The sequence below is a fragment of the Xanthomonas arboricola pv. juglandis genome (assembly GCF_001013475.1).
Classification (GTDB): Bacteria; Pseudomonadota; Gammaproteobacteria; order Xanthomonadales; family Xanthomonadaceae; genus Xanthomonas; species Xanthomonas arboricola.
This window is the reverse complement of the sequence record NZ_JZEF01000006.1, coordinates 56,278-171,620: the sequence shown is the minus strand read 5'-3', so window position 1 is coordinate 171,620 and position 115,343 is coordinate 56,278. Positions and strand designations below refer to the sequence as shown.

The 115,343-nt window shown below is 66.6% G+C and carries 92 protein-coding genes, 2 pseudogenes and 1 riboswitch (2 of these 95 only partly in view); of the genes and pseudogenes, 55 read left to right on the top strand and 39 right to left on the bottom strand.

Annotated elements, in window-relative coordinates; genetic code table 11:
• Both XARJCFBP2528_RS19995 and XARJCFBP2528_RS24240 read right to left on the bottom strand, forming a co-directional pair.
• On the bottom strand, window positions 1–164 hold the 5' end (the start) of the coding sequence (locus XARJCFBP2528_RS19995; RefSeq protein WP_016903661.1) for an alpha-glucuronidase family glycosyl hydrolase. 2,047 nt of this gene lie to the left of the window's left edge; 164 of the gene's 2,211 nt are visible here — the first part of the coding sequence; the start codon lies at window positions 162–164; the stop codon falls past the left edge of the window.
• A gap of 103 nt (window positions 165–267) precedes the next feature.
• On the bottom strand, window positions 268–432 hold the full coding sequence (locus XARJCFBP2528_RS24240; protein ID WP_016903660.1) for a hypothetical protein: 165 nt from the start codon (window positions 430–432) through the stop codon (window positions 268–270).
• Here XARJCFBP2528_RS24240 and XARJCFBP2528_RS19990 point away from each other — a divergent pair.
• Window positions 383–1,399, top strand: coding sequence for a LacI family DNA-binding transcriptional regulator (locus tag XARJCFBP2528_RS19990; RefSeq protein ID WP_223571197.1), 1,017 nt, complete (start codon window positions 383–385; stop codon window positions 1,397–1,399). The two genes, XARJCFBP2528_RS24240 and XARJCFBP2528_RS19990, sit on opposite strands and share 50 nt — an antisense overlap.
• Before the next feature lie 69 nt (window positions 1,400–1,468).
• Here XARJCFBP2528_RS19990 and xylA read toward each other — a convergent pair whose 3' ends face one another.
• Window positions 1,469–2,806: a xylose isomerase gene (gene xylA, locus XARJCFBP2528_RS19985; RefSeq protein WP_047125032.1), complete on the bottom strand. Its 1,338-nt coding sequence runs from the start codon at window positions 2,804–2,806 to the stop codon at window positions 1,469–1,471.
• Between the two features lie 481 nt (window positions 2,807–3,287).
• Between xylA and ttcA the strand changes: the two genes are divergently transcribed.
• From ttcA to XARJCFBP2528_RS19970, 3 genes are all read left to right on the top strand, one after another.
• Window positions 3,288–4,214 carry a tRNA 2-thiocytidine(32) synthetase TtcA gene (gene ttcA / locus XARJCFBP2528_RS19980; protein ID WP_016905005.1) on the top strand — a complete coding sequence of 309 codons (927 nt, stop codon included), beginning with the start codon at window positions 3,288–3,290 and terminating at the stop codon, window positions 4,212–4,214.
• A 66-nt stretch (window positions 4,215–4,280) separates the two neighbouring features.
• Complete coding sequence (locus tag XARJCFBP2528_RS19975; protein ID WP_007974628.1) at window positions 4,281–5,186, top strand: recombination-associated protein RdgC; 906 nt, start codon at window positions 4,281–4,283, stop codon at window positions 5,184–5,186.
• Window positions 5,187–6,209: 1,023 nt separating this feature from the next.
• Window positions 6,210–6,995: a YgjP family zinc-dependent metalloprotease gene (locus tag XARJCFBP2528_RS19970; protein WP_047125031.1), complete on the top strand. Its 786-nt coding sequence runs from the start codon at window positions 6,210–6,212 to the stop codon at window positions 6,993–6,995.
• Window positions 6,996–7,137: 142 nt separating this feature from the next.
• Here XARJCFBP2528_RS19970 and XARJCFBP2528_RS19965 read toward each other — a convergent pair whose 3' ends face one another.
• Window positions 7,138–8,004: an alpha/beta fold hydrolase gene (locus XARJCFBP2528_RS19965; protein ID WP_047125030.1), complete on the bottom strand. Its 867-nt coding sequence runs from the start codon at window positions 8,002–8,004 to the stop codon at window positions 7,138–7,140.
• 2 nt (window positions 8,005–8,006) lie between these two features.
• Window positions 8,007–8,972 carry a ferrochelatase gene (gene hemH, locus XARJCFBP2528_RS19960; protein ID WP_047125056.1) on the bottom strand — a complete coding sequence of 322 codons (966 nt, stop codon included), beginning with the start codon at window positions 8,970–8,972 and terminating at the stop codon, window positions 8,007–8,009.
• 152 nt (window positions 8,973–9,124) lie between these two features.
• Between hemH and XARJCFBP2528_RS19955 the strand changes: the two genes are divergently transcribed.
• The 4 genes from XARJCFBP2528_RS19955 to tatC all read left to right on the top strand — a co-directional run bounded on the left by XARJCFBP2528_RS19955 (window position 9,125) and on the right by tatC (window position 11,716).
• On the top strand, window positions 9,125–10,027 hold the full coding sequence (locus XARJCFBP2528_RS19955; protein ID WP_016904257.1) for a lipid-binding SYLF domain-containing protein: 903 nt from the start codon (window positions 9,125–9,127) through the stop codon (window positions 10,025–10,027).
• Between the two features lie 73 nt (window positions 10,028–10,100).
• Complete coding sequence (gene tatA / locus XARJCFBP2528_RS19950) at window positions 10,101–10,328, top strand: Sec-independent protein translocase subunit TatA (RefSeq protein WP_016904256.1); 228 nt, start codon at window positions 10,101–10,103, stop codon at window positions 10,326–10,328.
• A gap of 15 nt (window positions 10,329–10,343) precedes the next feature.
• Window positions 10,344–10,982: a Sec-independent protein translocase protein TatB gene (gene tatB / locus XARJCFBP2528_RS19945; protein WP_026064758.1), complete on the top strand. Its 639-nt coding sequence runs from the start codon at window positions 10,344–10,346 to the stop codon at window positions 10,980–10,982.
• Window positions 10,979–11,716 (top strand): twin-arginine translocase subunit TatC, encoded by a 738-nt coding sequence (tatC, locus tag XARJCFBP2528_RS19940; protein ID WP_016904254.1) that lies wholly within the window; start codon window positions 10,979–10,981, stop codon window positions 11,714–11,716. Before tatB ends, tatC begins: the two co-directional genes overlap by 4 nt.
• 270 nt (window positions 11,717–11,986) lie before the next feature.
• Here the strand turns inward: tatC and XARJCFBP2528_RS19935 are convergent, their stop codons facing one another.
• From XARJCFBP2528_RS19935 to XARJCFBP2528_RS19925, 3 genes are all read right to left on the bottom strand, one after another.
• On the bottom strand, window positions 11,987–12,886 hold the full coding sequence (locus XARJCFBP2528_RS19935; RefSeq protein ID WP_016904253.1) for a BPSS1780 family membrane protein: 900 nt from the start codon (window positions 12,884–12,886) through the stop codon (window positions 11,987–11,989).
• 45 nt (window positions 12,887–12,931) lie between these two features.
• Window positions 12,932–13,696: a glutamine amidotransferase gene (locus tag XARJCFBP2528_RS19930; protein ID WP_016904252.1), complete on the bottom strand. Its 765-nt coding sequence runs from the start codon at window positions 13,694–13,696 to the stop codon at window positions 12,932–12,934.
• 540 nt (window positions 13,697–14,236) lie between these two features.
• Entirely contained in the window at window positions 14,237–16,051 is a 1,815-nt protein-coding gene (locus XARJCFBP2528_RS19925) for a GspE/PulE family protein (protein ID WP_016904251.1), read from the bottom strand.
• 90 nt (window positions 16,052–16,141) lie between these two features.
• On the opposite strand from XARJCFBP2528_RS19925, the gene glyQ reads away from it, so the two are divergent.
• The 3 genes from glyQ to XARJCFBP2528_RS19910 all read left to right on the top strand — a co-directional run bounded on the left by glyQ (window position 16,142) and on the right by XARJCFBP2528_RS19910 (window position 21,163).
• The gene (gene glyQ / locus XARJCFBP2528_RS19920; RefSeq protein ID WP_016904250.1) at window positions 16,142–17,050 is read left to right on the top strand and encodes a glycine--tRNA ligase subunit alpha; all 909 of its coding nucleotides are present in this window, start codon (window positions 16,142–16,144) and stop codon (window positions 17,048–17,050) included.
• A gap of 295 nt (window positions 17,051–17,345) precedes the next feature.
• Window positions 17,346–19,574 (top strand): glycine--tRNA ligase subunit beta, encoded by a 2,229-nt coding sequence (gene glyS, locus XARJCFBP2528_RS19915; protein ID WP_016903876.1) that lies wholly within the window; start codon window positions 17,346–17,348, stop codon window positions 19,572–19,574.
• Window positions 19,574–21,163 carry a tetratricopeptide repeat-containing sulfotransferase family protein gene (locus tag XARJCFBP2528_RS19910; protein ID WP_047125029.1) on the top strand — a complete coding sequence of 530 codons (1,590 nt, stop codon included), beginning with the start codon at window positions 19,574–19,576 and terminating at the stop codon, window positions 21,161–21,163. Before glyS ends, XARJCFBP2528_RS19910 begins: the two co-directional genes overlap by 1 nt.
• Before the next feature lie 224 nt (window positions 21,164–21,387).
• Here the strand turns inward: XARJCFBP2528_RS19910 and XARJCFBP2528_RS19905 are convergent, their stop codons facing one another.
• Window positions 21,388–24,078, bottom strand: coding sequence for a TonB-dependent receptor domain-containing protein (locus XARJCFBP2528_RS19905; protein ID WP_026064665.1), 2,691 nt, complete (start codon window positions 24,076–24,078; stop codon window positions 21,388–21,390).
• A 239-nt stretch (window positions 24,079–24,317) separates the two neighbouring features.
• Between XARJCFBP2528_RS19905 and XARJCFBP2528_RS19900 the strand changes: the two genes are divergently transcribed.
• From XARJCFBP2528_RS19900 to XARJCFBP2528_RS19880, 5 genes are all read left to right on the top strand, one after another.
• Entirely contained in the window at window positions 24,318–26,099 is a 1,782-nt protein-coding gene (locus XARJCFBP2528_RS19900; protein ID WP_016903873.1) for an autotransporter assembly complex protein TamA, read from the top strand.
• Window positions 26,096–29,956 carry a translocation/assembly module TamB domain-containing protein gene (locus tag XARJCFBP2528_RS19895; protein WP_026064664.1) on the top strand — a complete coding sequence of 1,287 codons (3,861 nt, stop codon included), beginning with the start codon at window positions 26,096–26,098 and terminating at the stop codon, window positions 29,954–29,956. Before XARJCFBP2528_RS19900 ends, XARJCFBP2528_RS19895 begins: the two co-directional genes overlap by 4 nt.
• Before the next feature lie 285 nt (window positions 29,957–30,241).
• Window positions 30,242–30,676 (top strand): hypothetical protein, encoded by a 435-nt coding sequence (locus XARJCFBP2528_RS19890; RefSeq protein WP_016903871.1) that lies wholly within the window; start codon window positions 30,242–30,244, stop codon window positions 30,674–30,676.
• Window positions 30,677–30,686: 10 nt separating this feature from the next.
• Window positions 30,687–31,136, top strand: coding sequence for a 3-dehydroquinate dehydratase (locus XARJCFBP2528_RS19885; RefSeq protein ID WP_016903870.1), 450 nt, complete (start codon window positions 30,687–30,689; stop codon window positions 31,134–31,136).
• Window positions 31,117–31,344 carry a hypothetical protein gene (locus XARJCFBP2528_RS19880; RefSeq protein ID WP_016903869.1) on the top strand — a complete coding sequence of 76 codons (228 nt, stop codon included), beginning with the start codon at window positions 31,117–31,119 and terminating at the stop codon, window positions 31,342–31,344. Before XARJCFBP2528_RS19885 ends, XARJCFBP2528_RS19880 begins: the two co-directional genes overlap by 20 nt.
• A gap of 90 nt (window positions 31,345–31,434) precedes the next feature.
• Here the strand turns inward: XARJCFBP2528_RS19880 and XARJCFBP2528_RS19875 are convergent, their stop codons facing one another.
• Window positions 31,435–33,165, bottom strand: coding sequence for an outer membrane protein assembly factor BamB family protein (locus XARJCFBP2528_RS19875; RefSeq protein WP_026064663.1), 1,731 nt, complete (start codon window positions 33,163–33,165; stop codon window positions 31,435–31,437).
• A gap of 52 nt (window positions 33,166–33,217) precedes the next feature.
• Between XARJCFBP2528_RS19875 and XARJCFBP2528_RS23605 the strand changes: the two genes are divergently transcribed.
• Window positions 33,218–33,448: a hypothetical protein gene (locus XARJCFBP2528_RS23605; RefSeq protein WP_144422097.1), complete on the top strand. Its 231-nt coding sequence runs from the start codon at window positions 33,218–33,220 to the stop codon at window positions 33,446–33,448.
• 960 nt (window positions 33,449–34,408) lie between these two features.
• On the opposite strand, the gene XARJCFBP2528_RS19870 is transcribed toward XARJCFBP2528_RS23605, so the two are convergent.
• On the bottom strand, window positions 34,409–34,993 hold the full coding sequence (locus XARJCFBP2528_RS19870) for a gluconokinase (RefSeq protein ID WP_026064159.1): 585 nt from the start codon (window positions 34,991–34,993) through the stop codon (window positions 34,409–34,411).
• Between the two features lie 158 nt (window positions 34,994–35,151).
• On the opposite strand from XARJCFBP2528_RS19870, the gene XARJCFBP2528_RS19865 reads away from it, so the two are divergent.
• The 3 genes from XARJCFBP2528_RS19865 (at window position 35,152) to XARJCFBP2528_RS19855 (ending at window position 42,607) form a co-directional block, all read left to right on the top strand.
• Entirely contained in the window at window positions 35,152–36,534 is a 1,383-nt protein-coding gene (locus XARJCFBP2528_RS19865) for an MFS transporter (RefSeq protein WP_047125027.1), read from the top strand.
• Window positions 36,535–36,536: 2 nt separating this feature from the next.
• Entirely contained in the window at window positions 36,537–38,951 is a 2,415-nt protein-coding gene (locus tag XARJCFBP2528_RS19860) for a GH36-type glycosyl hydrolase domain-containing protein (protein WP_047125026.1), read from the top strand.
• A gap of 206 nt (window positions 38,952–39,157) precedes the next feature.
• On the top strand, window positions 39,158–42,607 hold the full coding sequence (locus XARJCFBP2528_RS19855; RefSeq protein WP_016901776.1) for a hybrid sensor histidine kinase/response regulator: 3,450 nt from the start codon (window positions 39,158–39,160) through the stop codon (window positions 42,605–42,607).
• A 96-nt stretch (window positions 42,608–42,703) separates the two neighbouring features.
• Here the strand turns inward: XARJCFBP2528_RS19855 and XARJCFBP2528_RS19850 are convergent, their stop codons facing one another.
• Together XARJCFBP2528_RS19850 and XARJCFBP2528_RS19845 are read right to left on the bottom strand one after the other, a co-directional pair.
• Window positions 42,704–43,288: a manganese efflux pump MntP gene (locus XARJCFBP2528_RS19850; RefSeq protein ID WP_026064161.1), complete on the bottom strand. Its 585-nt coding sequence runs from the start codon at window positions 43,286–43,288 to the stop codon at window positions 42,704–42,706.
• Window positions 43,289–43,300: 12 nt separating this feature from the next.
• Window positions 43,301–43,463: riboswitch (yybP-ykoY riboswitch) on the bottom strand.
• 598 nt (window positions 43,464–44,061) lie between these two features.
• Entirely contained in the window at window positions 44,062–44,811 is a 750-nt protein-coding gene (locus XARJCFBP2528_RS19845) for an IclR family transcriptional regulator (RefSeq protein WP_016901778.1), read from the bottom strand.
• A 179-nt stretch (window positions 44,812–44,990) separates the two neighbouring features.
• Between XARJCFBP2528_RS19845 and fucP the strand changes: the two genes are divergently transcribed.
• Both fucP and XARJCFBP2528_RS19835 read left to right on the top strand, forming a co-directional pair.
• Entirely contained in the window at window positions 44,991–46,298 is a 1,308-nt protein-coding gene (gene fucP, locus XARJCFBP2528_RS19840; protein ID WP_016901779.1) for an L-fucose:H+ symporter permease, read from the top strand.
• Complete coding sequence (locus XARJCFBP2528_RS19835) at window positions 46,295–46,663, top strand: L-fucose mutarotase (RefSeq protein WP_016901780.1); 369 nt, start codon at window positions 46,295–46,297, stop codon at window positions 46,661–46,663. The genes fucP and XARJCFBP2528_RS19835 overlap by 4 nt, the downstream gene beginning before the upstream one ends.
• Window positions 46,664–47,116: 453 nt before the next feature.
• Here the strand turns inward: XARJCFBP2528_RS19835 and XARJCFBP2528_RS19830 are convergent, their stop codons facing one another.
• The 5 genes from XARJCFBP2528_RS19830 to XARJCFBP2528_RS19810 all read right to left on the bottom strand — a co-directional run bounded on the left by XARJCFBP2528_RS19830 (window position 47,117) and on the right by XARJCFBP2528_RS19810 (window position 52,660).
• Complete coding sequence (locus XARJCFBP2528_RS19830; RefSeq protein WP_016901781.1) at window positions 47,117–48,436, bottom strand: L-fuconate dehydratase; 1,320 nt, start codon at window positions 48,434–48,436, stop codon at window positions 47,117–47,119.
• Window positions 48,437–49,000: 564 nt separating this feature from the next.
• Complete coding sequence (locus XARJCFBP2528_RS19825; protein ID WP_016901782.1) at window positions 49,001–49,858, bottom strand: fumarylacetoacetate hydrolase family protein; 858 nt, start codon at window positions 49,856–49,858, stop codon at window positions 49,001–49,003.
• A gap of 158 nt (window positions 49,859–50,016) precedes the next feature.
• Entirely contained in the window at window positions 50,017–50,787 is a 771-nt protein-coding gene (locus XARJCFBP2528_RS19820; RefSeq protein WP_039521219.1) for an SDR family oxidoreductase, read from the bottom strand.
• Window positions 50,784–51,656: an amidohydrolase family protein gene (locus tag XARJCFBP2528_RS19815; protein ID WP_047125025.1), complete on the bottom strand. Its 873-nt coding sequence runs from the start codon at window positions 51,654–51,656 to the stop codon at window positions 50,784–50,786. Before XARJCFBP2528_RS19815 ends, XARJCFBP2528_RS19820 begins: the two co-directional genes overlap by 4 nt.
• Window positions 51,653–52,660 (bottom strand): aldo/keto reductase, encoded by a 1,008-nt coding sequence (locus tag XARJCFBP2528_RS19810; protein ID WP_047125055.1) that lies wholly within the window; start codon window positions 52,658–52,660, stop codon window positions 51,653–51,655. Before XARJCFBP2528_RS19810 ends, XARJCFBP2528_RS19815 begins: the two co-directional genes overlap by 4 nt.
• Window positions 52,661–53,016: 356 nt before the next feature.
• Here XARJCFBP2528_RS19810 and XARJCFBP2528_RS19805 point away from each other — a divergent pair, with 356 nt between their 5' ends.
• Window positions 53,017–54,645, top strand: coding sequence for a family 43 glycosylhydrolase (locus XARJCFBP2528_RS19805; RefSeq protein WP_016901787.1), 1,629 nt, complete (start codon window positions 53,017–53,019; stop codon window positions 54,643–54,645).
• A 100-nt stretch (window positions 54,646–54,745) separates the two neighbouring features.
• Here the strand turns inward: XARJCFBP2528_RS19805 and XARJCFBP2528_RS19800 are convergent, their stop codons facing one another.
• The 3 genes from XARJCFBP2528_RS19800 to XARJCFBP2528_RS19790 form a co-directional block, all read right to left on the bottom strand.
• The gene (locus XARJCFBP2528_RS19800) at window positions 54,746–54,949 is read right to left on the bottom strand and encodes a hypothetical protein (RefSeq protein ID WP_016901788.1); all 204 of its coding nucleotides are present in this window, start codon (window positions 54,947–54,949) and stop codon (window positions 54,746–54,748) included.
• A 3-nt stretch (window positions 54,950–54,952) separates the two neighbouring features.
• Window positions 54,953–55,516 carry a peroxiredoxin family protein gene (locus XARJCFBP2528_RS19795; RefSeq protein WP_180973956.1) on the bottom strand — a complete coding sequence of 188 codons (564 nt, stop codon included), beginning with the start codon at window positions 55,514–55,516 and terminating at the stop codon, window positions 54,953–54,955.
• Between the two features lie 496 nt (window positions 55,517–56,012).
• Complete coding sequence (locus XARJCFBP2528_RS19790) at window positions 56,013–56,933, bottom strand: DUF4424 family protein (RefSeq protein WP_047125054.1); 921 nt, start codon at window positions 56,931–56,933, stop codon at window positions 56,013–56,015.
• A gap of 63 nt (window positions 56,934–56,996) precedes the next feature.
• Here XARJCFBP2528_RS19790 and XARJCFBP2528_RS19785 point away from each other — a divergent pair, with 63 nt between their 5' ends.
• Window positions 56,997–57,575: a hypothetical protein gene (locus tag XARJCFBP2528_RS19785; RefSeq protein WP_235444132.1), complete on the top strand. Its 579-nt coding sequence runs from the start codon at window positions 56,997–56,999 to the stop codon at window positions 57,573–57,575.
• An 82-nt stretch (window positions 57,576–57,657) separates the two neighbouring features.
• Here the strand turns inward: XARJCFBP2528_RS19785 and XARJCFBP2528_RS19780 are convergent, their stop codons facing one another.
• Window positions 57,658–58,326: a response regulator transcription factor gene (locus tag XARJCFBP2528_RS19780; RefSeq protein ID WP_016901792.1), complete on the bottom strand. Its 669-nt coding sequence runs from the start codon at window positions 58,324–58,326 to the stop codon at window positions 57,658–57,660.
• Window positions 58,327–58,596: 270 nt separating this feature from the next.
• Window positions 58,597–60,540, bottom strand: coding sequence for an acetate--CoA ligase (acs, locus tag XARJCFBP2528_RS19775; protein ID WP_047125023.1), 1,944 nt, complete (start codon window positions 60,538–60,540; stop codon window positions 58,597–58,599).
• Between the two features lie 294 nt (window positions 60,541–60,834).
• On the opposite strand from acs, the gene XARJCFBP2528_RS19770 reads away from it, so the two are divergent.
• The 6 genes from XARJCFBP2528_RS19770 (at window position 60,835) to XARJCFBP2528_RS21715 (ending at window position 67,709) form a co-directional block, all read left to right on the top strand.
• Window positions 60,835–62,217 carry a DcaP family trimeric outer membrane transporter gene (locus XARJCFBP2528_RS19770; RefSeq protein ID WP_047125022.1) on the top strand — a complete coding sequence of 461 codons (1,383 nt, stop codon included), beginning with the start codon at window positions 60,835–60,837 and terminating at the stop codon, window positions 62,215–62,217.
• Window positions 62,218–62,301: 84 nt separating this feature from the next.
• Window positions 62,302–62,619 carry a DUF485 domain-containing protein gene (locus XARJCFBP2528_RS19765; protein ID WP_039521212.1) on the top strand — a complete coding sequence of 106 codons (318 nt, stop codon included), beginning with the start codon at window positions 62,302–62,304 and terminating at the stop codon, window positions 62,617–62,619.
• Window positions 62,616–64,343 carry a cation acetate symporter gene (locus XARJCFBP2528_RS19760; protein ID WP_024937572.1) on the top strand — a complete coding sequence of 576 codons (1,728 nt, stop codon included), beginning with the start codon at window positions 62,616–62,618 and terminating at the stop codon, window positions 64,341–64,343. The genes XARJCFBP2528_RS19765 and XARJCFBP2528_RS19760 overlap by 4 nt, the downstream gene beginning before the upstream one ends.
• A gap of 499 nt (window positions 64,344–64,842) precedes the next feature.
• Window positions 64,843–65,880: a glycerophosphodiester phosphodiesterase family protein gene (locus tag XARJCFBP2528_RS19755; protein WP_016901798.1), complete on the top strand. Its 1,038-nt coding sequence runs from the start codon at window positions 64,843–64,845 to the stop codon at window positions 65,878–65,880.
• Between the two features lie 124 nt (window positions 65,881–66,004).
• Window positions 66,005–66,871, top strand: coding sequence for a peptidylprolyl isomerase (locus tag XARJCFBP2528_RS19750; protein WP_230724062.1), 867 nt, complete (start codon window positions 66,005–66,007; stop codon window positions 66,869–66,871).
• Window positions 66,872–66,911: 40 nt separating this feature from the next.
• A complete protein-coding gene (locus tag XARJCFBP2528_RS21715) occupies window positions 66,912–67,709 on the top strand; it encodes a hypothetical protein (protein WP_053052093.1) in 798 nt (265 codons plus the stop codon).
• 149 nt (window positions 67,710–67,858) lie between these two features.
• On the opposite strand, the gene XARJCFBP2528_RS19740 is transcribed toward XARJCFBP2528_RS21715, so the two are convergent.
• Window positions 67,859–69,007, bottom strand: coding sequence for an ROK family protein (locus XARJCFBP2528_RS19740; protein WP_016901805.1), 1,149 nt, complete (start codon window positions 69,005–69,007; stop codon window positions 67,859–67,861).
• Window positions 69,008–69,499: 492 nt separating this feature from the next.
• Between XARJCFBP2528_RS19740 and xth the strand changes: the two genes are divergently transcribed.
• Window positions 69,500–70,279: an exodeoxyribonuclease III gene (gene xth, locus XARJCFBP2528_RS19735; protein ID WP_016901808.1), complete on the top strand. Its 780-nt coding sequence runs from the start codon at window positions 69,500–69,502 to the stop codon at window positions 70,277–70,279.
• Window positions 70,276–70,713 (top strand): GFA family protein, encoded by a 438-nt coding sequence (locus tag XARJCFBP2528_RS19730; RefSeq protein WP_016901809.1) that lies wholly within the window; start codon window positions 70,276–70,278, stop codon window positions 70,711–70,713. Before xth ends, XARJCFBP2528_RS19730 begins: the two co-directional genes overlap by 4 nt.
• A gap of 55 nt (window positions 70,714–70,768) precedes the next feature.
• On the opposite strand, the gene XARJCFBP2528_RS19725 is transcribed toward XARJCFBP2528_RS19730, so the two are convergent.
• On the bottom strand, window positions 70,769–71,020 hold the full coding sequence (locus XARJCFBP2528_RS19725; RefSeq protein ID WP_016901812.1) for a GlsB/YeaQ/YmgE family stress response membrane protein: 252 nt from the start codon (window positions 71,018–71,020) through the stop codon (window positions 70,769–70,771).
• Window positions 71,021–71,146: 126 nt separating this feature from the next.
• Here XARJCFBP2528_RS19725 and XARJCFBP2528_RS19720 point away from each other — a divergent pair, with 126 nt between their 5' ends.
• Entirely contained in the window at window positions 71,147–71,743 is a 597-nt protein-coding gene (locus XARJCFBP2528_RS19720) for a 4'-phosphopantetheinyl transferase family protein (protein WP_026064171.1), read from the top strand.
• A gap of 111 nt (window positions 71,744–71,854) precedes the next feature.
• On the opposite strand, the gene XARJCFBP2528_RS19715 is transcribed toward XARJCFBP2528_RS19720, so the two are convergent.
• Window positions 71,855–73,441, bottom strand: coding sequence for an alkaline phosphatase D family protein (locus XARJCFBP2528_RS19715; RefSeq protein WP_016901818.1), 1,587 nt, complete (start codon window positions 73,439–73,441; stop codon window positions 71,855–71,857).
• Window positions 73,442–73,703: 262 nt separating this feature from the next.
• The gene (locus XARJCFBP2528_RS19710; protein WP_016901821.1) at window positions 73,704–75,332 is read right to left on the bottom strand and encodes an alkaline phosphatase D family protein; all 1,629 of its coding nucleotides are present in this window, start codon (window positions 75,330–75,332) and stop codon (window positions 73,704–73,706) included.
• A 352-nt stretch (window positions 75,333–75,684) separates the two neighbouring features.
• On the opposite strand from XARJCFBP2528_RS19710, the gene rsmG reads away from it, so the two are divergent.
• The 5 genes from rsmG (at window position 75,685) to XARJCFBP2528_RS19685 (ending at window position 81,927) form a co-directional block, all read left to right on the top strand.
• On the top strand, window positions 75,685–76,326 hold the full coding sequence (rsmG, locus tag XARJCFBP2528_RS19705) for a 16S rRNA (guanine(527)-N(7))-methyltransferase RsmG (RefSeq protein ID WP_016901826.1): 642 nt from the start codon (window positions 75,685–75,687) through the stop codon (window positions 76,324–76,326).
• 138 nt (window positions 76,327–76,464) lie between these two features.
• Window positions 76,465–78,285 carry a DUF885 domain-containing protein gene (locus tag XARJCFBP2528_RS19700; RefSeq protein ID WP_047125020.1) on the top strand — a complete coding sequence of 607 codons (1,821 nt, stop codon included), beginning with the start codon at window positions 76,465–76,467 and terminating at the stop codon, window positions 78,283–78,285.
• 450 nt (window positions 78,286–78,735) lie between these two features.
• Window positions 78,736–79,119, top strand: coding sequence for a hypothetical protein (locus XARJCFBP2528_RS19695; protein ID WP_016902720.1), 384 nt, complete (start codon window positions 78,736–78,738; stop codon window positions 79,117–79,119).
• A gap of 55 nt (window positions 79,120–79,174) precedes the next feature.
• A complete protein-coding gene (locus XARJCFBP2528_RS19690) occupies window positions 79,175–80,446 on the top strand; it encodes a TolC family protein (RefSeq protein WP_016902721.1) in 1,272 nt (423 codons plus the stop codon).
• 209 nt (window positions 80,447–80,655) lie between these two features.
• Window positions 80,656–81,927 (top strand): permuted SH3 domain-containing protein, encoded by a 1,272-nt coding sequence (locus tag XARJCFBP2528_RS19685; protein WP_016902722.1) that lies wholly within the window; start codon window positions 80,656–80,658, stop codon window positions 81,925–81,927.
• Here XARJCFBP2528_RS19685 and XARJCFBP2528_RS23745 read toward each other — a convergent pair.
• On the bottom strand, window positions 81,921–82,367 hold the full coding sequence (locus tag XARJCFBP2528_RS23745; RefSeq protein WP_162200831.1) for a hypothetical protein: 447 nt from the start codon (window positions 82,365–82,367) through the stop codon (window positions 81,921–81,923). The two genes, XARJCFBP2528_RS19685 and XARJCFBP2528_RS23745, sit on opposite strands and share 7 nt — an antisense overlap.
• Here XARJCFBP2528_RS23745 and XARJCFBP2528_RS19680 point away from each other — a divergent pair.
• The 3 genes from XARJCFBP2528_RS19680 to rpmG all read left to right on the top strand — a co-directional run bounded on the left by XARJCFBP2528_RS19680 (window position 82,252) and on the right by rpmG (window position 86,051).
• Window positions 82,252–85,431 (top strand): efflux RND transporter permease subunit, encoded by a 3,180-nt coding sequence (locus XARJCFBP2528_RS19680; protein WP_016902724.1) that lies wholly within the window; start codon window positions 82,252–82,254, stop codon window positions 85,429–85,431. The two genes, XARJCFBP2528_RS23745 and XARJCFBP2528_RS19680, sit on opposite strands and share 116 nt — an antisense overlap.
• Before the next feature lie 202 nt (window positions 85,432–85,633).
• Window positions 85,634–85,870, top strand: coding sequence for a 50S ribosomal protein L28 (gene rpmB, locus XARJCFBP2528_RS19675; RefSeq protein WP_002809459.1), 237 nt, complete (start codon window positions 85,634–85,636; stop codon window positions 85,868–85,870).
• A gap of 13 nt (window positions 85,871–85,883) precedes the next feature.
• Window positions 85,884–86,051: a 50S ribosomal protein L33 gene (gene rpmG / locus XARJCFBP2528_RS19670; RefSeq protein WP_002809462.1), complete on the top strand. Its 168-nt coding sequence runs from the start codon at window positions 85,884–85,886 to the stop codon at window positions 86,049–86,051.
• Window positions 86,052–86,392: 341 nt separating this feature from the next.
• Here the strand turns inward: rpmG and XARJCFBP2528_RS19665 are convergent, their stop codons facing one another.
• The 3 genes from XARJCFBP2528_RS19665 to XARJCFBP2528_RS19655 form a co-directional block, all read right to left on the bottom strand.
• Complete coding sequence (locus XARJCFBP2528_RS19665; RefSeq protein ID WP_016902726.1) at window positions 86,393–87,415, bottom strand: amidohydrolase family protein; 1,023 nt, start codon at window positions 87,413–87,415, stop codon at window positions 86,393–86,395.
• A gap of 234 nt (window positions 87,416–87,649) precedes the next feature.
• Window positions 87,650–88,705: a 4-oxalomesaconate tautomerase gene (locus tag XARJCFBP2528_RS19660; RefSeq protein WP_016902727.1), complete on the bottom strand. Its 1,056-nt coding sequence runs from the start codon at window positions 88,703–88,705 to the stop codon at window positions 87,650–87,652.
• Window positions 88,698–89,369, bottom strand: coding sequence for a 4-carboxy-4-hydroxy-2-oxoadipate aldolase/oxaloacetate decarboxylase (locus tag XARJCFBP2528_RS19655; RefSeq protein WP_016902728.1), 672 nt, complete (start codon window positions 89,367–89,369; stop codon window positions 88,698–88,700). Before XARJCFBP2528_RS19655 ends, XARJCFBP2528_RS19660 begins: the two co-directional genes overlap by 8 nt.
• A gap of 101 nt (window positions 89,370–89,470) precedes the next feature.
• On the opposite strand from XARJCFBP2528_RS19655, the gene XARJCFBP2528_RS19650 reads away from it, so the two are divergent.
• The 6 genes from XARJCFBP2528_RS19650 to XARJCFBP2528_RS19625 all read left to right on the top strand — a co-directional run bounded on the left by XARJCFBP2528_RS19650 (window position 89,471) and on the right by XARJCFBP2528_RS19625 (window position 97,614).
• Window positions 89,471–90,781 (top strand): LysR family transcriptional regulator, encoded by a 1,311-nt coding sequence (locus tag XARJCFBP2528_RS19650; protein ID WP_026064376.1) that lies wholly within the window; start codon window positions 89,471–89,473, stop codon window positions 90,779–90,781.
• A gap of 13 nt (window positions 90,782–90,794) precedes the next feature.
• Window positions 90,795–92,213 (top strand): cardiolipin synthase, encoded by a 1,419-nt coding sequence (gene cls, locus XARJCFBP2528_RS19645; RefSeq protein WP_016902730.1) that lies wholly within the window; start codon window positions 90,795–90,797, stop codon window positions 92,211–92,213.
• 262 nt (window positions 92,214–92,475) lie between these two features.
• Window positions 92,476–93,870: an FAD/NAD(P)-binding protein gene (locus tag XARJCFBP2528_RS19640; RefSeq protein ID WP_016902731.1), complete on the top strand. Its 1,395-nt coding sequence runs from the start codon at window positions 92,476–92,478 to the stop codon at window positions 93,868–93,870.
• 236 nt (window positions 93,871–94,106) lie between these two features.
• A complete protein-coding gene (uvrD, locus tag XARJCFBP2528_RS19635; protein WP_026064377.1) occupies window positions 94,107–96,293 on the top strand; it encodes a DNA helicase II in 2,187 nt (728 codons plus the stop codon).
• A 204-nt stretch (window positions 96,294–96,497) separates the two neighbouring features.
• Window positions 96,498–97,058 (top strand): sugar O-acetyltransferase, encoded by a 561-nt coding sequence (locus XARJCFBP2528_RS19630; protein WP_016902733.1) that lies wholly within the window; start codon window positions 96,498–96,500, stop codon window positions 97,056–97,058.
• Window positions 97,059–97,167: 109 nt separating this feature from the next.
• Window positions 97,168–97,614: a universal stress protein gene (locus XARJCFBP2528_RS19625; protein WP_016902734.1), complete on the top strand. Its 447-nt coding sequence runs from the start codon at window positions 97,168–97,170 to the stop codon at window positions 97,612–97,614.
• Window positions 97,615–97,775: 161 nt separating this feature from the next.
• Here the strand turns inward: XARJCFBP2528_RS19625 and tagK are convergent.
• Window positions 97,776–98,404: pseudogene (gene tagK, locus XARJCFBP2528_RS19620) on the bottom strand (transcriptional regulator TagK).
• 288 nt (window positions 98,405–98,692) lie between these two features.
• Between tagK and XARJCFBP2528_RS22960 the strand changes: the two are divergent.
• A pseudogene (locus XARJCFBP2528_RS22960) lies at window positions 98,693–98,871 on the top strand (type VI secretion system contractile sheath small subunit); the annotation flags it as partial.
• Window positions 98,872–99,247: 376 nt separating this feature from the next.
• Here the strand turns inward: XARJCFBP2528_RS22960 and XARJCFBP2528_RS19615 are convergent.
• Both XARJCFBP2528_RS19615 and XARJCFBP2528_RS19610 read right to left on the bottom strand, forming a co-directional pair.
• Entirely contained in the window at window positions 99,248–99,937 is a 690-nt protein-coding gene (locus XARJCFBP2528_RS19615; protein WP_016902737.1) for a hypothetical protein, read from the bottom strand.
• A 124-nt stretch (window positions 99,938–100,061) separates the two neighbouring features.
• Window positions 100,062–100,625 carry a TetR/AcrR family transcriptional regulator gene (locus XARJCFBP2528_RS19610; protein ID WP_026064378.1) on the bottom strand — a complete coding sequence of 188 codons (564 nt, stop codon included), beginning with the start codon at window positions 100,623–100,625 and terminating at the stop codon, window positions 100,062–100,064.
• A gap of 65 nt (window positions 100,626–100,690) precedes the next feature.
• On the opposite strand from XARJCFBP2528_RS19610, the gene XARJCFBP2528_RS19605 reads away from it, so the two are divergent.
• Complete coding sequence (locus XARJCFBP2528_RS19605) at window positions 100,691–101,725, top strand: NADP-dependent oxidoreductase (protein WP_016902739.1); 1,035 nt, start codon at window positions 100,691–100,693, stop codon at window positions 101,723–101,725.
• Complete coding sequence (locus XARJCFBP2528_RS19600; protein ID WP_016902740.1) at window positions 101,725–102,108, top strand: hypothetical protein; 384 nt, start codon at window positions 101,725–101,727, stop codon at window positions 102,106–102,108. The genes XARJCFBP2528_RS19605 and XARJCFBP2528_RS19600 overlap by 1 nt, the downstream gene beginning before the upstream one ends.
• Window positions 102,109–102,322: 214 nt before the next feature.
• On the opposite strand, the gene XARJCFBP2528_RS22955 is transcribed toward XARJCFBP2528_RS19600, so the two are convergent.
• Window positions 102,323–102,463 carry a hypothetical protein gene (locus tag XARJCFBP2528_RS22955; protein ID WP_016902741.1) on the bottom strand — a complete coding sequence of 47 codons (141 nt, stop codon included), beginning with the start codon at window positions 102,461–102,463 and terminating at the stop codon, window positions 102,323–102,325.
• Window positions 102,464–102,943: 480 nt separating this feature from the next.
• On the opposite strand from XARJCFBP2528_RS22955, the gene XARJCFBP2528_RS19595 reads away from it, so the two are divergent.
• From XARJCFBP2528_RS19595 to XARJCFBP2528_RS19585, 3 genes are all read left to right on the top strand, one after another.
• On the top strand, window positions 102,944–103,378 hold the full coding sequence (locus tag XARJCFBP2528_RS19595) for a DUF2147 domain-containing protein (RefSeq protein WP_248802057.1): 435 nt from the start codon (window positions 102,944–102,946) through the stop codon (window positions 103,376–103,378).
• Between the two features lie 131 nt (window positions 103,379–103,509).
• Window positions 103,510–104,049, top strand: a complete 540-nt coding sequence (gene ecfK, locus XARJCFBP2528_RS19590; protein ID WP_026064380.1) for an ECF-type sigma factor EcfK — start codon at window positions 103,510–103,512, stop codon at window positions 104,047–104,049.
• Window positions 104,028–106,556, top strand: coding sequence for a serine/threonine-protein kinase (locus tag XARJCFBP2528_RS19585; RefSeq protein WP_047125019.1), 2,529 nt, complete (start codon window positions 104,028–104,030; stop codon window positions 106,554–106,556). The genes ecfK and XARJCFBP2528_RS19585 overlap by 22 nt, the downstream gene beginning before the upstream one ends.
• A gap of 225 nt (window positions 106,557–106,781) precedes the next feature.
• Here XARJCFBP2528_RS19585 and XARJCFBP2528_RS19580 read toward each other — a convergent pair whose 3' ends face one another.
• Complete coding sequence (locus XARJCFBP2528_RS19580; protein ID WP_026064381.1) at window positions 106,782–107,072, bottom strand: DUF2782 domain-containing protein; 291 nt, start codon at window positions 107,070–107,072, stop codon at window positions 106,782–106,784.
• 77 nt (window positions 107,073–107,149) lie between these two features.
• Here XARJCFBP2528_RS19580 and polA point away from each other — a divergent pair, with 77 nt between their 5' ends.
• Window positions 107,150–109,951 (top strand): DNA polymerase I, encoded by a 2,802-nt coding sequence (gene polA / locus XARJCFBP2528_RS19575; protein ID WP_016902746.1) that lies wholly within the window; start codon window positions 107,150–107,152, stop codon window positions 109,949–109,951.
• Between the two features lie 429 nt (window positions 109,952–110,380).
• On the opposite strand, the gene hemF is transcribed toward polA, so the two are convergent.
• The 3 genes from hemF to XARJCFBP2528_RS19560 form a co-directional block, all read right to left on the bottom strand.
• Complete coding sequence (gene hemF, locus XARJCFBP2528_RS19570; protein ID WP_016902747.1) at window positions 110,381–111,280, bottom strand: oxygen-dependent coproporphyrinogen oxidase; 900 nt, start codon at window positions 111,278–111,280, stop codon at window positions 110,381–110,383.
• A 9-nt stretch (window positions 111,281–111,289) separates the two neighbouring features.
• Window positions 111,290–111,973 (bottom strand): hypothetical protein, encoded by a 684-nt coding sequence (locus XARJCFBP2528_RS24375; RefSeq protein WP_343122746.1) that lies wholly within the window; start codon window positions 111,971–111,973, stop codon window positions 111,290–111,292.
• A gap of 310 nt (window positions 111,974–112,283) precedes the next feature.
• Window positions 112,284–114,644, bottom strand: a complete 2,361-nt coding sequence (locus XARJCFBP2528_RS19560) for a S9 family peptidase (RefSeq protein ID WP_016902828.1) — start codon at window positions 114,642–114,644, stop codon at window positions 112,284–112,286.
• A gap of 367 nt (window positions 114,645–115,011) precedes the next feature.
• On the opposite strand from XARJCFBP2528_RS19560, the gene XARJCFBP2528_RS19555 reads away from it, so the two are divergent.
• Window positions 115,012–115,343, top strand: partial view of an AMP-binding protein gene (locus XARJCFBP2528_RS19555; protein ID WP_026064401.1) — the beginning only. The gene runs 1,012 nt beyond the window's last position; only the first 332 of its 1,344 coding nucleotides appear in the window; the start codon lies at window positions 115,012–115,014; its stop codon lies off the right edge, out of view.

The window sequence follows — 115,343 nt, the reverse complement described above, 5'->3', positions numbered from 1 at the left end:
GCGTCGGCCAGCGGGTGGTAGCGCAACCATAAGTCGTAGCCATCCTCGGCCCGCGCGCCGGCACTGGCCAGCATCAATCCGCACAGCAACGTCAGCGCCAGCCACCACGGCTGCGCCAATGCAGCGCAATACGCGCCGCAGCGCCGCGTTGCACGCGCGCTCATGCGGCATGCTCCAGCGACATCGCCGCACGCCGCGGCGTATCGCCGCTCTGCCTGCTTCCCGGTACCATGCGTCGCATCGTCATGCACGCAGTCGGCGCTTGCGTTACTGCAGCGGGTTGTGTGCATCGTGCAGGTTCGCCACCCACTTGAAGAGGCCACGCTTGGAGAAGGTCAGGAAATCGGTCCGCCGCACCAGCCGCGCGACCACCATCGACGAGGTGGCGGCGCTGGCGAAGGTCTCGCCGATGACGGTCTCGCGCGTGGTCAACAACAACGGCAGCGTGCGCGATGCCACCCGTGCACGCGTGCTGCGCGCGGTCGACAAGCTGGGCTACACGCCCAACCTGGCGGCCAGTGCCCTGGCCGCCGCGCAGAGCACGCGCATTGCGTTGATCTACAGCGATCCCAGCGGCGCCTACCTGCGTGAGTTGCTGCTGGGCGTGTTGCGGGTTGCCTCGCGCACGCCGATCCAGCTGGTGATCGATTGCTGGGACGACCTGGATGCCGACGCCGAACGCCGTGCCGCACGCAAGCTCGCCAAGGGCGTGGCCGGGGTGATCCTGCCGCCGCCGCTGTGCGAATCCAAGGCCGCGGTGCTGGAACTGGTACGCGCCAAGGTGCCGGTGGTGGCGATCGCCTCCAACCATTTCAGCCCGGATGTGGCCTGTGTGCGCATCGACGAATTCGCCGCCGCCAAGGAAATCACCGAGCATCTGATCGCGCAGGGCCACACGCGTATCGGTTACATCGCCGGGCATCCCAACCTGTCTGCCAGCACGCGTCGCTTCGAGGGGTTCCAGGCCGCGCTGGCCGATGCGGGCCTGCGGCTGGACCGGCACCTGGTGCAACCGGGCGACTACACCTACAAATCCGGCCTGGTCGCTGCGGAAAAACTGCTGGCGCGCAAACGCCGCCCCAGCGCCATCTTCGCCAGCAACGACGATATGGCCGCCGCCGCGATCTCGGTCGCGCATCGGCGCGGGCTGGATGTGCCGCGCGATCTGTCGGTGGTCGGCTTCGACGACACCTCCGCCGCCACTGCGGTATGGCCCGAACTCACCACCGTGCAGCAGCCCATCGCCGCCATGGCCGACGCCGCGCTGGACATCCTGTTGAAGACGATTCGCGCCAAGGAGCGCACGGCGAAGATGGTCGATCATGTGGTCGCGCACCTGCTGGTCAAGCGGGATTCGGTGGCCGCACCGGCGGCGCCGGATGTAACGGAACAGCCATGACGCTGCACGCGATTCTGCGCGCAGGCCGCCGATGGTCGCCTGCGCGTGCAGGCGACCATCGGCACAGCATCAACGCGTCAGATACTGGTTGATCAGGTTCTCGTAGGCTTCCTGACGGCCGCTGAGCTGCTTGGGTTCGTTGCCGGCGGCGTACTTGGCCAGATCCACCAGCGTGCTGCTGCCGTTGGCGAAGTCCGCACCCGCGCCGCTGTCGAAGCTGGCATACCGCTCGGCGCGCCATTGCTCCAGCGGCGAGGAGGTCAGCAGCGCATTGGCCACTTCCAGCCCGCGTGCAAATGCGTCCATGCCGCCGATATGCGCCAGGAACAGATCCTGCGGGTCGGACGACTCGCGGCGCACCTTGGCATCGAAGTTCAGCCCGCCCGGTGCCAGCCCGCCCTGGCGCAGCACCACCAGCATCGCGCCGACGGTGTCGTACAGGTCGGTCGGGAACTGGTCGGTATCCCAGCCGTTCTGCGGGTTGCCGCGGTTGGCATCGATGCTGCCGAGCAGGCCGGCATCGGATGCCACCTGCAGGTCGTGCTCGAAGCTGTGGCCCGACAGCGTGGCGTGGTTTGCTTCGATGTTCAGCTTGAAGTCCTGGTCCAGGCCGTGCTGACGCAGGAAGCCGATCACCGTGGCGCTGTCGAAGTCGTACTGGTGCTTCATCGGCTCCATCGGCTTGGGCTCGATCAGGAAGTTGCCGGTGAAGCCGATCGCGCGGCCGTAGTCGCGTGCCAGGGTCAAGAAGCGCGCAATGTTGTCCTGCTCGCGCTTCATCTGGGTGTTGTGCAGGCAGGCATAGCCTTCGCGGCCGCCCCAGAACACGTAGTTTTCGCCGCCCAATTCCACGGTGGCATCGATCGCGGCCTTGACCTGCACCGCCGCACGCGCGACGACGTTGAAGTCAGGATTGGTCGACGCACCATTCATGTAACGCGGGTGCGAGAACAGGTTGGCGGTGCCCCACAACAGCTTGACGCCGGTGTCGGCCTGGCGCTGCTTGGCGATGCCGACCATGTGCTTGAGGTTGCTCTGGTACTCGCCGATGTCGTCGGCATCGGGCGACAGGTCGATGTCGTGGAAGCAGTAGTACGGCACGCCGAGCTTGGTGAAGAACTCGAACGCGGCATCGGCCTTGGCTTCGGCGCGATTCAACGCGGTGTTGCCGATATCCCACGGATACGCGCGCGTGCCCGGGCCGAACGGATCGGCGCCGTTGCCGCAGAAGCTGTGCCAGTAGGCCACGGCAAATCGCAGATGCTCGGCCATGGTCTTGTCGCCGACCTGCTTGTTGGCGTCGTAGACCTTGAACGCCAGCGGGTTGTCCGAATCGCGGCCTTCGAAGCCGATCTTGCCGATACCGGGGAAATATTCCTTGGCGCCGATGTAGACGGTGTTGCTCATGGGGTGGAGCTCCTGCAGAGAGGCGAGGGGAGAAGGGAAAGGTGTCGCACGCGAGTGACCAGCCACGCAGCGCAGCGATCGCGCATGCAGGCCGTCACCGCCGCCACCGGCGCGCACTCTCAATCGGCGCCGGGGACGGACGCCGGCACGGGGCCTGACCCGTGCCGCGCAGAATGTTAGCGCTACCACAATCGCGACCGAAAAAAGCCGCGCGATGGAGCGAAGCTGAAGATGCCATGCCGATCCCGAGTGAAGCGGTCTGCCCGACTTTACCCAGCCCGGCGCCGAAAGGCTTGCTGCGCTGCGAGATGTGCGCTGCCCCAAGTACCTGCGGCACACCTCTAGCGGTGATCGGCTCGCTAGCGCCCCGGCACCGCCAAACCAGCGCCGGACACCCCGCCCGCAAGCGGCTGACCGCCCGTTCAGCCGCGCGTGCGCGGCGCCGGCCCGCCGCGCGCCGGACAGCTACAATGGCCGGCTTATGACCGCTGTCCTGCCGCTGCCGCAACCCCTGGCCGACCCCGCGCCGCGCGACCCGCGCCAGCGGCTGCAGCGTGAGCAGCTGCGTCTGGGCAAACGCCTGCAGCGCCAGGTGGGCCAGGCGATTGCCGACTTCGGCATGATCGCCCCCGGCGACAAGATCATGGTCTGCCTGTCCGGCGGCAAGGACAGCTACACCTTGCTGGACATGCTGCTGCAGTTGCAGCGCAAGGCACCGGTGCCGTTCACCCTGGTGGCGGTCAATCTGGACCAGAAGCAGCCCGACTTCCCCGCGCAGGTGCTGCCCACTTACCTGCGTGGGCTGGATGTACCGTTCGACATCGTCGAGCAGGACACGTATTCGGTGGTCAGCCGGGTGATTCCGGCCGGCAAGACCATGTGTTCGTTGTGCTCGCGGCTGCGGCGCGGCGCGCTGTATGCCTACGCGCAGGCGCATGGCGTGACCAAGATCGCGCTCGGCCACCATCGCGACGACATCGTGGCCACGTTCTTCATGAATCTGTTCCACCACGCCCGGCTCGCGGCGATGGCGCCCAAGCTGCGCAGCGACGACGGCGCGCATGTGGTGATCCGCCCGCTGGCCTACGTGCGCGAAGCCGATATCGCCGCCTACGCGCAGGCGCGCCAGTTCCCGATCATTCCGTGCAACCTGTGCGGCAGCCAGGAAAACCTGCAGCGCCAGCAGGTCGGGCGGATGCTGCAGCAGTGGGACCGCGAGCAGCCCGGGCGGGTCGAGCAGATCGCCCGCGCGCTGGGCGATGTGCGGCCCGAGCAACTGGCCGACCGCACCCTGTTCGATTTCCTGGCGCTGGGCCGCAATGGCGATGCAGCACCGCCCGATCCCGATCCCGATCCCGATTCCAGCGCCTGGCTCGCCGCCGGCGACAGCGCACACGACAGCGACTGACGCGGCCATCGCGGCACCGGCAGTCTTTCCACCCTCCCCGTTTCTTCCTTCTCTTCGGTCCGACGCATGTTCTTTCGTAATCTCACTCTGTTCCGTTTCCCGACCACGCTGGATTTCTCCGAGATCGACACGCTACTGCCGCAAGTGCAGCTCAAGCCGGTCGGCCCGCTGGAAATGAGCTCGCGCGGTTTCATCTCCCCGTTCGGCCGCGACGAGCAGGAAGTGCTCTCGCACCGTCTGGAAGATTTCCTCTGGCTCACCGTCGGTGGCGAGGACAAGATCCTGCCCGGCGCGGTGGTCAACGACCTGCTCGAGCGCAAGGTCGCCGAGATCGAAGAGAAGGAAGGCCGTCGCCCCGGCGGCAAGGCGCGCAAGCGCCTGAAGGACGACCTGATCCATGAGCTGCTGCCGCGCGCCTTCGTCAAGAGCTCGCGCACCGATGCCATCCTGGATCTGCAGCACGGCTACATCGCGGTCAACAGTTCCAGCCGCAAGAGCGGCGAGAACGTGATGAGCGAGATCCGCGGCGCACTCGGCAGCTTCCCGGCACTGCCGTTGAATGCCGAAGTCGCACCGCGCGCCATCCTCACCGGCTGGATCGCCGGTGAACCCTTGCCCGAAGGCCTGAGCCTGGGCGAAGAGTGCGAGATGAAGGACCCGATCGAAGGCGGCGCGGTGGTCAAGTGCCAGCACCAGGAACTGCGCGGCGACGAGATCGACAAGCACCTGGAAGCCGGCAAGCAGGTCACCAAGCTGGCGCTGGTGCTGGACGACAATCTGTCGTTCGTGCTCGGCGACGATCTGGTGATCCGCAAACTCAAGTTCCTCGATGGCGCACTGGACCAGCTCGAACACAGCGAAGACGACGGCGCACGCGCCGAACTCGACGCCCGCTTCGCGCTGATGAGCGCGGAAATCCGGCGCCTGTTCCTGCTGCTGGAAACCGCGTTGAAGCTGAGCAAGGCCGAGTAAGCGCAACGGTCGAGCGGTGGCGTCGTGGCGTCGCGATCGATGCTTGAGTCAAATGCCCGGTGAGTCGAGTGCGCGGTGCCCTCACCGCTCGCGGGACACGCCGTGCATCCGTTCGTGGAGTCTCCTTGGCGGCATTCATGCCGCCAAGGGTCCCGCAACCGGCAAGGACACCGCACCAGAAAGTTGGCCGCTTGATTTCTTGAAAGCGTCATTCCTGGCTTGCGCTGCGCCAGGCAATGAAAAGTTTGCAGCTTGCGTGCTGAAAGCCTGTCCACCGCTCTGCATGCAAAAGGGGAAAAGCTGGTCGACGCACAGTGATCCGACCAGCGCAGGTCATGCCCTGTTTGCAAACATGCACACCGACCATCTCGACAGGTCCTTGCCGGCCCACCGTCGCGGGACTACAAGGACGTACTTGCGGCGTGTCCCGCGATGGTGGGCGGGCAGGGGCCCTGCAACCAAGTCGCAGATCAACAATCAAAGCCAGGTGAGTCGAGTGCGCGGTGCCCTCACCGCTCGCGGGACACGCCGTGAACCCGTCCCTGGGGGCTCGGTGGCGGCATCCATGCCGCCACACGGTCCCGCAATCGGTGAGGGCACCGCACCAGACAGTTTGCTGGCTGTTTTGTTAAAAGCCATGCGCACCGAGCATCTCGATTGGTCCTTGTCCGCTCACCGTCGCGGGACCTTACGCGGCATGGATGCCGCGTAAGAGCCTACACGGACGTACTTGCGGCGTGTCCCGCGACGGTGGGCGGGCAAGGACCTTGCAGCCAAGTCGCCGATGCGTCGCTCTGCAGCTTTTCCATTCGCGCTATCCAGTACGACGCCCCAAGCACAGAGACTCGGCCGTGCTGGGCGGGCAAGGGCCCTGCAACCAGGCCGCAGATCTAGCGCCGTCGGCTGCGCCCACCTGGCGATGGGCAGCGTCGTTTGCCAGTCGCTCAAAGAAGTCGCGCCAACATCGAATGCATCAATCGCCCCGTCTCACCACCTGACACATCGCGGCGCTATCCTGTGCCCATGTTCAAGCCCGTCCGCCGCCTTATCGCGCCCGCCCCGCAGGTTGTCGAACGCGATTGCCTGCGCCTGCAGCTGGACGGGCGCGAGATCGCGGTGCTGCGCGTGCGCGACCCGCGTGCGCGGCGCATCAAGCTCAGTGTGGACGAACGCGGCGCGCGGCTGACCTTGCCACTGCGCGCAAGCCTGGTGGCCGGCGAACGCTTTCTGCAGGCGCATCTGGACTGGCTGAGCACGCAGTTGTCGCGTTATCAGCAGGTGGATGCGTTTCCGGCGTTGGAGCGTGGCGTGCCGGGGCTGCTGCCGTTACGCGGTGCCTTGTTGCCGCTGAGCTGGTACGACGGGCGCTACGCACGCATCGAGGTCACCGATGACGGCGCGCAGTTCCATGTGCCGACCCGGCTGGGCGATGCAGGCCTGCGCCGCACGCTGAAGGAATTCTACGAAGCGCAGGCGCGCGCCGATGTCGGCCGCTGGTTGCCGAGCTACCTGCCCGGCCTGCCGCGCGCCCCGGCGCGGGTGCGGCTGAAGGTGATGTCCTCGCAGTGGGGCTCGCTGGCACCGGATGGCTCGATGGCGCTGGATCTGGCGCTGGTGCTCGGCCGCCCGTCCGCGTTCGAATACGTGCTGGTGCACGAGCTCTGCCACCTGCTGCAGGCCAACCACTCGCCGGCGTTCTGGGCCGAGGTGGAACAGCGCTTTCCCGCCTGGCGCGACGAGCGCAGCTATTTCCACGAGCACGGCCGCCAGCTCAAGGCGCAACTGCGGCGGTTGTTGCAGGTGGAGTGAGGCCGGTCGTCGCGATGCAGTTGGCATCGCTGACGCTACCTGCCGGTGCTACCGGCACTGAGGTCTGCTGTCGCATGCAAGGCAACAAGCACGAGCGTCAGCGCCGTAGCATCGCGCAGGACGCATGCACGCATTCCACGCATCACGCGCGCGGCGGCGGCAACGACGCCAGAAATCCGTTGATCACCGCCGCCACCGCGTCCGGTGCTTCCATGTGCACATGGTGCGTGCCGGGCAACAGGTGCAGGCGTGCATCGCGCATCAGCGCCACGCGGTGATCGCGCAGGGCATCGGGGAAGTACACCTGCGCCGGCGTGGCGAAGATGGCCTGGGTCGGGCAGGCGATGGAGGCCAGCAGTACGTCGATCTGCGCTTCGGTCATGCGGATGGCGGTGGGCAAGGTCAGGCGCGGGTCGCTGCACCAGCTGTAGCCGCCTTCGACCGCGCAGACCCCGCGCTCCACCAGCAGCCGCGCGGCCGGTTCGGTGAGCTGGTTGGCCATCATGCGTGCGCGCACCGGCATCTCCATCGACGGAAACACCCGTAACGGCCGCTGCGCCAGCGTGCGTGCCGACGCCACCGCATCGCGCAGGCGGGTGGCGGTGCTCTCGACCGGCTCGGCCAGCGCGCCCAAGGCCTCGATCGCGATCAGTGCCTCGACGCGTTCCGGCGCCGCAGCGGCCAGCAGGCTGGCGACGCCGCCGCCCAGCGAGTGGCCGAGCACGCTGAAGCGCTCCCAGCCCAGCGCATCGGCCACCTGCAGCAGAATCGCGATCGCGCTGCTGAGCGTGTATTCGGCGCCGATGGGCAACCACGCGCTGTGGCCGTGGCCGGGCAGATCCAGCAACACCAGATCCAGGTCCTGCGCTTGCAGATGCGCGCTCAGCGGCAGGAAGCTGGCGGCATTGTCGAGCCAGCCATGCAGTGCCAGCACCCGGCGCGGGCCACGTTCGGGGTTGCGCAGCCCGGTGACCCGGCCGATCGCCAGGTCGCACGCAAACGGCTCCAACCTCACGCGCGTCGGGCCACTGCGGCCAGTGCCTGCGCATGCGCCGGGCTGGCGTTGAGGCAGGGGATGTAGCTGAGCGTGGCGCCGCGTTCGGCCAGCGTTTCGGCAAAGCCCAGCGCCACTTCCTCCAGGGTTTCCAGGCAGTCGGTGGCAAAACCCGGGCAGACCAGGTCGAAGCTGCGCACGCCGCCTTCGGCCAGTTTCCACAAGGTCGGCTCGGCATACGGCTGCAGCCAGCGTTCCGAACCGAAGCGCGACTGGTAGCCCATCTGCCATTCGTCCGCGCCCAGGCCGAGCGCGGTGACGATGGCCTGTGCGCTGCGCTCGCATTGCTGCGGATACGGGTCGCCGGCATTGGCCACGCGCTGCGGCAGGCCGTGGAAGGAGAACATCAGCTTCTCGCTGCGCCCGTGCGCCTGCCAGTGCGCGCGGATCGAATCGGCGATCGCCGCGACCCAGCCGGCGTCTTCGCAATAGTCCTGGATCACCTCGACCGCGATCTCCGGCGCGCTCGGGCGCCAGGCATCGATCACGTCCTGGATCGAGGCGGTGGTGGTGGTGGAATACTGCGGATACAGCGGCAGCACCACGATGCGCCTGATGCCGCGCGCGCGCAGGCCATCCAGCGTCTTGCGCAGCGCCGGGGTGCCATAGCGCATGGCCCACTCCACGTGCCAGTCCGGCATGACCTCTTTCAGGCCCTCGGCCAGGCGGCGCGTGTACACCGCCAGCGGTGAGCCATCCGGCAGCCAGACCTTGGCGTATTTCTCGGCCGACTTGGGCCCGCGGATCGGCAGGATCACCCCGTACAGCAGCGGCTTCCAGAACAGCGGCGGGATCGCGACCACGCGGCGGTCGCTGAGGAACTCGGCCAGGTAACGGCGCACGGCCGGGGCGGTGGGCGACTCGGGGGTGCCGAGATTGACGACCAGCAGGGCGGTATCGGGGGTGGTGTTCATGCGCACCATTCTGGCAGAGCGCAGCAGCGCTGCCGAGGACAGCGCATCGATCGCCGCCATTGACCGCCTCTGCCGCCTGGCTGCGCTCACCACCGATTCATTGCGCCACCACTAACGTCGCGCCATTGCTATCTTTGACGGATTGTCCTCTGGAGCTTGTCATGCCTCGTCTGTCGCGCCTGGCCCTGTTGTTGTCGCTGACCTTCGCCGCCGGCCATGCCGTCGCCGGCCCGGAAGAGGACCAGCGCGCGCGTAACGCGGTGCGCGTGCTCAACGAGATCATGAAGATCCCCGAGCAGGCGATCCCGGACAAGCTGCTCGACGAGGCGCGCGCCATCGTGGTCATCCCCGACACGCTCAAGGCCGGGCTGGTGATCGGCGGCCGGCGCGGGCATGGCCTGATGTCGATGAAGAATGCCGATGGCAGCTGGTCGCAGCCGGTGTTCGTCAAGCTCACCGGCGGCAGCATCGGCTTCCAGGCCGGCGTGCAATCCTCCGACGTGGTGCTGGTGTTCCGCAACGACCGCAGCCTGGACAACATCGTCAACGGCAAGTTCACCCTCGGTGCCGATGCCGGCGTGGCCGCCGGCCCGGTCGGCCGCAATGCCGCCGCCGCCACCGACGGTCAGCTCAAGGCCGAAATCTGGTCGTGGTCGCGCGCCCGTGGCCTGTTCGCCGGCGTGGCGCTGGACGGTGCGGTGCTGCAGATCGACGATGCCGCCGACCTCAACGCCTACGGTGGCGGCGCCACCCCGCGCATGATCTTCGAAGGCCGCACCAACGAGCGTGCCTCCACCGACGTGATCGCCTTCCGCGACCGCCTGGAAGAGGCGACCTACACCGCACGCGCCAATCGCGGTACCGATGGCAGCGCCGACGACGGCGCCAGCGCGCCGCGTCCGGCAACGCCGCCGCCGGCACAGGCGACCACCACGCCGCCGCCAGCGGTGAACGAGGCCAGCACCGTGCCGATGCAGCCCAGCACGACGCCACCGCCGCAGCAGGGCTTCCAGCCGGTGTCCGATGGCGAAATCCGTACCGAATCGCTGGACGGCAACCGCTGACAGGCTGTCATCCCCCTGCGCGGTGCGCTGGGGTATCCTGCGTCTTCCTTCTTCTTCAGCAAGCGAGCAGATCATGGGCGGTTTCAGCATTTGGCACTGGCTGATCGTGCTGGTGATCGTGTTGCTGGTGTTCGGTACCAAGCGGCTCACCAGCGGTGCCAAGGATCTCGGCAGCGCGGTCAAGGAATTCAAGAAAGGCATGCACGACGACGACAAGCCGGCCGGCAAGCTCGGTGACGACACCCGCACGGCGGAGCAGGCACGTGAAGCGCAGGCCGAGCGCGATCGCGACGCGCGTTGATCCGGAGCGGCGTCGGTGTTTGACATAGGTGTTGGCGAACTGACGCTGATTGCAATCGTCGCCCTGGTGGTGCTCGGTCCCGAGCGCCTGCCCAAGGCGGCCCGGTTTGCCGGACTGTGGGTGCGCCGCGCGCGCATGCAGTGGGATTCGGTCAAGCAGGAACTGGAGCGCGAGCTGGAAGCCGAAGAGCTCAAGCGCAGCCTGCAGGATGTGCAGGCCTCGCTGCGCGAAGCCGAAGACCAGCTGCGCAACAAGCAGCAGCATCTGGAGCAGGGCGCCCGCGCGCTGCACGACGAGGTGGGGCGCGATATCGATATCCGCAGCACGGCCACACCGGTGGCGACACCGCTGGAGCTGGCGCATGCGGATCTGTCGGCCGGGGCGACTGCCACGTCGGCAGCGGGCGCTGCGGATGCGGCCGACCATGAGGCCGCACCGGTCATTGCCCAGGCCCAGCCGATTGCGCCGGCGCCGTATCAAACCTTGATACCGGCCCCGCACGACACCGTGGTGCCGGCGCCGCATGCCGCGCATCTCAGCAGCACCAGCGCGCAGGCGCAGACGCCGGCCACCAACCCGCCGATGGAGCCGAGCACGCTGAAGGCGCCGACCGAGCCGGCTGCGCCGGGCAAGATCCAGGAGAAACAGCCGTGAGCCTGTTCGACGACGCACAGGCCGAAAGCAGTCTGATCGAGCATCTGGTCGAATTGCGCGCGCGCCTGGTGCGCGCCCTGATCGGCCTGGGCGTGGTGCTGCTGGCATTGCTGCCGTTCTCCCGCGCGATCTATTCGTGGCTGGCCGCACCGCTGATTTCGCAGCTGCCGCTGGGGCAGACGATGATCGCGATGAACCCGGCCGGCGCGTTCTTCGCACCGCTCAAGCTGACCTTCTTCGTGGCGGTGTTCGTCAGCGTGCCGTGGCTGCTGTACCAGGCCTGGGCCTTCGTGGCGCCGGGCCTGTACCAGCGCGAAAAGAAACTCGCATTCCCGCTGCTGGCCTCGGCAGTGGCGCTGTTCTACATCGGCTGCGCGTTCGCGTATTTTCTGGTGTTGCCGGCGGTGTTCCACTTTTTGACCACGTTCAAGCCGGACGTGATCGCCATTACTCCGGACGCCAATTCCTACCTGGATTTCGTGCTGGCGATCTTCTTCGCCTTCGGTGCGAGTTTCGAGTTGCCGGTGGCGTTGGTGATCCTGGTGCTGCTGGGCTGGGTCAGCCCCAAGCAGCTGAGCGAAGGCCGCGGCTATGCCATCGTCGGCATCTTCATCCTGGCCGCGGTGCTCACCCCGCCGGACGTGGTCTCGCAGCTAATGCTGGCCATCCCGATGTGCCTGCTCTACGAGCTGGGCATCATCGCCTCGCGCGCGGTGGGGCCGAAGCCCGCCTAGCGCACTCGCCGCGCTTAGGCGCGTGCCGACATGCAGCTGCGCAACCCGGCATCACCCGGACGCGATCACCCACGTAGGAGCGCACCTGGGCGCGACCGGGGCTCTCCTGAGGAAAGCTTCGTCGCGCCCAGGCGCGCTCCTACGGGTTTGGATGGTCAGGCGGCGAACACGTTCGCGCGAGCGAGGGCGTTCCCGGGGGACGCTTCGTCGCGCCCAGGTGCGCTCCTACGGATCAGGGCTTTGTTGTCGGCACATCCCGGATCAAGGCGATCAGGCGGCGAACACATCCGGGCGCGACGGCGCCGTGGGCTGCGCGGTTGCGCCTGCGTGGGTGAACATCTGCTTCCAGGCGGCGTACACCGAGCCGGCGAATACCGGCATCAGCACCGCCATCAGCAGCAGCTGGGCCAGCCACATCGCCACGGTCTGCCCGGCCACCAGGCCGACGATCAGCGCCACGATCATCACCGCGAAATAGATCGCGAAGATGGCGATGAAGGCCAGCACGAAGAACACCAGCATCGCCGGCAGGTTGTGCAGGCTGGCACGCAGGCTCTCGCGCAGCGCGTGGCCGCCGGTGCTGCGGTCGAACATCACCTGCGGCGGCATCACGAACAGCGCCAGCGTCATTGCCGCAAAGGTGGCGATGGTCAGCAGCAGCCACAGCAGGATGCGGCCGGCCGGCAGGCTGGCGGCCAGCTGCTCGATCTGCACCGGGTCCGGCTGCGCGCCGGACTGGCTGATCTGGTTGATCTTGATCATCACCTCGGACAACTGCTGCAGCCCGCTGGCGCCGATCATCACCAGCAGCAGCACGCCCAGCAGCAGGCCGGCGATCAGCTGCGGCAGCAGCGACACCAGCAGATGCGGCGCGCGGCCGTCCTGCAGGCCGTGCAGCAGATGCGACGGCTTGGCGATGCGGCCTTCGTCGACCTCGCGGATCGCCCACAGCAGGCCGCCCATGAACAGCGGGCCGGCCAGCACCAGCAGGAACTGCAGGGCCGGGCCCAGCAGCGGCACCAGCACCGACAGCGACACCACCAGGGTGGCCGCCACGCTCCAGATCACCCCCAGCGAGCCAAGCGCCAGCGGCGCCCGCTTCAACAGCGAGAAACCGGTCAACAGCCATTCTGCGCCGGCAGACGCCGGCACCTTGCGGATTTCGCTCATTCCCATTCCGGATCGATACGCACCGGACCATCCGGCGTGGCGCGATTATCGCTGCTTTTGCGTGTGTGCGGCGGGATGAGTGGTCACTGTTTGCAGGCCGCGTGCGTGATGCACGAACCGGCGCAGCAGCTTGCGGGCGATCGGCGCGGCGGTGACCTCGCGGGCGACCGTGCGGGCGCAGTGCCCGTGGCGGGCAATGCACTCGGCGCGCGCCTGCACATAGCCGCGCATGTGGTGGGTGGCGAACTCGGGGTGGAACTGCACGCCCCAGGTGGCCTGCCCCCAGCGGAAGGCATGGCAGCGGTCCTGTCGCGAATGCGCCAGCACGATGGCGCCGTCCGGGGCGCGCACCACGGTTTGCATGTGCGTGGCGTGCGCCGGGAAATGCGCCGGCAGGCCGGCAAACAACGGGTCCTGCTCGGCCGGCGGGTGCAATTCCAGCGCGATGGTGCCGGACTCGCGCCCGGCCGGGTTGTAATCGACTTCGCCGCCCAGCGCGTGCGCCAGCAGCTGGTGCCCGTAGCAGATACCGAGCAGCGGCATGCCCTGGTGGGCGGCATCGCGCAGCCAGGCGGCACTGCGTTCGCTCCAGTCGGCGCGGTCGGTGACGTAGGCGGCCGAGCCGCTGACGATGGTGCCGGCAAAGCCGTCACGGTCGGGCAGGCGGCCGCCGTTGGCGACATCGACGGCGACGGTCTCATGCTCGGCCAGCCCGGCCGCGACGCGGATCCAGTGCCGAAAACGGCCGTATCGCTTCATCTCCGGCACGGGATGCCCGGTTTCGATGATCAGGAACGGCAAGGCGGACATGCGGACGAAAATCCAGCAGCGACTGATGTGCCCGATTGTAGGCAGCTCCAGCCGGTTTTTTTCAAGTGGCGTGCCAACGCATGCAGCTAAGGTTATTCCGGATGGCTATGTGCTGATGGCTGGGGGGCGGGGAGCTGGCTACTTGCGCTGTGTGGATGTAAGAGCAGTGATGGCTGAGATGGTTTGTGCCATGTCGGTTGCCGACTCGGTTGCCGCGGTGATCGTGCGCCGCTGATCTGGTTGTACTCGGCCGTGCCGTGTACCTGGTCAATGGTGAGGCCGAGCCCCTGCCAATGGCGCAATGTGCGTGCCGACGTACCCTCATCCGCCCTTCGGGCAGCTCCTCCCCGTGGGAGAACGGAGCAAACGGTGGGAGAACGGAGCGAGCCCCTCTCCCGCCGAGCGAGAGGGCACGGCTTGCGCGCCACTGGCGCGCGTGCCTTGGAGCGCCCGCGTCGCAAACGCGGGCCGGGGCGCGGAGCGGGGGTTGGGGGTGAGGGTCGCCTGTGCCGATCACCGTGCAAGTCCCAGGCGATCCGCCTAGTCCCGCGGCGGCAACACCGACAACACCTCTTCCACCGTGGTCAGCCCGGCGGCCACCTTCTCCAGGCCGGTGCGCCGCAGCGTGCGCAAGCCCTCGCCACGTGCGGCATGGCTGAAGCTGGCCAGGTCGGTGTCGGCGCGGATCAGGCTGCGCAGGCGCGGGCTCACCGGCAGCAACTCGTACAGGCCGACACGGCCCAGATAGCCGGTGCGGCGGCATTCCAGGCAGCCGACCGGCGCGTGCACGTTCAGCACCTCCGGCAGCGCTTCGCCCGGCTCGCGGATCGCCGCCCACTCGTCGTCGCTGAGCGTATGCGGGCGCTTGCAGTGCACGCACAGGGTGCGCACCAGCCGCTGCGCCAGCACGCCGTTGAGCGTGGACGCCACCAGGTAATGCGGCACGCCCAGGTCCAGCAGGCGGGTGATCGCCGAGGCGGCGTCGTTGGTGTGCAGCGTCGATAGCACCAGATGCCCGGTGAGCGAGGCCTGCACCGCCATCTGCGCGGTCTCCAGGTCGCGGATTTCGCCGATCATGATGATGTCCGGGTCCTGGCGCAGCAGCGTGCGTACGCCGCTGGCGAAATCCAGGTCGATGTTCTGCTGCACCTGCATCTGGTTGAACTCGGGCGCGATCATTTCGATCGGGTCCTCCACGCTGCACACGTTCACGTCCGGCGTGGCCAGGCGCTTGAGCGTGGAATACAGCGTGGTGGTCTTGCCCGAGCCGGTCGGGCCGGTGACCAGCACGATGCCGTGCGGGCGCTCGACCAGCGCGCTCCAGCCGGCGGCCTCTTCCGGGCTGAAGCCGAGTTGCTCGATGCTCTTGAACGCCGAATCCGGGTCGAAGATACGCATCACGCACTTCTCGCCGAATGCGGTGGGCATCGTGGACAAGCGCATTTCCACCTCGCGCCCACCCGGCGACCGGGTCTTGATGCGGCCATCCTGCGGGCGGCGGCGTTCGGCCAGGTCCATGCGCCCGAGCACCTTGATGCGGCTGACCACCGCGGTCATCACCGACGGTGGTACTTCCAGCACCTTGTGCAGCACCCCGTCGATGCGGAAGCGCATGCGCCCTGCCTCGCGACGCGGCTCCAGATGGATGTCGCTGGCCCGCTGTTCGTAGGCGTACTGCAGCAGCCAGTCGACGATATGCACGATGTGGTGGTCGTCGGCATTGACGTCGCCGGCGCGGCCCAGTTCCACCAGCTGCTCGAAACTGGGCAGGCCGGCACCCGGTTCGGCGCTGCGCACATCGCCGCGCGCGCCGCGCACCGACTGGGTCACGCCGAAGAACTCCATCGTGTAGCGATGCAGGTCCAGCGGGTTGATCAGTGCCAGCTCGATGCGACGCCGGCTCAGATGCTGCACGTCGGCCAGCCATTCCAGCGCCAGCGGCTCGCTGGTGGCGATCAGCACGCGCTCGGCATCCAGCGCCAGCGGCAGGATGCGGTGGCGGCGCGCATACGCATGCGAGACCACACCGGTGACCGCGGCCACATCGATGCGGGTGGGATCGATGCGCAGATAGCGCAGGCCGGTGCGGGTGGCCAGCCATTCGGTCAGCCGTTCCAGCCCGAGTTCGCCGGCCGGCGGCTGCGCGGCATGCAGCTTGAGATTGGCCAGCAGCACCAGCGGATGCACCTCGCTGGCATTGCGCACGCCGGCGGCGGAGAACTGCACGCGCTCGTGTTCGTGCGGCACCACCATGCCATCGGCGAGCAACGCGGCAGCCACCGGGTCGAACATCAACCGGCCGCGCGGCAGGATCGCCGCTGCGCTGTCTGGATCGGCCGTACGCCGCTGTTCCATGTTCGATGTTCCCCTGCGGCGGTGCTCCGCGGCAAAGCGCTGCGGGTCGGCCGGTATACTAGCGCACCCCTTCCGCACGGCCTTTGCTGCATGTCCGATTCCCGGCGCGTTCCAATCACTTTCCAGGGCCTGATCCAGACCCTCAACCAGTACTGGGCCGAGCAAGGCTGTGTGCTGATCCAGCCGCTGGACCTGGAAGTGGGCGCAGGCACGTTCCATCCGGCCACCTTCCTGCGCGCGCTGGGATCGGAGCCGTGGAATGCGGCCTACGTGCAGCCCTCGCGCCGCCCCACGGACGGCCGCTACGGCGAAAACCCCAACCGTCTGCAGCGCTACTACCAGTACCAGGTGGCGATGAAGCCCAACCCGGACAACATCCAGGACCTGTACCTGGGGTCGCTCAAGGCCCTGGGCATCGATCCGCTGGTGCACGACCTGCGCTTTGTCGAGGACAACTGGGAATCGCCGACCCTCGGCGCCTGGGGCCTGGGCTGGGAGGTCTGGCTCAACGGCATGGAAGTCACCCAGTTCACCTACTTCCAGCAGGCCGGCGGACTGGAGTGCAAGCCGGTGCTCGGTGAGATCACCTACGGGCTGGAGCGGCTGTGCATGTACCTGCAGAGCTGCGACAACGTCTACGACCTGGTGTGGACCTACGGCCCGGACGGCACGCCGGTGAGCTACGGCGATGTCTATCACCAGAACGAGGTGGAGCAGAGCGCCTACAACTTCGAGCATGCCAACGTGGCCGAGCTGTTCCATCGCTTCGACGCCTGCGAAGCCGAAGCCAGGCACCTGGTCGAGGTCGGCCTGCCATTGCCGGCCTACGAACAGGTCACCAAGGCCAGCCATGCGTTCAACCTGCTGGATGCGCGCCGCGCGATCAGCGTGACCGAACGCCAGCGCTACATCCTGCGCGTGCGCGCGCTGGCGCAGGGCGTGGCACAGGCGTATTACGCACAACGCGAGAAGCTGGGCTTTCCCGGAGTGAAGAAGTAACCAAAGCCCCTCTCTCCCGTGAGAGGGGTTGGGGTGAGGGGACGGAGGCGCAGCCTTCCTGCACCCAGACTCCACAGAGCTTCGCTCGCACCCTCATCCGCCTCTTCGGGGCACCTTCTCCCGACGGGAGAAGGAACCCGCAAGCCCCTCTCCCCTCGGGAGAGGGGTCGGGGTGAGGGGGCGAGTAGCAGCCCTCCTGCACCCAAACTCCACAGAGCTTCGCCCGTACCCTCATCCGCCCCTTCGGGGCACCTTCTTCCGACCGGAGAAGGGAACACGTAAAGGTCCACGTCTTATGAGCGAACAACTTCCCCTGCTGATCGAACTGGGCACCGAAGAGCTGCCGGTCAAGGCGCTGCCGGGTCTGGCGCAGGCTTTCTTCGATGGCGTGCTGCACGGTCTGGAAAAACGCGGCGTCGCGGTCACCCGTGGCGATGCCAAGCCGCTGTCCACACCACGCCGCCTGGCGGTGCTGCTGCCGGGCGTGGCCACCGAGCAGCCCGAGCAGCGCTCCGAAGTGCTGGGCCCGTATCTCAACATCGCGCTGGATGCCGAGGGCAAGCCGACCAAGGCGCTGGCCGGTTTCGCCGCCAAGGCAGGGATCGACTGGACCGCGCTGGAGCGCACCAGCGACGCCAAGGGCGAGCGCTTCGTGCACCGCGCGGTGACGCCGGGCGCGCGCACTGCCGACCTGCTGCCCGACATCCTGCGCGAAGCCATCGCCGCGATGCCGATCCCCAAGCCGATGCGCTGGGGCGCGCACGAATACGCCTTCGCGCGACCGGTGCAATGGCTGGTGCTGCTGTTCGGCGATAGCGTGGTTCCGGCCCAGCTGCTGGGCGTGCGTGGCGATCGCCTCAGCCGCGGGCATCGTTTCATGCATCAGGGCGAGGTGTCGCTGGCGGCACCGGGCGATTACATCGAGGCCTTGCGCGCGGCGCATGTGCTGGTGGATGCGGACGCACGCCGTGCGCGCATCGTCGTAGAGGTCGAAGCCGCCGCCAGGCAGGCCGGCGGCAGTGCGCGCATCAGCGACGACAACCTGGAGCAGGTGGTCAACCTGGTCGAATGGCCGTCGGCGGTGCTGTGCAGTTTCGAGCGCGACTTCTTGGCGGTGCCGCAGGAAGCGCTGATCGAAACCATGGAGATCAACCAGAAATTCTTCCCGGTGCTGGACGACGGCGGCAAGTTGACCGAGCAGTTCATCGGCATCGCCAATATCGCCTCCAAGGACGTGGCCGAAGTCGCCAAGGGCTACGAGCGGGTGATCCGTCCGCGGTTTGCCGATGCCAAGTTCTTCTTCGACGAAGACCTCAAGCAGGGCCTGGAGGCGATGGGCGCGGGCCTGGCCAGCGTGACCTACCAGGCCAAGCTGGGTACGGTGGCCGACAAGGTGGCGCGTGTGGCGGCGCTGGCCGAGACGATCGCGCCGCAGGTGGGCGCGGATCCGGCGCAGGCGCGCCGCGCCGCGCAGCTGGCCAAGAACGATCTGCAATCGCGCATGGTCAACGAATTCCCGGAGCTGCAGGGCATTGCCGGGCGTCATTACGCCAAGGCCGCCGGTGAGCCGAGCGAGATTTCGCTGGCGATCGACGAGGCCTACCAGCCGCGCTTTGCCGGCGACGACATCGCACTGTCGCCGCTGGGCAAGGTGCTGGCGATTGCCGAACGGCTGGATACCTTGGCCGGTGGCTTTGCGGCCGGTTTGAAGCCGACCGGCAACAAGGACCCGTTCGCGCTGCGGCGCAATGCCCTGGGGTTGGCGCGTACGGTGATTGAGAGTGGGTTTGATCTGGACCTCAAGGATTTGCTCTATCACGCCTACAGCTCTGCAAAACAGTCGATGTCTGAGGTTGTGCTGCGGCAGAAAAAAGATGTTGCAGACAAAGCACGTGCGTCAGGTGTAGATGCCCCCACGTCACATGCGAATCAGCGATCGCTGCATTTGGAAGAATTGGCTGAGCTCTTCGACTTCATCCTCGACCGCCTACGCGGCTACTACGCAGACAAAGGCGTTCCTGCCACGCATTTCAACGCGGTCGCCGCACTGTTCTCGGTCGCGCCCGAGGGCGCTCCTACAGGGCTCGTAGGAGCGCACCTGGGCGCGACCCACGGTTCCCTCTACGACTTCGACCGCCGTATCGATGCGATCGGCATCTTCGCCACGCTGCCCGAAGCCGAGGCCCTGGCGGCAGCCAACAAGCGCATCCGCAACATCCTGCGCAAGGTTGAAGGCGAGATCCCCGGCGACATCGACACCAGCCTGCTGCGCGAACCGGCCGAAGAAGCCCTGGCCGAAGCGGTGGAAGCGGCCATCGGCGATACCGGCGATGCGCTGCACCGGCACGACTACGTCGCCGTGCTCGCACGCCTGGCGCGGTTGCGCCCACAGGTGGACGCGTTCTTCGATGGCGTGATGGTCAATGCCGAAGACGCGCAACTGCGCGCCAATCGCCTGGCCCTGCTGAAGAAGCTCGGCGACCGCCTCGGCAGCGTCGCCGCCATCGAGCATCTGTCCAGCTAATGGCTGCGTCCGCCGGCGCGGTGCACTGGCAGACCGCGCAGGCCGCGTTGGCACGCCGCGACCTGGCTATGGCGGCGTCTGCGTTGCAGGCGCTGCTGGAGGTGGAGCCGGCGCATGTGGCGGCCCGCGTGCTGCTGGCCGGCACCGTGCTGGCCAATGGCAGGATGCGCGAGGCGGTTGCGCAGCTGCGGCTGGCGGCAGGCGATCTGGGCGACGACGTGGCGATGCGTTGCCGCGTGGCGCAGGCCTTGTTGCGGGTCGGCGAGCATCGCGCACTGCATGCCTTGCTGCGGCACCCATCAGTGACGCAGTGCCAGGACGGCGCGACCTTGGCCTTGCTCGCGCACGTGCATCAATCCCTGGGCGAACACGCCGACGCACTTGCGATGATGCAGCGTGCGCAGGCCTGCGGATTCGATGGACCGGATTTTCGTTTCTTCCTTGCGGTGCAGTTGCAGTTCAATGGTCGCCTCGATGAAGCAGCGCAGGCGCTGGAGCATGCGCTGGCGCACACGCCCGGCTATGGCCGCGCGGCGTTGACGCGTGCGCGCCTGCGCCGGCAGAGCGCCAGCAGCAACCATGTGGAACAACTGCGTCGGCAGTTGCAGCTCGCCAAGCCCGACAGCGAAGATCGCGCCGGGCTGGCGTTCGCGCTGTACAAGGAGCTGGAAGACCTCGGCCAGACCGAGGCCGCCTGGGACGCGTTGCAGCATGGCAACGCGGTGATGCATGCACGCCTGCGTCACGACGCCGACGCCGAGGCGGCGTTGTACGCGCAGCTGGGTGCGCTGGCCGACCAGGGCCTGTTCGCCGCGCAGCAAGCCCCTGTCGCGCACGGCCCGCAACCAATCTTCGTGCTCGGTTTGCCGCGCTCGGGCACCACGGTGCTGGAGCGGATGCTGGGCAATCATTCCCAGGTGGTTTCGGCTGGCGAATTGAACGACTTCGGCCATCAACTGCGTTGGGGCGCCGACCAGGCCGGTCGCAGCCTGCTGGATGCGCGCCTGCTGCAGGCCTTGCCGACGCTGGACTACGCGCAGATCGGCGCGCGTTACCTGGAACAGACGCAATGGCGGGCCGGATCGGCACGCTGGTACATCGACAAGTTACCAGCCAATGCAGTGGCGATCGGCGCGATTGCGCGCGCCTTGCCGGGGGCATTGATCGTGCATCTGGTGCGCGAGCCGATGGCGGTGTGCTTCTCCAATTACCGCGCGCTGTTCGGCGACTCCTACGCCTACAGCTACGACCTGCACACGCTGGCGCACCATTATCAGGCGTATCACGCCCTGATGGCGCAATGGCGCGCGGCATTGCCGGGCCGGGTGATCGATGTGGACTATGCGCAGATGGTGCGCGATCCATCCACGGTGTTGCAGCAGTTGATGGCGCGCTGCGGGCTGCAGATCGAGCCCGGGCAGATCGATATCACCCGCAATGCGGCCGCATCGGCCACGCTGAGCAGCGTGCAGGTACGCGAAGGCGTGCATGGGCGCAACGTCGAAGAATGGCGGCGCTACGCCACGCAGCTGGAACCACTGCGGCAGGCCTTGTTGCATGCCGGCCTGATCCAGACCGACGCACGCTGACAGCGGCCTGCGGAACGTCGCGAGCACGCTGCCGCGATGCATGCGGCGTGCTCGCAAGCGAAACGCTTGCGTGTCGGCTGCTTCGGCTGCGCATCTTTTTGGCCACTCCAAGTTCGCCCACTCGCAGCAGCGGCGATCCCCGAGCGCTCGAGTCGAAACCACTTACCCTAAAAAGACCGACGGCAGCCCCATGGCTGCCGTCGGCAGATACCGCCTTTGCTGACTCAATGTGCGCCGAAACGCCAGTTGAGCTCCAGCATGTAGGAACGCCCGTAACCGGTGTAGCTGAAGATGTTGTAGTACGGATAGCTGGTGTAGGTGCGGTCGCGGGGCGGCCGGGTGTTGGCCAGGTTGTTGACCGTCGCCGTCAGCGAGATGTCGTCGTTGACCGCATAGTCCAGCGTGGCATTGAGCCTCGTCCACGCACCGACCTTGCGTGCGCCTTCCACCGCATAGCCATCGGTGCTTTGTTGCGCCACGAAGTTGGGCGTGCGCCCATTGCGCTGAGCGAACAGCGTGGTGGTCCATGCATCCTTCTGCCACGTGACCGAGGCATTGACGATGCTGCGGAACTCGGAGGAGAAGAACGGTTCGCTGAGCAGATCGCGCACCGGGTCCTGCGGGAACTGCTGGCTTTCGTGCTTGAGGGTGAGGTTGTATTGCGCATCGAAGACGAACAGGCCCCAGGAGTCGGTAGCCAGGTTGTACGTCGCCTTGCTGAGCACGCCGGAGATCTCCTCGTTGGAGATATTGATCGGGTTGATGCGGATGTTGCTCAAGCGGTTGGGTACCGGCGCATCGGCTGCGGTGCGATCGATGCGCGACAGCGCGTCCACGCAGGTGGGCGAGCTGATGTCCAGGCTGCCGAGACGGCAGGCCGATTCGGTCTGCAGCAGGTTGTCGGTGCTCAGGTCGCTGACCTTGTCATCGATCTTGATGTTGTAGTAATCGGCATTGACGCTGAAGCGTGCGCTCGGCGACCACACCACGCCATAGCCCCAGGATTTGGCGGTGATCGACTGCAGGTCGCGATTGCCGGCGCGGCGTCCGGCGATCGAGGTGCCACCATAGGTGCAGTCGGCGATCGGCACGTTGGGTTCTTCGAGTGCGCAACGGTAGTAATCGTTGACGCCCTGGAAGAAGCCGCTGTCGCCAGCGAAGGAAAACGCCATGTCCGGTGCCTTGAACGCAGTGGCGTAGTTGCCGCGGAACAGCAGCGAATCGATCGGACGGAATTCCAGCGCGGCCTTGTAGGTGAACTTGGAATCACCACCGCCGCCCTGGTTTTTGTAGTCGTCGTAACGGCCCGACAGATTGGCGGTCAAGGTGCTCAGGATCGGTACGCGCATCTCGAACGCCGCCGCCCAGTTCTCGCGCTTGCCGCTGCCCTGGGTGCCGGTCAGCTGGTAGAAGTCGCCAGCGATCACGCGTTGATCGGTCGGGTTTTCCCAATACTGGTTGCCCGCCTGCAGCACGCCGGCCACGCCGACCGCGCCGGCCGGCAGGTTGAACAACTCGGTGTTGGTGAGCTGCAGGTTGAGGTTCTGGGTCCAGGTCCGGGACTTGGTGCGGATCTCGTCGTTGAAGCTGCGGTATTGCGCCGGCGTCAAGGCGCGATAGAAGTTGGCATCGTTGGGCGAATAGATCGGGTAACCGTAGTACTCGCCTTGCTGGGCGCCCAGGAACTGCTCGCGGAAGAAGTCCTCGATGCGATCGGCCAGCGGCCATTGCTGGCGGCTGTCGATGCGGTACTCGGCGCGTGCGTAGTACGCATCGTAGGTCCAGTTGCTGGCGCCCAGCCCGCCCTTGATGCCGGCGGCGATATTGTAGGAATCGGCAGTCTGGCGATCGTTGTTGAAGTCCAGGTTGCCGGTCTCTTCAGGCGCAAAGATGCGCTGGTAGCCTTCCAGCTGCTGGCTGTCCTGGTTGTAGAACAAGCCGCCGGTGTCGGATGAGGTCTGCCAGAAGCGTGGGCCGCTGTTGACCTCCACCTTGGTGCGATTGAGCAGCAGCGTCGCGTAGCCCTGGGTGTTGTCGTTGAAGGCGTAGGTCAGGTTGGCGTAGCCGCTGGCGCTGCGTTCCTTATTGAGGATGCTGGCGTAACCGGGCTCGGTGCGGCTGCTGCAGAAGTTGCCGCGATTGGCGCGGTTGTCGTATTGCACCGAGCCGTTGAACAGCGGGCCCAGTGCATCGCAGTTGGCGGCGCTGGGGTCGATGTAGGTGGTTGGCGTGTTGTGCAGCGCGATGCGCGAGCCGTAGCGCAGCGTGGGGTCCGGATTGTCGGAGGTGGAATCGAAGTCGCGCCGCTGGAAGCCGTAGATCGGGTCCTGGTTGTTGAGCTGCAGGCCCCAGACGATATCGGCCTTGCCGAGGGTGCTGCCGCCGGTGAGCTGGAAGCGCTGGTTGTTGCCGCCGCCGCCGTCGTAGGTGCCCATGCGGTAATTCATCTGCACACCGTCGACGTGCTTCTTCAGGATGATGTTGACCACGCCGGCAATGGCGCTGGAGCCGTAGATCGAGGACTGGTTGCCCGGCGCCACGTCGATGCGTTCGACCATGCCCACCGGCACGCTGGCCAGGTCGACGAAGTTGCTCTGTCCGTTGTAGAGCAGCGGGTAATCGGCCATCGGCCGGCCGTCGATCAGCACCAGGGTGAAGCCGGGATCCAGGCCGAGCAGACTCAGCGATTTGGCGCCGGCGGTGAAGCCGCCACTGAACTGACCGTCCTGCACCGAGCCGGTAGCCATCGGTTGCGAGCGCAGCACGTCGTAGACGTCCTTGAAGCCGCGGCGCTGGATGTCCTGAGCGGTGATCGAAAACACCGGGGTCGCGGTTTCGACCTGGGAACGGGGAATCAACGACCCTGTCACCGTGACCTTGTCCAGTTGAGTCACTTCACCTGAATCCTGTGCCATCGCAAGCGATGGCATGGTCAGGGCGGTGCACACGGCGGTGACCAGCAAATGACGTTTCATGAAACGCACCTCTCTCTCCAAAGGTATGAACGGGCGCGCGGCAATCGGGGGGCCGCACGCAATGGGTGTCAACGAAACGTTAACAACGTACCGACTGTACCGAGTTCTATCCGATGCCGTATAGGCGTGTTTCTTCAGTTTTTTTGTCCCTTCACGCCCAGGCTGGGTATCCTTTGCCGATGCTCAAAGCCGCGTTTGCTCTCTCCCTGCTGTGCACCCTGTTCGTTCCGCTGCAAGCGGTTGCCCGGGCGACCATCGACAAGATCGAAATCAAGGGCTTGGACGACGACGCCGACGCCGAGATGATCGAGAACATCGAGGTCTCCCTGTCTCTGTATGAGGCCGTTGGCAAGGAGCAGGGCGAGTCGCGACTGGAATATCTGCTGGCGCAGGCCGAACGGCAGACGCGCGAGGCGCTGGAACCGTTCGGCTATTACTCGCCGACCATCGAGCTGGCTGCGCCGCGCACCGGCGACAAGGTGACGGTGGTGATCACCGTGGAGCGCGGCGAACCGGTACGCGTGCGGCAGTCGCATATCTCCATCACCGGCTGGGCCGAGCAGGACCGTTACCTCGGCCAGGATCTCAAGCAGTTCGAACCGCGCGAAGGCCAGGTCTTCAGCCATCCGCAGTACGAGGCGAGCAAGGTGCGCATCACCCGCCGGCTGGCCGAGCGCGGTTACTTCGATGCCGACTTCACCCAGCGCCGCGTCGCGGTGACGCGCGCCGAGCACGCCGCCGATATCGATCTGAACTGGGACAGCGGCCGCCGCTACGACATGGGCAAGGTGCGCTTCGACTACGATTACTTCCGCCCGGGACTGTTCGAGCCGCTGGTGTATTGGGACGAGGGCAGTTACTACCACGAAGGCAAGCTGGATCGCCTGCGCGAGTCGCTGACCAAGCTGGATTACTTCAGCACCATCGACATCCAGCCCAAGCCGGAAGAAGCCGACGACCAGGGCCGGGTGCCGGTGGATGTAAAGCTCACCCGCGCCAAGCGCACCGTCTACACCTCCGGCTTGAGCTACGGCAGCGAGAGCGGCGCCGGTGTGCGTGGCGGCGTGGAGCGCCGCTACGTCAATTCGCGCGGCCACAAGATGGACACGCAGCTGGATTACGCGCAGAACCGCAAGAGCCTGACCACCAGCTACCGCGTGCCGGCGTTCCGCTGGCTGGATGGCTGGTACACCGCGTCGGCGCGGCTCTACGACGAGCAGACCGAATACATCGACCTGCGCAACGTCAAACTCACCGGCAGCCGCAGCGGCCAGATCAACGAGCGCTGGAGTGCGATCGCCTCCATCAACGCCCTGCGCGAGCGCTGGCGGTTCAGTAGCGGCAGTGATTTCACCGATGCGGTCTACGAGACCTCCACGCTGATCTATCCGCAGTTGCAGGTCAATTACGTCAATGTCGACGACCGCCTGTTCCCGCGCAGTGGCGTATCCGGGCAGGCGTTCATCCGCGGCGGTGCAGAAGGCGCCGGCTCGGATACCAATTTCGGCCAGCTCTACGGCCAGCTGCGCTGGTTCCTGGGAGCCGGCGACAACGGCCGGGTGATCCTGCGCGGCGAAGGCGGTACCACCTGGACCAGTGATCTGGTGGCGATGCCACCGAGCCTGCGCTTCTTTGCCGGTGGTGCCAATAGCATCCGCGGTTATGCCTTCCGCGAAGTCGGCCCGCGCACGCCCAAGCCGGACGAATTCGCGCTCGGTGCCAAGAACGTGGTCACTGCCAGTGCCGAATACGAGCATTACCTCAAGGGCGGCCCCTGGGGCGGCGCGGTGTTCGTCGATAGTGGCAGTGCCTTCGACGACACGCCCGACTGGCACACCGGTATCGGCTTCGGCCTGCGCTGGCGCTCGCCGGTGGGCCCGGTGCGCGTGGACATCGCGCATGGCCTGAACGACCCCGACTCGCAGTTCCAGCTCTATATCGATATCGGGGCCAACCTGTGAGCACGCCGACGCCGACGCCACCCCCCGTACCGCGCCGCGCGCGTTTCTACCGCCGCCGCCGGTTCTGGGTGGGCTCCGGGCTGACCGTGCTGGGCCTGGTGTTGCTGGCGCTGATCGCGTTGTACTGGCTGCTGCAGACCGTGGCCGGGCGCGACGTGTTGCTGGCGCAGGTGACCGCGCGCCTGCCGGTCGGTGCCACCTTTACCTACGGCAAGGTCGAAGGCCCGGTGGCCGGCCCGCTGACCTTGCGCGATGTCGATTTCCGTTATCAGGACATCCACTTCACCGCTGAGCGTGTGTACCTGGAGCCGGACCTGCGCCCGCTGCTCGGGCGCAAGCTGCAACTGGATGCAGTGCAGGTCAGCAATGCCAGCCTGAATCTGGGCAAGAGCGAGGAGCCATTCACGCTGCCGAGCTGGCCCGAATCGCTGCCGCAGATCAACGTGCCGCTGGCGATCCAGGCCGACAAGATTGACGTGGAGAACCTGCGCATCACCCAGCTGCAGCAGCCGATGATCGTCCTGCACAAGGTGCAGGGCGGGCTGGAAGTGGCCACAGGCGAACTGCGCACGCGCAATCTGGTGGTCGATACCGACATGGGCGACTTCCGCCTGCACGGCGACTACGTGCCCAACGACGATTACCGCGCCGACCTGACCGCCACCGCGGTGCTGCCGGCCGCACGTGGGCGCACCCCGGCCAGCCTGGGGCTGGTCGCGCGCGGCGATCTGGACAAGATGGAAGTGGCCATCGCCGGCCGCGCGCCGGCACCGTTGCAGGCCAGCCTGGTGTTTACCGGGCGCGATGACCCCACCTGGGCCTTCAAGGCCGTCACCGACGCGCTGGATACCTCGTTGCTGATGCCGGCCACCAATGGGGAGTACGCCGCCCCGGCGACGCCGATCGCACTGAACCTGCAGGCCTCCGGTAAGGGCGGTAATGCCGACCTGCAAGGCAGCGTCAAGCAGGGCGAGCTCAGCGCCACCTTGCAGCCCTCGCACATCAGCCTGCTGGACCAGGTCATCACCGTCGAACCATTGGTGATCGATGCCTTCGAAGGCCGCGCGCAGTTGCGTGGGACTGCCGATTTCCGCGACACGCAGAATCCGAGTTTCCGTTTTGCGGTCAACGCCAGTGGCCTGCGCTTCACCCCGACGCCGGACCCCGCCACCCCCGATGCGCCGGTGGTGCCGGTGGAATTGGTCGATGCACGCCTGGGCGTGGCCGGTAACCTGAAGGCGTGGGCGGCGATCGGCCGTGCCACGCTGGAGCGCGATGGGCAGCAGGCCGCGCTGGTGTTCGACAGCCGCGGCAACGATCAACGTGCGCAGCTCAAGCAGGTGCAGGCCAAGACCCCGGGCGGCTCGCTGGATCTCACCGGCGAGGTGGGCTGGACCCCGGAGCTGCAGTGGGATGTCAGCGCCCAGCTGGCCAAGTTCGATCCGGGCTACTTCGCGCCGGGTTGGAACGGCAATCTCTCCGGCAAGGTCGCCTCCAAGGGCCGCCAGCTGCCGGCACCGGCCGGTGGCGTGTCGCCGGGCTTCGAGGCCACGGCAGATATCCCGAGCCTGACCGGCCAGCTGCGTCAACGCGCGCTGTCGGCCAACGGCAAGTTCGCCTTGCGTGGTGAACAGGGCGAGGGCCAATTGCAGCTGTCGCTGGGCAATAGCCGCATCACTGCCAAAGGCAAGGTCGGCGACCAGCTGGATATCGCCGCGCAATTGCAGCCGCTGCAGCTGGACGATGTCTTGCCCGGCGCCACCGGCACGATGCGCGGGCAGCTGCAGGTCAGCGGCCGTCGCGACGCGCCCGACATCACTGCCGACCTGGTCGGCAACGGCTTGCGCTGGAACGACTACAGCGCGCAGAGCATCAGCTTGCGCGGGCGTTTGCCGTGGCGCGGCAGCGACGGGCAGCTGGCCTTGCAGGGCACCGCGATCGAAGCCGGCGTGGTGCTGGACAGCGTGCGCGTGCAGGCAAGAGGTGCGGTGGAAGCGCTGCGCCTGGATGCCGATATCGCCAACAGCATGGCCAACGTCGCGCTGCAGGGCGATGTCCGTCGCAATGGCGAGCGTTGGCAAGGCCAGGTCGCCACGCTGCGGATCGCACCGGCCAAGGGCGATGCCTGGGCGTTGCGCCAGCCGGCGCAGTTCAGCACCGATGGCGCCGCGTTTACCCTCTCCGACACCTGCCTGGGCGCGGCCACCGGCGGTGCGCTCTGCGCCAGCGCCAACTGGCCGCGCGAGGGCATGGTGGTGCATGGCGATGCACTGCCGCTGTCGCTGGTGCAACCGTGGCTGCCCAAGCAGGAGGGGCGGCAGATCTATCTGCGTGGCGAACTTGCGCTCGATGGCAGCTTCAAGCCGCGCGGCAATGCCTGGGAAGGCTCGTTCCGCATCGCCTCGCCCGAAGGCGGCATTCGCCTGGGCGAAACCCGCTATGCGGCGGTGGCCGGCAATCCCAATCGCGGCGAGTTGCTGCGCTACGACCAGTTCAGCGTGCAGGCCGATTTCACCCCGCAGCAGATCCAGGCCAAGCTCGGTATCGGCTTCCAGGGCGCCGGCTTTGTCGATGCCAAGTTCAACACCGGCTGGGATGCGTACGCGCCGCTCAACGGCGAGCTGTATCTCAATATGTCGCGGCTGTACTGGCTGGAGCTGGTGGTGGCCGATGTGGTGCAGCCCAAGGGCCTGGTCGAAGGCCATGTGAGCCTGCGCGGCACCCGCGACAAGCCGCTGCTGGGCGGCGACGCTACCTTGAGCAATTTCACTGCCGAATATCCGTCGATGGGTTTGACCCTGAGCGAGGGCAAGGGCCGCTTCGACGCATTGCCGGATGGCTCGGCCAAGATCACCGCTTCCGCCAAGTCGGGGCAGGGCACGCTCAACATCGATGGCGGGCTGTCGTGGTTCGGCACCAGCACGCCGTTGCTGCTGAATATCCGTGGCGAAAACGTGCTGGCCTACAACACCAGCGAGTTACGCATCATCGCCAACCCGGACATGCAGTTCGGCATCACCGACAACACCATGCAGTTGCGTGGCAAGGTCACCGTGCCCGAAGCCGACATCGACCTGGAACGCCTGGATCGCGGCACCTCGGTATCCGAGGACGTAGTGGTGCTGGACCCGGTGGATCCGGAAGAAGCGCCTGCCTCGCCGCTGGATATGGACCTGGCCATCGTGCTTGGCGACAAGGTCAACATGAGCGGCTTCGGCCTGAAGGGCGGGCTGAGCGGACAGATGCAGATCCGCGCGCGCCCGGGTCGCGAGATGACCGCCAACGGCGGGCTGGACGTGCGCGGCCGCTACAAGGCCTACGGCCAGGACCTGACCATCAGCCGCGGCCAGCTGACCTGGAACAACAACATCGTCTCCGACCCGCGCGTAAGCCTGCGCGCCGAGCGCAAGGTCGGCGATGTCACCGCCGGCATCGACGTCAGCGGCCGCGCCGAATCGCCGCGTGCCGATGTGTGGTCGGAACCGGCGATGTCGCAATCCGAAGCGCTGTCGTACCTGGTGCTCGGCCGCGGCCTGTCCACCGCCAGCAGCGACGAAACCCAGCAGGTCAGCGCCGCCTCGGCCGCCCTGTCGGCTGGCAGCAGCCTGATCGCCTCGCAGATCGGCGCCAAGCTCGGCCTGGACGAAGCCGGCGTGAGCGAATCCAGCACCGTCGGCTCGGTGGTGGGCTTCGGCAAGTATCTCTCGCCGAAACTCTACGTCGGCTACGGCGTCTCGATGGTCGGCAGCGGCTCGGTCCTGACGCTGAAATACCTGCTCAGCCGTGGCTTCGATATTGAAGCGGAATCCAGCACGGTGGAGACCAAGGGCTCGGTGAACTGGCGGCGGGAGAAGTAATCGCCCGTCGTGCATCGGCGCATCGATGGTGTGTGGTGTTGTATTGCGTCAGGTCAGGACATGACGCAACGCGGATGTCCAGGATGATCGGCCGTGCGTTAGGCACGGCTACGTCGAGCGCTGCGGTTATCTATAGCCGGCGCGCGATGTTGCGGGCAGGACACGCCCGGCATCGGGCAGGCATTACGCACTCTTTATGCCCGCACGCCAGGGTGCAAATAGCCTCTTTATGCCCGGCAGGCCTACCTTGGCACTCCCGCACTGTAGTGCGTTGAGTCGAACACGATGTGTATCCTGATTTTGCAAGGTCCGCAGGCCGATCCGGCGCAGATGGCGCCGATACAGCTGCCCGAGTGTGCGGGACGTGCGCTGCGCACGCTGGCGTGTGCCGATGTCGGTGGCTTGATCGCCGGCTTGCAGGCGGCTGGTGGCGATGCCGAGGTGGAGCTGGTGCTGCTGGATTCGGGCGATTTGTCGGCCTCCGAGCGTGCGCAGGTGCATGCGACCGCATTGCGTGCCGCACTGGATGCGCTGCCTGCACGCTACATTGAGTTGCACACCGATGCGGCGCACGAACTGGAGCCATGGTTGCATCCGCAGCATGCGCCGCTGGCGGTGGTGATTACGCCGCACGATGCGCCGCGCGCCTATGCGATGTCATTGGGTATTGCGGCGCGTTGTCTGCCGTTGCTGTGCGCGCCCTTGCGCGCCGCTGCCTGAGGAGGCCGCCATGTCGATCATGATCGTGCGTGGGCCGGAGGCGGCGATGCCGCTGGTGCGTGGGCCGCAGCCGTTGCCGCGGGCCGTCATTCGGCAGCTCGTGCAGTGTGCCGTTGCCGCGGGCAAGACGGTGGCCTTGCGTGCTTGCGGATCCGAGCAGGAGTTGCTGGATGCCTTGCGTGTGGCCGGTCAGGCACGGATGGAAATCGCGTTGATCGATCCGGGCAGTTGCGTGGACAGCGTGCGTCTGCATCGTGTGCTCAGCGCGCTGCCGTATCCGTTCGTGGAGGCCCACGACGACAGCGTGGACCGGCCGGAGCGTTGCCTGCCGGACGGCTTTGGGCAACGCATTGCGACGGTGCGCGGCTACTGCGCGCAGAGCTATCTGCTCGGGCTGGAAATTGCGTTGGAACATCTGGGCTGCACGGAGATCCAGGGTGATGTCCACGTCGGTACCTGAGCTGCGCCAGCTGCATTACTTCGCCGACTACGAGGGCTATTGCGACGGTCGGCCGGTGCTATGGGGGCAACTGGCCCATAGCGTGGACGTGCCTGCCGATGGCGTGCTGGATGCCGCCGGGCTGGTCACCGCGTTGCGCCGCCGTGCGGCGGAGGCGCATGGGCTGGAGGCGGGGCAGATCCGCTTGTGCCAGGTCACGCGGCTGTAGCGGCGTGACACACAACGACGCCACCCGAAGGTGGCGCCGTCGTTCTGCCGTGATTGCGCGTCGCTCGCCGCAGATCACATGGGTTGACGCTTACTTGGCCGGGCTGGCCTCCGGCACGAACTTGGTCAGCTGGTTGGCCGTTGCGGCAGTGCCGAAGTTGAAGAGGTCGTAGCCGGCGCCCCAGTACAGCGCACCGTCCACGATGGCCGGCGAACTGATTACCGAGCCGGTGGCGTCGTGGTTCCACAGCGTGGCGCCGGTGTCGGTATCCAGGGCGACCATATTGCCGGCCATCGAACCGGCGTAGAGCAGGTTCGGCGACACCGTCAGCGAGCCCTGGCCACCGGCCGGTACGTTCGGATTCACGCGGTTGATGCCGGGCACCTTGACCTGCCACTTGATCCTGCCGGTGGCGGCATCCAGCGCTGCCCACGAGCCGCCGTTGTGGCTCTGGGTATTCGCAGGCCCCAGCGTATAGGTGGCGTTGGTGCTGTTGTTGATGGCCACATAGACCTGCGACTTGTACGGATCGAACGCAGTGCCCCACTCGACGCCGCCGGTGGCGCCACCGGGGCCGACCTGGGTCGACCACACCTTGGCACCGGTCTTGGCGTCGAAGGCCCAGTAGATGCCGCTCTTCTGCCCTGCGCCAACCAGCTGCTGGGCCTTGCCGTCGCGCCACACGGTGAACAGCTGCACGCCGGCGCCGCCGAAGTCGTAATCAGGACCGGTCAGGTTGGTTGCCTGGGTGTTCGGGCACAGGCCATTGGTGGGCGCCACGAGGCACGACAGGTTCCAGGCGTCGTAGCCTTGTGCACGGTCGGCCCAGACCAGCTTGCCGGTGTCCAGATTCAGCGAGATTACCGAGTCGACGTAGTTGTCCGGCGCCATGCACGCCAGTTCGTCCTGCACGGTGAGTTCGCTGCCGCGGTAGGAGCGTGCGTTGGAGACGCAGTTACCCACGCTGGCGGGAATGTTGTAGTTGTTGCCGGTGCCGAAATACAGGCGGCGGTTGATTGGGTCGATCGCCACCTGGCCCCACACCGATGCACCGGTATAGCCCTCGGGCACGTTGTAGAACTGCCATACTTTCTTGCCGGTGTTCAGATCCAGCGCCACCACGCTGCCGCGGAAACTGAAGGTGTGGGTCGGGTCCAGGTTGCCCCAGTCGCCGGAGGACACGGGCACGTACACGCGGTTGCCGTAGATCACCGGCGAGGAGGTGATGCGCGCCTGCGGGTTGGCTTCGGCGGTGGTCTTCCACAACAGCTTGCCGGTCTTCTTGTCGATCGCCAGCACGGTGCCGGCGGCCTGGTCGCCGACGATGATGCTGTTGGCACTGATGGCCGGCGTGTTGCGCGTCACCGAGTTGGTATTGCCGGTGTAGTCGGACAACTTGGCCTGCCAGTTCGGTTTGCCGGTCTGGGTGTCGACGCTATACAGCGTGCCGCCCCAGTCGGGCACATACAACGTTCCACCTTCCACGCTCGGCGTGGCCGAGATGTCGCCGGTGGTGGTCAGGGTCCAGGCCGGCTTGAGGCCTTTGACGGTGGTGCGGTTGATCTTCCACTCGCCCGGCGCGAAGCGCTGGTTCAAGTAGCCGCCGCCGGCGGTGGTCCAGCTGGTGGGGCTGGCGAACGGCAGCTGATTGCCGAAGCTGCGCCAGATCTGGCCGGAGCGTGCAAAAGCCTGGGTATCCAGCGACGACACCGACTGTTGTGCGGTTGCGGAGCCGGCCTGGGCGAAAGCCACTGCGCTGGCAAGCAGGCAGGGAATGAGCGTCAAACTGCGAAATCGCAAGCGGCGAATTGAATTTGTCATCACGGCATGTCCATAGATGGAAGGAAGCGCTGGATCCCCCCGGATCTGCCGAGTGAAGATGGCCGATTGTGGCGACCGTGCAACACACGCACCTTCCCGCATTCATTCAACGGTCGGGTCCGCTCGCATCTGGTGCCACCAGCTCGAAAAAATTGCGTTCAACGTGTTCGCTATTCGCACAAATGCTGATGATTCATCACTATCGGCGGCCGCTGCGATAGAAAAAATGATTAGCCGCGATGCATGCGTATTTGCACGCAAATCAATGGTCTGCAAAAAGTAACCAGGAAATTTTGCGCCACCTTGTGAGGCTGGCCACTGTGTTGAACAGCCCTTCTCCCTGCGGGGCGAGAAGGCACGGTTTGCGCGCCACTGGCGCGCGTGCCTTGGAGCGCCCGCGTCGCAAACGCGGGCCGGGGCTCGGAGCGGGGTTGGGGTGAGGGCACGGGGCGAAGCTTCTGTGTCGTCAAAATGCACGAGGCTTCGCACGTCCCCTCATCCGCCCCTTCGGGCGGGGCGAGAAGGCACGGTTTGCGCGCCACTGGCGCGCGTGCCTTGGAGCGCCCGCGTCGCAAACGCGGGCCGGGGCTCGGAGCGGGGTTGGGGTGAGGGCACGGGGCGAAGCTTCTGTGTCGTCAAAATGCACGAGGCTTCGCACGTCCCCTCATCCGCCCCTTCGGGCGGGGCGAGAAGGCACGGTTTGCGCGCCACTGGCGCGCGTGCCTTGGAGCGCCCGCGTCGCAAACGCGGGCCGGGGCTCGGAGCGGGGTTGGGGTGAGGGCACGGGGCGAAGCTTCTGTGTCGTCAAAATGCACGAGGCTTCGCACGTCCCCTCATCCGCCCCTTCGGGCGGGGCGAGAAGGCACGGTTTGCGCGCCACTGGCGCGCGTGCCTTGGAGCGCCCGCGTCGCAAACGCGGGCCGGGGCTCGGAGCGGGGTTGGGGTGAGGGCACGGGGCGAAGCTTCTGTGTCGTCAAAATGCACGAGGCTTCGCACGTCCCCTCATCCGCCCCTTCGGGCGGGGCGAGAAGGCACGGTTTGCGCGCCACTGGCGCGCGTGCCTTGGAGCGCCCGCGTCGTAAACGCGGGCCGGGGCGTGGAGCGGGGGTGGGGTGAGGGTATGGAGCGAAGCTTCTGTGTCGTCAAAATGCACGAGGCTTCGCGCGTCCCCTCATTCGCCCCTTCAGGGCACCTTCTCCCGCTGGGAGAAGGAAATAGCCAGGTAGCTGCGCTATCCGGCGCGTTATGCGCTTTGAGGCGAGGGCACGGCGGTGTGCACTGCAGCGGGAGCGATCAGCGCCAACTGCGCGATCGCGTCCTGCACCACCTCCGCCACCGTGGCGTCCACATCCACCGACACCACATCGGCTTCGTCCAACGGCAATTCCAGGGTCTGCAACTGGCTGTCCAGCAGGCTGGCCGGCATGAAGTGGCCGGCGCGTGCGCTCAGGCGCGCGGCGATCACGTGCGGGGCCGCGTGCAGGAACACGAAGCGGATCGGAATGCCGCTGCGGCGCAGCAATTGACGGTGCGTGCCGCGCAAGCCCGAGAACGCGAGCACCACCGACTCGCCGGCCTGTACGCAGTCGCGCAAGGTGGCCGCCAGCAACTCCACCCACGGCAGACGCATCGCATCGGTGAGTGGCTGGCCGGCGGCCATCTGCGCGCGTGCGGCCATGCTGTGGTAGTCGTCGGCATCCAGAAAACGGTAGCCGTAATGCGCTGCCAGGGCCTGCGCGATGGTGGTCTTGCCGCTGCCGGAAACGCCCATCACCACGATGGCCAGGGGCGAAGCGGACGCGGGTGTAGCGGGGGCAGCGGTGTCCATCACGTCAGGTTATATCTCCGGATCGATTCGGCATTTTGCCGGATTTCACGTTGGCGGCAGTCGATGCGTGGTGTAGCGTCGGCGCTCCTCGCCAGGTGAGCGGGCCGCCCAGCGTAACGGCGCGCTCGGCCGGGTTCAACGCACTCCAAGGTCTGCCGATGACGTCATCGCCTGCAACGTCTCCTGCATCGGCGCGCCTGCGCTGGCGCGAAAAGCTGGGCTACGGCGCCGGCGATCTGGGCCTGAATCTGTACTGGGCCAACATCTCGGCGTTTCTGTTGATCTTCTACACCGACACCATGCATCTGCCGGCAGCGGCGGTGGGCACGATGATCCTGTTGACCAAGATCGCCGATGCGATCGCCGATCCGGCGATGGGTGCATTGGCCGATCGCACACGCAGCCGCTGGGGCAAATTCCGCCCGTATCTGTTGTGGGGCGCCGTGCCGATGGCGGTGACCGGCGTGCTCGCCTACACCACGCCTGCACTGGATCAGAACGGACGCATGTGGTGGGCCACGATCAGCTTCCTGGTGATGATGCTGGCCTACACCGTTGTGAGCATTCCGTACTCGGCATTGTCCGGCGTGATTACCGCCGACAGCAGCCAGCGCACCAGCCTGATCAGCCTGCGCTTCATCGCCGCATTCGCCGGCACCACGTTGGTGAATTACTGCACGCTGGATCTGGTGGCCTGGTTCGGTGCCGGCAACGATGCACTGGGCTGGCAGCGCACCATGATGCTGTACGGCGCGGTGGCGGTGGCGTTGTTCGTGACCGTGGCGTTGACCACGCGCGAGCGCGTGCAGCCACCGCCGCAGCAGCGCACGCCGATCCGCCGGGATATCGCCGACCTGCTGCAGAACAAGCCGTGGTGCGTGCTGTTCGTGCTGTCGCTGATCATCATGATCACCATTGTCATGCGCGGTGGTGCGGGTGTGTATTACCTCAAGTACTACGTGCAGCGGCCGGACCTGACCGGGCTGTTTCTGGGTGGCTATTCGGTGTCGCTGGCAGTGGGCGCGGCGATCACGCCGTTGCTGACACGGCATTGGGACAAGCGCCAGTTGATGACCGCGCTGATGGCGGTGGTGGGCGTGTTGAGTTGCCTGATGTTTTTCATTCCTGCCGATGCGGTGTGGGCGATCTTTGCGTTGAACATGTTGATCGGGCTGGCATTGGGGCCGAAGTCGCCGCTGGCATTTTCGATGTATGCCGACAGCGCCGACTACACCGAATGGCGCACCGGCCGGCGCGCCACCGCGATGACCTTCGCCGCCGCGACCTTCTCGCAAAAGCTTGGTGGTGCGCTGGCGTCGGCCGGCATCGCCTGGGTGCTGGCGGGCATGGGCTATGTGGCCAACAGCGCGCAGTCGGCGGGGTCGTTGACCGGCATCGTGCTGCTGCTGACGGTGATCCCGGGCGCGGTGGCGCTGCTGGCAGCCTGGACCGTGCGTTTCTATCCACTCGATGATGGCCTGTTGCGCCGCATCCAACACGAACTGGCCGCGCGCAAGCGCGACGAACCGGAGCACCGCTGACCGTGTCTGCACTCTCCCACGCCGATTCCAGGTCCACGTCCGACGACGATCTTTCCGCGTTGCTGGCACCCAGCGCCGACGGCACGCGTTATGCGCTCTACAGCCCCACCGCGATGCCGAACGCGGGCGGATTCCTGTGGAACCGCCGCATGATGCTACAGCTGACCTGCCGTGGTTATGCCACCGGGCAGTTCATGCAGCCGGAGCCGGCCAAGTACGCGCATGCGCCGCTGCTGGAAGCACGCAACTTCATGATGCCCGAGCAGCCGTACTACGCGCATCATCCCGGGCGCTTCTTCTATCTCAAGGACGAAGACACCGGCGCGTTGTATTCGGTGCCGCACGAACCGGTGCGCGCAACGCCGGAGCAGTTCGCGTTTTCCGCGGGCAAGCACGATGTGCGCTGGCGGGTGCGTCACGACGGCATCGTTGTGGAACTGTGCGTGGCGTTGCCCACCGACGATGCAGTGGAGCTGTGGGAATGCCGCGTGCATAACCAGTCCGGGCGTACGCGCCGGCTCAGCCTGTATCCCTACTTCCCGATCGGCTACATGTCGTGGATGCATCAGGGCGGCGCTTACGAGCCGGCGCTGGGCGGCATCGTCTGCCGTAGCGTGGCGCCGTACCAGAAGGTGGACGACTATTTCCGTCAGCGCGATTTCAAGGACTGCACCTTCCTGTTGCATGAGCAGCCGCCGGTGGCCTGGGACGCGCAGCAGATGGCCTTCGAAGGCGAGGGCGGCCTGCATGCGCCCTCGGCCATCCAGGCCGAGCAGCTGGGCAACAGCGATGCGCACTACGAGAACCCGGCCGCCGCGTTGCAGTATCGGCTGACGCTGGATGCCGATGCGGCAAACGTATACCGCTTCGCGTTCGGGCCGGCCAAGGACGATGCGGAGATCGCCGCGCTGCGTGCGCGTTATCTGTCCGAAGCCGGCTTTGCCGCCGCCGCGCGCGACTACTCGCAGTATCTGCAGGGCGGGCAGGGTTGCGCGCAGATCGCCACGCCCGATCCGGCCCTGGACAACCTGGTCAACCATTGGCTGCCGCGGCAGGTGTTCTATCACGGTGACGTCAATCGCCTGACCACCGATCCGCAGACGCGCAACTATCTGCAGGACCACATGGGCATGGCCTACCTGCAGCCGGCCACCGCACGTGCGGCGTTGTTGCACGCGCTCTCGCAGCAGGAGCCCAGCGGTGCGATGCCGGATGGCATCCTGCTGGTGGAAGGCGCCGAGCTCAAATACATCAACCAGGTGCCGCATACCGATCACTGCGTGTGGTTGCCGATCTTCCTGAGCGCCTATCTGGCCGAAACCGGCGATGCCAGCGTGCTCGATGCGGCGGTCTGCACGCACGATGGACAGGCGCTCAGCGTGGCCGAGCGACTGGATGCGGCGATGCAGTGGCTGCTGGACGCGCGCGATGCCCGTGGCTTGAGTTTCATCGCGCAGGGCGATTGGTGCGACCCGATGAACATGGTCGGCTGGCGCGGCAAGGGCGTGTCCGGCTGGCTCACCGTGGCCACCGCGTACGCGCTGCGGCTGTGGTCGGGCATCTGCGCAGCGCATGGGCGAAGCGCGCAGGCGGAAGCGTTTGCGCAGGCCGTGCAGGCGATCAACGCCGATGCCAACCGCGAGCTATGGGACGGCAACTGGTATGCGCGCGGCATCACCGACGATGGCGTGCGCTTCGGCATCGCCGAGGATGTGGAGGGGCGCATCTATCTCAATCCGCAGAGCTTTGCGCTGCTGGCCGGCACCGCCGACAGCGCGCAGCGCGCGGCCTTGCTGGAGGCGGTGCGCGAGCAGCTGCATACGCCGTACGGGCCGGTGATGCTGGCCCCGGCCTACACGCACATGCGCGATGACGTGGGGCGGTTGACGCAGAAGTGGCCGGGCGCCGCAGAAAACGGCGCGGTCTACAACCACGCGGCGGCGTTCTACCTGTACAGCCTGTACCAGATCGGCGAAGCCGACCGCGCCTGGGAGATCCTGCGCGCGCTGCTGCCCGGCCCCACCCGCGAGGACGTGCTGCAGCGCGGCCACCTGCCGGTGTCGCTGCCCAACTACTATCGCGGCGCCTGGCACCAGTACCCGCGCACGGCCGGGCGTTCCAGCCAGCTGTTCAACACCGGCACGGTGGCCTGGGTGTATCGCTGCGTGCTGGAAGGACTGTTCGGGCTGGTCGGCGAAGGCGATGCATTGGCGATCCGCCCGCAGCTGCCCTCGCACTGGTCGCAGGCCCGGGTGACGCGCCAGTTCCGCGGCGCGCAGTTCGAGGTGACGCTGACGCGTGAACCGGGACGGCGCGACATCGAGGTGCTGGTGGACGGCGAAGCCTGCCCGGACCAGTGCGTGCACGGCATTGTCGCCGGACGCACGTACCAGGTGCGGGTGCGGCTACCGGGCTGAGTGGCGCGCCAGGTGCGGCGCCTGATTGGGCAACTGCGATAACTGCCAAGCTGGTGTAGGAGCGCGCTTGCGCGCGATGAGGCCTTCCCGCCAGTGCCCTGTCGCGCGCGAGCGCGCTCCTACGCACGTGCGGCCAGGCGGGCTGTTCCCCACTCCCGATTCCCCACTGCGTAAACTCCCCGTTCGCATCGGCCTAGGAACGCCCCTTGGTATCAAGCTGGATCCTGCTGCTGGTCTCCGTCGGCTATGCCGCGCTGCTGTTTGGCGTGGCGTGGTGGGGCGACCGCCGTCCGCTGTACCCGGAGCGGCCGTGGCTGCGTCCCGCGGTCTACAGCCTGGCGCTGGCGGTGTACTGCTCGTCGTGGACCTTCTACGGTGCGGTGGGTTCGGCGGTGCGCAACGGCATCGGTTACCTGCCGATCTACCTGGGTCCGCTGCTGTTGCTGCTGTTCGGCTGGCGCATCATTGAGCGGCTAGCGCTGATCGCCCGCGCTGAAAATACCGTCTCCATCGCCGATTTCATTTCCTCGCGCTACGGCCGCTCGCGGCGGCTGGCCGCGTTGGTGGCAGTGATCGCGCTGGTTGGCATCGTTCCGTATCTGGCGCTGCAGTACAAAGCGGTGGCGATGAGCCTGGAAGTGCTGACCGGGCATAGCAGTGCCGGGCGCGGCATCTTCGCCGACCCGGCCTTGTACGTGGCGCTGTTGATGGCGTTGTTTGCGACCTTGTTCGGCACCCGCCAGGTCGATGCCACCGAGCACCATCGCGGCATGATGCTGGCGATCGCGCTGGAGTCGGTGATCAAGTTGATCGCCATCGTCGCAGTGGGGTTGTTCGCCTGGGTGTGGCTGAGCGACCACCAGGTGCCCATCGCCGATTCGGCGCGTACCTTGTTCGAGCACACGCCGTCGGTGGGGTTCATTTCGCAAACCTTGCTCAGCTTTCTGGCGGTGATCTGCCTGCCGCGCCAGTTCCATGTGGCGGTGGTGGAATGCAGCGATGTGGGCGACATCCGTCGCGCACGCTGGTTGTTCGGCGCCTATCTGGTGATCATCTCGGCGATGGTGGTGCCGATCGCCTCGGCCGGCGTGGCCTTGTTCGGCAAGGGCAGCGCGGTGGCCGACGATGCGATGGTGCTGGCATTGCCGCTGAGCCAGGGCAATACCGTGCTGGCGTTGGTGGCGTACGTGGGCGGGTTTTCGGCGGCTACCGGCATGGTGATCGTGGCCAGTATCGCGCTGGCCACCATGGTCAGCAACGACCTGGTGATGCCGGTGCTGCTGCGCCGCCGTGGCAGCGCCGATGCGCGCGCGGCAGTGGCCTCGCGGGTGCTGTGGATCCGTCGCGTTGCCATCCTGCTGTTGGCGCTGGTTGCCTATGGCTATCACCGCAGCGTGGCCAACGACACCACCTTGGCGGCCTACGGCTTGATGGCCTTCGCGGCGGTGGCGCAGTTCGCGCCGGGCGTAATCGGCGGGCTGTACTGGCGCGGCGCCAGCCGCAAGGGCGTGGAGACCGGCATGGTGCTGGGCTTTGCGACCTGGATCTACACACTGCTGCTGCCGGCCGCCACGCGTGCGGGCTGGCTGCAGCCGGACTGGCTGGTGGACGGCCCGTTCGGCATCGCCTGGCTGCAGCCGCAGCAACTGTTCGGCATGCGTGGCTGGGACCCGCTGGCGCATGGCACGTTCTGGTCGCTGCTGATCAACGTCGGCGCGATGATGCTGGTGTCGGCGCGCTGGCGTCCGGGTGTGGACGAACGCTTGCGCGCGGCGCCGTTCCTGGACCCGTATGCGCAGCGTCCGGCGGTGGCCGGCGATTGGCCAGGCCATGTACGCGTTGCCGACCTGCAGGCGCTGGCCGAGCGTGTGGTGGGCGAACGGCATGCGCATCGCGCCTTCGTCGACCAGGCGGTGCTGCTGGAACGCGAACTGCAACCCACCGTGGTGGCCGATCGCGCCTGGGTGCAATTTACCGAGCGCCTGCTCGCCGCCTCGATCGGCGCCGCCTCCGCGCGCCTGGTGCTGACCAGCCTGTTGCGCGGCTCGGGCATGGAGCTGGGCGAAGTGGTGGCGGTGCTGGACGAAGCCGGCCAGGAGCTGCGTTTCAATCGCGAAATCCTCTCCACCACGCTGGAAAACATCAGCGCGGCGGTCAGCGTGGTCGACCCCGAAATGCGTCTGACCGCGTGGAATCGCCGCTACCAGCAGCTGTTCGGGTATCCGGACGGCATGTTGTACGTCGGCCGCCCGGTGGCCGATCTGATCCGCTACAACGCCGAGCGCGGTGAGTTGGGCGAGGGCGATACCGAAGACCAGATCGATCGCCGCATCCGCCATATGCGCGCCGGCTCACCGCATGTGTTCGAGCGCACCCGCAGCGACGGCAAGGTGATCGAAATGCGCGGCCAGGCGCTGCCGGGCGGCGGCTATGTCACCAGCTACAACGACATCACCGACTACAAGCGCGCCGAGCGCGCGCTGCTGGACGCCAACGAAAACCTGGAACAACGCGTGGCCGATCGTTCGCGCGAGGCTGAGCTGGCGCAGCAATCCAAGACGCGCTTTCTGGCCGCGATCAGCCACGACGTGTTGCAGCCGCTCAATGCCGCGCGCCTGTTCGCTTCGGCCTTGCGCGAGAGCCATCAGAACAACGAAGAACAACGCCATCTGGCCGAGCGTGTGGATGCCTCGCTGCGTGCGGCCGAGGAACTGCTCGATGGCCTGCTCGACGTCTCGCGGCTGGATGCCGGCGGCTTGAGGCCCACCGTCGAGGACTTTGATGCCAGCGCGCTGATGCACGAGCTGGCCGCGCAGTACGCACCGGTGGCGTCCAGTCGTGGCTTGCAGCTCCAGGTGCATAGCCGCGCGTTATGGGTGCGCAGCGACCGCCGCCTGCTGCGCCGGGTGATGCAGAACTTTCTCGCCAATGCGCTGCGCTATACACGCCAGGGCCGCATCGTGCTGGGCATGCGCGGGCGCGGCGAGCAGGTGGAATTGCAGGTGTGGGATACCGGTCCCGGCATTCCCGAACACCATATGCGGCAGATCTTCGAAGAGTTCCGCCGCTATCAGCAGCCCTTCGATTGGGGCGAGCAGGGCTTGGGCTTGGGTCTGTCGATCTGCCAACGCATCTCGCGTTTGCTCGATCACGATCTGAGTGCGCGCAGCCAGGTCGGCCGCGGCAGCATGTTTTCGATCCTGTTGCCGCGCGTGGCCGCGGTGCCGCTGCCGCCCGTGGTGCCGGTGATTGCGGTGCGGCCGTTGCCCAGCGGCGATTCGTTGGCGGGCCTGCGCGTGCTGTGCGTGGACAACGACCGCGAAATTCTCGACGGCATGTGCGCACTGCTCGGCCGCTGGCAGGTAGAAGTGATCACCGCCAGCACCGTGGACCAGGCGCTGGAGCGCGCGCGCGAACAACCGGACCTGATGCTGGTGGATTACCACCTGCACGACCGGCTCGATGGCCTGGACACGCTGGACGCGGTGCAGGCCGCCGCAACCGCGCCGATTGCCGGCGCACTGCTCACCGCCGACGGCCGCGACGAACTCAAGCAGCTCGCACGTGCGCGTGGCTATCGCCTGCTGACCAAACCGGTGAAGCCGGCCTCGTTACGCGCGTTCCTGAGCGCGCATCACGATGCGAAAACGCGCTGACCGGTGCGACTGCAGCGTAGGAGCGTGCCTGCGCGCGACCGGGCATTACCGATAACGCTCCGTCGCGCGCAGGCACGCTCCTACCAGGAGAGGTGCTTACGCTGCGCCGCTCAGGTGCTCGTAGAGGATGACGCTGCCGACGATCACCAGGATCAAGCCGCCGAGGATCTCGGCGCGCTTGCCGATCAGGTTGCCGAGCACGCGGCCCAGCATGACGCCTGCGGTGACCATGCTGAAGGTGCACAGCCCCACCACCACCGCCACCACGCCGATATGCACGTCCAGAAACGCCAGGCTCACGCCGACCGCCATCGCATCGATGCTGGTGGCAAAACCGGTAGTGGCCAGGGCGAGCAAGCCGTGCCGTTTCGGCGTCTCGGACGTTGCTTCTTCAGCGTCGTCCGCATCGCTTCGCAACCCGGCCACGATCATGTGCGTGCCCAGCGCACCGAGCAGCACGAAGGCGATCCAGTGGTCGTAGTCGGACACATAGCTGGACGCGGCGCGTCCCAGCAGCCAGCCGATCACCGGGGTGATCGCCTCGATGCAGCCGAAGATCAAGCCGGCGCGTAGCGCGTCGCGCCACTGCGGCTTGCGCATCGCCGCGCCCTTGCCGATCGCCGCGGCAAACGCATCGGTCGACATCGCAAAACCGATCAAAACAATGGAAAAAGGGGACATCGACATTCTCGGGTTGGGCACGGTCACAACGACATGCGCCCGCGCCAACCTTCGTCGTGCACGCATGCCGCTGGTCTCGCCAAACCGGAACTGGTTGCCTGCACCACGGCGCAACGGCCGAGTATGTTGATGCAGGCGCTTCCGACGATGCGAAAGCAGGCTACTCCCCAAGGGGCGCGCAGTGTACCAACGCATGGCCGCGTCCGGTGCGTCTGCAGCGCACGCGAAGGTCGGTCTGATCTTTATAGCCGTGGCTATTGCGAGCAGGGGTGACGCGGTTTTTGCCTTGTTTTCAGGCATCAAAGCCAGGCAGGCGTGTCCACGCAACGGCGCGATGCGGCGCCCGATAGCCTTGGCTATAGCGACGAACGGTCTGCATGCCGGTGACCCAGGTAGCGAAAAACGCCGGGAAAGCCGCTGATGTGGGGTGTGCTGCAAGCAGTGCGAGATGGAAGCCTCATGTCTGGCTGCGCGTGCGTGAGCCAGCGCCTGCGTCGTGCTGTCTTTCCCGACGTCGTGCAGGAGTGCAGCGATCGGCAACGATGCCGCGATCTCCATGGCGTCTGGATTTGCACGGCTTGCGATGCCGCGCGTGCTGGCGAAGCCGTTGGGTGGAGTGCGATGGTCAGGCTGCCATCGCAGCGCTGCGGAAAGAGCGCGCTGCGCTCCACGCACAGGGCCGGCTGCGCTGCGGATAGACCGCAGAAGTCAGCCTTCGGAAGCGAGCAACAAGAAGCACCAGCGCCGACGCAGACTCCCGGCGCGGGCCGCGGCTACATCAACGCGGCGGAGATCTCTGCCGTTGCCGCGCACAGGGCCTGCAAGGCCGCGTGCGGGCCGACCAGCTCGGGGCGGCGCGCGATGAAGGGCACGGTGAGCGTGTAGGTCGCGCTGCCGCGTTGCAGGATCGGTGCGGTCAGGTCGACCACGCCCACCACCGCTTCGCTGGGTTGCATGGCGTAGCCATCGTTGCGGGCCTGCGCGGCGGCGGCGAGGAACTGCGCACGCTCGAACGGCACCTCGCTGGCGTCGAGCATGTCTAGCCAGCGCGCCTGCACCTCCGGCTGCTGGAACGCGAACAGCACCAGCCCGGAGCTGGAATGGGTCAGCGGGCGGCGGTGGCCCGGGCGCACCACCAGGCCCAGGTCGCTGGGTACGTCCATCTGCGCGATCACCACGATCTGGTCGCCGGACGGCGCCACCAGGTGGCAGGGCTGATAGATCGCATCGGCCAGCCGCCGCATCACCGGCAATGCCGCTTCGCTGATGCTCTGCACCTGTGGCTGCTGCATGCCGAGCATGAACAGCCGATTGGTCAATACATAGTCGCCCTCGCCGTCGCGGGTGAGATAACCGCGCTCCTCCAGCACCTGCAGCATGCGGAAGATCTCCCCGCGCGAGCGCCCGATGCCCTGCGAGATCGCGCCCATGCTCATCGGCTGCGCCTGGCGGGCGAGCAGCTCGAGGATGTCCAGACCCTTGTCCAGGGCAGGGGCGCGGTACTTGGCGGGTTCGGTGCTCATCCGTTTGCGGCTCCAGGCAAGGCTGCGGCGCGCCAGGGTACAGGCATCGCGGGCAGCGGTGAGATATGGCGCTGCGTGCAAATATAAACAAAGTTTTTATATTTGCATGGCGCTGGCGTGCGCAGTACGCTCGCCGCACAGCAACGCAAGCGCCACAGCCTTGGGAGGGGATCGGTCGCATGCATCACAGTGACATTGCCGCGTCACCGCGCGGCAACCTGGCGCGTACCGCCATGGTTCCCCTGTTGTTGATCGTCAGCCTGTTCTTTTTGTGGGGCATGGCCAACAACCTCAACGACATCCTGATCAAGCAGTTCAAGAAGGCCTTCGAGCTGACCGACCTGCAGGCAGGGCTGGTCCAGAGCGCGTTCTACCTGGGCTATTTCGTGTTCGCGATGCCGGCGGCGATGTTCATGCGCCGCTATAGCTACAAGGCCGCGGTGGTGCTCGGGTTGCTGCTATATGCCTGCGGCGCGTTCCTGTTCTATCCGGCCGCGCAGGTGCATACCTACTGGCTGTTCCTGCTGGCCTTGTTCGTGATCGCCAGCGGCCTGGCCTTCCTGGAAACCACCGCCAATCCGCTGGTGACCGTGCTCGGCCCGGCAGAAGGCGCGGCGCGGCGGCTGAATCTGGCCCAGGCATTCAACCCCTTGGGCTCGATCACCGGCGTGCTGGTGGGCCAGCACTTCATCTTCTCCGGGGTGGAACACACGCCGGCCGAACTGGCGGCAATGGCGCCCGCCGCGCGCGAGGCGTTCTTTGCCGCCGAATCCTCAGCCGTGCAGACGCCCTATCTGATCATCGGCGCCGTGGTGGTGCTGTGGGCGATCCTGATCGCGCTGGTGCGCTTTCCCACCGGCGCGCCGGAGAGCGATAGCGGCGTGGCGCCCAAGCGTGCACGCTTCGGCGAACTGCTGCGCAATCGGCGCTTCATGTTTTCGGTGGTGGCGCAGTTTTTCTACGTGGGTGCGCAGGTCGGTATCTGGAGTTATCTGATCCGCTATCTGCAGGATGCGGTGCCGGGCACGCCCGAAAAAACCGCGGCCACTTACCTGACCATCTCGCTGGTGCTGTTCATGGCCGGCCGCTTCATCGGCACCGCGCTGTTGCGCTATCTGGCGCCGGCCAGGTTGCTGGCGAGTTTTGCCGCGATCAATCTGGTGCTGTGTGCGGTGGCGATCGCCTTTCCCGGTTGGACCGGCTTGTACGCGCTGGTGGCTGCCAGCGTGTTCATGTCGGTGATGTTCCCGACCATCTTCGCGCTGGGCCTGGATGGCATGCATGACGATGCGCGCAAGCTGGGCTCGTCGTTGCTGGTGATGTCCATCATCGGTGGCGCGCTGCTGACGGCGGTGATGGGTGCGGTGTCGGACCTGGCCGGTATCCATTGGGCGATGGTGGTGCCGGGTGGGTGCTTTGCGGTGATCCTGCTGTTCGCGTTGCGTGCGCGCCGCGCTGCGCCGGTGGTTGCAGGAGTGGGCGCATGAGCACGCGGCGTCTGTGTTACGTGCTGGATCTGCACGACGATCCGCAGTTGATCGCCGAGTACGAGCGTTGGCATCGGCCCAGCGAGGTCTGGCCGGAAGTGGTGGCCTCGCTGCAGCGGGCCGGCATCCGGGAGCTGGAGATCTTTCGCAGCGGCGACCGCCTGGTGATGCTGATGGAGGTCGGCGACGACTACGATCCGGCGGCCAAGGCGGCGCGGGATGCGGCAGATCCGCGTATCCAGGCCTGGGAAGACTTGATGTGGCGGTTTCAAAAGCCGTTGCCTGGCAGTGCGCCGGGAGAGAAGTGGCGCGAGGCCGGGCGGATTTTTGCCTTGAGTGCGGCGGTTGAAGCGGCACAGGATTAGGGTGTTGGCCTGCGTTTTTTGCGGATGTGTTGGCTCCGCAGTGAGGCGCTGGTCTTGAGTGTCTTTGCTGCCGCTGCCGCCGGGTGTCGAAACAGGTGTCTTTTGCGGGCGCAGCGTGATTGGCGCAGTGCAGGCGTGACAGCTGCATCGCAGATGCGCCAGGCAGAAGCGGCTTCGGTCGCGATCGGGCAATCGGGAACGCCTGTCGCGGCTTGAGCCGCTCCTACGACACATCCTGCGATTAGATGATGCGGCGTGTTGGGTCACGCCTTCGCTGCGGCCAGGTCCTCGACCCGGAAGCGACTGTCGGGTGGCGGAATTCTGCGATCTGCGGCTGTCGTGCGCGTGCTACGTGCATAAGCGGCTTCGGTCGCGATCAGGCCATCGGGAAAGCCTGTCGCGGCTTGAGCCGCTCCTACGACATCCTGGGATTAGGTGAGGCGGTGCGTTGGATTAGGCCTTTGCCGTGGCCAAGTCCTCGACCCAGAAGCGGCCGTCGGGGTAGCTGAATTCCGCGATGGAGGCCGGGTGCATTTCGGCGGAGAAACCGGCGGCTTGCGGGGCCAGGTAGCGGCCGTGCTGGATGCGTACCGGGTCGAGGAAGTGCTGGTGCAGATGGTCGACAAATTCGATGGCGCGGTCTTCCATCTTGCCGGTGATGGCGACGAAGTCGGCCATGGCCAGATGTTGCACCAGTTCGCACAGGCCGACGCCGCCGGCATGCGGGAACACGCGGATGTTGAACTTGGCCGCCAGCAGCAGGATGGCGAGGTTTTCGTTGACGCCACCGACGCGCGCGGCATCGATCTGGATCAGATCCACCGCGCCGGCCTGCAGCAGTTGCTTGAACATCACCCGGTTCTGGGTGTGTTCGCCGGTGGAGACCGGCACCGGGGTGATGCCCTGGCGGATCGCGGCGTGGCCGAGCACATCGTCCGGGCTGGTGGGTTCCTCGATCCAGGCGATGTCGAATTCGGCCAGCTGGCGCATCCAGTCGATCGCCGGGCCCACGTCCCAGCGCTGATTGGCGTCCACCGCCATGGCGATGTCCGGGCCGATCGCCTCACGCGCCAGGCGGCAGCGGCGGATGTCGTCCTGCACGTTGGCGCCGACCTTGAGTTTGATGGTGCGGAAGCCGTCGGCCACCGCTTCCTTGGCCAGCCGCACCAGCTTCTCGTCGGAGTAGCCGAGCCAGCCGGGCGAGGTGGTGTAGGCGGGGTAGCCCTGTTCGATCAGCGTGGCGATACGTTGCGCGCGCTGCGGTTGTGCATCGCGCAGGATCGCCAGCGCTTCGTCGCGGGTGAGCGCGTCGGTGAGATAGCGGAAGTCGATGGTGTCGACCAACTGTTCCGGGCTGAGCTCAGCAATAAAGCGCCACAGCGGTTTTTTCGCTGCGCGTGCGGCCAGATCCCAGGCGGCGTTGATCACCGCGCCGATCGCCATATGCATCACGCCCTTTTCCGGGCCCAGCCAGCGCAGCTGCGAATCGTTGGTAAGCAGGCGGGCGAACGCGCCCAGATCGGCGATGACGTCTTCCACGCGCAGGCCGACCACGTGCTCGGCCAGTGCGGCCACCGCGGCGGTCTGCACATCGTTGCCGCGGCCGATGGTGAACACCAGGCCGTAGCCGGCCAGGTCATCCGGCGCATCGGTGCGCAGCACGACGTAGGCGGCCGAGTAATCCGGATCCGGATTCATCGCATCCGACCCATCCAGCTCGCGCGAGGTGGGGAAGCGGACGTCGTGGGTGTCGAGGGCGATGATGGTGCTCATGGAAGTCCTGGGCGATGGAAACGGGAAATAGGAAAACGGGCAAAAAAACGTAAGCAACGCAGTGCGCTTGCGCCCCTCTCCCCTCGGGAGAAGGGTTGGGGGTGAGGGTACGGACGCGAAGCGCCGACTATGTTGAAGCGCTGCAGGCACTCATGCGTTTGCAACGCAGATCAACGAACAACACAGATCAACGCATCACTGCACGACCAACTGCGTGTGGATACCAACGCGCGACAGCGCCTGGAAGTTCAACGCTCTCGCACGCCGCTTAAAAAATTTGCGCATGACACATCGACACACCTGCCGACATGTCACGCCTGACGACAAACGCACATCGCGACGAACTGCCTGGATATGTCGCTACGTACCCTCACCCCAACCCCGCTACGCGCCCCGGCCCGCGCTTGCGGCGCGGGCGCACCAACGCACGCGCGTCAGAGGCGCGCAAGCCGTGCCTTAGTGCCCCGACGGGAGAGGGGCTTTGGGCTGCTTCGTGCGGATACTTAGCCACTTACTTTCACTCAATCTTTTCTTCGAGAACCTAGGTCCGGGAAGGCATTGGCCTCAGGCAGCATCACGCGGATGCGCCACCACCGGCTGGCGCTGGCGGCCCAGGCCTTCGATCTCCAGTTCCATCACGTCGCCCGGCTTCAGGTAGACCGGCGGCTTCTGGCCCAGGCCCACGCCCGGCGGGGTGCCGGTGCTGATCACATCGCCCGGCATCAGCGTCATGTAGCGGCTGATGTGGCTGACCAGTTCGGCCACGCCGAACACCATCGTGCGGGTGCTGCCGTTCTGGTAGCGGTGGCCGTTGACCTCCAGCCACATCGACAGGTTCTGCGGGTCGGCGATTTCATCGCGGGTGACCAGCCATGGGCCGATCGGGCCGAAGGTGTCGGCGCTCTTGCCCTTGACCCACTGGCCGCCATGCTCGAGCTGGAACTCGCGCTCGGACAGATCGTTGATGACTGCGTAGCCGGCGACGTGGTTCAGTGCTTCGTCCACCGCCACATCGCGCGCCACATCGCCGATCACCACGCCCAGTTCCACTTCCCAGTCGCTCTTGACCGAGCCGCGCGGGATGATCACGGTGTCGTTGGGGCCGGTCACCGCAGTGGTGGCCTTCATGAAAAGGATCGGCATCTTGGGCACGTCCATGCCCGATTCGGCAGCGTGGTCGGCGTAGTTCAACCCCACGCAGATGAACTTGCCGATCTGCCCCACTGCCGCGCCATAGCGCAGCTCGCCTTCGAGCAGCGGCAGCGTGGACACGTCCAGCGCACGCAGTTTGTCCAGGCCGGCATTGGTGATGTGCTCGCCGGCCACATCGTCGATCACGCCGCTCAAATCGCGGATGCGGCCTTCGCCATCGATCAGGCCGGGACGTTCCTGGCCGGGGGCGCCAACGCGTACGAGTTTCATGCAGTCTTCCTTTGCAGGTGAGGAATGGAGCGGCCAGCAACGCTAGCGCGCATGCATCGGGTGGATAAGGACGGCGTGCTCAAATCAAGCCACTACAAGTCGCATCCGGCACTGGCCGTCCACGTTACGGTGCGCGGCACGGCGGTGCGTTGCCGCGCTTAGTTTGACCAGCCGCCATCGATGATGTGGGTCTGGCCGGTGGTGAACGACGATTCGTCCGAGGCCAGGTACACCACCAGCTGTGCGATCTCGCGCGGGTCGCCCAGGCGGCCCATCGGCTGGCGATCGGTGAAGCTCTTCCACACCGCCTGTTCGTCGCCGCCCAGCGCCTTGACGCGCTGGCCCAGCGACGGCGTCTTGATGGTGCCGGGGCAGATCGCGTTGCAACGCACGCCCTGGGCCACGTAATCGGCGGCAATGGCCTTGCTCAGGCCGATCACGGCGGCCTTGGTCACGCCATAGACGAAGCGGTTGGGCACGCCCTTGATGCTGGAGGCCACCGAGGACATGTTGATGATGCTGCCGCGGCCGCGTTCGAGCATGCCCGGCAGCACCGCCTTGCAGGTGTAGTACATCGCATCGACGTTGATCGAGAACGAGCGCCGCCAGGCCGGCTCGTCGCAATCGAGAATGCTGCCCTGGTGCACGAAGCCTGCGCAGTTGAACAGCACATCGAACGGGCCGTGCGCCGCGACCAGTGCGGCAACCGCCGCCGCGTCGGTGACATCCAGCAGCTGGGTGGTGATGGCCTCCGATTCGGCCGCCAGCGCCTGCAGGGCAGCGGCGTCGATATCGGTGGCGATCACCTGCGCACCGGCGCGTGCGCAGGCCAGCGCGCTTTCGCGGCCGATGCCGGCGCCGGCGGCGGTGATCAGGCAGCGCTTGCCATGCAGGCGGTCGTTGGGAGTTGCAGGGATCGAGACAGTCATACCGAAGAGGTTCCGTAGGTGGGGGCCGCCGGCCGTGGCAGACGATAGAACGTGCGTGCGTTGTCGCCGAACACCGCTTCGGCATGGCCGTCGGCGTATGTGGCGACCAGGTGCTGTGCGATGTCGAACCACTGCGCGTAATCGGCGCGCTGGGTCAGCACCGGCCAGTCGCTGCCCCACAGCACACGCTGCGGGCCGAAGCGTGCGAACAGATGCGCGACATACGGTGCCAGCGCCTCCACGCCGGCGCCGCGCGCCGCTTCGGTGAGCAGGCCGGAGAGTTTGCAGTGCACATTGGGATGCTGGGCCAGCGCGGCCATGCCGGCGGCCCAGGCGACGAATTCGCCCGCGGCGATCTGCGGCTTGCCGCCGTGATCGATGACCACGCGCAGCTGCGGATGGCGCTTCAGGCGTGCCTGCAGCGCCGGCACATGCACGCTGCGGATCAGGGCGTCGAAGGCCAGGTCGTGCGCGATCAGCGCATCGAAGGCGGCATCCAGTTCGGGCTGGGCCAGCCATTGCACATCGGCGATGTCCTGCACCATCGGGCGCAGGCCCTTGAGCACGCCGCCGCCGGCCTGCACCAGCGCGTCGATGCGCGCGGCGGCATCGGGCGCGGCGAAATCGACCCAACCGACCACGCCGGCAATACGCGCATCGGCGCGCGCCAGCTCGAACAGGTAACGGGTCTCGGCCTCGGTCGCGGCGGCCTGCACCACCACCACGCCCTCAATATCGGCAGCGTCCAGCGCGTGGCCGATATCGGCGGGGCCGAAGTCGCGATACAGCGGTGCCAGCTCGGGCGTCAGCCAGTGGTAATCGCCACGGGCCAGCTGCCAGAAATGCAGGTGTGCGTCGATGCGGCTCATGGCGTGGGCAGGTCCGCGTCGAGCAGGCCGCCATCGCGCAGGCGCTGCCACAGTGCCGGTGCGATTGCCGCCTGCAGACGTGCGGCGGCCGATTGCACCTCGGCCACCGTCCGCATGCCGGCCACCACCGTGGTCACCGCCGGATGTGCCAGCGGAAACTGCAACGCCGCCGCGCCGATATCCACCTCGAATGCCGCGCAGGCCGCGTACAGGCGCTGCGCATGCTGCAGGGTGGCGGCGTCGACCGGGGCATAGTTGTAGGTGGCGCCGGGGCCGCGTGCGTCGCTGAGCAGGCCGGAGCTGTACGGGCCGGCCGACAGGATCGCCACGTTGCGTTGCTGCGCCTGCTCGAGCAGGGCGCGGGCGCCGTGCTGTTCCAGCAGCGTGTAGCGGCCGGCCAGCATCACGCAATCGAGCGGAAAGCGTGGCAGCACCTCCAGTGCCACGTCCTGCTCGTTGACGCCCAGCCCGATCGCCCCGCAGGCACCGGCCGCCTTCAGCTCCGCCATCGCCGGCAAGGCCTCCTCCAAGGCCTGGCGCAGCACGTTGGCGTGGTTGTCGCCGTGGGTCAGCGCACCGATGTCGTGCAGCAGCAGCACGTCGATGTAGTCGGTGCCCAGGCGCTCCAGGCTGGAGGCGAACGCGCGCCGCACGCCGTCGGCGCTGTAGTCGAACTCGGCGCGGCGGCCCGCCACTGCAAAGCCGTCGCGCCCGGCGGCGGCCTGCGCATCGTCGTAGATGCAGCGGCCGACCTTGGTCGACAGCGTGTAGGCGCCGCGTGGCACGCCGGCCAGGCCACGGCCCAGGCGGGTCTCGCTCAGCCCGTAGCCGTAGTACGGCGCGGTATCGAAGTGGCGGATGCCGGCCTCGAACGCAGCCGCCACGGCGGCCAGTGCCTGGTCCTCAGCGACCTCGGCATACAGATTGCCGATCGGCGCGGCACCAAAGCCCAGTGCCGAGAGCTGCACGTCGGTGTTGCCCAGACGCTGCCGCGTAATGGTCACGCAGCACGCTCCGCGCAGCTGGCGGTCGCCGAACAGGTGCTGACGCAATCGTTGAAGCAGTCACTGGGCATCGCAACGTCCACCAGCCGGCCGGTGCCGGACTGTTCGCATATGAATATCGCAATCATAAGTGAACAGATCACGCTGCAGTGCAGCATCGCAGCTGGCGGCGTTCAGCACGTGGGTCCTGCATGGATTCCAGCACCTTGCCCGCGCGCAAGCTCCGCACGCCGTGGCAGCTGATCTATGTCGAAATCCGCAGCTGGCATGAGCGCTTCCTATAACGCCGCCTGCGCGGTTGCCCCGGTCCGATGCCTGGGGCTAGATACCAGCCCGTCCCGCACGAACGCACGCCCATGCCAACCACCACCCGCCGGGACCTGTTCAAGGTGCTTGCCGCCGGCGCCGTTGTCGCCCCGCTGTCGCCGGCCGCACTGGCGGGCGACGCGCGCGCGGGCTGCACCGGCACCCCGCAGTGGGCGCGCGGTATCGAAGGCCAGCGCAAGGCAGACCTGGGCAACGGCAGCTACCTCAATCCCATCGTGGCCGGCGATCACCCCGACCCCACCATCCTCAAGGATGGCGACGACTACTACATGACGTTTTCGTCGTTCCTTTCCTATCCGGGCATCGTGCTGTGGCATTCCACCGACCTGGTCAACTGGACGCCGCTCGGCCCGGCGCTGCGCAAGCAGCTGGGCACGATCTGGGCACTGGACCTGTGCAAGCACGATGGCCGCTATTTCATCTATATCCCGGCCAATCCGGACGACACCGGCTGGTCGATCTTCGTGATCTGGGCCGACGACATCCGCGGACCCTGGAGCGACCCGATCGATCTGCAGATCGCCGGCTGCATCGACCCCGGCCATGTGCTGGGCGAGGACGGCAAGCGCTACCTGTTCGTCAACGGCATCCGCAAGGTGCGCCTGCGCGACGACGGCCTGGCCACCGACGGGCAGGTGGAACCGGCCTACGCGCCCTGGCGCTATCCCGACGACTGGATCGTGGAGAACTTTGCCCCCGAAGGCCCCAAGCTGACCTGGCACGATGGGTGGCTGTACCTGGTCACCGCGGTCGGCGGCACCGCCGGTCCGGTCACCGGGCACATGGTCATCGCCGCGCGTGCGCGCTCGGTGCATGGGCCATGGGAGCACTGCCCGCGCAACCCGCTGGTGCGCACCCAGTCCGAACAGGAGCCGTGGTGGTCGCGCGGGCATGCCACGCTGGTGGAAGGGCCGCGTGGCGACTGGTGGATGGTCTATCACGGCTACGAAAACGGCTTCCGCACGCTGGGCCGGCAGACCCTGCTGGAGCCGATCGAGTGGACCGCCGATGGCTGGTTCCGCGCCACCGGTGGCGATCTGTCCAGGCCATTGCCCACGCCTGCACGCGCAAACGCCACCGGCAACGCGGCGCTCAGCGGCTTCGCCTTGTCCGACGATTTTTCCAGCGACAGGTTCGGCACCCAATGGAGCCTGCATGCGCCCGGGCCCGGCGAGCAGGCGCGCGTGCAACGGGCAGATCGGTCGCTCACGCTGGCCTGTTCCGGCAGCTCGCCGGCCGACAGCTCGCCACTGACCTGCGGCGTGCCCGATCGCGGCTACGTCGCCGAGGTCGCGCTGGAACTCATCGGCAATGCCGAGGGCGGCCTGTTGCTGTTCTACAACCACAAGGCCTTCGTCGGCATCGGCGTTACGCCCGACACCATCAAGACCTACGAGTATTCAGAAGAACTGGTGTGGGCACGCGCGCCCAACACGCACCGACGCATCCGCCTGCGTCTGAGCAACGAGGCGCACGTGGTGACCTTCGACTATTCGTTCGACGATGGCCGGCAGTGGATCCGCCACCCGACGCGCATGGAAATGTCCGGCTTCCACCACAACGTATTCGGCGGCTTCCTGAGCCTGCAGCTTGGCATCTACGCCGCACAGCAGGGCGCAGTGGTGTTGCGCGATTTCCGCTATCGCGCGCTGCGCTGAGCGCGGTGCTGCCGGCAAATGGCGGGGCCCGGGGGGACCCCGCCGTCAGACCTACAGCGACCGACCAAGCGTAACTGCGCAGTAGGTGTGATAGCCGCTGTCAGCCGCAGCAGTAGCAGACGTTGCCCTGCCCCAGGTCGCCGCCAAACTCCGGACATTCGGCTTTGCAGGCCCACGCACTACACGATTCGGTCTTCGGCTGTGCGTTATCGACCGCCATCACCTGAAACGCACCGAAACCGGTACTGGCCAGGAACGTGGCCGCCATCAACGCCGTCCGCAAGGTACCCCAACGCTTCTTCATGCATTACTCCTTCACCGTTGCCAAAGCCGCTGGCGCATCCGTGCGGCGCAAGGCGGCGACCAGGTCCTGCACCTGCTCCGTGGTATCGAAGACGCCAAGACGGGAATGGCGCACGCGCCCCTGCCCGTCGATGGCCATCAGCAGTGGCACGTTGCGCGCGCGAAACAGCATCAACGCGCGACGATCGGTCAACGTGACCACAGGGAAATCGAAGCCATGCACGTGCGCATAGCGCGCAGCCTGCGCCGCGTCGCACTGGCACACGCCGAGCAACTGCGGACGGCCGGGTAGATTGGCCTGTAAATGCTGCGCTGCACGCAGCACGGTGGGTGCCGAACGCTGGCAATACGGGCAGGTGGTGGTGAAGAAGAACAACACCTGCGCCTGTCCCTGCGTTACGCCTAGCAGATGGCGCTGGCCGGTGGTATCGGTGACCTCGATGCGCGGCACGTACATGCCGTCATACGGCGCGCTGACGCGGGCCTGCAGCAACTGCTGCTGCGCGCGCAGCTGCTTGTTCTGCCATGCCAGCACGGCGATCAATGCACAGGCAATCAGCAGCCCGATCCAGAGCCAGGGGAAACGTCGCGCCATGCCAGCTCCGTTAGCGTCATCAAGCCCGAGCCTTGCCCAGGCATGAGCTGATGGTCAATGGTGATATCGACAACTGCGATGTCGCGCGGTGCGGGGTTGTGGAGGCGGTCACGCCGCTGCGCTTGGGCTTGCCAGTCTCGCAGCGGTTGGCAGGGATCGATTGCGCAACTGTGATGTGGCGTGTCGATCAGAAGCACTGTCGGTGTCTGCGAGGCACGCAGCACTATCCGAACCATCGATGAGAGTGCGTGCGGCGACTGCGCGTGTTCCTACTATCAGTGGCTGCGAGCGTTACCGCCGTCATCTGATTCTGGCCGCTGGCACCGACCATTGCCGATTGATGACGCGGCGCCCTGCCGCCAGGCGAACACAAGCGGTGCGCGATCCATCAGCGCTGATCTGCAGCGCGGTTCCAATGTGCTGGCAGCAGGCAGACGCGCGTTCGGCTAGCGGGTGTTGGCCCCGCCGCTCACTCGACGCCGCGCACGAACAGCAGCTCCAGATCGCGCATCGGCACGAAGTCGGCCTCCCTGAACTGGAAGGTCAGCGGGTCGATCTTCTTCAGCGCGCCGTCGAAGCACAGGCTGAGGATGTCGCTGGCGGCCTGTTTGCGGATGGTCAGCTGGAAGTCCTTGATCGGGCCGTTCCAGTTCTTGCCGGTGGTCAGCACATAACGCAGGTTGGCCCAGCCCAGGCCGTGCGCACCCTCGCGCCGCTGCATGCTGGCCTTGGTGGCCGGTTCGATGCAGGTGCGCTTTGCATATGATTCCAGCAGGAACGCGCTGCCCTGCGGCACGCCGGTGGACAGGCTGGGCGCGTAGGCATGCCGGATCTGCACGCTGCCCCGTGCCGGGAAGAGCTGTTGCCAGACGAAGTACTCGCTGAGCGTGAAGCGCGGTTGCTGGTCCCGGTCGATCCAGCGCGCCGGCAACGGCGTGCGCCCGGTCGGCACGTTGCCCGATTCGGCGAACGCGGCGATATCGTCGGTGCTCCAGCCGGTGGCGGCGAATGCCTTGGAGATGTCGCTGCCATCGTCCAGCAACACCACCAGCTTGCGCGTGGTGGCCACCGGTTTGCCGTCCACCCACAGGTTGAAAGCGGTCAGTTCGCTGTGATCGGCCATGCCGAAATACATCGGCGGCATCGGGAAGGCGATCGGCACGCTCAATGCGCGCGCGCTGTGGTTGGTGAACACGTAGTCCACCTGCACGCGCTCCTCGCTGAGCAGCAGCGCTTCCTTGTCCATGCTGATATCGGGCTGATGCAACAGCCGGATGGTGCCGTTGTCATCGCCGAAGCTGCTGTCGTTGGCCTGCGCACTGCCGCAGCCGAGTGCGGCCAGCGCAAGGACCAACCCGAGCGGGCCGCGCGGAAAATAGAGTGGCTGCATGGATCCCCTGGTAACGGCACGCACCGACGCGCCGCAGGCGCACAGCATGCCACGCACCTGCGGATGCCGCAGCGCGGGCATGCACGGCATCAACTGCGCATGGCGTACAGTCGCACGCCCTGCGCACTCCAATCCCACGCTCCGATGCCTTCCCACGTTTCCCTGCTGGCTGTCGCCGCCTGCCTGTTGCTGCCACTGCAAGACAGCCTCGCTGCTGCGCCCGATCGCCACCAGCTTGCCGTCGTGGTCTCAAGCTGCACCGCCGATGCATACGGCAGCTGCCCGTCCTGGATGCCGTCGCAGCGTGAGATGCGCACGGTGATTGCCGATTACTTCTGCGAGGCGGCCGATCGCGGGCTGGTCCGGCCACGCGTGAGTCGCGTGGTGCGCGCGGAGACCTCGCAGGTCACCTGCGCTGCCCTGGGGACGGAAACCAACTCCAATATCGTGTGCGGAGGCGACATGCATTTCATCGGCCCCGACGGCCGCACCGATTTCGTCACCTTCAGCCCCACCATGCATCGCCAGGACGACGGGCGCTATGCGATCTATGAAGGCGAGGACGAAAACGAAAACGCGGTGTGGCATGTGCCCTCGCCGCAAAGTGCGTCGAAGGTCTGCACGGGCCAGCCGTTGCGTTGATTGCCGTCTGCGGTGGTGACCTCACGCGCCGCTTCGCTGAGGCGATCGGCCTTCGTTTTCGCAGGCCGGCCGACGAACGCGCTCAGTCTTCTTCGGGCGGCGGCAGCACGATGCCGTCGGCATCGATGGCGAGCTTGCCGGCCATCAGCACCGCCTGGGTACGGTTGGTGACGCCGAGCTTGCGCAGGATCGCGGTGACATGCGCCTTGATGGTGGCCTCGGACACGCCCAGGTCGTAGGCGATCTGCTTGTTGAGACGCCCGGCGCCGAGCATCTGCAGCACGCGGAACTGTTGCGGAGTGAGATCGCGCAGGCGCTGGCCCACTTCGCGTTCTTCGCTGTCGGTCGGCGGCAGGTTCTGCGCTTCGGCGGGGATCCAGCGCTCGCCATCGAGCACCGTGGCCAGGGCGCGGCCGATGGTGTCCGAATCGGCGGACTTGGGAATGAACCCGAACGCGCCATGGTCGATCGCACGCCGCATCACCGTCGGCTCTTCGCGTGCCGACACCACCACCACCGGCAGCTGCGGATGCAGCGAACGCATGTGCACCAGCGCGCTGAATCCCTGCGCGCCCGGCATGTTGAGATCCATCAACAGCAGATCGGCATCCGGTTGCGCATCGGCCAAGGTGTACAGCGCATCCACCGTGTCGGCCTCGAACAACTGCACCCCCGGCATCACGCGCTGCACAGCCCCGCGCAAGGCCTCACGGAACAGGGGATGGTCATCGGCGATCAGCAGGGTGGTCATGGAGGGGCTGGGAATCGGGAATTGGGAGTGGGGAATCGGGAATCGGGAATCGCAAAGGCAACAGCGAAGGCAGCAAGGCAAGCAACAGCAAGACGGCGACGGCGAGGTAACAGCGACGTCAGTGTGACGGGGTTGAAAATCAAGATCTGCAGTGGAGAGGAGTGGGCCGGGGACCGCTTTTATGAGTCCCCAATCCGAACATTTACTCCCCGCTCCTCAGGGAACGGCTCTAACCATTCCCCACTCCCGATTCCCCATTCCCGACGCGCGTCAGCGCGCCAACCGCTCGCTCACCAACGAATCCACCACCGACGGATCGGCAAGGGTCGAGGTGTCGCCGAGTTGGTCGGGGGCGTTTTCGGCGATCTTGCGCAGGATGCGGCGCATGATCTTGCCCGAGCGGGTCTTGGGCAGGCCCGGTGCCCACTGCAGGTGATCGGGCGAGGCGATCGGGCCGATTTCCTTGCGCACCCAGGTCACCAGTTCCTTGTGCAGTTCCTCGCTCGGGGTTTCGCCGGCGATCAAGGTCACGTAGGCATAGATGCCCTGGCCCTTGACGTCGTGCGGGAAGCCGACCACCGCCGCTTCGGCGACCTTCGGGTGCGAGACCAGCGCGCTTTCCACTTCGGCGGTGCCGATGCGGTGGCCGGACACGTTGATCACGTCGTCCACGCGGCCGGTGATCCAGTAATAGCCATCGGCATCGCGGCGGCAACCGTCGCCGGTGAAGTAGCTGCCCGGATAGGTGCGGAAGTAGGTGTCGATGAAGCGCTGGTGGTCGCCGTACACCGAGCGCATCTGTCCCGGCCACGAATCCAGCAGCACCAGGTTGCCTTCGGTGGCGCCTTCCAGGACCTTGCCTTCGGCATCCACCAGTGCCGGCTGCACGCCGAAGAACGGCAGGGTGGCCGAGCCGGGCTTGAGATCGACCGCGCCGGCCAGCGGCGAGATCAGGATGCCGCCGGTTTCGGTCTGCCACCAGGTGTCCACGATCGGGCAGCGGCTGTCGCCGACCACCTCGTAGTACCAGCGCCAGGCTTCCGGATTGATCGGCTCGCCGACGCTGCCGAGCAGGCGCAGGCTCTTGCGCGAAGTCTTCTTGACCGGCTCCTCGCCATCGCGCATCAGCGCGCGGATCGCGGTGGGTGCGGTGTAGAAGATGCTGACCTTGTGCTTGTCGATCACTTCCCAGAAGCGCGACACGGTCGGATAGTTCGGCACGCCTTCGAACATCACCGCGGTGGCGCCGTTGGCGAGCGGGCCGTAGACGATGTAGCTGTGGCCGGTGACCCAGCCCACGTCGGCGGTGCACCAGTAGATGTCGTCCTCGCGCAGGTCGAACACCACTTCGTGCGTGTAGCTGGCAAACAGCAGGTAGCCGGCGGTGGTGTGCAGCACGCCCTTGGGCTTGCCGGTGGACCCGGAGGTGTAGAGGATGAACAACGGATCTTCCGCGTTCATGCGCTCGGGTTCGCACGCGGCCGGCTGGCCGTCGACCACATCGTGGAACCAGCGATCGCGTGGTGCCTGCATCTCGACCGCACCACCGGTGTGACGCACGACGAGCACCGTTTCCACGGTGTTGGTGCCGGGCAGTTTCAGCGCCGCATCGACGTTGGCCTTGAGCGGAATCTTCTTGCCGCCGCGCAGGCCTTCGTCGGCGGTGATGATCAGCTTGCTCTGGCAATCGATCACGCGGTCGGCGATCGAATTGGCCGCAAACCCGCCGAACACCACCGAGTGCACCGCACCGATGCGTGCACAGGCGAGCATGGCCACGGCGGCATCGACGATCATCGGCAGGTAGATGGTGACCCGGTCGCCCTTCTTGACGCCCAGGTTACGCAGCGCATTGCCGAGCTTGCAGACGCGCTCGTACAGCTCGCGATAGGTGACCGGATAGGACTGCGCATCCGGGCTGTCGGGCTCGAACAACAGCGCGGTCTTGTCGCCGCGCGTGGCCAGCTGGCGGTCCAGGCAGTTGACGCTGGCATTGAGCTCGCCATCGCCGAACCAGCGGATATGGAAATCCTCCAGCGCGTAGCTGACGTCCTTCACCTGGGTGGGTTGCTTGAACCATTCCAGCCGCTGCGCGGCCTTGCCCCAGAATTGCTCGGGGTGTTCGATCGATTCGCGGTACAGCGTTGCGTACTGCTCGCGCGTAATGCGCGCATCGGCGGCGAACGCGGGATCGACGGGATAAACATCAGCCATGGCACCCTCACTTGCGATGAACTTGTCGGAAGAGGACGTTGCGGCTGCCCTCGGTAGGCAATCAGTGTGCCGCATCCATTCTGTCCCGGCGTTCAACCGCGCCTTAGACCTTGGTCTTAACCGCCGCAGCGCGCGATCGGAAATCGGTTGCCGACCCTGGTGCGACGATCGGTCACCTTGCGGAATGCTGCGTTGCAGCTACGACCAAAGGCGAATAGGCTCCAAAGCGCGGACTGCCTCACGCTCCGCACAGCATCGCCATCAAGCGCGAGGCCTTATCGGGGAGAGGGGTCCATGACACACCGTACTGCACCGTTGGTGCGCCATCCGCTGGCGGCTGCCTTGTTCGTGGCGAGCATCCTGCCGGGCGTGGCGTTCGCGCAGACCGCCAAGGAAAAGGCGCTGGAAGCACGCATTGCCGAGCTCGAGCGTCAGGTCCAGCTGCTGGTGTCGGCGCAGCAACAACAGCAGGGCCAGATCACGCAGACGCAGACCCAGGTGACCGAGGTGCGCGCTGCGCAGGCACAGGCACCGGCCGCGCCTGTGGTGCCGGCCGGCAAGCGGCCGATCCAGCTGACCAGCATCACACCGAACGCAGCGGCGGGGACAACGTTCCGTTACGGTGGTTTCATCAAGGCCGACTTCATGACCACCCGCACCTCCGACGGCGCATTGCCCGAAGGCGCGGTGGGCCGTTACCTGTACATCCCGACCCAGACGCCGGTCGGTGGCCAGGCCTCGAGCACCGATACCGACTTCCATGCCAAGTTCTCGCGCTTCAACCTGGGCGTGGACACCGTCACCGAAAACGGCGACAAGATCACCGGCTTCATCGAACTGGATTTCTTCGGCAACGCGCTGGCCAATCAGGTCAACAATCTGTACGGCGGCACCTTGCGCCACGCCTACGTGAGCTGGAACAACTGGCTGGCCGGCCAGACCTGGTCCAACTTCATCGATTCCACGATCCTGCCCGAGGCCGCCGACATCGTCGGACCGACCGACGGCGCACTGTTCAGCCGTCAGACCCAGATCCGCTACACCCGTGGCGCCTTCAGCGTGTCGGCGGAAAATCCCGAGACGCTGACCACGCCCTACCAGGGCGGCAACACCATCCTGGCCTCCGACCACGGTGCGATGCCGGACCTGACCGCGCGCTACAACTGGAAGGGCACCTGGGGCACGTTCGGCCTGTCGGCGATCGCGCGCCAGTACCGCACGCGCAGCGCGCTGACCAACGACACCGACTTCGGCGGCGCGATTGCCGGTGGCGGCCGCTGGATCATCAATTCCAACAACGATCTGCGCTACCAGCTCAGCTACGGCGAGGGCCTGGGGCGCTATCTGGGCCTGGGCAACGGCTCGGATGTGGAGATCGACATGGACGGCAATATCCAGACCGTCAGCACGATCGCCGGCTGGGTGGCCTGGCGCCACGACTACAACGCCAAGCTGCGCAGCACGATCATGTATTCGCGCGTGAACTACGACCACGACATCGCCAATACCGGCGCGCTTGCGAGCAAATCGCAGCAGAGCATCCGCGCCAACGTGTTCTATTCGCCGCTGCCCAAGGTCGATGTGGGCGCGGAGCTGATGTATGGCCGTCGCGAAGCCGAGAACGGCGACAGCGGCGACATTTCGCGCCTGCAATTCACCACCAAGTACAGCTTCTAGTTTCTGCCACCGGCGGCTCGTTCCACTGCGGTGGGACGGGCAAGGCCACCGTCGTTTTACCAGCGCTCTACCAGGAGACAGACAATGACCGTCTCGAATGACGCACTGATCGCCAAGATCGATGCCAATCCGAAGTACCACGCACTCAAGCGCCAGCGCAACGCGCTGGGCTGGACCCTCACCGTGCTGATGTTGCTGGCCTATTACGGCTACATCGGCCTGATCGCCTTCGACAAGGAATTCCTCGCCAAGCCGATCGGTGCCGGCGTGACCTCGATCGGCATTCCGATCGCGATCGGGGTGATGGTGTTCACCATCGTCATCACCGCCATCTACGTGCGCCGCGCCAACAACACCTATGACCAGCTGACCGCGCAGATCCTCGAGGAAGCCCGCAAATGAGCAAGTATTCGCGCCTTCTCCTGATCCTGGCCGGGCTGATGCCGGCCGGCATCGCGCTGGCCGCCGGCGGCGACATGGGCCAGGTCGACAAGCAGCCCACCAACTGGGTGGCGATCGGCATGTTCGGCTTCTTCGTGCTGGGCACCTTGTGGATCACCAAGTGGGCGGCGGCCAAGACCAAGTCGGCCTCCGACTTCTACACCGCCGGCGGTGGCATCACCGGCTTCCAGAACGGCCTGGCGATCGCCGGCGACTTCATGTCGGCGGCCTCGTTCCTGGGCATCACCGCGGCGGTAATGGCCAATGGCTACGACGGTCTGATCTATGCGATCGGCTTTCTGGTCGGCTGGCCGATCCTGACCTTCCTGATGGCCGAGCGGCTGCGCAACCTCGGCAAGTACACCTTCGCCGACGTGGCCGGCTATCGCTTCGCGCCGACCGCCATCCGCAGCTTTGCCGCGTCGGGCACGCTGGTGGTGGTGCTGTTCTATCTGATCGCACAGATGGTCGGTGCCGGTGCCTTGATCAAGCTGCTGTTCGGCCTGGACTACTGGGTGGCGGTGACCCTGGTCGGCGTGCTGATGATGGTCTACGTGCTGTTCGGCGGCATGACCGCCACGACGTGGGTGCAGATCATCAAGGCGGTGCTGTTGCTGACCGGCGTGACCTTCATGGCGGTGGCGATCATGTGGCACTTCAACTTCAGCTTCGAGGCGCTGTTTGCCGAGGGCGTGCGGGTGAAGACGGCCATTGCGGCCAATGGCGGTGCATCGCCGGAGGACGCGGCCAAGGCCGGCCTGTCGATCATGGGCCCGGGCGGCTTCGTGAAGGACCCGATCTCGGCGATCTCGTTCGGCATGGCGCTGATGTTCGGCACCGCCGGCCTGCCGCACATCCTGATGCGCTTCTTCACCGTTCCCGATGCCAAGCAGGCGCGCAAGTCGGTGCTGTGGGCCACCACCTGGATCGGCTACTTCTACATCCTGATCTTCATCATCGGCTTTGGCGCGATCGCGCTGGTGCTGACCAACCCGCAGTTCGCGGACGTCACTACCGGCACCATCCACGGCGGCAAGGGCGCGGCCAACATGGCAGCGGTGCTGGTCGGCAATGCGGTCGGCGGCAACGTGTTCATGGGCTTCATCTCGGCGGTGGCCTTCGCCACCATCCTGGCGGTGGTCGCAGGCCTGACCCTGTCCGGCGCCTCGGCGGTGTCGCATGACCTGTACGCCACGGTGATCAAGAAGGGCAATCCGGCGCCTGGTTCGGAGCTGAAGGTCTCGCGTGCCACCACCCTGGTGCTGGGCGTGATCGCAGTGCTGCTGGGCATCGTGTTCGAGAAGCAGAACGTGGCCTTCATGGTGTCGCTGGCGTTCGCCATCGCGGCCTCGGCCAACTTCCCGGTGCTGATCCTGTCGTTGTTGTGGAAGAACTGCACCACCCGCGGTGCGGTGGTCGGCGGTTTCCTGGGCCTGGTCTCCTCGCTGGTGCTCACCATCCTGTCGCCGTCGGTGTGGGTGGACACGCTGGGCAACGCAGCCGGTTCGGCGCCGTTCCCGTACACCTCGCCGGCGCTGTTCTCGATGACCATTGGTTTTGTCGGCATCTGGCTGTTCTCGATCCTGGATCACAGCCCGCAGGCCGCCAACGAACGTGCCGCGTTCAAGGCCCAGCAGATCCGTGCCGAAACCGGCCTGGGTGCCAGCGGTGCGTCGGGTCACTGACGCATCGGTCCATCGCTGGATGTAGCGCAGAACGCCGGCCCTTGTGCCGGCGTTCTGCGTTTTGGCAAACGCTTGCGGTCAGCTGCACAACGCCCGCTGCGCGGGTATGCGGAGCTGCAACTTTAGTGGAGCCGGCAAGCACCAATGTGCTGCTGCCGCGTGCATCGCAGCGCATGCCATGCATCACTGCGCATCGCCGCGCCACATCGCGCATGCGCGACAGATCGCCATCTCGCAGAAACAATTAATTCATGGAGAGTGACTAAATTGGCCAGCAAGCCGAACGCTGATCACGCGCGGCTTGGCCTCTCCCCCGGTATCGACCGGCTGGTGAGTGCGCTGCAAGCGAGTTCGCCGATGGCGTCGACCCCTCGGCTCTCGTCCATCCCTTGCCTTTCTTGCCTCTACAACCGGGACATAGACCATGCCGACCGCTCTCGTTCCACATCCGCTTGCCCGTGCCTGCCGCCTGCTTGGCGCACTGGCCGTGCTGGCTGCAATGCCGCAACTTGCTGCGGCATCGTGCGGCAACACCGCCCACAAGATGGCCGAAATCCTCAACGACACATTCACCGCCGACACCCTGGTCCTGGCCCATCGCGGCCTGTGGGGCAAATATTCCGGTGATGCAGCGCTTCCGGAAAATTCCAGCCGCGCGGTGCTCACCGCCGACGTCCAGTGCATGGACGGTGTGGAGCTGGACGTCAAGATCACCCAGGACGGCATGCCGATACTGATGCACGATTTCAATCTTGGCCGCACCACCGACGTGTATGCAGTGGTGGGCGGAGGAAAGTACAACCCGGCAACCAATCAGGGCGCCAACCCGACCGTCAGCAGCCTGCCGCTGGCCACGATCAAGAGGCTGCATCTGCTCACGCCCGACCGCAGCACCGTCACCGGTTGGCAGGTCTACAGCCTGGACGAGCTGTTCGCGTACTGGAAGAACAACAACATGCAGCTGCCGTTGATCTTCGACGTCAAGACGGCCGATGGCGTACGTGCCGTGCATACCGCTGCATTGCGCGCATTCCCCAACCATCCCGAGCAGGTGGTGGCGATGAAGGTCAATGCCACGTTGTTCCCGCATCCGGCAGCATTTGTCGGCAACTCCAGGTACGTGCACGCCATCCCGGTCTACACCACCAACATGCTGTCGAGCATCGACGTGCCGGCCAGCCGGGTCGAGTGGCAGAGCTATGCACATACGCTGGAGATCAACGTCAAGCAGGACGATGGCCTGCTGCAAGGCCAGAAGAATGCCGCGCGTGCCGAAGGCAAGCGCATCGGCGTGTTCCAGGCCATTCCCGATGGTCCGGTGGCCGGCAAGTTCTACAACAACAACGGCTCGTGCTGTTACACGCTGGCGGAAAAATTCGCTCCGGCTTACCAGGGAAATGCCGATACCGCCGACCATCGCGGAGATACCGGCTTCCGGATGTCGCAGCGCTTCGGGCCGATCACCACCGACGACCCGAAGACCACCATGCGCGTGCTCAAGACCAACGGCCGACGCGTATCGCATTACGCGCCGTAACAGGCTGATCGTATGAGAGGTGCCCGGTGTGGAGGCTCGACCCTACACCGGGCACCGCATGGTTCGATCGCCACGATGCGACTCTTTTGAAGGAAACCTCATGTCAGATGCTGGAGTGGTTTCAATGACGTCGGCAAGCATGAAGATGGGTTGGCGTTGGCTGCTGGGCGCAACGACGACCGCTACCTGTCTGCTCGCTGCGCGGCTGCCCATGTCGGCTGGCGCGATGTCAGCAGGTGCTGCTGCGCCGGTCGGGCAGGACTCGCACCCGGGTCAGGACCGTGTTGCCTCGCAGATCGAGCGCGAGGTGCTGGTCGAACGTGCCAAAGCAGATGGACTCGCCGACGACCCGCAGCTAGCAGCCATGGTGCGCGCCGATCCCGATCCGGACACGGTGCTGGCGCAGGCCGAACGCAATCGCCTGTTGCTGGATGCGACGATCACCCAGGCCCAGATCGCGCAACGCTTCGCTGAGCGGCCCGGCGATTTCGACGAGTTCCGGCTCAGCCATCTCTTTATCGCAGAGCAGCCCGACAGCGGTGCGCGTGCCGGGCATCCATTGAGTCAGGCGCAGGCACTGGCGCGCGCGCAGGCGCTGCGTCGCCGCGTGGACGCCGGAGCGGATTTCGGCCAGCTGGCCAGCAGCGACTCCGACGATGCGGCCACTGCGCACGAGGGCGGCCAGCTGTCGTCGATGTTCGGCCTGTATCTGGCCAAGCCGTTCGAGGCGGCGGTGCGTGCGTTGACGCCCGGTCAGGTCTCACCGCCGGTGCGTGGGCCGGGCGGGTATCACCTGATCCGGCTGGAGGAAAAACACGTTGCGACCCTGGACAACGTCGGCGCCATGATCGAGGCGCAGCTACGCGAAGAAGCACGTGACCGCGCCATCGCGCAGCTGGCGCAGGCGCATTCGGCTAGGTTGGACGCTGCCGCTGCATCGGGCCATGCAGCGCAGCCTGCCGACAACCGCGACCGCCAGGCCCTGCAATGACCACGCGTCGTGCCACGCATGCACGCTGGCTCGGATTGGCATGGGCCGCTGCGCTGTGCTGTGCGCCGGTGGCGCACCTTCGCCACCGGCGCCGATGCACAAGGACACCCCAGCGCAGGCGACATCCGCTGCAGGTGCAGGTGCAGGTTCGCACGCTGCTGCGGCGAGTGCATCGGGCAGCGCTGCGGCCGGCTACGCGCGTGCGCAACGGTATGCACGCTGCGCATTGATCGCCGAGACGTCGCAGCCCACGCGCGATGGGATCGAACTGGACGATATCGACCGACTCGGCGACGCTGCGACGGCAGGCGCCGGAAACCGGTTGGACCCGCAGGCGCTGCAGCGCGCGGCATGCCGTCACGTCGGGGCCGGCGAATACGCACAGGTGGATCAACTGTTGCGTCAGTCGGCCGCCGCCGGCAATGTGGATGCGCAGATCGAGCTGCTGCGTCGGCGGGCAAGCGCCGTGCTGGAGCGTCAGGTGCCTGCGGCGGCAGACGGCCTGTTGGCGCCGCCGTCTGCTTCCGATCATGCCGAGGCAGACCAGGTGCTGGTGGCGCTGGAAGACTTGGCCATGCGTGGTCATCGCGCTGCCATGCCGGTGCTTGATCAATTGCTGTCATCGCCGCTGCCGGGCACCGCCGAATCGCTGTATGGCGACGCCTGGCGGCTGGTCGCCGAGCAGCCGTTCGGGCATCCCTTGCCGGACGCACAACCGCTACCTGGCGAAGCGATGTTCGAAGACATGGATGCGCACACCAAACAGCAGGTGGTTGCACTGGCCCGCGAGCTGCATGCGCACTGCTGTGCGGGTCAGGGCGCTGGCCAACGGGAGTGAAGCAGGCCTGCGGTTGTCGCAGCGTCGTCTGCGCATCGCGTCCAGCCCCTGACGGCGTTGCCGCCGCTACGCGGTCTCGTGCTGAAGCATCGTCAATGGCGCGCTGCGCTCGCCCGCGTCCGATGACGCAGCAAGCATTGCGCCAGCAGTCAACGGAAGTAGCGCGCCTTCAACGGCAGCGTCGCCGCACCGATCGCGCAGGCGTCGGCCGGTGCCTCGGCCGGCAGCAGTAGCGGCATCGGCCTGCCCTGACCGCGACGCGGCAGGTTGTCGATCTGCACGGCGGCGATCAGGCGCCGGGCCAGGTCGGCCGGCAGGCGGCCACCGAACACGATCGCTTCCGGGTCGCACACCGCAGTGATCGCCGAGACGATCAACGATACTCCCGGCGCGCTACGCGCGATCCAGCGCTCGATCGCCGGCCAAGTCGGGTCGTAGGCGGCCAGCAGGCTGCGCACGTCGGCAAACGCCACGCCGTCGTCGGCCAGCAGTTCGCGCAGCAGTTCCAGCGTGGCGCGTTCGAGCTTCTGCGCCGGCAGCATGCCGGCGAATTCACCGGCACTGCCGCGCGCACCGCGCATGACCTGGCCATCGATGACCAGGCCACCGCCGAACCCGTAGCTGAGGTAGAGGTAGGCAAAGTCGCGATGTCGACGGCCCACGCCCAGCATCGCTTCGCCGGCGGCGGCTACGCTGCCGTCGTTGTCCATCCACACCGGCTGCGTGCAGGCCTGCGCCAGCCACGGTGCCAGGGCGAACTCGCCAAGCGCGCGCAGCGGCTCGGGCGGATTGATGCGCCCGTCCTCGCCGGTAAAAAAACCGCTCATCGCCAGCCCGATCCCCAGCCGCGGCCCCACCGCGTGCTCCAGGCCTGCCAGCAGCGCCGCGTCGCCGGCCTGCAGCTGCAGCAACACCGCGTCGGCACTGCGTGCATCCAGCGGCAGCTCGCTGACCGCCAGCACCTGGCCGGCGAAGTCCACCAGCGCCAGGCTCAGCGCGTCGGTGGCGATGGAGACGCCCAAGGTGTGGCCGTGCGCCGGATTCAACGACACCGCCACCCCCGGCTTGCCGCGCCCGGCGCGTGCCACGCCGCTGCCCATGTGGACCATGCCGCGCGCCTGCAGGCCTTCGATCAGGCGCACCGCAGTCTGCACGGTCAGCCCGGTGCCGCGGCTGAGGTCGGCGCGGGTGAGCACGCCGGCCAGGCGCAGGCGGTCGAGCATGTCGCGCTCGTTGCGGCTAAGGCTGGGAAAGTTCGGCGAATGCGGCGGCAATGCAACGGTGGCAGTGGACGGCATGGCGAGCGGTGGCACGGGGGAGGCGCTAGCTTACCCGGTCCGGCTGAAATAATTAATTTACAGTAAGTTATTGAATTGCCAGCCTCTGTCATCACCGGTCATCCCGCCTCGCGCTTGCGCACCTGTCCGTGTTCCCGGCCGCAGCCTGCTGCCCCTGCTCGACCTGCACCGCCGAGCTGCAGATGGCCGACGGCAAGCGCCAGCCACGCGAGGCCAGTCGCGCCGACTACGACGAGGCGCCCAACCGCGCAGCGCGCTGGCCTGGATCGCGCGCAAGAAGCGATGGATGCTGGTCGCCGACTGCGGCTCCAGCACCCTGACCGAGCGCGTGGACGGTGCGCCTGCACGCGCTCAATCGTCTCATTCACACCGGCACTCCGAGCGGGAACGCCCGGTCGCCAAACAGCTTGGCGTGCGCATCGCCCCACGCCCCTGAGCACACTCCGGCGGCGCGGTACCATTGGTGGTTTGAACCACGGTCCGCGCCACGCCATGAAGATTGCCTCCTGGAACGTCAACTCGCTCAACGTGCGCCTGCCGCACCTGCAACAGTGGCTGGGCACGTTTGCGCCCGACGTGGTCGGCATCCAGGAAACCAAGCTGGAAGACCACAAGTTTCCGGATGCGGCGCTGGCCGCTGCCGGCTATCGCAGCGTGTTCTGCGGGCAGAAGACCTACAACGGCGTGGCGATCCTGTCGCGCTCGCCGGCGCTGGACGTGCAGATGGGCATCCCCGGTTTCGACGACGTGCAGCAGCGCGTGATCGCCGCCACCGTCGATGGCGTGCGCATCGTCAACCTGTATGTGGTCAACGGCCAGGACGTGGGCACCGACAAGTACGCCTACAAGCTGCGCTGGCTGGCCGCGGTGCACGACTGGCTGGCGCAGGAACTGCACAAGTACCCGCAGCTGGTGGTGCTGGGCGACTTCAACATCGCCCCGGATGCGCGCGATGTGCATGACCCGGCAGTGTGGAACGAGCACCACATCCTCACCTCCACCGCCGAGCGCGCCGCGCTGGAACAACTGCTGGCGCTGGGCCTGCACGATGCGTTCCGGCTGCATCATGAGGAAGCCGAGCAGTTCAGCTGGTGGGATTACCGCCAGGCCGGATTCCGCCGCAATCTGGGCCTGCGCATCGATCTGACCCTGGTCTCGGAGGCCTTGCGCGCACGCGCGGTGGAAGCGGGCATCGACCGCGAACCGCGCACCTGGGAGCGCCCCAGCGACCACGCACCGGCCTGGGTGCGCCTGGCCGAGGCGGGCGCATGAGCGAGCGGCATCTGCGGCGTAGCACGCACAAGGTCGGTGAGGTCACCCTGGGGCCGGTGCATCGGCTGAGTTGCCACTGCGGCGCGGTGCAGATTGATCTGGATCTGCCGCACGGCCTGCTCGATCCGCGCCGTTGCGACTGCTCGATGTGCCGCCGCCGTGGTGCCATCGTCGCCTCGGTGACGCTGGACGGCCTGCACGTGCTGCAGGGCGAGGATGTGCTGCGGCTGTATCAGTTCAACACGCATGCGGCGGCGCATTACTTCTGCGGCGTGTGCGGTATCTACACGCATCATCGGCGGCGCTCCAATCCCAACGAGTACGGCTACAACGTCGGTTGCCTGGAAGGCGTCAATCCCTATGCGTTGAACATCGCCGTGCCGGTGGAAGATGGGGTGCACCATCCGTTGGATCGTGCTCCGGTCGATGGCTGAAACGACAACGCCCGGGCAAGCCCGGGCGTTGGATGTTCCATCAGTGGATGCGTGCTTAGCGCACGCGGCCACGGGTAAACAGATTGACGATCGCCAGCAGGATCACCGCACCCACCAGCGACCACACGAAGGTCCACAGCGTGATGGCTTGATTGATACCGCCACCGAACAGGAACCCGGCAATCAGCGCGCCGACGATGCCGACCACGATATTGAGAATGATGCCTTGCTGCGCATCGCGACGCATGATGATGCTGGCCAGCCAACCCACGATGCCGCCGACGATCAACCAGATGATGATGCCCATGTTGCCGAACTCCTCATGCGATCGCACCGGAAGTAGTGCATGGGCGCCATTCAACGCAGGCCGGCGTGAAGTGACTGTCGAGCGCGGTCGCACGCGCATGCGGCTGTTGTGCTTGGTGCACGCAGCGTGACAGCGCACGCAAGCTGGCATATCGGCCCTGTGCAGCTGTGGCTGCGCCCGCACCGGCATGGCGAGCGTGGCGAACCGCAGGCGCGCGAGTTGCTGGGCCAGGCCCTGGCGCTGCAACCCGCCCAGGTGCCGCTGCGGCGCGACGAGCGCGGGCGGCCGTCGCTGCAGCCGGCCCTGCCCGACCGGGACACCGGCTGGAGCCATAGCGGCGACTACCTGCTGGTCGGCCTGGGGCAGGGCGTGCGGCTGGGCGTGGATCTGGAACGCATCCGCGCACGCCCACGTCTGCTGGAAATCGCGCAGCGATTTTTCCATGCCGACGAAATCGCATTGCTGGCCGGCCTGCAGCCGGACGCGCAACAGGCGCTGTTTTTTCGCCTGTGGTGCGCCAAGGAAGCGCTGCTCAAGGCGTACGGGCATGGCCTGTCGTTTGGCCTGCATCGGCTTGCCTACGCAGTGGCACCCGACGGCGCGTTGCAGTTGCAGTGGTGCGACCCCGCGCTCGGCCATGCCGCGCAATGGCAGTTGCACGAATGGTGGGCTGCACCGGACTGCCGCGCCGCGCTGGCGTTCTACCCGTTGCCGGCCGAATAGGCACGGAGATCGCTTTACTGCGTGGCTGCAGAGCAGGTGCGCGCTGCGTCCTGTATCGGGGTGCAGCACGTGCCTGACATGGATGCTTGCGTTGCTGGCCCGACCGACGTCTCAGGCATGTTCCGGCCGCGTCGCAGCGTGCGGCAAAATCGGCTGACGGAACTGCGCCACCCCATCCAGATTGCGCAAGGTCACCGTCAGCACGCCGGTGCGTGCATCGATCTCCACTTCGCCAAAGAACTGAAATCCTGCCAGTGGCGACAGGTTGGGCGCCGGCGGTGCTTTCTGGAAGATCACCGTCGGGCCAAAGGTGGCATCGAGTGCATTCGGGCCGAAGCTGCCGGCATTGAGCGGGCCGGCCACGAACTCCCAGAACGGTTCGAATTGCTGAAACGCCGCCCGATCCGGGTGGTAGTAATGCGCCGCGCAATAATGCACATCGGCGGTCAGCCACAGCGTATTGCGAATGCGCGCTGTGCTGATGAAACGCAGCAGCGTGGCGATCTCCTGTTCGCGTCCACGCGGCACGCCCGGATCGCCGTTGGCGATCGCCTCCCAGCGCGCGCGGCCTGCGGCGTCCTGCCCATCGGGCACCTGCAGGCCTATCGGCATGTCGGCGGCAATCACCTTCCATTGCGCGCGCGAGCCGGCCAGTTCGCGCTGCAGCCAGGCCAGTTGCCGCGGCCCCAGAAAGGCCGCGTCCGCTCTCGGTTGCGGCTGCAGGTTGTCGCTGTTGGCGCCGCGATAGCTGCGCATGTCCAGCACGAATACATCCAGCAGCGGGCCGTAACTGATCTTGCGGTAGATGCGCCCGTTGCCATCGGCATGCACACCGCGCATCGGCGCGTATTCCAGAAATGCCTGACGCGCACGACCGGCGAGCACCCCGATATCGCGCACCTGATAGCGCTCGTCCAACTGCTTGCCGGGCGACCAGTTGTTGGTGGTTTCGTGGTCGTCCCATTGCCAGACCTGCGCCACCTCGGCATTGAAGCGACGCACATGCTCATCGAGCAGGTTGTAGCGGTAGTTGCCGCGGAATTCGTCCAGCGTTTCGGCCACCTTGCTCTTGGCCGCAGTGGTGAGGTTGCGCCAGCGCCTGCCCTCTTCCACGATCAGCTCGGCCGGGATCGGGCCGTCGGCATAGATGGTGTCGCCGCTGTGCAGGAAGAAATCCGGGTTGCGCTCGCGCATCGCGCTGTAGATACGCATGCCGCCGATGTCCGGATTGATGCCGAAGCCCTGGCCGACGGTGTCGCCACTCCAGACAAAGCGCACATCGCCACGCGCCTGCGGCGCACTGCGCAGATGGCCGTGCACCGGTGCGCCCAAGACGCCGTTGTCGGCATCTTCGAAGCGCACCCGGTAGAAGATGTCCTGATCGCGCGGCAATGCGCCCAGATCCACCCGCGCAGTGAAATCGTGCGCTGGCGAAGCCATCGGGCCATCCACGCGACGCGCCTGACGCAGGCTCGGGCGCGTATCCCATTCCACCCGCAGCCGCGCCGGCCGATCGCAGCGACTCCATAGCAACGCCCGGCCATCCACGACATCGCCGCTCTGCACCCCATCGGTGATCAGCGGCCGCCCGGACGGCGCAGCCAGACTGCGCGCGGACCAACCGGCAGTGGCCGGCAACAACAGGCCGGCACCCAGCCCTTGCAATACGCGGCGGCGGGCGGGATCGGAGGCGGTCATGGCATCCTCGAACGTCTGGCAGCGGCGCCCAGATATAGCGCCGCCGTCTTACCGGCGCGTGTCCATTGCGCTGCACGACGCGCCCGGCCTGTGGGGATGGATGCAGTCACCGCGTTGTGCAGCACGCACCGCAAGCTCTGCGCGGCAAGGTCGTGGCAAGGCGGTTCACGCGTGCTGCGACAGTCGTGGAGATCGGCAAAGGCAAGTTGTGGTGGATGGTGAGCCTGCGCTGCGCCGCCACCCGCGGCAGCGCAGCGCAGGCTCACGCCTCCACCGCACCGGCCTTGCCGTCTTCGACCACGAAGCGCTTCAACGTTGAGACCGTGGCATCGCGGTCGCGGCGATCGGAGATGCCTTGCAGGCGCGTGTCCATCCGGCCCGGTGTCAGCTTCACCGAGACATAGCCGCGGGTTTCGCCTTCGGCGTAGTGCACGTGCGGATTGAGCGCCATGGTCTGTTGCAGCTCGGCGTTGCTCTGGCCGTCGGAGGTGATCGAGGTGCCGACGAATTCGGTGGCCAGCGTCGGCGAGTCGGGATTGGCCGGATCGGCCTTCAGATCGGTGACCCAGTACGAGTGGATGTCGCCGCCCCAGAACACCGGGTTGCGCAGTCGGGTCCTGGTAATTGCATCGAGCATGCGCGTGCGCGTCGCCGGGTAGCCGTCCCAGCCGTCGGTCCAGTGCCCGAGCACGCCGTCGCGGCCGTGCTGGTTCATCGGTGCCACCAATAGATCCTGCGCAATCACGTTCCAGCGCGCGGGCGATTGTGCGAAGGCGCCATGCAGCCAGCGCTCCTGTTCCCAGCCGAGCATGCTGCGGCGTGAGTCGGTGCGTTCGTGGCAGCTGTCGTCCACCACATGCCCGCCGCGCCAGCCGTTGGCCTGCGGGCAGGGTTGTTCGCTGCGGTACTGGCGCCCGTCGAGCACGTAGAAGCGCGCCAGCTGGCCGTAGTCCAGCGAGCGGTAGATGCGCATGTCGGCGCCGTGTGGGCGATTGCGTGCGCGCAGCGGGAAGTGTTCGTAAAAGGCACGGTAGGCGGCTGCGCGCCGGGCCAGGAAGGTGTCGACCGTAATCGACGGGTCCTGCGACCAGCGGTTGGCGTAATCGTTCTGCACTTCGTGGTCGTCCCAGGTCGCCACGCAGGCGCTGCCGGCGTGCAGTGCCTGCAGGTCGGGGTCAGTGCGGTACAGCGCATAGCGGTTGCGGTAGCCGGCCAGATCCAGGCATTCGCCGCTGCCATGCGGGCGCACGATCTTCTGCGCTGCCTCGCCGTGGTTGCTGTATTCGTAGATGTAATCGCCGAGGAAGAACACCAGGTCCGGCTGTTCGGCGGCCAGGTGGCGGTAGGCGCTGAAATAGCCCAGCTCCCAGTGCGAGCAGGACACAAAGCCCAGCCGTGCGGCATCCGGCAACTGGTGCGGCGCCGGCAAGGTGCGCGCGCTGCCGATGGCGCTACGCGCGCCCAGCGCCTGGAAGCAGTACCAGTACGGACGATCGGCGGCCAGGCCGGCAACCTCCACATGCACCGCATGGCCCCAGGCCGGGCTGGCGACGGTCTGGCCCTGGCGCACGATGTGGCGCATGCCCGGGTCGCTGGCCACCTGCCAGCGCACCTGCACCGGGGCGGTCAGTCCGCCGCGTCCATCCGGCTCCAGCGGGCGTGGCGCCAGCCGGGTCCAGATGACAAAGCCGTCGGCCAGCGGGTCGCCCGCGGCCACGCCCAGGGTGAACGGGTCCGGGCTGCCGCTGGCCCGCGCGAACGGGCTGAGCAGTCCGGCGGCCGCCAGCCCGGCACCAGCAATGAGAAGACGGCGGCGGCCATGATCCACGGCGGCAGCTGCGTTGCCGGGGCCAGGCAGGGGCGATGCGGACGACGGGTCGATCAAGGACATGGGCATACAGGCGATCTGGCGAACGCGACCATAGTGCGACGGGCGGATGTCCGTTCAATGGCAGCGGCAGTGGTGTCGCTGCTGGCGCAGGCTTGCCTGCGTCATCGGCTGCCGATGGCGGATACGGATACGGGTGTGCCACTGCGGCGGGTGACCCTGCCCACAGCGATGCCCATACGCCGGTGCAGCGGCGGCTGGCGTGGGTGGCAGGTCTTGCGGCATCGCAGGCCTGGACATTGTGCTGGGCAGGTTCACGTACGTCGGCTTGCGGCCCACGCGCTCACGCGTCGCGCATCGCTACCATGCGCGTCACGCCCGCACCTGCACGCCAGCCAGCTGCGATAATCGCGGGATGAACGATGCCGCACTTCCCCCCGATGTAGCCGCTGCGCTGGCCAACGGCCTGCAGGCCCAATCCCTGGATGCGGCCTTTGCCGCGCCGTTGTTGCGCTATCTGACGCTGCTGGTGCGTTGGAACAAGACCTACAACCTCACCGCCGTGCGCGACCCGCGCGAGATGGTCACCCGCCATCTGCTCGATTCGCTGGCCATGCAGCCCTACATCGCCAGCGGCACGCTGGCCGATCTGGGCACCGGCCCCGGCCTGCCCGGCATCCCGCTGGCGATCACCCGCCCGCAGCTGCAGGTGACCCTGGTGGAAAGCAACGGCAAGAAGGCCCGCTTCATGCGCGAGGCGCTGCGCCAGCTGGCGCTGGGCAACGCGCGCGTGGCCGAGTCGCGCGCCGAGGCGCTGGACGAGCCGGCCGCCTACGACCATCTCACCGCGCGGGCGCTGGATACGCTGGCCGGCATCATTGACGTCGGCGGCCACCTGCTGCGCCCGGGCGGCAGCCTGCTGGCGATGAAGGGCGTCTACCCGCACGACGAGATCGCCGCGCTGCCCGCCGGCTGGACGGTGGGCGAGGTGCATCCGCTGCAGGTGCCCGGCCTGGACGGCGAACGGCATCTGGTGGTGGTGCGCAAGGCAGGCTGAAGCGGCCGGCCTGTCCGGTCGCGCGCATTCACTCTGCAACCCCAATCCCCAATCGCCGCGCTGGGACTTCCGGCCCATGGCAGCTGCCGCCCGGGCTGCCATGATCGAACGTTCGATCCGAACGCAGGCCGCCCGCACGTGACATCTCCTCTCGCCGCCGCACTTTCGCTCGCCCTGCTGGGCGCAAGCTTCGCCGCCACCTCGGCGCAGGCCGCCGCACCGGCACCAGTGGCGCCTGCCACTTTGACCGCCGAGCGCCCCGCCGATGCGCGCTTCCGCGCCATCTACGAAAAAGAGTGGAGCTGGCGCCAGGCCGAGACCGGCCAGGCCGACGAAGACAGCGACACCACCGGCGACAACACCCATCTGCCCGATGTCGGCCCGGCCGCGCAGCAGGCGCGCCTGGCGGTATGGGACGGCGTGCTCAAGCAGCTCGACAGCATCGACCCGAAACAGCTCTCGCCCACCAACCAGGTCAACTACGCCATCTACCGCCCGCAGGTGGAAAACCTCGCCGCCGAGGTGCGCCTGCGCCTGTACGAGATGCCGTTCAATTCGGACAGCTCGTTCTGGTCCAATCTCGGCTTCATGGCGCAGCGGCCGATGAAAACTGCGGCCGAGTACCGCGCCTATATCGCGCGCCTCAACGATGTGCCGCGCTACTTCGATCAGCAGACCGCCAACATGCGCGCCGGCCTGGCGCGCGGGTTCAGCGTGCCGCGCGCGGTGCTGGATGGCCGCGACGTTTCCATCGCCACCGTGGCCGATGTCAAGGATCCCACCGGGTCCAGCTTCTACGCGCCGTTCAAGCAGCTGCCGGCGCAGATCCCCGCTCCCGAACAGGCACAGTTGCGCGAACAGGCCGAGGCCGCGCTGAGCACGGCCGTGCTGCCGGCCTACAGCAAGCTGCTGAGCTTTTTCCGCGACGAGTACATGTCCAAGGCGCGCACCTCGCTGGCGGCCGAAGCGCTGCCCGACGGCAAGGCGTTCTATCGCCAGCAGATCCGCGAATACACCACGCTGGATCTGACTCCGGAGCAGATCCACAAGATCGGCCTGGACGAGGTGGCGCGCATCCAGGCGCAGATGGACGCGATCATCCAGCAGGTCGGTTTCAAGGGTAGCTTCGCGCAGTTCCTGAGCTTCCTGCGCACCGACCCGCAGTTCTACGCCAAGACCCCGCAGGAACTGCTCGATCGCGCCGCGTGGATTTCCAAGCGGGTGGACGGGCAGGTCGGCAAGTTCATCGGCACGCTGCCGCGCGGGCGCTTCACCATCAAGCCGGTGCCGGACGATATCGCCCCGTTCTGGACCGCCGGCCGCGGCGGCGCCACCACTTACTGGGTCAATACCTACAACCTGCCGTCGCGGCCGTTGTACAACCTGCCGGCGCTGACCCTGCACGAGTCCTCGCCCGGGCATTCGCTGCAGGGCTCGCTGGCGCTGGAGCAGGGCGACCAGCCGGCGTTTCGCCGCGAGAACTACATCTCCGCCTACGGCGAAGGCTGGGCGCTGTACACCGAAAAGCTCGGCCAGGAGATGGGCATCTACGAGACCCCGTACGAGGAATTCGGCCGGCTCACTTATGAGATGTGGCGCGCCTGCCGGCTGGTGATCGACACCGGCGTGCACCACGACGGCTGGAGCCGCGAGCAGGCGCTGGCCTACCTGCGCGACCGCACCGCGCTGAGCGAGCACGAGGTCACCACCGAGGTGGACCGCTACATCTCCTGGCCCGGCCAGGCGCTGAGCTACAAGCTGGGCGAGATCAGCATCGTCAAGCTGCGTGCCGAGGCCGAACAGGAACTGGGCGACCGCTTCGACATCAAGGCCTTCCACGACGCGGTGCTGAAGCAGGGCTCGGTGACCTTGCCGGTGCTGGAGCAGCAGGTGCGCGCGTTTATCGCCGAGAGCAAGGCGCGCCCGGCAACGTCCAAGCCCAGGGCTGCCGCGCCCTGACCCTGGCCACCGGTCCGCTCCACGTAGGAGCGGACCCGGCCGCGACGCCGTCCCGACCCTGGCGCCGTCCTGGCCTCGATCCCAGGTCCAGGTAATCGTCGGCAGCTTCTCGCCGGCCCGGGCGCTGTCGCGGCCAGGTCCGCTCCTACGGCTGTCCGTGTTGCTGCGTCGCGCTCGCCTGTTGCGTCTGATGGCGCTGGCCAAACGGTCCGCTCCACGTAGGAGCGGACCCGGCCGCGACGCCGTCCCGACCCTGGCGCCGTCCTGGCTTGAATCATCAGGTGATCGCTGGCGACCGACGTTACGCGCGCTGTGCGCGCGCAACCGGCATCCTGGTGTGATGCCATCGATTTGACCGGACGGCGTCGCGGCCAGGTCCGCTCCTACGACGCTGCGTGCCAGGCCGTGCATGCGATTGTGTAACTCCCCCGGCCCCGATACGCTGCGCCCATGCTGCTGCGTCGCGCCCGCCTGTTGCACCCCTTGCTGCGCCTGATGGCGCTGGCGGTGCTGGCCATGGGCGTGTTGGTCGCACCGGTGGCCTGCGCGCTGGGCGATGTGCATGCGCTGGCGCACGACCAGATGCACCTGGAAGACACCGCGCCGCACGGTCATGACGGCGCCGACGAAGGCGATGCCGGCGAGCGCGATGGGGCCGGCCTGATGCACGCCCTGATGCATAGCGGCTACTGCCACGGCCAGAATCCGGCCGTCTTGCCGGCGCTGGCCTGGCTGCCGCTGTCCACGCACACGCAGGCCCAGCCCGTGGCCGTGCTTGCGTACTACCGCTCGCATCTGAGCGAGACCGGATTGCGTCCCCCGATCGCGGCCTGATGCATCGCCGGCAGCTGCCGGCCTGTCCATCGATCCCGATTCCGGAGACACCCTCATGTGGTTGCGACTGACGGCACTTGCCGTCTTCGCGGTCGTGCCGTGCGCCATGGCGCAGGACGTACCGCCCAAGCCCGTGCTGACCCTGGACGACGCCATCGCGCGCGTCGCCCGGCAGCACCCCGACCTGCGTCTGGCCGATGGTCAGCGCGCGGTCCTCACCGCCGACGCCGAGCGCGACGCGTTGCGTCCGCCGTTGCGCACCGGCGCCGAACTGGAAAACGTGTTCGGCAGCGGCCCGACCCGCGCGCTGGACCAGGCCGAACTCACCGTCACCCTGGCTGGCGTGCTGGAACGTGGCGGCAAGCTGGACGCGCGCCGCACCCTGGCCCAGGCACGCATCGACGCACTTGCACCGCAGCGGGCGCTGGCGCGCCTGGACGTGCTGGCCGAAGTCGCCCTGCGCTATCTGTCCATCGGCATGGCCGCGCAACGGCATGCGGCCGCGCTGGAAACCCTGGCCCAGCGCCAACGCACCGTCAGTGCCGCGCGCCAGCGGCTACAGGCCGGCGCATCGCCCGAATCGGTGCTGCTGACCGCCCAGGCCCTGCAGGCGCGCGCGGAACTAGAGCGCGATCGCGCCCAGCAGGAGCTGCTGGCCGCACGCCGCCAGCTGGCGGTGCTGTGGGGCCAGCGCACGCCGGACTTTGGCGATGTCACCGGCGACCCATTGCAGCTGCCGGCGATTCCCGAGTTCGAGGTGCTGGCGCAGCTGCTCGATGCCACCCCCGAACTGGCGCGCTTGACTGGTGAGCAGCGCGTGCGCGAGGCACGGGTGCGGCTGGCACGCAGCCAGGCACGCCCGGACCTGGACTGGCAGGTGGGCGTGCGCCGGCTCGAAGCCAACGACGCCACCGCACTGCTGGGCAGCGTCTCGCTGGCGTTGGGCAGCGCCGCGCGTGCGCAACCGGAGATCCGCGCCGCCGAAGCTGAGCTGTCGTTACTGGAGATCGAACGCCAATCGCAGGCACTGACGCTCTACACCACGCTGGCCGACGCGCATGGCCGCTACCGCGCCGCGCAGCTGGAAGTGGCGCGCATGCGCAGCGATGTGTTGCCCGCACTTGCGCGCGCCGATGCCGCCGCCGAGCGCGCGTACCGCGCCGGCGCCACCAGTTATCTGGACTGGGCGCAGCTGCAGGCACAGCGCAGCGATGCACGCCAGCAGCAACTGGCCGCCGCGTTGGAAGCGCAGACCGCATTGATCGAAATCCAGCGCCTGACCGGGCAGCCGTTCGTGGCCGACAGCGCTGCGCAGGTGGGGCCATGAGCGCTCTGTCCGCTGTGCGTTTTCGCCCTGACTGCCTGCGTCCGCCTGGATCTGCTGCACCTGTATGGGTTTCGACGCTTGCAACCGCATCGGCATCCAGCAGTCGCCAAGTGCTGCGCGCGCCTACTGCGCATCCAAGGCATCCGGCGCACACCTTCTTCGTTCGTTCGCCCGACGCACAGCGGCGACGCCAACCAGGACCAATTCCAATGAAAAGTTTTTTGATCGCGCCGCTCGTGCTGGCGCTGCTGCTGAGCGGCTGCGGCGGCAACAGCGGCAACAGCGAAGAAGCACACGAGCACACAACGCCCGACGCCGAAGGTGAAGCCGACGCACATGGCGAGGAAGCCGAAAAAGGCACGCACGGCGGGCGCTTGCTGCACCAGGACGGCGACAGCGTGGAGCTGGCGATTGCCGAAGACGGCACGCCACCCACGTATCAAGCCTGGCTGTACCGCGACGACAAGCCCTTGCCGCCCAGCGCCGGCAGTGTCGAAGTGCGCCTGACCCGGCTCGGCGGCGTCAACGAAGTGCATCGATTGCGCGCACGCGACGATGGCAGCCTGCTGGCCGACAGCACGGTCGGCGAGCCGCATTCGTTCGATGTGGAAGTGCGCGCCACCGTGCAGGGCAAAGCGCGTCGCTGGGCCTATCCCAGCTACGAAGGGCGCACCACTATCGCAGCGAAGATTGCGCAGGACGCCGGCATCCGGGTCGCGCCGGTCGGTCCCGGCAGCATTGCCGACCAGCACGAGGTGCAGGGCCTGCTGACGCCGGCAGAAGGTGCGCAGGCGCAGGCCACCGCGCGCTTTCCCGGGCCGGTGCGCAGCCTGCGCGTCAACGTCGGCGACCAGGTGCGCGCCGGCCAGGTCCTGGCCACGGTGGAGAGCAATCTGAGCCTGACCACGTATCCGGTCAGTGCGCCGATCAGCGGCACCGTACTCGCCCGCAACGCCAGCCTGGGCAGCAACGCGGGCGAAGGCCAGGCGCTGTTCGAGATCGCCGACCTGTCGAGCCTGTGGGTGGATCTGCACATCTTCGGCGCCGATGCCGGGCACATCACTGCCGGCGCACCGGTGACGGTGACGCGCATCAGCGATGGCGTGGTGGCGCAGACCACGCTGGAGCGCGTGTTGCCGGGCACGGCCACGGCCAGTCAGAGCACGGTGGCGCGCGCGGTGCTGCGCAACAGCGATGGCCTGTGGCGGCCGGGCTCTGCAGTGAAGGCGCGGGTGACGGTGGCGCAGCAGCCGGCGGCGATGGTGGTGCCGGTCGGGGCCTTGCAGCAGTTTCGCGACTGGGAGGTGGTGTTCGTGCGGGTGGGCGATGTGTACGAGGTGCGGCCGGTGACACTGGGCGCGCGCGATGCGCAGCAGGTGCAGGTGGTGTCGGGTCTGGCGTTGGGGGATGCGGTGGTGGTGGAGCAGAGCTATCTGGTCAAGGCCGACATCGAAAAGTCGGGGGCCTCGCATGATCATTGATCGCTGTGTTTACGGCTTGCTTCTTCCTCGGCCGCACGCACGTGCGTGCGAACAGCGCTTCCATGCTTCAGCGACACGCGTTTTACGGCATCGACGCGGTCGCGGCGCGGGCGATCACACCAGCAACAGCGTGAGAATCTGCGCGGCAGAGGTTGGATGCGCCGGGGGGCGATCGCGATATTGGCGGAGGTCGGGATCCTGGCTGCAGTGCCGCCGGCCGCCGGCCACCCGCTGCGATTGCACAGGCGCCGTGCGTGCGTACGCATGCACTGATCGGCGTGGCTGCGCACGCCGTTGCGCCGAGTGTGCGCGGAGGTGCGCGCCATGCTCACTAACATCATCCGGTTCGCGATCGCGCAGCGGTGGCTGATGCTGGCGTTGACGGGGGTGTTGATTGCGATCGGCGCGTGGAGTTTCTCGCGCTTGCCGATCGATGCCACGCCCGACATCACCAATGTGCAGGTGCAGGTCAATACGGCCGCGCCGGGGTATTCGCCGTTGGAGTCGGAGCAGCGGGTGACGTTCCCGCTGGAGACGGTGCTGGCAGGATTGCCGGGGCTGGAGTCCACGCGCTCGTTGTCGCGCTACGGCTTGTCGCAGGTGACGGCGGTCTTCGCCGATGGCACGGACCTGTACTTTGCGCGGCAGCAGGTGGCCGAGCGGCTGCAGCAGGTCAAGTCGCAACTGCCGGCCGACCTGGAGCCGCAGCTGGGGCCGATCGCCACCGGCCTGGGCGAGATATTCATGTACACGGTGGAAGCCAAACCGAATGCGCGCAAACCCGATGGCAGTGCGTGGACGGCCACCGATCTACGCACCCTGCAGGATTGGGTGGTGCGCCCACAGTTGCGCAACGTGCCCGGCGTGACCGAGGTCAACACCATCGGCGGCTATGCGCGGCAGATCCATATCACCCCGGATCCGGCACGCCTGGTCGCACTGGGCTTTACGCTGGACGATGTGGCGCGCGCGGTGGACGCGAACAATCGCAACATCGGCGCCGGCTATATCGAACGCAACGGCCAGCAGTTCCTGGTGCGGGTGCCGGGGCAGGTGGACGATATCGCGCAGATCGGGGCGATCGTGCTGGATCGGCGCCAAGGCGTGCCGATCCGGGTGCGCGATGTGGCGCAGGTCGGCGAGGGGCGCGAGTTGCGCACCGGTGCGGCCACCCAGGACGGCACCGAGGTGGTGCTCGGCACGGTGTTCATGCTGGTCGGCGCCAATAGCCGCACCGTGGCGCAGGCCGCAGCGCAGCGGCTGGAAGTGGCCAATGCCAGCTTGCCGGCCGGCGTGCAGGCGGTGCCGGTCTACGATCGCACCGCGCTGGTGGACCGCACCATCGTCACCGTCGCCAAGAACCTGATCGAAGGCGCGTTGCTGGTGATCGTGGTGCTGTTCCTGCTGCTGGGCAATGTGCGCGCGGCCCTGATCACCGCGGCGGTGATTCCGCTGGCGATGTTGTTCACCCTCACCGGCATGGTGCGCGGTGGCGTATCCGGCAACCTGATGAGTCTGGGTGCGCTGGATTTCGGCTTGATCGTCGATGGCGCGGTGATCATCGTGGAGAACTGCCTGCGCCGCTTCGGGCAGGCGCAATTGCGGCTGGGACGGGTGCTCGAGCGCGACGAGCGTTTCGAATTGACTGCCGAAGCCACGGCAGAGGTGATCCGGCCCAGCCTGTTCGGTCTGGGCATCATTACCGCGGTGTATCTGCCGGTGTTCGCGCTCACCGGTATCGAAGGCAAGATGTTCCACCCGATGGCGATCACCGTGGTGCTGGCGCTGAGCGGCGCGATGTTGCTGTCGCTCACTTTTGTCCCCGCAGCGATCGCCCTGTTGCTCGGCGGCAAGGTGGCCGAGCACGAAAACCGCGCGATGCGCTGGGCGCGCGGCGTGTATGCGCCCTTGCTGGATCGCGCACTGCGACACGGCCGTTGGGTCGGTCTCGGCGCGGTGGTGGCGGTGGCGCTGTGCGCGGTATTGGCCACGCGCCTGGGCAGCGAGTTCATCCCGAACCTGGACGAAGGCGACATCGCGCTGCACGCCTTGCGCATTCCCGGCACCAGCCTGGAGCAGGCCATCACCATGCAGTCCACGCTGGAAAAACGCATCAAGCAGTTTCCGGAGGTGGCGCATGTGTTCGGCAAGCTCGGGACTGCCGAAGTGGCAACCGATCCGATGCCGCCGTCGGTGGCCGATACGTTCTTGATCATGCATCCGCGCGCGCGGTGGCCGGACCCGCGCAAACCCAAGGCGCAACTGGTAGCCGAGATCGAGGAAGCGGTGAAGCAGTTGCCCGGCAACAACTACGAGTTCACCCAGCCGATCCAGATGCGCATGAACGAGCTGATTTCCGGCGTGCGTGCGGATGTGGCGATCAAGGTCTACGGCGATGACCTGGACACGCTGGTCAAACTGGGCCAGCGCGTGCAGGAAGTCGCCAGCACGGTGCCGGGTGCGGCCGACGTGAGCCTGGAGCAGGCCACCGGCCTGCCGATGCTGGCGGTGGTGCCCGATCGCGCCGCGCTGGCCGGGTACGGACTCAATCCCGGCGTGGTGCAGGACACGGTGTCGGCGGCGGTGGGTGGGCAGGCGGCCGGGCAGTTGTTCGAAGGCGACCGCCGGTTCGACATCGTGGTGCGCCTGCCCGAAGGCCTGCGACAGGACCCGACCGCATTGGCCGATCTGCCGATCCCGCTGCGTGGCGATGGCGAGCGCGCCGATGTCGACGAGTCCAGCCGCGCGGCCGGCTGGCGCAGTGGCGAACCGACCACGGTGCCGCTGCGCGAGGTCGCAAAGGTGCAAACCGTGCTCGGGCCCAACCAGATCAATCGCGAAGACGGCAAGCGCCGCATCGTGATCACCGCCAATGTGCGCGACCGCGACCTGGGCGGATTCGTCGCCGAGGTGCAGCAGCGTGTGCAGGCCGAGGTCGTGCTGCCCACCGGCTACTGGATCGGCTACGGCGGCACCTTCGAGCAATTGATCTCCGCCGGCCAGCGCCTGGCCTGGGTGGTGCCGGGCACCTTGCTGCTGATCTTCGCGCTGCTGTACTGGTCGTTCGGTTCGCTGCGCGATGCGCTGGTGGTGTTCAGCGGCGTGCCGCTGGCGCTGACCGGTGGCGTGGTGGCGCTGGCGCTGCGCGGCCTGGCGTTGTCGATTTCCGCCGGTGTCGGCTTTATCGCGCTGTCGGGGGTGGCGGTGCTCAACGGCCTGGTGATGATCGCCTTCGTGCGCAGCCTGCGGGCCGAGGGCATGTCGCTGGAGCAGGCCTTGCGCGAAGGCGCGCTGAGCCGCTTGCGCCCGGTGTTGATGACTGCGCTGGTGGCCGCACTGGGCTTTGTGCCGATGGCCTTCAATGTCGGCGCCGGGGCCGAGGTGCAGCGCCCGCTGGCCACGGTGGTGATCGGCGGCATCGTCTCGTCGACCTTGCTGACCCTGCTGGTGCTGCCGGTGCTGTATCGCTGGCTGCACCGCGAGCGGGCGGGGAATGCGGGCTAAGTGCTTGCGACACATAGGAAAGCCGTGCATAATTCGCGGCTCGCTGTGCCCGGATCGCTCCGGATGGCGGCACCCAGCGCGATGGGGTTGCCGGCTTGTTCCCAGCGTAAGTTCTTGATTCCCAACGTTGCGTGGCAGCTTGACGCTGTCGGGGCCGCCGCTCCCCAGGCTATGGGTGGCAATTCATTTATCGAGGTGCGTAATGTCCCGCGTATGCCAAGTGTCCGGCAAGCGTGTGCAGACGGGTAACAACGTCTCCCACGCAAACAACAGAACCCGTCGTCGCTTCCTGCCCAACCTGCACGAGCGCCGCTTCTGGGTCGCCAGCGAGAACCGTTGGGTGAAGCTCCGTGTCTCCGCGCATGCATTGCGCACCATCGACAAGAACGGGATTGATGCCGTTCTGAAAGAGCTGCGTGCGCGCGGCGAAAAGGTCTGAGGAGTAAGCAGTCATGGCAAAAGGCAAGCGTGACAAGATTCGTATGATTTCCTCGGCCGCTACCGGCCACTTCTACACCACGGACAAGAACAAGAAGAACACTCCGGGGAAGATGGAAATGATGAAATACGACCCGGTCGTGCGTAAGCACGTGATGTACAAGGAAGGCAAGATCAAGTAATCCACCGATTACCCGATCTGCATCCAGGCAAACACCCGCCGCAAGGCGGGTGTTTGCGTTTGGGGAGTGTTGCGGGGGGTGATCGCAACAATGGTCGGCGTGCACTCCCCTCTCCCTCCGGGAGAGGGGTTGGGATGAGGGTACGGGGCGAAGCCACTCGCAAGCGAAACGTCGTTTTTCCGATTGCGCGCACCGTCACTCGCTGGCAGTTCGAGGCGAAGCAGCCGGCGTTTCACTTCCGAAGGCGCGTGGCGACGCGTTGGCATCGCAGACGGTGACCACTCTCCGAGACGCCCCTCATCCGCCCCTGCGGGGCACCTTCTCCGGCAGGTAAGAAAGAGTTACAGCCCACGCGCACGCAATTGCGCATCCAGGCGTGGATACACCCGCCGCGCATTGCCTTCGAATACCTTGCGCTTGTCGGCGTCGGAAATCGCCAAGGCATCGATGTAGCGCTTGGTGTCGTCGAAATACTGGCCGGTCTGCGGGTCGATGCCGCGCACTGCACCGACCATCTCCGAGCCGAACAGGATGTTGTCGATGTCGACGACCTCGAACAGCAGATCGATGCCGGGCTGGTGATACACGCAGGTGTCGAAGAACACATTGCGCATCACATGCGTGGACAGCGGTGGCTTGCCGAGCATATCGGCCAGGCCACGGAAGCGGCCCCAGTGATACGGCACCGCACCGCCGCCGTGCGGGATGATGAAGCGCAAGTCCGGGAAATCAGCGAACAGATCGCCTTCCAGAAACTGCATGAACGCGGTGGTATCGGCATTGAGATAATGCGCGCCGGTGGCGTGGAAGTTGGCGTTGCAGCTGCCCGACACATGCACCATCGCCGGCACGTCGAGCTCGACCATCTTTTCGAAGAACGGATACCAGGCGCGATCGGTCAATGGCACGCCGTTCCAGTGCCCGCCGGACGGGTCGGGATTGAGATTGCAGCCGACAAATCCGAGTTCGGTGACGCAACGTTCCAGCTCGGCGATCGACTGGGCGATCGGCACGCCCGGCGACTGCGGCAACTGGCACACGCCGATGAAGGTCTGCGGATACAGCTGCACCACGCGCGCGATCAGGTCGTTGCAGTGGCGCGTCCACACCTGGCTGACCGCTTCGTCGCCGATATGGTGCGCCATGGTGCTGGCGCGTGGCGAAAAAATCGTCATGTCGGCACCGCGCTCGCGCAACAGGCGCAGCTGGTGCTGTTCGATGCTTTCGCGCAGTGCATCGTCGGAGATGGACGGATACACCGGCGCGGGCAGGCTCGGGTCGTGGTACTGCGCGATCTGCGCCTTGCGGAAGGCATCGTGCGCCGCGGGCGCGGTGGTGTAGTGGCCGTGGCAGTCGATGATCATGGCAAGGGTCTTGTTGAGGCGGCGGGATCGGTGAGTAAACGACCACGTACGCGGAAGGCGGACCCACCCGGTGCGCGGAACCTGCAGGTGCCCACGTAGGGTGTGGTGCGCGCATGGATGCTCACGCGCAGGTCGCTGCGGCACGCGGTGTCGGCCACGCCGCGCGGCAGGCGCAGGTCGTGGGCCGGGCATGGCCGATGGCGATCGATCCAGCGTGGTGGCGCATCCATCCGCTCAGCCATACAACTGCCCATCGAACAGCTTGCGTGCAGTGCGCAGCACGGCGGTGCGCACCACCTCGCCGTGCGAATCGACCGTGATCACGCAACTGCTCGCACCACTGGGATGCTCGACCTCCAGCTGCTGGGTGGTGCCGCCAGGCAGCTGCGCCAGGGCATGCGCGGGCGAGCCGGGCAGCAGGCAGGCAGTGGCCACGGTGACGGCGCCGAGCACGCCGATCGAGGCGTGGCAGCGGTGCGGAATGAACGAGCGCACGCTGATCGCGCCGCCATGGCGCGGTGCGGCGACCAGCATCATCTTGGGCACGGTGGCCTCGGCAACATCGCCCAGCTGCATCAACGGGCCGGCCTGCAAACGAAGTGATTCCAGGCGGGTCTTCAGTGCCGCATCTGCATCGAGGGTGTTGCGGTCTTCGTAACCGCTGACGCCGAGGTCGCTGGCGCGCAACACCACGCAGGGCATGCCGTTGTCGATCAGCGTGACTTCCACGCCCTCCAGGGTGTCGACCCTGTTGCCGGTCGGCAGCAAGGCGCCACACGAGGAGCCGGCGATGTCGGCAAATGCCAGCGCAATCGGCGCCGCGGTGCCGGGCACGCCGTCGATGCGGGCGTCGCCGTCGTAGCGCACCTGGCCACCGGGCGTCTGCACGCTGGCGGTGGCCAGCGTGCCGGTGTTGCGCATGAAGATGCGCACCTCGGTTTCGCCATCGCGTGCGGGCAACAAGCCCCGCTCCAGCGCGAACGGCGCAACGCCGGCCAGCATGTTGCCGCAGTTCTGCGCGTCGCTGACCTGTGCCTGGTCCACCGACACCTGCAGGAACAGATAGTCCACGTCGGCATCGGCGCGTGCCGAGCGCGACACGATCGCGACCTTGGAGGTCAGCGGGTCGGCGCCGCCCATGCCGTCGATCTGGCGGACATCCGGCGAGCCGTAGGCGCGCAGCAGGAAGGCATCGCGTGCGGCGCGTTTGCTCGGCAACTCGTCGGCCAGGAAAAAGCCGCCCTTGGAGGTGCCGCCGCGCATCCACATCGCGCGGACCTGCTCAGACATAGCGCAGGCCCTTGGCCGCCAAGCGTTCGCGCATGGCATAGATGTCCAGGCCCAGTTCGCCGCGTGCCAGGCGCTCGCGTTTGCGCAGTTCGCGCGCTTCGCGTGCCTGCGCTTCGGCCAGCACCGCGTCGGCGCTGGCGCGCGGCACCACGCACACGCCATCGTCGTCGGCCACCACCACATCGCCCGGCTGCACCAGCGCATCGGCGCAGACCAGCGGCACGTTGACCGAGCCCAGCGTCTCCTTGATGGTGCCCTGCGCGCAGATGGCGCGGCTCCAGGCGGGGAACTGCATCGCCGTGAGGTCGCGCACATCGCGTACTCCGGCATCGATGATCAACCCGCGGCAGCCGCGCGCCTGTGCCGAGGTGGCGAGCAGGTCGCCGAAATAGCCATCGCAGCAGGCGCTGGTCGGGGCGACCACCAGCACATCGCCGGGCTGCAGTTGCTCGATGGCCACATGCATCATCCAGTTGTCGCCGGGTGGGATCGACACGGTGACGGCGGTGCCGGCGATGCGGCAGCCGGCGTAGATCGGGCGCAGGCGATGGTGCAGCAGGCCGCTGCGTCCCTGCGCCTCGTGCACGGTGGCCACGCCGGCCTGCGCAAGCCCGTCGACGACGGCCAACGGGGTGCGCGCGATCCGGGTGACGACCTGGCTCATCCATCCATCCTCGTTAGGGGTGCATCGAGTCTGTGCGGCGAGCGCCTGCTGGCTCAAGATTCATTTTAGGTATGCATATTGGTTTTGCTTATAGTTAGAGCATGCCGCCGACTCCCGAGCCGAACCTTCGCCATCTTTACGCCCTGGTGGTGGTGCACCGGCTGGGCAGCATCAGCGCGGCCGCGCCGCAGGTGAACCTGTCGCAACCGGCATTGACCCAGGCGGTGGCGCGGCTGGAACAGCAGCTCGGCGTGCGCCTGTTCGAGCGGCATCCCGGCGGCATGGTCGCCACCGAGGCCACGCAGTTGCTGGTGCCGCGCATCGCGCGGGCGTTGGAGCAACTGGGTCGCGGCATCCGGGTGGCGCGGCGGGCGTTGCGGCTGCCGGCCCGGCCTGGCCTGGAGCGACGGGTCTCGCTGGGCCAGCTGCAGGCGCTGGTCGCGGTGGATGTGGCCGGGAGTTATTCGCTGGCGGCGGCGCGCGCCGGGGTCTCGCAACCGGCGATCTACCGCGCGGTGCAGTCGCTGGCCGATGTGATCGAGGTACCGCTGACGGTGCGCCGCGGCAAGACCATGCAGGCCACGCCGGTGGCCACGCGGCTGCTGCGGCAGGTGCGCCTGGCGCTGGCCGAATTGCGCGCCGGCCTGGACGAAGTGAGCGCGTTGCGCTCGCAGCACGCCGGCCGGATCGCATTGGGGGTGATGCCGCTGGCGCGGGCGATCCTGCTGCCGCAGGTACTGGCGCGGTTTGCGCGCGCGCATCCCGGTGCCAGCGTCAACGTGGTCGAAGGCCCGTATGACGAATTGCTGGCGCATCTGCGCGAGGGCGGGCTGGACCTGCTGATCGGTGCGCTGCGCGAGCCGTTGCCGGTGCGTGATGTGCTGCAGGAGCCGTTGTTCGACGACGAGCCGGTGATCGTGGCGCGCAGCGGGCACCCGCTGGCCGGGCGCGCCTACGCGTTCGCGCAGTTGCTGGACTATCCCTGGGTGATCGCCACCACCGGCACGCCGGTGCGCGCGCGCTGGGAGCAGATGTTTCGCGATCAGCGGATCGAGCCACCGGCGCTGCGCATCGAATGCGGCGCGGAGCTGACCATCCGCGGGCTGTTGCTGGAAGGCGACTGGCTCACGCTGATGTCGCGCGACCAGTTCCTGTTCGAGCGCCGCGCCGGCTTGCTGTGTGAGATCGGCCGCGCCGGGCCACAGCTGCGCCGCCAGATCGGCATGACGCTTCGCAGCGACTGGCATCCCACCCGCGCGCAGTCGGCGTTCGTGCAGACGCTGCGGCAGGTCTGCGCCGAGCGCGTGCAGCCGGCTGACGCGCAGGGCGGGCCGTTTCGCTATTGCGTGCCGATCAACGTGCCCGCCCCGTTGCGTTCACGCACCGGGCGGTCAGAATCGGAGCCTTCTTGAGAACGGACTGCTGATGCTGCCTGACTGGTTGCAAGGGACCTGGCTGCTGGCGCTGGACTGGGTGATTCGCCTGGCCGCGCTGTTGTGGATTCCGGCCCGCACCACGCCGGGTGCGGCGCGCAGCTGGTTGCTGCTGATCGGCTTCGTGCCGGTGGTCGGCCTGCCGCTGTATCTGCTGTTCGGGCATCCGTGGCTATCGCGGGTGAGGGTCGAACGCCAGGCCACCGCCTCGCAGGTGATCCGCGAGCAGCAACTGCCCCTGCACGCCTTGCGCTGGACCCCGCAGGCGGACACCAGCAGCGCCGAGGTGGTGCCGCTGATCGAACGCCAGGGCGATTTCATGCCTACGCTGGGCAATGCGGTGGAACTGCTGGACGACTACGCGCAATCGCTGCAGGCGCTGGTCACGGCGATCGACACGGCGGAAAAGCGCGTGCACCTGCTGTATTACCTGATGTTCGACGATGCGGTGGGCGATGCGGTGGTCGCTGCGCTGCAACGCGCCAGTGTGCGCGGCGTGCGTTGCCGCGTGCTGCTGGATGCGGTGGGTGCCAAGCGCGGTCTGCGCCATTACCGAAAGCGGCTGCAGGCAGCCGGGGTGGACGTGCTGGCGGTGTTGCCCGGCGGCCTGCGCTGGCGCCGCAGCGGTCGCATGGATCTGCGCAACCACCGCAAGATTGCGGTGATCGACAACCAGGTGGGCTTTGTCGGCTCGCAGAATCTGGCCGAGGCCGGCTTCATCGATGGGGTGCCCAATCGCGAGCTGGTGGCGCGCGTGCGTGGGCCGGTGGTCAATCATCTGGAAGCGGTGTTCGCCAGCGACTGGTTCACCGAAACCGGGCAGCGCCTGGACGTATGGCCGGATGCGCCGGTCTGCGAGGCCAACATCGCCACGCAGCTGCTGCCCAGCGGGCCGGCGTATCCATTCGAGAATGCACGCGATGCGATCAATGCGGTGATCCATCTGGCGCGGCGCAAGGTGGTGCTGGTGACACCGTATTTCGTCCCCGACGAGGCCTTGCTCAGTGCCTTGCGCATTGCCGCGGTGTCGGGCGTGGATGTGCAGCTGATCCTGTCGGAGAGCAACAACCAGGTCCTGGCGGCCTGGGCGCAGGAAGCATATTTCGAAGAGCTGCTGCGCTGCGGGGTCAAGATCGCGCTGTACCGCCCGCACTTCCTGCATGCCAAGCACCTGAGCATGGATGAGGACATCGCACTGGTCGGCTCGATCAACCTGGACATCCGCTCGTTCGCGCTCAACGCCGAGATCGGCATGCTCTGCTATGACCGGGGCGTGGTGCAGCGGTTGCGTGCGATCGAGCAGGATTACCTGGCCAACGCCCGCCAGCTGGACCTGGAGCAGTGGCGCACGCGCCCGGCCTGGCGCCGCAGCCGCGAGGGCATTGCACGCCTGGCCGATGCGTTGATGTAGTGCGTGCGGGCACGGTCCATGCGCGCGCAGTGCCCGTTGTGACGCAGGGGTGCCTGCGGGGGCAGGTTAAGTGGGGGGCGCGTCTGGGGCGGCAAGATCGCGCTGCATGCGAACGCGCCCGCGCTCGAATGGACGCGTCCGGCGACCGCTTTGTTGGACGGGGTGCGTCGCGCCGGCATGTGCGCGCGGGACTATCCCGGCCATCGCGGCGGGCATGGCCGCTGTCATCGGTGCGACGCGACGCATCGCCTACAATTGCCGGATGAATGAATTGCGTGATCCCGGCGATGCAGTGATCGCCATCGTTGGCGGTGGCGCATCCGGGGTGCTGGTGGCGCTGCAGCTGTTGCGACAGGCCGTGGCGCCGGTGCAGATCGTGCTGATCGAGCCGCACCCGGTGCTGGGCGAGGGCGTGGCGTACTCCACCGCGCGGCCGGAACATCTGCTCAATGTACCTGCCGCGCGGATGAGTGCGTTGGTGGAGGCGCCGCAGGATTTCGTCGATTACCTGCGCGCGCACGCCTGCTGCCCGGAGCTGGAGGACGCGCAGCTGTCGCAGCACTTCGTCGGGCGCCGGCACTACGCGCCCTACCTGCGCGAACGCCTGCAGGCCGCGCGTGTGCAGAGCCCGGCAACGCTCACCGTGCACAGCGCCCGCGTGCAGACGCTGCACGCCGATGCCGACGGCGCGCGGTTGCAGCTCGACGATGGCCAGACCCTGCACGCCAGCAGCGTGGTGTTGGCGGTAGGCAATGCGTTGCGGCCGCTGCCGCTGCGCGGGGCCACCGGCCTGTCGGCAACCCAGCGGGTGGAAGCCTGGGATACCGAGGCGGTTGCCGCGTTGCCGCAGGACGCGGCGGTGTGCATCGTCGGCTCGGGACTGAGCATGGCCGACACGGTGGTGACGCTGGCCGCGCAGGCGCATCGCGGGGCGGTGCACGTGGTGTCGCGGCATGGGCTGCTGCCGTTGCCGCAGGCGCACTGCGTTGCGGCGGACTTCGATCCGCAGCCGTTGCTGGCGCTGTCGCTGCGTGCGCGCATGCGCAGCTTGCGGCAGCATGCGCGGGCGGCAGTGGCGCAAGGCCTGCCCTGGCAGAGCGTGATGGAGCGTGTGCGCCCGCTGAGTCAGGCCCTGTGGCAAACGCTGTCGGCTGCCGACCAACGCCGCTTCCTGCGCCACGTGGTGCGCTATTGGGATGTGCATCGTCACCGCATCGCCGCGCCGGTGCATGCGCAACTGCAGATGATGCGCGCGCGCGGACAGTTGCAGCTGCATCGCGCGCGGCTGGATGTGGCGTTCCAGGCCGGCGCCTGCGTGCGGCTCAGTGCCGGCGCCAGTGCCGGGCATGCCTTGCAGCTGGATGTGCAGACGCTGGTCAACGCCACCGGTGTGGAAATGCGCGTGCAGGCGATGCGCAACCCGCTGCTGCAGCAACTGCTGGGGCAGGGCATCGCGGTAGCCGGGCCGCATGGGATCGGGGTGGATACCGCCGCCGATGGCTGTCTGATCGATGCCGAGGGGCGCGCCAATCCGCGGTTGCGGGTGATCGGCAGCCTGCGGATCGGGTCGTTGTGGGAGAGCCTGGCAGTGCCGGAGCTGCGTGAGCAGGCTGCGGCGATTGCGCGGGATGTGTTGGGACTGCCAGGCGGCGATTGATCGGCCAGCCGCGAGATCTGACGGGAGAAGATGGCACGTAGTGCCGGATGAGGGCGCCTCAGACATCTACCAGTGCCTGCAGTGACAAACGCGTCGCCACGCGCCTTCGGAAGTGATGCACCGACTGCTTCGCCCCGTACCCTCACCCCAACCCCTCTGCCCATGGGAGAGGGGCTTACCCAACCGCTTCATCCCAATCTCAGCCGCAGCGACGCCACAACCGGTAAAATACGGCGGTGGATGTCTCTCATTTGCTCGATCATTTAAACCCCGCCCAGCGCGAGGCCGTTTCCGCGCCGCCGGGGCATTACCTCGTGCTGGCCGGCGCCGGCTCCGGCAAGACGCGCGTGCTGATCCATCGCATTGCCTGGCTCAACGAAGTCCAGGGCGTGCCCAACCACGGCATCTTCGCGGTGACCTTCACCAACAAGGCCGCCGGCGAAATGCGCCACCGTACCGACCTGCAGCTGCGTAACGGCAGCCGCGGGATGTGGATCGGCACCTTCCATGGGCTGGCGCATCGGCTGCTGCGGCTGCATTGGCAGGACGCGCGGCTGCCGGAAGGCTTCCAGGTCATGGACAGCGACGACCAGCTGCGGCTGGTCAAGCGCGTGGTGCAGGCGCTGGAGCTGGACGAGGGCAAGTATCCACCCAAGCAGATGAGCTGGTGGATCAACGAGCAGAAGGACGAAGGTCGCCGTCCGCAGCATATCCAGCCCGAGCCCAACGACGACTGGACCGAGGTACGCCGGCAGGTCTACGCCGCCTACCAGGAACGTTGCGACCGCTCCGGCCTGCTCGATTTCGCCGAGTTGTTGCTGCGCGCGCACGAACTGCTGCGCGACACCCCGGCCTTGCTGGCGCATTACCGTGCGCGCTTCCGCGAGATCCTGGTCGACGAGTTCCAGGACACCAACGCCATCCAGTACGCCTTCGTGCGCGTGCTGGCCGGCGAGACCGGCCACGTGTTCGTGGTCGGCGACGATGACCAGGCCATCTACGGCTGGCGCGGCGCCAAGGTCGAGAACGTCCAGCGCTTCCTGAAGGATTTCCCCGGCGCGCAGACCGTGCGGCTGGAGCAGAACTACCGCTCCAGCGCCAATATCCTGGGCGCGGCCAATGCGGTGATCGCGCATAACCCGGACCGGATCGGCAAGCAGCTGTGGACCGATTCCGGCGACGGCGATCCGATCGACCTGTATGCGGCCTATAACGAGGTCGACGAGGCGCGCTATGTGGTCGAGCGCGCGCGGCAGTGGGTGCGCGACGGCGGCAGCTACGGTGAAGTGGCGGTGCTGTATCGCAGCAACGCGCAATCGCGCGCGCTGGAAGAAGCGCTGATTTCCGAGCAGCTGCCGTACCGTGTGTATGGCGGCATGCGCTTCTTCGAGCGTGCCGAAATCAAGGATGCGTTGGCGTACCTGCGCCTGCTTACCAACCGCAGCGACGATGCCGCGTTCGAGCGCGCGGTCAACACGCCCACGCGCGGCATCGGCGATCGCACGCTGGATGAAGTGCGCCGCCTGGCACGCGCCAACGCCTTGTCGCTGTGGGAAGCGGCGATGCTGTCCACGCAGGAAAACACCCTGGCCGCGCGCGCCCGCAACGCGCTGGCCACGTTCCTGAGCCTGGTCGGCCAGCTGCACGCCGAAACCGGCGACATGGAACTGGCCGAACGCATCGATCACGTGCTGATGCGCTCGGGCCTGCGCGAGCATTGGGCCAAGGAAAGCCGCAGCGGGCTGGATTCGGAATCGCGTACCGAGAACCTGGACGAACTGGTGTCGGTAGCCTCGCGCTTCACCCGCCCCGACGATGAAGACAGCCAGGGCATGACCGAGCTGGTGGCCTTCCTGGCCTACGCCTCGCTGGAAGCCGGCGAAGGCCAGGCCCAGGCCGGCGAAGAAGGCGTGCAGCTGATGACGCTGCATTCGGCCAAGGGCCTGGAATTCCCCATCGTGTTCCTGGTCGGCCTGGAAGACGGCCTGTTCCCGAGCGCGCGCTCGCTGGAAGAAAGCGGGCGGCTGGAAGAAGAGCGCCGCCTGGCCTATGTGGGCATCACCCGCGCGCGGCAGAAGCTGGTGCTGTGCTACGCCGAATCGCGGCGCATCCACGGCCAGGACAACTACAACGTGCCCTCGCGCTTCCTGCGCGAGATCCCGCGCGAGCTGCTGCACGAGGTGCGCCCGAAAGTGCAGGTCTCGCGCACCGCCTCGCTGGGTGCGGCCCGCGGCGGACCGGTGCACGGCGTGGTCGAAGCTGCGCCGATCAAGCTCGGCGCCAATGTCCAACACCCCAAGTTCGGCAGCGGCGTGGTCGTGGACTACGAAGGCGCCGGCGCGCATGCGCGGGTGCAGGTGCAATTCGACGACGTCGGCGCCAAGTGGCTGGTGATGGCGTACGCCAATCTGACGGTGGTGTAGGCCGGCAACCGCACCGCATCGCCGGGTAATGCACGGCAGGGATCACGCTCCCGGATCTGGCCAGGGCGGCGTGTTCGTCGCCAACACGCCGCTGGCCAGTATTGGTGCATCGCCCGATGCATTCCCCGCGGCATCCGTGACACCCTTGCGTTCGAATCGAACGTATAGAGATCCACGGCCCGATGCGCACCGAAAAAACACAAGATGCTGGCAGGCGAGCTCTATAACGCTGCCGATGACGAATTGCAGGCCGACCAGACTGCAGCTGCCGGCTGGATGGCGCGCTACAACGCCAGCGCCGCGCAGCCGCCCGCCCAGCGGCGCGCGCTGCTGGTCGAGCGGTTGGCCGATGTGGGCGAAGGCGCGGTGATCCGCCCGCCGTTTCATTGCGACTATGGCTATAACATCCGTCTGGGAGCGGGCGTGTTCCTCAACTTCAATTGCGTGATCCTGGATGTCTGCGAGGTCAGCATCGGCGAGGGCACGCAGGTGGGCCCTGCGGTGCAGTTCTATGCCGCCGACCATCCGCGCGACGCGGCAGGCCGCGCCAGCGGGCTGGAGTTCGGGCGGCCGATCCGCATCGGCCGCAACGTGTGGATCGGCGGCGGTGCGATCATCCTGCCGGGCGTGTGCATCGGCGACGGCGCGGTGATCGGCGCCGGTGCGGTGGTCACCCGCGACGTGCCGGCCGGCGCGATCGCGCTGGGCAATCCGGCGCGCGTACGCGCAAGCCGCGACGCTGCCGATGCCGCGCCAACCGACTGAGTGTTGCAGCACGCCGCGTGGCCGCATTGATGCGCATCAATGCGTGTACCGCAGCGCACTGTCAGGCTGAGTGCGCCGGCAGCCAGGCCGGTCATCCAAGGAGGTCACCATGTACAAACGTATCCTGATCGCCATCGATGCGTCCGAGTTGTCGCATCGCGGTTTGTTCCAAGGCCTGGAATTGGCCAAGGCCACCGGTGCCAAGGTGGATATCGTCACCGTGTCCGAGCCGTGGGCGATGGGCATGTACGACGCGATGGGCTGGAGCGTGGGCTACGAGGCAAGTCCGGAGTACCGCAAGGAACGCGAAGCTGCCGCAGAGAAGATCCTGCGCCCGGCGCTGGAGCTGGCGGCTGCGGCCAATATCAAGGCCACGTCGCGCCACGTGCTGGACCGCTTCGCCGCCGAAGGCATCGTGCAGACCGCCAAGGAGTGCAACAGCGATCTGATCATCATGACCTCGCACGGCCGCCGTGGCATGCGCCGCATGCTGCTCGGCAGCCAGACGGTGGAGGTGCTCACGCACAGTTCGATCCCGGTGCTGGTGATCCGCTGATCGGTGGATGTTTTGCTTCGCCAGAGCAGATGCAAAGCGTCCTACGTTCCAAGTCGCACAATCTCCCGTAGGAGCGCGCCTGAGCGCGACGGGGCGTTATCGGTAAAGCCTCATCGCGCTCAGGCGCGCTCCTACGCGGATTGCGGCTTGCGAATTGGAGGTCAGCTTTCCATTGGTGCCGGCTGTGCAAGACGCCGTAGCTTCGGTATGCGCCAGCGTGGCGGACTGCACCGGCAGCGTGCCGGCGCGCACCGATGCGTGATCGCGCTGCGCATCCTCGCTCAGCTCGCGCATGAAGCGCCATACCGGCATGTAGTGTCCGCGGCGTGGCGAATGCGTCGGCGGCGCGGCGCGGCACTGGCGGCGCCATTGCATCGGCGGCATGCCGAAACGCTGCTGGAAACAGCGTTGGAACTGCCGCTCCGACGCAAAGCCCATTTCGTACAGCAGCCAGGTCAGGCCGCACTCCGGGTAGGCCTGCAGATAACGGTACGCAGCGCACAGGCGCTGCTCGCGGATATAGCTGGCTACGCCCCCACGCGACTGGAACAGCCGGTACAACGACGCACGCGACAGCCCGAACGCCTGCTGCAGGGACTCGGTACCGAGCTCGGCCTCGCCGATGTGCTGCTCGATGTAGGCCAGCAGCTCGCTCATCAGCGATGCAGGCGTCTCCATGGTAGAGGCCGCTTGCGGAACGATGGCGCTGTAGTAGCTGATGCTCATGCGGTACTGTCTGCGGCCCACCTCCGGGGCCTGTCCTTCGATCAACCGAAAAAAGCATCGCCAACCCATCACGTTTCTTTCATGAAGTCGGCCGCGCATCACGCATCGGCACGAGTGAGAGGATTTGCCGGTTGTGTGCAGGGGCATTCCTGGACTCGCCGCACTGCTGAAGAGGCGTCATCGCACGGCCTGTCGCTTGGGTCCGCGTGGTGCGGTAGTTGCGGGCAGGCCAGCAGCACCGGCGTCGCACGCAGGCTCCAGGCGATCGGCCGGGCCGGCGATATCCAGGCCACAAGACAGCGCACGTGCCCCGCACGTTGGCGCAACGGGCAAGCTCAATCGGAAATCAGGCATGGCCAGCCGTCAGAAGTTCATCGCCCGCAATCGGGCGCCATGCGTGCAGATCGAATACGACGCGGAGGTCTACGGCGCGCAGGAGAAGGTGCAGATTCCGTTCGTGATGGGCGTGATGTCGGACCTGTCCGGCGCCGATGTGAGCTGCCGTCGCTGGACGATCGCAAGGCATTGCAGTCGCTGGTGTCAGCGGCCAAGCCTGCCTCCGAACCGGAAGGGGCCTGACGGAGCTGGACCAGGACAGCACGATGTTGCTACCCAGCAATTGGGACGCCTACCTGCCCATCGCCAGGTCCACCTGGTTCAATCGCAAGCTATTCGAGGCGGCCATGCGCTGAGCATGAGGCGGCCTGTGTCCTTGCGCGCAAGTAAGCGTTGTCAGATTGCGTCGCGCCGATAAGCGGTCGTGTGCGACCGAAATGGTGCTGGAATCGTCGGCCGCCAACGTGCTCACCGCAGATCACTGCACGCATTATCTCGAAGGCATTGTTGGACTTCGGGAGACTGAGCCGTTTTCCAGCCGCTCCCGAGTAAAGCGCAATGCATAGCTCGGTCAGTGAATCGTTGTTTTCTCAGTGATCGCTGGGTTGCTCGGCGGCCCATGCGCTGCCTGTGTAGCCGCCCTGTGTGCCTCAGCAATCAAGGCTTGCCTGATCATTTCTTGTTGGTAGGTCTTGGAGGCGCTTTCAGCCAACTGAGGTTCAACCTGCAATAAGTGATTATTGAGAAGGGCACGCTGTAGACAATACGCATCGTACAGAGGCGCATCACGCATCAGTGCTTCATGCATGACATTCCAATGCGACCTGGCAAGTTCCTGCACCAACGCGTCGTCCTGAAGATCGATCCTTTCAAAGCCTTCTAGACGTGGTTGTGCTGGAACCCAGGCGGGTATGGCGGGGGGGTTAGGCCACTGTTCATAGCCAAGAAAGCGCTGGGACCAGATGCCCAGCTTCATGAGGGCTAGTGAAAACGGAAGGGGCAAGATCACCAATATCATCCAGTAATTGCGCTCGATTGCCTCAACTTGTGTCGGGATGATGCTAGCCAATTGATCCAATAAAGCGTTGGCCAGTGCGATGCCGATGGTATGACAAATAGGATAGGCCAATGCTCGATGGAGCCAACGACGCCAACGGACACGATGCCCCAAGTTGGGCGCAGAACTGGGCTCCATAAAGAGCAGATAATTGATGAAAAGAAGTGCCAGAAAGAAAATGCCGACGGCTTTGGACAGTTCCATGTCGCTTGTTCTCTTTATCAGGGGGCGTCATCGTGACCAGGTAAGCACAGCTGCCCGAAGTTGCTGAAGAAAGGGCGTCGGGTCAGACGCGTCGGTCGTTGCAACGCTGCTGCTCCTAGCTTATCTACTGCTTCGCTGCAGGGGCACCAACGAGAATCGCCTCGGTCACGACCTCGAACAAGCGGCCGGACCGATCGGTATGCGATGGCTGTTCGCGAAGCCAGGCCAACGCGGCGATGAGGTCGAACAGTTCGTCTCCGTCGATGTCGGCACGCGCCTTGCCATCTGCCTGGGCTCGCGCCAGCAGTGCCGCGCCAGCGCAGCGTAGCCTGACGCAGGAGCCGTGCAGTGCGGAGGATTCGTCTTCGATGGCCGACATCATCGGCGCAAGGACGCCGCGCTGGCGGTGCGTGAAGTCGATGATGTCCTGCAGCCACAGCACCAATGCCCGGTCCGATGCGTCTGCGTGCTGCAAGCCATCGGCCTTGGTCGCCAGGTCTTCGAAGCTGCTGCGCAATAGCGCTTCCAGCAACGCCTCACGTGTGGGGAAGTGCCGGTACAAGGTGCCCAGCCCGACTCCGGCACGGCGGGCGATGTCGCGCAGCGATGCCTCCGCTCCTGATTCTGCGAGGGCTTGCCGCGCCACGTCCAGCAAGCGCTCATAGTTCTTTTGTGCGTCGGCTCTCATATCCACCCTGTACATTCGGAGCAGTGCTCCGTATATTCGGAGCACCGTTCCGTTAAGGGTATCGCATGCAAGCCACTGCAGAAAAGATCAAGACGATGAAAGCCATCCGTCAGACCGCATTCGGCGGGCCCGACGTGCTCCGCTACGAAGATTCGCCTATGCCTGCGCTGCAATCGGGCGAGGTGCTGATTCGGGTGCGCGCCGTCGGCTTGAATCCCCCCGACTGGTACCTGCGTGAGGGCTACAAGGCGCTGCCCGCGCAGTGGCGCCCGGCGGTGGATTTTCCGTTGATTCTGGGCACGGACGTGTCAGGCGTGATCGAAGCAGTCGCCGACGACGTCGAAGGGCTGTCGGTGGGCGAGGAGGTCTATGCGATGGTGCGCTTTCCGAGCGGATTGGCCGGAGGCAGCCGGGCGTATGCACAGTATGTGACCGCACCAGCGGGCGAGGTCGCCGTCAAACCGTCCGGGATCGATCATGCCCACGCTGCGGGTGCGCCCATGTCGCTGTTGACGGCCTGGCAGTTCATGGTCGAACAAGGGCATAACGCACCCAATCCGCTGCAACCGATGCCGCATGTGCCGGTGGAGCTGCACGGCAAGACCGTGGTGGTCAACGGTGCCGCCGGCGGCGTCGGTCACTTTGCAGTGCAGTTGGCGAAATGGAAGGGTGCACACGTGGTTGCGATCGCCTCAGGCAGACACGAAGCATTCGTGCGTGAGTTGGGCGCAGATGTATTCATCGATTACACCCGGGTAACGCCGGAAGATGCCATCAGCGAGGCAGATCTGGTCGTGGATGCCGTGGGCGGTCCGGCGACGGGGCGATTCCTCCAAACGCTCAAACGTGGTGGAGCGCTGTTTCCAATCTTTCCGCTCGGATTCGATGGCCGGCAAGCCGCCGGCACCTTGGGTGTGAGCGTCTCCACCACCCAGGTCAGGTCCAGCGGCGCACAACTCGCTGCACTGGCCCCGCTATTACAGTCCGGTGCCGTGCGCGTAGCCATCGACAGCAGCTTCGATCTGTCGCAGGCGCGGCAGGCACACGAACGCGCCGCGCAAGGCCACATCCAGGGCAAGATTGTGATGACCGTTGAGTGATGGACGACCGCCAGGCACTCCTGCATACGAATGTTCTCAAGGCCGCTGTCGATGACCTGCTCAACAATCGCCAGCTGAGCGTGGAAGAGGCCATGGACCGGCACTTCAGCCCCGACTTTCGTCAATGTACCAACGGCCTTCGGGAAGACCGCGCTGCCGTGCGCGAACGCATCGTGCAGCTACGCGAAGATCTGCAGCACGCCACGTTTGTTGTACGCGACGAGTTTTGTTGCGGCAATCGCTACGCGCAGCGGCACACGATTGCCCTTGCGATGCGAGATGGCGCAGCGGCCGCGCTCGATGTCTACGTGTTCGCCGAGCGCGATGCCGATGGGCGGTTTCTGTGGATCGAGGAAGCGGTTCATTCAGTTGCAGTGGCATAAGCCAACCTGTCATGACGCCGAAGAGCAGCAACAAACACTGCAGCGCTCACCGCCAGGTACGCGCAGCCGGTGTGCAGTGCGGCATGTAACACGTGTATACCCAGATTCTGGGTGCGTCTTCCACACCCGCCTGATGACGGCCGTTGTGTGTTGTAGGCCGCTTGCCCGCGTCGAACTGAAAGCGCCCGGGAGTGGCCAACTCCGGGCGCTGTCGTCACGGCACCGGATGCAGGTTGCGTACGGAACTGACGCTCTCCAGTAGCGCAGCGAGGTGCAGGATGGTGGGTTCCGCCTGCCACTTGCCGACGATCTGCACGTTGATCGGCAGACCTTCCCTGCTCGTGCCGAACCACATCGCAACGCCAGGCAGGCGGCGACATTGAGCGGCACGGTTGCGCCCTGGAGATAGGCTGCGTCCACGGTCTTGCCGTCGATGCTGAATTCGGCGACGCCATGCTTGTGTGCAGGGATCGGCGCTGGCACGTTGTCGAGCGGGCATCAAGCATTTTCGACACGCTGATCGAACGTTACCAGGCAAGCGGGTTGTTGCCTAAGTGAGCGGCGCATGCCGCGATGCGCCGTGGTGAGGCCTCGAATGAAGACCTCTGGCAGCGCTTGCGATTGGCCTGGTGGCTGATTCCCTGACACGCTTAGTCGCTGGTGCAATGGATCAAACAGAAACCTTGAGAGCTTCCTGCGAAGTTGCAGGCTTCTAATCATCTCCCAAGACCGCGTCGCTACGCTTCGATTCGCTTGATCCAACGCAAGCTGCAGCGGCGGCAGTGGCACCGCCGTAGCTTGTCAATCCGCGTGCCATACGCGTCGTATCGACGTCTTGGGAAATCCGATGAACCCGATCTCAGTCACAAGCTGCCTTGCGTTTGCCTTTGCGACGTTGAGTGCACCGACATTTGCCGCCGAACCAATCACCGGAAAATGGTTCACCGACAACCAACAGGCCCTGGTGGAAATCCGGCCCTGTGGCGCGTCGCTCTGCGGCACCATCGTCAAGGTCTTGAGGAGCAAGCCTGGTAGTGCAAAGACCGATGTCTTCAATCCGGATCCGGGCAAGCGCAACAACCCGATGGAAGGCACGGTGATCCTCAGCGAACTGGTGGACGCCGGGGATCTGTGGAAAGGCCGGATCTACAACCCCGAATCCGGCAAGACCTACAACGCCAAGCTCACGCGCGGGGCGGATGGCTCCTTGAAGGTGGAAGGCTGCGTGGCCTTCATCTGCCAGGGGCCGACCTGGCAGCCCGCACCTTGATGGCTGCCTGACCTGCGGCCCCACGCGCGTTTGCCAGGGACGGCGCAGGCGAGCTAAACCGTTTGGTTTTGAAATGCCTGCCCGGTCGCCAATGCGGGATACTGCGCTTCCACGCAGGCGAGATGGACCGGATGTCCGAGCTGCCGATCACCGAGTTGTTGCAGGCCTGGCAGCGCGATGAGCCCGGCGCGGGCGATGCATTGGCGCGGCAGGTCTATGAGGTGCTGCGCGCCACCGCGTTGCGCGAGCTGCGGCGCGATGCGCGTGCCGGCCTGCAGGCGACCGAGGTGGTGCACGAGGCCTGGATGCGGCTGGAGCAGGGCCAGCAGGCGTTTCGCTCGCGCACGCATTTCTATGCGGTGGCGGCGCTGCAGATGCGCCATCTGCTGGTGGATCTGGCGCGCCAACATGCCAGCGCCAAGCGGCTGGGGCAGGCGGTGACCCTGACGATCAGCTTGTCCGACGGCGCGCCACGGCCGGAGGCCTTGATGGTGGTTGCCGATGCCTTCGACAAGCTGGCGCGGGTGGACGAGCGCAAGGCCAAGGCCTTCGCGCTGACCGAGCTGGTGGGTTTCAGCGTGGCCGAGGCGGCCGAGCAACTGGAGGTGTCGGTGCCGACGCTGGAGCGCGACCTGCGCTTCGCGCGGGTGTGGCTGGCGGCGCAGCTGTGAGCAGTGCCGCCACCTCCTGGCAGCGATTGGAGGCCTTGTTCCATCAGGCCTGTCTGCTGCCGGTGCAAGCGCGCGAGGCATTCGCGCGTGCGCAGACCGACGACGATGCAGTGCTGCGTGATGAGTTGCTGGCGATGCTGGCGGTGGAATCGCAGGCCACCCTGCGCGTGCGCGCGCCGCTGCAACAGGCCGCTGCTGCACTGCGCGCGCCGCTGCCGGAGCTGCCGGCCGGCACGCGCTTCGGTGCATGGGCGATCGACCGCCTGATCGGCGCCGGCGGCATGGGCCAGGTCTATCTGGGCCATCGCGCCGACGGTGCCTACGAGCGCGAGGTGGCGATTAAGCTGGTGGCCGCCGAAGCCCTGGATGCGCAGGGCCGCGCCTTGTTCGAATTCGAATGCCGGCTGCTGGCGCAGATGGTGCACCCAGCGATCGCGCAGATCCACGACGTGGGTACCGATGCGCACGGCCGTCCGTATCTGGTGATGGAGTATCTGCGCGGCGAGCCGATCACCTGGTGGTGCGATGCGCACCTGCTGTCGCTGCAGGCGCGCGTGCTGCTGATGCTGCGGGTGGGCGAGGCGGTGCAGCACGCGCACCAGAAAGGCGTGATCCATCGCGATCTCAAACCGAGCAACGTGCTGGTCAGCGCGGTCGATGGGCGGCCGATGCCGGGCGTGATCGATTTCGGCATCGCCATCGATGCGTCTAGCCCCGGCATGACCTCCGCGCATGGCCGCGGCACGCCCGGTTACATGAGCCCGGAACAGGCGCGCGGCGCGCCGGAGGTGGACGCACGCAGCGACATCTATGCGCTGGGCGCGATGTTCTACGAACTGAGTTGCGGGCTGGCCCCGGTGGCAGACCGCGACGGCGTGCCGCAGCCGCCATCGCAGCGGGTGGCGGCAGTGCCGGCGGATGCGCGCGCGCGCATCTGCGCGGCCCGTGCGACGACCCACGGCAAGCTGCAGGATCAGCTGCGCGATGGCCTGGATGCGATCGTGCTGCGCGCGCTGGCGCCGGAACCGGGCGCACGCTACGCGTCGGTGTCGGCCTTGCTGGACGATCTGCACCGTTGGCTGGATGGTTATCCGCCACGTGCGTTGCAGGCCGGCGGCTGGTTGCGGCTACGCAAGTTCACCCAGCGCCATCGCAGCGGCGTGCTGGCTGCTGCACTTGTTTCGATCGCGCTGGTTGCCGGCCTGGGTGCAACACTGTGGTCGCTGCAACACGCTGCGCGCGATGCGCAACGCGCGCAGGTCACCGGCGACTTCATGAGTTCGGTGCTGTCCAGCGTGGACCCGGGCATTGCGCAGGATCTGGACAAGACGCTGATGCTGCGTGTGCTGCAGCAGGCCTCGCAGCGTGCCGCGCGTGAGTTGGCCGATCAGCCGGATGCTCGTACGCAGGTGGAGCTGACCCTGGGCCGCACGCTGATCGCGCTGGACGATTATCCGCAGGCGGTGCTGCATCTGCGCATCGCCCAGACATTGGCGCGGCAGCACATGGGCGCGGCCAGCGCGCCGGCACTGAAAGCGGTCTCGATGCTTGGCCAGGCACTGACCGGCGCCGGCAAGGCGAACGAGGCCGAACAGACGCTACGCCAGGGCATCGCGCTGGCCGCAGGCGGCAACGCAGAACAGCAGGCGCTGGGCAACGAGATGCGCGCGCGCTTGGCCTGGGCGTTGCGCGACCAGGGCCGCATGGCCGATGCCATGGCAGAGAGCCGGCATGCCTATGTCGCCGCGCTGGCCAACGGCGCCACCACTGCGGATCAACGCATCGATGCCGGCAATGTCTATGCCGGCCTGCTGGCCGACGTCGGTCAGCTGCTGCCGGCGATCGCCCTGCAGCGCAGCTTGCTGCGCGAGCGTATCGCCATGCGCGGGCTGGAGCACCCGCTGGTGCTGTCGATGCGCAACAGCCTGGCGGTGTTCCTGCTGATGCAACGCGACTTTGCCGCTGCCGAAACCGAACTGGCCTCGTTGCTGCGCCTCACCCGCAAGCTCTACGGCGACAACGCCGCCGACACCTTGATGGTGGAAAGCAACCTGGCCGACGCATTGCGGCAGCAGGGCAAGCTGGCCGACGCCGGCCCGCATTACCGCGCAATCCTGGAGCGCGCGCGCACCCTGTTCGGCGACGATGCGCCGGCCACCATCGGCTATCGCAGCAACCATGCGTTGTGGCTATTGGACGATGGCCAGCTGGATGCCTCGTTGGCCGAACAGCGCGCATCGCTGGCGTCGTCCATGCGGGTGCTGGGCCGCACGCATCCACAGACCGCCGAGATCCTGCGCGGCCTGTCCGAAGCCGAGCGCAGGCTCGGCCAGCTGGCCGCCGCGCGCGACCACGCACAGCAGGCATTGCAGATTCTGACCGGCATCTACGGCGATACCGAGCAACCCTTGCGCGCCGCACGCCAGACCTTGGCGCTGGTCGCCCCGGCCAAGGCGCTTGCCGCAACCTCCAGCGCAGAAACCATGGAGTCGGTGGCGCAACGCTGAGATGAAGTATCGGGCCGGCCAAATGCCGCCGGCGGACGGCTGCCGCAGGGCGACAGTGCAGGCAATCCCTGTCGCCATGCGGCGGCGTACCGAAACCGGCGGGCCATCTGGCCCGGCACTAGGCTGATGTCACTGAAACCAGCGCCGGAAGACCCGCGAGGCTTACGCTCTACGATTCCCGATTCCCGATTCCCGATTCCCGAATCCCGAATCCCGAATCCCGAATCACCAGCTATACAGCTTCCAATACACCTTATTGACCTTGTCCTTCTCCGCATCGGTATGCCCGTCGTGGTCGCGGTCGTACAGGAAGTAGGGCGCACCACGGGCAGGCGTCACCCGCACCATTTCCAGCTGGCCGTTGACCCGGTACTCGTCGACCTTGTCGCCGTTGCCCATGGTCTTGCTGGTGACATCGGCACCGGCGGGGATACCGTCGCCGGCAGTACCGCCGGAGGTGGTGGCGCAGCCGCCGAGCAGCAGTAACGGCAGCAGCAAAAGACTCGCTCTCTTCATCGTCGTCATCCGTTCTAGGTCGTCGGCAAGTATGCGCCGGCACGGTGTGGCGTGAGCGTGCAGCGTAGAATTGGCGCATGAGCAGATTAGTCCTGATCGACGGGTCCAGTTACCTGTATCGCGCGTTCCACGCGCTTCCGCCGCTGACCAATGCCCAGGGCGAGCCCACCGGTGCCTTGTTCGGCGTGGTCAACATGCTGCGCGCCACCCTGAAGGAACGCCCGGCCTATGTCGCGTTCGTGGTGGATGCGCCGGGCAAGACCTTCCGTGACGATCTGTATGCCGACTACAAGGCCAATCGTCCGTCGATGCCCGACGACCTGCGCGCGCAGGTGCAGCCGATGTGCGACATCGTGCATGCGCTGGGCATCGACATCCTGCGCATCGACGGCGTGGAAGCCGACGATGTGATCGGCACGCTGGCCCTGCAGGCCGCCGCCGACGGCCTGAGCGTGACCATCTCCACCGGCGACAAGGACTTTGCCCAGCTGGTCCGCCCGGGCATCGAACTGGTCAACACCATGAGCGGCAGCCGCATGGATTCGGACGAGGCGGTGATCGCCAAGTTCGGCGTGCGCCCCGACCAGATCGTCGACCTGCTGGCGCTGATGGGCGACACCGTGGACAACGTGCCCGGCGTGGAGAAGTGCGGCCCCAAGACCGCCGCCAAATGGCTGGCCGAATACGACTCGCTCGATGGGGTGATCGCCAACGCCGACAAGATCAAGGGCAAGATCGGCGACAACCTGCGCGCCGCGCTGCCGCGGCTGCCGCTCAACCGCGAACTGGTCACCATCAAGACCGACGTGCCCCTGGCCAGCGGCCCGCGCGCGCTGGACCTGCGCGAGCCCAACGCCGAAACGCTGGCGGTGCTGTACGCACGCTACGGCTTCACCCAGGCGCTGCGCGAACTCGGCGGTGCAGCCGCCCAGGCCGGCCTGCTGACCGAGCCGATGCCGTTGGGAGCCGCCGCAGCCAGCGCCCGCACCGAACCCGTCCGCGCGCGCGGCACCGGCTTCGTGTCCGGCCCGGTCAGCGCCCCGGTGGAAGTGGACCCCGCGCTGTCGGCGCCCGGCCAGTACGAGACCATCCTGACCCAGGAACAGCTCGACAGCTGGATCGCGCGCCTGCGCGCCGCCGGCCAGTTCGCCTTCGATACCGAAACCGACAGCCTGGACCCGCTGCAGGCCGACCTGATCGGCCTGAGCGTGGCCGCCGAGCCCGGCCAGGCGGCGTATCTGCCATTCGGCCACAACTTCCCCGGCGCCCCGGCCCAGCTCGACCGTGCCCAGGCGCTGGCGCAGCTGGCGCCGCTGCTCACCGACCCTGCGGTGCGCAAGCTCGGCCAGCACGGCAAGTACGACCTGCACGTGATGCGCCGCCACGGCATCGCCCTGGCCGGCTACAGCGACGACACCCTGCTGGAGAGCTTCGTGCTCAATTCCGGCAGCGCCCGCCACGACATGGACAGCCTGGCCAAGCGCTACCTGGGCTACGACACGGTCAAGTACGAGGACGTCTGCGGCAAGGGCGCCAAGCAGATCCCGTTTGCCCAGATCAGCCTGGACGACGCCACCCGCTACGCCGCCGAAGATGCCGACATCACCCTGCGCCTGCACCAGGTGCTCGGCCCCAGGTTGGCCGCCGAGCCGGGCCTGGAGCGCGTCTACCGCGAGATCGAGATGCCGCTGGTGGAGGTGCTGGCACGTATCGAAGCCAACGGCGTGTGCGTGGACGCGGCCGAACTGCGCCGCCAGAGCGCGGACCTGTCCAAGCGCATGCTCGCCGCCCAGCAGAAGGCCACCGAGCTGGCCGGGCGCAGCTTCAACCTGGACTCGCCCAAGCAGCTGCAGGCGCTGCTGTTCGACGAGCTCAAGCTGCCCGCCGTGGTCAAGACGCCCAAGGGCCAGCCGTCGACCAACGAAGAGGCGCTGGAAGCCATCGCCGACCAGCACGAGCTGCCGCGGGTGATCCTGGAATACCGCGGCCTGACCAAGCTGCGCAGCACCTACACCGACAAGCTGCCGGAAATGATCCACCCGCAGTCCGGGCGCGTGCACACCAGCTACCACCAGGCCGGCGCGGCCACCGGGCGGCTGTCTTCGTCCGATCCCAACCTGCAGAACATCCCGATCCGCACCGAAGACGGCCGCCGCATCCGCCGCGCCTTCGTCGCCCCGGCCGGGCGCAAGCTGATCGCCTGCGATTACTCGCAGATCGAGCTGCGCATCATGGCGCACCTGTCCGGCGACCCGGGCCTGGTCGGTGCGTTCGAGTCCGGCGCCGACGTGCACCGCGCCACCGCCGCCGAGGTGTTCGGCCGCACCATCGACACCGTCAGCGCCGACGAGCGCCGCGCCGCCAAGGCGATCAACTTCGGCCTGATGTACGGCATGAGCGCGTTTGGTCTTGCCCGGCAGCTCGGCATCGGCCGCGGCGAGGCGCAGGACTACATCGCGCTGTACTTCAGCCGTTACCCGGGCGTACGCGACTTCATGGAAACCACCCGTCAGCAGGCACGTGACAAGGGCTACGTGGAGACGGTGTTCGGCCGCCGGCTGTATCTGGACTTCATCAACGCCGGCAGCCAGGGCCAGCGTGCCGGCGCCGAGCGCGCCGCCATCAACGCACCGATGCAGGGCACCGCAGCGGACATCATCAAGCGCGCCATGGTCAGCGTGGACGGCTGGATCGCCGACCACGCCGAGCGCGCGCTGATGATCCTGCAGGTGCACGACGAACTGGTATTCGAAGCCGAGACCGATTTCGTCGACACGCTGCTGAGCGAAGTGACCACGCGCATGTCGGCCGCGGCCGAATTACGCGTGCCGCTGGTGGTCGATTCCGGGGTTGGCGATAACTGGGATGAGGCGCACTGACGCTGCAGATAAGGCTGATATGCTGAACGCGCAGACCAGACATAATACGAATCGAGCCTGCGCCGATGGAATGAATAACCGCTAAATTCTACATATTTTTAACAGTTATCTTCACGATCCATCAATGTAGAAAATGGTGTTATATCTCTCGACGGGCGCAACGCCTGTCGGCAGATCTCTCCCATCCCCTGGAGCAGATCTCGGAGCGGAAACTACTCCCCAAGTTTCCGTTCCCTGGCCCCGCCGACCTCCCCCTGGTCTGCGGGGCTTTTTATTTTCGGCCCGCAATTATTTTGCTACGCAACATAACCGGTTCACCGTATTACGCGATTCACCGGCGCCGCTGGGAATCACAAATTTAAATAGGCCGAATAAACTCGATCAATCAACACAGCGTTTCATTAGCGCTGTGTTTTTTATTTGACAGATTCAACCGAGCCAGTCGCGCGGGACCAGATAGTCCATCAGCCGTGCCTCGGCGCCGCCCGGTTCCGGTGTGAAGCCGTATTCCCAGCGTACCCGCGGGGGCAGGCTCATCAGGATGCTTTCGGCCCGCCCGCCACTTTGCAAGCCGAACAGCGTGCCGCGATCGTAGACCAGGTTGAATTCCACGTAGCGGCCACGGCGGTAGAGCTGGAACTCGCGCTCACGCTCGCCGTAGGGGGTGTCCTTGCGGCGCTCGACGATCGGCAGGTAGGCATCCAGGAAGCCGTCGCCGACCGCGCGCTGGTAGGCGAAGTCGCGTTCGAAATCCTGCCCCAGGTCGTCGAAGAACAGCCCACCCACGCCACGCGTCTCGTTGCGGTGACGCAGGAAGAAGTACTCGTCGCACCAGCGCTTGTGCGCGGCATAGCGCTCCTCGCCGAATGGCGCGCACAGCGCCTGCGCGGTGCGGTGCCAGTGCAGCACGTCCTCGTCCACCGGATAGAACGGGGTCAGATCGAAGCCGCCACCGAACCAGGCCGCCACCACCTCGCCATCGCGCTCGGCACGGAAGTAGCGCACGTTGGCGTGGGTGGTGGGGATGTGCGGGTTGTGCGGGTGGAACACCAGCGACACGCCGCAGGCGCGCCACGTCGCCCCTGCCAGCTCGGGCCGGTGCGCACTGGCCGAAGGCGGCAGGCGCGAGCCGGACACATCCGAAAACCCGATGCCGGCCTGCTCGAACACCGCGCCATCGCGCAGGATGCGGGTGCGCCCGCCACCGCCTTCCTCGCGTTGCCAAAGGTCTTCGGCAAAACGCGCGCTACCATCGATGGCTTCCACGGCAGCGCAGATACGGTCCTGCAGGCCGGTCAAATAATCGCGTACACGGTCGAATTCGTTCATGCCACGATTCTAAGCGGTGCATCGCGCTTCATGCAGTCGGGCAAACGCGCCCGTTTGTCGCAGGGCGAGGCGCTGCGTCGTGTAGGCATCGGGTGCTTGACCAGCCAGGCTTTGCCGGGTCGTCCCACGCCCGGATTCATATGCCGGGTATTTCGGCAGGGACTGGGTGGTGTGGGCGAGGCAGAAGCAGCGGAAGAGGAAGAGGAAGCAGGGCATGCGATCGGCGGTCTGGCTGCAGGGCCCTTGCCCGCCCACCCTCGCAGGACACGCCGCAAGTACGTCCCTGTAGGCTCTTACGCGGCATCCATGCCGCGTAAGGTCCCGCGACGGTCGATCGATCTCGTTGCACATCACCGAAGTGGTGGCCAACTGCAATGCGTTGTGGGCGGTGGGCTCCAGTTCGTACAGCGCCAGCCAGTGCGGATACGCCTCGCGGTAGCGGTCCAGCGCGCTCAATGCCAGCGCGCAAAGACGTTGTGCGTCGGCACCCAGATGCAGCTGCGCTTGCGCAGCGTTGTAGGCGCCCAGCTGATCGCCGCGCTGGAACAGGCTCAGTGCGGGCTGCAGTGCCGGGTCGATCTGGACCTCGGTATTGGTGTCATCGGCTGCAGCTGCCGGCGCTGCGGTCGGTTCGGCTCGGGGCGTCTTCGCCACCGGGGTCTTGCGTCCAAACAAACGGTCCCACAGGCCCATCGCGATTACCTTCTGCGCGCCGCGAATTGGAAACCGCTGCGGTGCCGGCGGCGCTCCGGTCGGGCGGCGGGCCGGCAGAGGGGAGCGCGATGCGCCAGCGATCTGCCGATCCTGCGCCAAGCTTAGGGCCAGTTGCGTAGGTGCAGGTGAGTGCCGGGCAGGATGACGCGTGGCGATGGGTGACGCAGTAGCGCATCACGCGTGCAATCTGGGCGATCTGTCGCTTGCTGCAGCATGGGGATGCTGGCGCCGCGCGCCATGTCATCGACCGGGCGATGCAGCAAGCATCGCCCGGCCGCAGCGGCATGGCTCACGGCTTCACCTGCTCATTGAACAGCTTGAGGATGCGCTTGTATTCGTCCAGCCACGAATCGGCACGCGTAAAGCCATGGCGTTCCAGCGGATACGGCGCCACCTGCCAGTTGTCCTTGTGCAGCTCCATCAACTTCTGGGTCATGTCGACCGAGTCCTTGAAGAACACGTTGTCGTCGATCATGCCGTGCGCGATCAGCAGATGGTCGCGCAGTCCATCGGCGTAATTGATCGGCGATGAGGTCTTGTAGGCCTCGGGATCGAGCTCGGGCGTGTTGAGGATGTTGGAGGTGTACTCGTGGTTGTACTGCATCCAGTCGCCGACCGGACGCAGCGCCGCGCCGGCCTTGAAGGTGCCGGGGCTGCGGAACAGTGCCATGTAGGTCATGAAGCCGCCGTACGAGCCGCCGTAGATGCCGGCACGCGCGCGGTCGCCCTGCTTCTGCGTCACCAGCCACTCCAGCCCGTCCAGATAGTCTTCCAGCTCCGGGTGGCCCATGTTGCGGTAGATCGCGGTGCGCCAGTCGCGGCCGTAGCCTTCCGAGGCGCGGTAGTCCAGGTCCAGCACGATGTAACCCTGCTGCACCAGCAGGTTGTGGAACATCTGCTCGCGGAAGTACGGCGTGTAGCGCTGCGAGACGTTCTGCAGATAGCCCGCGCCGTGCACGAACATCACGATCGGATACTGCTTGCCGGGCTCGGGGTTCTGCGGCCCGTAGTACTTGCCCCAGACCGTGCCGGCGCCATGCCTGGACGGTACCTGCACGTACTGCGGCGCGATCCACGGCTGCGCCTTGAACGCGGGCGTGCGGGTGTCGGTCAGCAGCGTGGCCTGGCCGCCTGCGGCCGGCACCACCGCCAGCTGCGGTGGCAGGTAGCTGCCTGAGTAACGCACCAGCAGTTGCTGCCCGTTCGGCGACAGGCTGAAGCCTTCCACGCCATTCAACGCAGTGACTTCGCTGAGCTGGTCGCTGCGCAGGTCCAGCTTGCACACCTCGTAATCGCCTGGCCATTTCTGGTTGCACAGGAAGAACATGCTGCTGCCGTCGGCGCTGGGCACCGGCATCGACACTTCCCACTTGCCGCGCGTGCGCTGGCGCGGCTTGCCGTTGCCTTCCACGGTGTACAGCTGCGAATAGCCGGATTCTTCCGACAGCAGCCACAGCGTGCGGTTGTCGGGCAGCCAGCCGAAATCGTTGAAGTCCCAGTTGATCCAGGCGCTGTCGCTCAGGCGATGCCGCGGCTGCAACGTGGCGTTGGCCAGGTCCACGCTGGCGATCCAGCGGTCCTTGTTGTCCACCGCGCGAATCTCCACCGCCACGTTGCGCCCGTCGTCGCTCCAGTGCACCGCCGGCCCGCTGCCGTCGCCGTCGCTTTCCACACGGACGGCGCGGTTGCCCTTGAGCGCGTCGCGCTTGGCGGCCTTGCGCAGCGCGGCCAGCGGGTCGGTGGCGATGCCCGGCAGGGTGTCGAAGGACAGCGGTCTTGCAGTGCCGGCGCTGACATCGACCAACCACAGCGCATGCGCCACCGGCGCGTTGCGACCGACGCGGGTGCGCACTTCCTGGAATTCCTCGTAACCGGATTCGGTCACGTACTTGGGCATCTTGCCGGCCTGGCCCTCTTCGGCACCCTTGGCCTGGGTGACCATCAGCAGGTGGCGGCCGTCCGGCGACAATGCGCTGTCGACGATCTCCACCTCATCGCCCAGGTACACCGGCGCTGCCGCACGCGTGGCATCGGCGCGGCGCCAGGCGTCTTCCTGGGTGCGTAACGCATCGCGCTGCTCACGATCGCGCCGCAGCGTGGCCAGCGTGGCCAGCTGCTGCTCGCGCAAGACGTCGGCCTTGGGCGCAGCGTTGGGATCGCGCTCGGCCTTGACCACTGCAACCTGCGCAGTGCCGCCGTCGGCGCGCCAGTGGTACCAGTTGTTGCCCGCGCGCCAGATCGCGCCGCCATCGCTGGCAAATTGCGGCCGCGATTCGACCTCGTTGCTGCGGGTCAGCTGGGTCAGCGCGCCGGAGCGCAAATCGCGCAGGAAGATGTCGCCATTGCGCGCAAACAGCATGCGCTGGCGGGTCGCGTCGTAGCTCGGGTTATCCGCATCCAGGCCGGCGCGTGCGTTGTCGGCCACGCGTTCGGCGCTGCCGCCGCCGGCGCCCTGGCGATAGGTGTCGCGCACCGGGGAACCGTCTCGTTTGAGCAGGTATTGCACCTGTTTGCCGTCCCACTGCCACCAGGCCTGATCCACCGACGGCCCGATCCAGTCCGGATCGGCCATCACCTGTTCGATGGTGAGCGGTGTGGCGGATTGCGCATGCGCGGTGACAGCCAGCAACAACAAGGACAGCGGCAACAATCTGGGCATCGGTAACAACTGGACGCAACGAGGAGCGCACAAGCCTAGCAGCTCGCTTCCGCCGGGGGCTTGGGCCACAGGTCATGTGCGCGTGGGGGCGAGCGCGTTATCGAACAGGCAAGGCATGGACGAGTGGCGGACGCGACCATAAGCAGTTGTGCGCACGTTGGTCCCCAGGGTGGGTAGGCGCTTGACGGTCAATGCACTCCAGCTGCGATGCGCAGCTGCAATGAGTTGGAATGTGCTTCGCGCACGTGCCTCGCAGAGGTTCCCGACCGCGGCCCTCGTGGCGCAGCCGGAAACCTCCCGACTTGCCAGCAGGGCAGGTGGCGGCCAAGCTAGCGCGCTTTTGCGATTGCCGGTTCCCATGTCCAGCCTGCCTGTTCCTGCCGTTTCCCACCCGATGGCCGTCGGCGCGCCCGGCCGGCCGCTGGCCTGGCGTGCGGGACAGTCGGTCGATCTGGCCACCTTCATTGCACACGTGCATGGCCTGGCGCAGCAATTGCCGGACGGTCGCCACGCGGTGAATCTGTGCGAAGACCGCTATCGCTTCATGGTCGCGTTCTATGCGTGCGCGTTGCGCGGGCAGGTGTCGCTGCTACCGTCCTCGCGCGCGCCGGCCGTGGTTGGCGAGGTGCAGGCCCGGCATGCCGATGCCTACTGCCTGGGCGATCTGGCGCTGGAGCTGGCACCGCCGCG

Coding starts and splice junctions, on each gene's coding strand:
- xylA (WP_047125032.1), bottom strand. CDS start 2,806: ATGAGCAACACCGTCTACATCGGCGCCAAGGAATATTTCCCCGGTATC.
- ttcA (WP_016905005.1), top strand. CDS start 3,288: ATGACCGCTGTCCTGCCGCTGCCGCAACCCCTGGCCGACCCCGCGCCG.
- XARJCFBP2528_RS19975 (WP_007974628.1), top strand. CDS start 4,281: ATGTTCTTTCGTAATCTCACTCTGTTCCGTTTCCCGACCACGCTGGAT.
- XARJCFBP2528_RS19970 (WP_047125031.1), top strand. CDS start 6,210: ATGTTCAAGCCCGTCCGCCGCCTTATCGCGCCCGCCCCGCAGGTTGTC.
- hemH (WP_047125056.1), bottom strand. CDS start 8,972: ATGGTGCGCATGAACACCACCCCCGATACCGCCCTGCTGGTCGTCAAT.
- XARJCFBP2528_RS19955 (WP_016904257.1), top strand. CDS start 9,125: ATGCCTCGTCTGTCGCGCCTGGCCCTGTTGTTGTCGCTGACCTTCGCC.
- tatA (WP_016904256.1), top strand. CDS start 10,101: ATGGGCGGTTTCAGCATTTGGCACTGGCTGATCGTGCTGGTGATCGTG.
- XARJCFBP2528_RS19935 (WP_016904253.1), bottom strand. CDS start 12,886: ATGAGCGAAATCCGCAAGGTGCCGGCGTCTGCCGGCGCAGAATGGCTG.
- XARJCFBP2528_RS19930 (WP_016904252.1), bottom strand. CDS start 13,696: ATGTCCGCCTTGCCGTTCCTGATCATCGAAACCGGGCATCCCGTGCCG.
- XARJCFBP2528_RS19925 (WP_016904251.1), bottom strand. CDS start 16,051: ATGGAACAGCGGCGTACGGCCGATCCAGACAGCGCAGCGGCGATCCTG.
- glyQ (WP_016904250.1), top strand. CDS start 16,142: ATGTCCGATTCCCGGCGCGTTCCAATCACTTTCCAGGGCCTGATCCAG.
- glyS (WP_016903876.1), top strand. CDS start 17,346: ATGAGCGAACAACTTCCCCTGCTGATCGAACTGGGCACCGAAGAGCTG.
- XARJCFBP2528_RS19910 (WP_047125029.1), top strand. CDS start 19,574: ATGGCTGCGTCCGCCGGCGCGGTGCACTGGCAGACCGCGCAGGCCGCG.
- XARJCFBP2528_RS19905 (WP_026064665.1), bottom strand. CDS start 24,078: ATGGCACAGGATTCAGGTGAAGTGACTCAACTGGACAAGGTCACGGTG.
- XARJCFBP2528_RS19900 (WP_016903873.1), top strand. CDS start 24,318: ATGCTCAAAGCCGCGTTTGCTCTCTCCCTGCTGTGCACCCTGTTCGTT.
- XARJCFBP2528_RS19890 (WP_016903871.1), top strand. CDS start 30,242: ATGTGTATCCTGATTTTGCAAGGTCCGCAGGCCGATCCGGCGCAGATG.
- XARJCFBP2528_RS19885 (WP_016903870.1), top strand. CDS start 30,687: ATGTCGATCATGATCGTGCGTGGGCCGGAGGCGGCGATGCCGCTGGTG.
- XARJCFBP2528_RS19880 (WP_016903869.1), top strand. CDS start 31,117: ATGTCCACGTCGGTACCTGAGCTGCGCCAGCTGCATTACTTCGCCGAC.
- XARJCFBP2528_RS19875 (WP_026064663.1), bottom strand. CDS start 33,165: ATGACAAATTCAATTCGCCGCTTGCGATTTCGCAGTTTGACGCTCATT.
- XARJCFBP2528_RS19870 (WP_026064159.1), bottom strand. CDS start 34,993: ATGGACACCGCTGCCCCCGCTACACCCGCGTCCGCTTCGCCCCTGGCC.
- XARJCFBP2528_RS19865 (WP_047125027.1), top strand. CDS start 35,152: ATGACGTCATCGCCTGCAACGTCTCCTGCATCGGCGCGCCTGCGCTGG.
- XARJCFBP2528_RS19850 (WP_026064161.1), bottom strand. CDS start 43,288: ATGTCCCCTTTTTCCATTGTTTTGATCGGTTTTGCGATGTCGACCGAT.
- XARJCFBP2528_RS19845 (WP_016901778.1), bottom strand. CDS start 44,811: ATGAGCACCGAACCCGCCAAGTACCGCGCCCCTGCCCTGGACAAGGGT.
- fucP (WP_016901779.1), top strand. CDS start 44,991: ATGCATCACAGTGACATTGCCGCGTCACCGCGCGGCAACCTGGCGCGT.
- XARJCFBP2528_RS19835 (WP_016901780.1), top strand. CDS start 46,295: ATGAGCACGCGGCGTCTGTGTTACGTGCTGGATCTGCACGACGATCCG.
- XARJCFBP2528_RS19830 (WP_016901781.1), bottom strand. CDS start 48,436: ATGAGCACCATCATCGCCCTCGACACCCACGACGTCCGCTTCCCCACC.
- XARJCFBP2528_RS19825 (WP_016901782.1), bottom strand. CDS start 49,858: ATGAAACTCGTACGCGTTGGCGCCCCCGGCCAGGAACGTCCCGGCCTG.
- XARJCFBP2528_RS19820 (WP_039521219.1), bottom strand. CDS start 50,787: ATGACTGTCTCGATCCCTGCAACTCCCAACGACCGCCTGCATGGCAAG.
- XARJCFBP2528_RS19815 (WP_047125025.1), bottom strand. CDS start 51,656: ATGAGCCGCATCGACGCACACCTGCATTTCTGGCAGCTGGCCCGTGGC.
- XARJCFBP2528_RS19805 (WP_016901787.1), top strand. CDS start 53,017: ATGCCAACCACCACCCGCCGGGACCTGTTCAAGGTGCTTGCCGCCGGC.
- XARJCFBP2528_RS19800 (WP_016901788.1), bottom strand. CDS start 54,949: ATGAAGAAGCGTTGGGGTACCTTGCGGACGGCGTTGATGGCGGCCACG.
- XARJCFBP2528_RS19790 (WP_047125054.1), bottom strand. CDS start 56,933: ATGCAGCCACTCTATTTTCCGCGCGGCCCGCTCGGGTTGGTCCTTGCG.
- XARJCFBP2528_RS19785 (WP_235444132.1), top strand. CDS start 56,997: ATGCCGCAGCGCGGGCATGCACGGCATCAACTGCGCATGGCGTACAGT.
- XARJCFBP2528_RS19780 (WP_016901792.1), bottom strand. CDS start 58,326: ATGACCACCCTGCTGATCGCCGATGACCATCCCCTGTTCCGTGAGGCC.
- acs (WP_047125023.1), bottom strand. CDS start 60,540: ATGGCTGATGTTTATCCCGTCGATCCCGCGTTCGCCGCCGATGCGCGC.
- XARJCFBP2528_RS19770 (WP_047125022.1), top strand. CDS start 60,835: ATGACACACCGTACTGCACCGTTGGTGCGCCATCCGCTGGCGGCTGCC.
- XARJCFBP2528_RS19765 (WP_039521212.1), top strand. CDS start 62,302: ATGACCGTCTCGAATGACGCACTGATCGCCAAGATCGATGCCAATCCG.
- XARJCFBP2528_RS19760 (WP_024937572.1), top strand. CDS start 62,616: ATGAGCAAGTATTCGCGCCTTCTCCTGATCCTGGCCGGGCTGATGCCG.
- XARJCFBP2528_RS19755 (WP_016901798.1), top strand. CDS start 64,843: ATGCCGCAACTTGCTGCGGCATCGTGCGGCAACACCGCCCACAAGATG.
- XARJCFBP2528_RS19750 (WP_230724062.1), top strand. CDS start 66,005: ATGACGTCGGCAAGCATGAAGATGGGTTGGCGTTGGCTGCTGGGCGCA.
- XARJCFBP2528_RS21715 (WP_053052093.1), top strand. CDS start 66,912: ATGGGCCGCTGCGCTGTGCTGTGCGCCGGTGGCGCACCTTCGCCACCG.
- XARJCFBP2528_RS19740 (WP_016901805.1), bottom strand. CDS start 69,007: ATGCCGTCCACTGCCACCGTTGCATTGCCGCCGCATTCGCCGAACTTT.
- xth (WP_016901808.1), top strand. CDS start 69,500: ATGAAGATTGCCTCCTGGAACGTCAACTCGCTCAACGTGCGCCTGCCG.
- XARJCFBP2528_RS19730 (WP_016901809.1), top strand. CDS start 70,276: ATGAGCGAGCGGCATCTGCGGCGTAGCACGCACAAGGTCGGTGAGGTC.
- XARJCFBP2528_RS19725 (WP_016901812.1), bottom strand. CDS start 71,020: ATGGGCATCATCATCTGGTTGATCGTCGGCGGCATCGTGGGTTGGCTG.
- XARJCFBP2528_RS19715 (WP_016901818.1), bottom strand. CDS start 73,441: ATGACCGCCTCCGATCCCGCCCGCCGCCGCGTATTGCAAGGGCTGGGT.
- XARJCFBP2528_RS19710 (WP_016901821.1), bottom strand. CDS start 75,332: ATGTCCTTGATCGACCCGTCGTCCGCATCGCCCCTGCCTGGCCCCGGC.
- rsmG (WP_016901826.1), top strand. CDS start 75,685: ATGAACGATGCCGCACTTCCCCCCGATGTAGCCGCTGCGCTGGCCAAC.
- XARJCFBP2528_RS19695 (WP_016902720.1), top strand. CDS start 78,736: ATGCTGCTGCGTCGCGCCCGCCTGTTGCACCCCTTGCTGCGCCTGATG.
- XARJCFBP2528_RS19690 (WP_016902721.1), top strand. CDS start 79,175: ATGTGGTTGCGACTGACGGCACTTGCCGTCTTCGCGGTCGTGCCGTGC.
- XARJCFBP2528_RS19685 (WP_016902722.1), top strand. CDS start 80,656: ATGAAAAGTTTTTTGATCGCGCCGCTCGTGCTGGCGCTGCTGCTGAGC.
- XARJCFBP2528_RS19680 (WP_016902724.1), top strand. CDS start 82,252: ATGCTCACTAACATCATCCGGTTCGCGATCGCGCAGCGGTGGCTGATG.
- rpmB (WP_002809459.1), top strand. CDS start 85,634: ATGTCCCGCGTATGCCAAGTGTCCGGCAAGCGTGTGCAGACGGGTAAC.
- rpmG (WP_002809462.1), top strand. CDS start 85,884: ATGGCAAAAGGCAAGCGTGACAAGATTCGTATGATTTCCTCGGCCGCT.
- XARJCFBP2528_RS19665 (WP_016902726.1), bottom strand. CDS start 87,415: ATGATCATCGACTGCCACGGCCACTACACCACCGCGCCCGCGGCGCAC.
- XARJCFBP2528_RS19660 (WP_016902727.1), bottom strand. CDS start 88,705: ATGTCTGAGCAGGTCCGCGCGATGTGGATGCGCGGCGGCACCTCCAAG.
- XARJCFBP2528_RS19655 (WP_016902728.1), bottom strand. CDS start 89,369: ATGAGCCAGGTCGTCACCCGGATCGCGCGCACCCCGTTGGCCGTCGTC.
- XARJCFBP2528_RS19650 (WP_026064376.1), top strand. CDS start 89,471: ATGCCGCCGACTCCCGAGCCGAACCTTCGCCATCTTTACGCCCTGGTG.
- cls (WP_016902730.1), top strand. CDS start 90,795: ATGCTGCCTGACTGGTTGCAAGGGACCTGGCTGCTGGCGCTGGACTGG.
- XARJCFBP2528_RS19640 (WP_016902731.1), top strand. CDS start 92,476: ATGAATGAATTGCGTGATCCCGGCGATGCAGTGATCGCCATCGTTGGC.
- XARJCFBP2528_RS19630 (WP_016902733.1), top strand. CDS start 96,498: ATGCTGGCAGGCGAGCTCTATAACGCTGCCGATGACGAATTGCAGGCC.
- XARJCFBP2528_RS19625 (WP_016902734.1), top strand. CDS start 97,168: ATGTACAAACGTATCCTGATCGCCATCGATGCGTCCGAGTTGTCGCAT.
- XARJCFBP2528_RS19615 (WP_016902737.1), bottom strand. CDS start 99,937: ATGGAACTGTCCAAAGCCGTCGGCATTTTCTTTCTGGCACTTCTTTTC.
- XARJCFBP2528_RS19610 (WP_026064378.1), bottom strand. CDS start 100,625: ATGAGAGCCGACGCACAAAAGAACTATGAGCGCTTGCTGGACGTGGCG.
- XARJCFBP2528_RS19605 (WP_016902739.1), top strand. CDS start 100,691: ATGCAAGCCACTGCAGAAAAGATCAAGACGATGAAAGCCATCCGTCAG.
- XARJCFBP2528_RS19600 (WP_016902740.1), top strand. CDS start 101,725: ATGGACGACCGCCAGGCACTCCTGCATACGAATGTTCTCAAGGCCGCT.
- XARJCFBP2528_RS22955 (WP_016902741.1), bottom strand. CDS start 102,463: ATGTGGTTCGGCACGAGCAGGGAAGGTCTGCCGATCAACGTGCAGATC.
- ecfK (WP_026064380.1), top strand. CDS start 103,510: ATGTCCGAGCTGCCGATCACCGAGTTGTTGCAGGCCTGGCAGCGCGAT.
- XARJCFBP2528_RS19580 (WP_026064381.1), bottom strand. CDS start 107,072: ATGAAGAGAGCGAGTCTTTTGCTGCTGCCGTTACTGCTGCTCGGCGGC.
- polA (WP_016902746.1), top strand. CDS start 107,150: ATGAGCAGATTAGTCCTGATCGACGGGTCCAGTTACCTGTATCGCGCG.
- hemF (WP_016902747.1), bottom strand. CDS start 111,280: ATGAACGAATTCGACCGTGTACGCGATTATTTGACCGGCCTGCAGGAC.
- XARJCFBP2528_RS24375 (WP_343122746.1), bottom strand. CDS start 111,973: ATGGGCCTGTGGGACCGTTTGTTTGGACGCAAGACCCCGGTGGCGAAG.